Raw genomic sequence first — 112,798 nt, forward strand, 5'->3', positions numbered from 1 at the left:
CAGCACCGGCAGAACAAAGATGGAGCAATGCAATCGAGCAGTGAAATAGTTTAAGCTCGCAACCCAAGGGCTTTACTACTGATCGGTGGTAGGGCTACAGGGGGCAGGTCATAGCCTACCAAGCTTATTCTGCAACACCATTATTCTTTTTGAAAGAACCGGCCCCTTGCGGGGCCGGGTTTGATGCTAACTGAATATCATCATAAGCAAAAACAACAGAAATTCTTGTAATTGCCTACAGCTGATTTTCAACTTTGGCGATAGCTCAATCATGACAATTCACCCATGATAAGCAGTCTCGCGGGCCCGCTCGACCGCAACTGAATGTGGCCGGGCTTTGGTGGTTACGAGAGCCAAGGCGAAGTAATTCATGTTGGGTCTTGGCCACCTGACGACGCGGATGCCTCCGCACCGGGGATTACTTTCTGTCGTGAGAAGTTATTCCATCGGCAGAAAGTTCCCAAATCTATCTTGCATTAAACATCCAGATTCTTCACCCCCAGCGCATTCTGTTCAATGAACGCCCGGCGCGGTTCGACCACATCCCCCATCAGCGTCGTGAAGATTTCGTCCGCCCCGATTGCGTCCTCGATGCGCACCTTGAGCAGGATGCGGTTCTTCACATCCATCGTGGTCTCCCACAGCTGGTCGGGATTCATCTCGCCCAGTCCTTTGTAGCGCTGGATGTTGACGCCCTTCTTGGCGTCTTCCAGTAGCCATTCGATGGCCTGCTTGAAGCTGGCAACGCCGCGCTTCTGTTCGCCGCGCTGGGCGTAGGCGCTGGGGGAGATGAGGCCTTCCAGTGCGCGGGCGGTCTGGCGGATCTGGGTGTAGTCACCGCCTTGCAGGAATTCCTGATTGAGGTAGCTGACGGAGTGGTTGCCGTGCCAGGTCTTTTCCAGGCGCAGGCGCAGTTCGCCGTTCTCGTCGGTCTCGACCACGGTCTTGATGATGCCGCCGCAGGCATCCTGCAACAGCCTGGCGCTCTTTTCGGCCTGGGCTGCGTCGGCCAGCGAGAGTTCGGGCAGGACGAGCAGGGCGTGGCTGGCTTCGGGCGCGATGAAGTGGGAGAGGCGGTCGATGACGGCTTCGGCGAGGAAATACTGCTTGGCGATCTCGCCCAGCGCTTCGCCCTGGATGGGGGCGGCATCGAGCGCGGGGTAGAACGCGGCGCCATCCAGCGCTGCGGCCAGCATGTAGTTCTTCAGCTCGTGCTCGTCCTTGAGGTAGCGCTCTTCCTTGCCTTTCTTGATCTTGTACAGCGGCGGTTGGGCAATGTAGATATGGCCGCGCTCGACCAGCTCGGGCATCTGGCGATAGAAGAAGGTGAGCAGCAGGGTACGGATGTGCGCGCCGTCCACGTCCGCGTCGGTCATGATGATGATGCGGTGGTAACGCAGCTTCTCGGCGCTGTATTCCTCCTTGCCGATGCCGGTGCCCAGCACGGTGATGAGGGTGGCGATCTCCTGCGAGGCGATGAGCTTCTCGAAGCGGGCCTTTTCGACATTGAGGATCTTGCCCTTGAGCGGCAGGATGGCTTGGAACTTGCGGTCGCGGCCCTGCTTGGCGGAGCCGCCGGCGGAGTCGCCCTCGACCAGGTACAACTCGGACAGGGCTGGATCTTTCTCCTGGCAGTCGGCCAGTTTGCCGGGCAGGCCGATGCCGTCCAGGATGCCTTTGCGGCGGGTCAGTTCGCGTGCCTTGCGGGCAGCGTCGCGGGCGCGGGCAGCCTCGACGATCTTGCCGCAGATGATCTTGGCATCCACCGGGTTCTCCAGCAGGTAGTCGGCCAGCTTCTGCGACACCACTTCGTTCACCGCGGGCTGGACTTCGCTGGAAACCAGCTTATCCTTGGTCTGGGAGGAGAACTTGGGTTCGGGCACTTTGACCGACAACACGCAGGTCAGACCTTCGCGCATGTCGTCGCCGGTGGTGTCCACCTTGGCCTTCTTGGCCAGTTCATGTTCTTCAATGTATTTGTTGATGACGCGGGTCATCGCCATACGCAAGCCGGTCATGTGGGTGCCGCCATCGCGCTGCGGGATGTTGTTGGTGAAGCACTGAACAGCTTCGGAATAGCTGTCGTTCCACTGCATGGAGACTTCCACGCTCACCGGACCGGAAGTGCCTTCGGCATAGAAAGGATTGGGATGCAGTACGCTCTTGCTCTTGTTCATGTATTCGACGAAACCGCGCACGCCACCGGAATGCGCGAAGTTCTCGCTCTTCCCAGTACGCTCGTCGATCAGTTCGATCTTCACACCGTTATTCAGGAAGGAAAGCTCGCGCAGGCGTTTGGCCAAGATCTCGTAATGGAACTCGACGTTCCCAAAGATTTCTTTGTCAGCCAGAAAGTGCACTTCGGTACCGCGCTTCTTACTCTCTCCCAGGTCGCGCACCGGGGAAACATCCACGCCGTTCTGTTGCTCGATCGAGCGATCCTTGACGTGCCCACGAGCAAAGTCCAAGCCGTATTTCTTGCCATCGCGGTGGATGATGAGCTTGAGCCATTCGGACAAACCGTTAACGCAGGACACGCCTACGCCGTGCAGGCCGCCGGATACCTTGTAGCTGTTCTGATTGAACTTACCACCAGCGTGCAGTACGGTCAGGACGATCTCGGCGGCAGAGCGCTTGGGTTCGTGCTTGTCGTCCAGTTTTATGCCAATCGGGATACCTCGACCGTTGTCGGCAACAGAGATCGAGTTATCCCCATGGATGATGACTTTGATGTCATCGCAATGCCCTGCCAAGGCTTCATCGATGGAGTTATCCACCACTTCGAACACCATATGGTGCAAGCCGGTGCCGTCCGAAGTATCGCCGATGTACATGCCGGGGCGCTTACGTACAGCCTCGAGTCCTTCTAGTTGCTGGATACTTGATTCGTCGTAGTTTTCGCTCATCTCTTATTTACACTTTCATTGCTGTTTCACGTGGAACAAGTTAAATACGCATGGGCATAACTACATATTTATAGTCATTCTTTTCGGGTGTTGTAATCAATAAGCTGCTATTTTGATCCCCAAATGAGAATGTCACCTCATCACTATTCAAGTAATTAATACCATCAAGCAGATAATTTACATTGAATCCAATATCCAGCGCACCTCCTGTGTATTGGGTCTCAATATCCTCCTGGGCTTCTTCTTGTTCGCTGTTGTTGCTGATTATTTGCAGGTTATTCTGTGTAAGAAGCAGTCTTACCCCACGGAATTTTTCGTTGGACAGGATTGCCGCCCTTTGTAGCGCCTGCATGATAACCACTCTATTCAATACCAAATGATTGGTGTGGTTGGGAATGACCCGAGTGTAATCAGGAAATTTCCCATCAATCACCTTGGAGGTCATGGTGGTGTCTGCAAAATTGAACCTTACTTGTTTTTCTGCGAGCTCAATTAGCAGTTCATCATCACTATCTGTGAGTTGTTTCAATAATTCATTCACGGTTTTGCGGGAAAGAATCACTTCCAATTTTGGATATTCGCCATCCATTTCTTCTGCGATGTAGGCCAAACGATGACCGTCGGTCGCAACCAGTTTGATGGAAGTATTTTCCACAACCACTAAAACACCATTGAGATAATAGCGAATATCTTGCTGTGCCATTGCATGCTGCACCGAACTCAACAGGCGTTTCATCTTGCCTTGTTTGATTCGGATCTTGGTTGCCCCATCCAATTGGTCTGTAAGATTCGGAAAGTCCTGAGCGGGCAATGTTTGCAAGCTGAATTTACTCTTGTTGGCTTTTACAAGCAGCTTACTTTCCTGGATGTCCAGACTGACCAGACTTTCTTCCGGGATCGCTTTCAAAATATCCTGGAATTTTTTGGCTGATATCGTTATAGAGTCAGGACCATCCGACCCCTGTAGATCAATTTTTTGCCTGGCTTCAATCTGTATCTCTAGATCTGTCGTCACCAGGTTAAGCGAATCTCCGCTTTTTCTAAGCAATACATTTGAAAGGATCGGAAGAGGTTGCTTCCTTTCCACAATACCGACAACTGCTTGTAAGGGTTTTACCAAGTCATTTCGATTGATTTGTTTGATAAACATGTTTTTCCTTAAATTCTTAATAAAAATAATAACAGCGATCGTTTTTGTGGAAAGCCTGTAAATCTCTTTTAAATCAACAACATTAATATATTAAATGCTGTTACTCAACGGTACTGAATACTGTAAACAGATTGTGGAAAAAAAAATCAAAACGAATTTTTCTGCACTTGCTCACAACTATAAACAGCGATATCCATAGTTATCCCCTTAATGTCTGATGCAATAGATTGAATTCTGCTTCTATCGTTGAATCAGTGTTCCTTAATGAATCTATTGTCTTGCAAGCATGGAGCACAGTGGTATGGTCTCTTCCGCCAAACGTATTACCTATTTCAGGAAGACTGAGCTGAGTTAGTTCTCTGGCCAAAGCCATAGCGATCTGTCGAGGGCGGGCGATCGCGCGTGTTCTTTTCTTGGATAACAATTCAACTAACTTGATTCTGTAGAAGTCCGCGACGGTCTTTTGAATGTTTTCGATAGAAACTTGCTTGTTTTGCGCGGCGAGCAAATCTTTTAGCGCTTCCTTGGCCAGATCAATTGAAATCGCTTTCTTGTGGAAACGAGCGTAGGCCTCGATTCTGTTCAACGCCCCTTCCAGCTCGCGGATATTGGAGCGGACGTGTTTGGCGATGAAGAAAGCGACATCTTCTGTGATGGGAGTGGCGCTATTAGCGGCTTTCTGCAACAAGATTGCTACCCGCATCTCAAGTCCAGGCGGCTCTATAGCGACAGTCAAACCACAGGTGAATCTGGATGTAAGCCGGGGCTCTATCCCTGATATCTCTTTGGGAAAGGTATCGCAAGAGATTACAACCTGTTTATTGGTATCTATCAATGAGTTAAGGGTATAGAAGAATTCTTGTTGAGTCCCAGGTTTATCCGCGATGAACTGAATATCATCAATAAGCAATAAATCCAATGAGTTGTAATACTGCTTGAACTCATCGAAGCTTTTTGTCTGGAAGGCTTTGACTACACCGGAAACATAGTTGGTGGCATGGATGTAACAAATCTTTGCATCACTATTCTCTTTTGCAACCAAGTTCCCAATCGATTGTAATAGATGGGTCTTTCCCAACCCCACGCCCCCGTAGACAAAGAGAGGGTTGTACGTCGCCCCCGGTGTTTCTGCAACCTGTAAACCAGCCGCATGTGCGAGTTGATTTGCTTTACCGGTTACAAATGTATCAAAAGTAAGCAGAGGATTAAGCTTGCCGGAGGATTTTTGAATTTTTGGTGTTGTTGCCGGGACGGGTGTGGAAGCGCTTTGTAGCTCATTGGGCACTACAGGTTTGCTAGTACGTTTTTTTTGGAGCCTTAGCTCTATTTCAGCAGGGAACCCAAAGAAATCATGGGCTTGCTTTGATAGAGCGGTGAGAAAACGTTCCTGAATGATTCTCAAGGTAAAGCTATTTGGAGCGGTAAGAATGACTTTGTTGCCATCAATTTCGAACAACAAGGGCTTGATCCAGGAATTGTATTGTTGCGGGGGCAGCAATTCCTGAAAATACTTCTGGTAGGACACAGACAGGCCTTGGGATGACATAAAAAGACAGGATTCGATCACTTGTAGACCGCACGATTCTACAAGCTCCACCCAAAGTTATCCACAATATAAATTAAGCTTGACAGAGGAAGCGCAAACGATTGTAATTGCGAGCTTTTCAATACTAGAAATATAGGATTCAACCATGAAGCGCACATTTCAACCGTCAGTAACCAAAAGAAAACGCACCCACGGGTTCCTCGTTCGCATGAAGACCAAGGGAGGTCGTGCAGTGATTGCTGCCCGTCGAGCAAAGGGTAGAACCCGCCTTGGTGTATAAAGCGGGACAAAACTTTTGTTTTCCTAGGCGTTCCAGGATTTCACGCCAAGAAGGTTTTTCCAGGCTTTTGCAAGAAAAGCCCATATCGAATCGCTGGTTTGTCATCCATTCCAAACCAAACAATTCGGGATGCGCAAGACTAGGGCTGTCCGTTGGTAAGCGCCACATCCCCGGTGCTGTCCAACGTAACAGGTTGAAGCGAAAGATTCGAGAGAGCTTTCGCCTTCAAGCCAGAAGCGGCTTACAGCAGGATGTGATTGTTAGATTGAGAAGACCGATCGAAACAGCGGAGCTATCGCAGGTTTTCTCTGCGCTTGCCGAGATGTTGAAAGTGATATTGGTGAAGAAATGAAATCAATATTGCTATTTTTGGTGCGCGTATATAAATACCTGATCAGCCCGCTCCGGCCGCCTTCATGCAGGTTTCATCCAAGTTGCTCACAATACGCAGAAGAAGCAATCGTCAAACACGGGGTATTGAAGGGCGTTTGGCTGTCTACAAAGCGAATATTGCGGTGCAACCCTTGGAATGCGGGCGGTTTCGATCCCGTACCTTAGACAATACTGACAGGTGACAGATTCATGGAAACACGGCGCTTATTGCTTTTTATCGTTTTTTCTTTTTCCTTGATCATATTGTGGGGCGAGTGGAGTCGACAAGGTCAGCCGACAACCCCTCAGACACAGGAAAAGAAGGGCGTTGAAGTAACACCTGAAGTGACTTCACTGAAATCAGTTCCTGCACAGCCCAAAGAGCAAACAACAAACGCGGCGGCAACTGGAAAAATCCTGGTTGTTGAAACAGACAACTATGTTGCTCACATCGACACAGCCGGCGGGAGCATCGTTGGTTTCTCTTTGCTGAAGCATCGTGTGGCAGATGACAAGACAAAGCCGATCACACTGTTTCAAAAAGATGGCAGCCGCACATATGTAGCCCAATCCGGATTGCTGGGTCCCGGGCTTCCCACGCATAACGCGCAATTCCAGACAGACCTGACCGGGACGACCCGTCTGGAAGACGGAAAAGAGGCTGTTTCGGTCGTATTATCTGCTACTGAAAACAACCAGGCACAGGTTACCAAAACACTTGTATTCCATCGCGACTCTTATTTGGTTGACGTTACCTACCGCATTGAAAACAAAAGCAAAGAGATCATCCAGCCCACAGCCTACTTTCAATTGGTAAGGGACGAGGTGCCGCCAGAGGGTGGGTCGATGTTCATTCCGACTTATACTGGCCCGGCTATCTATACGGATGAAGAAAAGTTTTTGAAGATTGAATTTGGCGATATTGCCAAGGAGAAGCAAAAGTTACCTACGGCGGCCAATAATGGCTGGGTCGGCATGTTGCAGCACTATTTCGTATCGGCTTGGTTGCCAGAAGGCAATGGTCAACGAGAGTTCTACACAAAATCTCTGGGTGATGGGCTGTATTCGGCCGGCGTTGTTATGCCAGAAGCCGAAGTCGCACCTGGTCAAGCTGTCGAGATCAAGTCAAGGCTTTATGTTGGCCCTGCCCAGACCAAGCTCAACGACATCGCGCCCGGCCTTGGTTTGTCGGTTGATTATGGAATATTCACGATATTCGCATCGCCCTTGTTCTGGTTGATGTCGTTCCTGAATGACTGGACAGGGAACTGGGGGGTGGCCATCATTGTGCTGACGGTGTTGATCAAGCTTGTGTTCTTCCCCTTGTCAGCCGCGAGCTACCGATCCATGGCTCAAATGCGATTGGTTGCTCCAAAGCTGGAAAAGATCAAACAGCAATGTGGTGATGATAGAGAGCGACTCAACAGAGCGATGATGGACCTGTACAAGAGCGAGAAGATCAATCCTTTGGGCGGATGTCTGCCAGTGTTGATCCAGATCCCGGTTTTCATCGGCCTGTATTGGGCTATCCTGGAAAGCGTGGAGTTGCGTCACGCACCGTTTGTGGGCTGGATCGTAGATCTTTCCGCGACCGATCCCTATTTTGTGCTGCCTGTCATCATGGGGGTCAGCATGCTGATACAAAGTAAACTCAACCCCACGCCGACTGACCCGTTGCAAGCCAAGATTATGCAGATCATGCCAGTGGCATTCAGTGTCATCTTCTTTTTCTTTCCCGCAGGGTTGGTATTGTATTCCATCGTAAACAACATCCTGTCCATTACACAGCAGTGGTATATCACTCGCGGTGCAGAAGCGGCTCAAAAGGGTGTTGCCAAAGCCTGACACAATAGCGGCGATTGCCACTGCGCCAGGTCAAGGTGGGATCGGCGTGGTTCGAGTAACAGGCTCTTCCTTGAAGGGCCTGTCAAAGGCCATTACGGGGCGAGAGTTGGCCCCTCGAATTGCTACCTATACACCATTCCTTGATGACGCCGGTGAAACCCTGGACCAGGGAATAGCGCTATATTTCACTGCCCCCAACTCCTTTACAGGAGAAGAAGTGCTTGAATTGCAAGGTCATGGCGGGCCGGCAGTTATGCAGTCCATCCTGCATCGTTGTATCAGTCTTGGGGCGCGCCTGGCCCAGCCCGGAGAGTTCAGCCAACGCGCATTCTTGAATGGCAAGCTTGATTTGGCCCAAGCAGAAAGCATTGCAGACTTGATAGCAGCGACCACACAACAAGCGGCGAAAAGCGCGGTTCGATCTCTTAATGGTGAATTCTCTAGGGCCATAACCTCCGTTCTGGAAAAAATCATACGTTTGAGAGTGTTCGTTGAGGCCAGCTTGGACTTCCCTGAAGAAGAAGGCGTTGTGACGGTTGATTCCGGGCGGCTGCAGACAGATTTGGGTGCCTTGAGGGGTGAGCTGGAGCATATACAGTCATTGGCTACGCAAGGAAATATATTGCGGGAAGGTGCCCAGGTCGTTTTGATCGGCGCGCCCAATGCGGGAAAGTCTAGCTTGCTGAATCTGCTTTCAGGCGAGGAAGTGGCGCTGGTGAGTGATATCCCCGGCACGACACGGGATACCATACGGCAAGCTTTGCAGATCGAAGGGGTGCCGATCCATCTGGTCGATACAGCGGGAATACGCGAAACCGAAGATGTGCTGGAGCAGATGGGTATCGTTCGAGCTCGCCAAAGCATAGACAAAGCCGACCTGATCATCCTGTTGATAGACGAAACAAGCGCAGTAACAGCGAAAAACATGGTTGCGGCGGAAATGCAAGACTGCGCTACCCCAACGATATTCGTCCATAACAAGATCGACCTAACTGGTGCACCTGCTTCTATCGAGCGACATGGCGGGACGACGCGGGTGTTCCTTTCCGCCAAGACGGGAGAGGGTGTGGAGCTTCTAAAGGAAGCCATTCTCAGCGCCGTAGGCTGGCGCCGGGAAGAAGGCATATACATGGCCAGGACCAGGCATATGGATGCGATATCCCAGACAGTGACAGCCCTGCGAGGTGCAGAGAACTTGTGCGGCCAACTGGAGTTGTTCGCAGAATCGTTGCGCTACGCCCAAAACGAGCTTAACCAGATTACCGGAGAATTCGTTGCTGACGACCTGTTGGGCGAAATTTTCGGGAAGTTTTGCATAGGTAAATAGAGCGAAACACAATTGTTTCACGTGAAACATGGTTTTGTGGTTGGATCGCCCTGATGTAAGATGCGCCCCCCTTTTGATTCGTGAATACGATGGATTATCCGAATAAATTTGATGTGATCATTGTTGGCGGCGGTCATGCGGGGACCGAGGCGGCACTAGCAAGTGCTCGAGCGGGTTGCAAGACGTTGTTGCTTAGCCACAATATAGAAACCTTGGGTCAGATGTCCTGCAATCCATCGATTGGCGGGATTGGCAAGGGCCATCTGGTCAAAGAGGTTGATGCACTCGATGGTGCCATGGCTGCGGCGACGGATGAGGGCGGTATTCAATTTCGAATTTTGAATGCCAGCAAAGGTCCAGCAGTCAGGGCAACCAGAGCGCAGGCTGATAGATTGCTGTATAAACAAGCCATACGCTCACGCTTGGAAACCCAAGAGAATCTATGGCTGTTCCAGCAGGCGGTGGACGCCTTGATCATCAACACAAATAAGGTAGAGGGTGTAATTACCCAAGCGGGGATTCGTTTTTCAGCCAATAGCGTCGTCCTGACGGCGGGGACCTTTTTGTCCGGCCTGATACATGTGGGCCAATCGAATTATTCGGCTGGGCGAGCGGGGGATCCCCCCTCGATTGCGCTAGCCGAGCAACTCCGCGAGTTGGGGATGCCGGTCGGTCGGCTGAAAACCGGTACCCCCCCCAGAATTGATGGACGCACTGTCGATTACTCAGTCATGAAGGAACAGTGGGGTGATGATCCGCCCCCGGTGTTCTCATTCATGGGTAAAGCCGCCCAGCATCCGCGACAGATGCCATGCTGGATCACGGAAACCAACGAAAGAACCCATGAGATCATTCGAGGAGGGCTGGATCGCTCCCCGATGTTCACGGGCGTGATCGAGGGTGTGGGGCCGCGCTATTGCCCTTCCGTCGAGGATAAGATAACCCGGTTTGCCGGCAAAGATTCCCATCAGATATTTCTTGAACCGGAAGGCTTGCAGACACATGAGATCTATCCCAACGGAATATCGACCAGCCTTCCCTTTGATGTGCAGATAGCATTGGTACGCTCGATCAAGGGCCTTGAAAATGCGCATATTTTGCGCCCCGGCTATGCCATAGAGTACGACTACTTCGATCCCAGAGGTCTAAAAAGATCGTTGGAAACCAAGGCAATGGCGGGTTTGTTCTTTGCCGGGCAGATCAATGGCACAACGGGTTATGAAGAGGCGGCCGCACAAGGTCTGCTAGCGGGGATTAATGCAGCTCGATATGCAAGCGAGAAAGAAGCTTGGATTCCAAAGCGCAACGAAGCATACATCGGTGTGATGGTCGATGATCTGACGGCTAGGGGCGTGACGGAGCCATATCGAATGTTCACGAGTCGGGCTGAATACAGGCTCCAGCTGCGCGAGGACAATGCGGACCTGCGGTTGACTGAAGTTGGCTGGAATCTGGGGGTGGTGGGTGAGGCGCGCTGGAGGGCCTTCAACGAGAAACGCGAGGCGATTGAACGCGAGGAGCAGCGCCTGAAAAGCACTTGGCTCAACCCTGCGATCCTGAGTGAAGAACACGCGATTCGTGTCTTGGGAAAGCCGGTCGAACGAGAATACTCTTTGTACGATCTATTGCGACGTCCGGAGGTGAGTTACGACGCATTGATGTCATTACCGAATAGCGGCCCAGGTGTGGCGGAAGAGGTTGTGGCCCAGCAGGTGGAGATCTGTGCCAAATATCAGGGCTACATCACCAAACAGAATCAAGAGGTGCAACAGCAGGCTTCCCAAGAGAATCTGGAGCTTCCCTTGACGTTGGACTATCGAGAGGTGAGGGCCTTATCCATCGAGGCGCAACAGAGATTGAATCTGCAAAAGCCGGAAACGATAGGCCATGCGAGCCGCATCTCGGGAATTACCCCGGCCGATATTGCATTGTTGCTGGTTCATCTGAAGCGAGGGTTTCGTACAATCCGTTCGGGTGGCAATGATGCAGAGTGAGCGCCAAATACTGATCGCTGGCGCGGAGAAATTAGGCATGGAGCTGAGTGCAGACGCCCAGGCGAAGTTACTCCAATATATGGCCTTGATGCAGAAATGGAATAAAGTGTACAACTTGACCGCGATCAAAAGCGGTCCAGAAATGGTGACTTACCATCTGTTGGATAGTCTGGCAATACTGCCGCATCTGTGGGCTGGCAAATGGCTGGATGTGGGATGCGGCGGAGGGCTGCCAGGAATAGTGCTGGCTATCATGCGTCCTGATTGGGAGTTTACATTGCTGGACAGCAATTCAAAAAAAACGGGATTCGTGCAACAGGCAGTCATTCGGCTCGGGTTGAAGAACGTACGCGTAAATACCGGCAGGGTTGAGGATTGGAAGGAAGATGGACGGTACGACGGGATTATTTCCCGGGCATTTGCCGAGATTGGGAATTTTTTCAGCCTGACCGAGAGGTTGCTGGCCCCGACGGGACGCTGGGCTGCCATGAAGGGGAAACTGGAAGAAAGCATTCCCAGCCAATATAAAGTTGACCAAATCATCTCGTTGCAAGTGCCGGGACTTGATGCATCAAGAAGTCTGGTGATCGCAGGCAGGAAATAGGGAGCGACAGGAATGACAAGGATAATGGCAATAACCAACCAGAAGGGCGGGGTTGGAAAGACCACGACGACGGTGAATCTGGCAGCCAGTCTTGCTGCGGCGAGAAAGCGTGTGTTGCTGGTCGATCTCGATCCGCAGGCGAATGCAACCATGGGCAGCGGCATAGACAAGCATGCGCAGCAAACTACTGTCTATGATGTACTGCTGGGCGAGGCCACTATTGCGCAAGCCAGGATAAGCTACCAACAAGGGAAATACGATGTGTTGGCAGCCAGCAGGGATCTGGCCGGTGCAGAGATCGAACTGGTGAACGTGGATGGGCGCGAAACGCGCTTGAAAAATGAGATCGAGTCTGTCGAGCACGAATACGATTACGTACTTGTGGATTGCCCCCCCGCACTTAATCTATTGACGCTGAACGGATTGTGCGCGGCACATTCCGTGATGATCCCCATGCAGTGCGAATATTATGCGCTCGAAGGATTGAGCGATCTGGTGAACACCATACGCATGGTACGAGAAAGCTTGAACCCTCAGCTTGAGATCGAGGGGCTATTGCGTACCATGTTCGACCCGAGAAACTCATTGGCGCAGCAGGTTTCTGATCAATTGCAGCAACATTTCGGGGAGAAGGTGTACCGCACTGTGATTCCTCGCAACATCAGGCTGGCAGAAGCCCCGAGCTATGGCGTGCCAGTGCTGTACCACGACGCCCAGTCCAAAGGAACACAAGCATATCTGGCGCTCGCTGGAGAGATCCTGAATAGAGCACAGAAAAATCAGGTTATTCAATAACTTAAATTGAACGGAAAAACAATGGCAAAAATAAACAAGGGCTTGGGCAGGGGATTGGATGCGCTGCTGGGTGGCGGCGCAACAAAGACCAATGAATCGTTACGCGAATTGAACGTAAACCAGCTCAAGCCTGGCAAGTACCAGCCGCGCAGCCATATGGACGAGGAGTCACTCAAAGAATTGGCTGCCTCCATCAGATCGCAAGGTGTGATGCAGCCGATCCTGGTACGTGAATTGCCGAACAGTAGTTACGAAATCATAGCCGGAGAGCGCCGCTGGCGCGCCTCGCAATTGGCGGGATTGACTCAGGTGCCGGTATTGGTGCGCGTCGTCCCGGATAACGCAGCGCTGGCCATGGCACTGATCGAGAACATCCAGCGCGAAGATTTGAATCCGCTGGAGGAGGCGGTGGGCATTCAGCGTCTGATAGATGAATTCCAGATGACCCATCAGGAAGCAGCCGATGCGGTCGGACGATCCAGAAGTGCAGCCAGCAATCTGTTGCGATTACTGAAATTGCCGGTAGAGGTGCAAGGCATGTTGATGGAAAACAAGCTGGATATGGGGCACGCACGGGCCTTGCTGTCACTGGAGCCGGCGCAACAGATTATGCTGGCAAACAAGGTGGTGTTGGATGGCCTGTCAGTTCGTGAGGCCGAGATGCTGGTGCAAAAACAGGGGGAGGCTGTACAAAAGTCCGGTTCCAGACAAAGGGTGGCGAACAGGGATACAGAACGCCTGCAAGAAGAGCTGACCGAGAAGATAGGCACACGTGTGCAGATCAAAAGTGGTAGCAAAGGGAAGGGCAAACTGGTCATCGAGTATGCGAGCAACGACCATCTGGACGAATTGATCACACGGCTGACCCGAGCTGGATAGCGTACGAAGTCATGGGAAAACAGCTGCAAGAGTGTTTGACACCCCGTAAGAACGCCGCTATCATCCCGCCGCTTTTCCAAGCCGAAGAACAAGAAGAAAGATCGGCACGCCAAGTGATCTGGCTCCAAATGCTGGTGACGCTGTCCGCAGCTGGTGCTGTCATTTTGGGAAGCTCGCCGCAAAATGCGATAGCAGTGTTGGTTGGGGGAGGGATTTCGATTCTCAACGGCGCGTTGCTTGCCTGGAGGATGTCCCAGGCGACTCGGCGCCCGATCCAAGACGCGCATCAACAATTACGGCTCATGTATTTTTTTGCCGCCGAGCGGTTTTTGGCGGTTGTGGTTCTGCTGGGTCTGGCCCTGGTAGAACTCAAGGATTCTCCGCTGATGGTAATGGGTGGATTTGTATTGGGGCAGGCGACGCTGCTGGCAGCGCGCTTATTGTTAAAGTTCAAGACGGAAAGTGGCTCACAAAATGTCCAGTGAAATGGCGCATGCAGCAACCGAGGTAGCTCACGAGGCGGCCCACACATCGGGTGATTACATCAAGCACCACCTTCAGAACCTGACATATGGCCAGTTGCCGGACGGCACATGGGGTATCGCTCATAGCGCAGCAGAAGCCAAGGCTATGGGCTTCTGGGCACTCAATCTGGATACATTCTTCATGTCTTTGCTGCTGGGTGCGATCTTCCTGTTCGTATTCCGCCACGTAGCGAAAACAATAGTGAGCGGAACTCCCGGCAGTCTGCAAAACTTCTGCGAATGGGCAATCGAATTCATCGATACCAGCGTTCGCGGTTCTTTCAGTTCCAAGAACAACATGGTTGCACCACTGGCACTGACCATCTTCTTCTGGGTTTTCATGATGAACTTGATGGATCTGATCCCGATCGACTGGGTGCCGCTGATGATGTCTGCGCTGGGCGTACCTTTCTTCAAGGTCGTCCCTTCAACCGACCCCAATGCGACATTTGGCATGGCCATCGGCGTGTTCTTGCTGGTTCTGTACTACAGCGTGAAGATGAAGGGGTTCGGCGGATTCATGGGCGAGCTTACCCTGCAGCCGTTCGGCAAATGGGGTATGCCGGTCAACTTCCTGCTGGAAGGCGTCAACCTGATCGCCAAACCGATCTCGCTGGCGCTGCGTTTGTTCGGCAATATGTATGCGGGTGAAATGATCTTCATCCTGATCGCGCTGATGGGCGGCGCTTGGGCGGGCTTCTCGCTGGGCGGTGTCACCTTGTTCGGTTCGCAGATTCTGCTGTCTCTCGGCTGGGCGATCTTCCACATCCTTATCGTAACCCTGCAGGCGTTCATCTTCATGACGCTGACCGTGGTCTATCTGGATATGGCGCATCAGGAACACCACTAATTTCGGCTTCACTTAACTTTAACTTTACTTTTATCTAACAGGAGAAATTGAAAATGGAAATGGCAAACGCACTGCTGTACATCGCTGGCGCATTGATGATGGGTCTGGGCGCGCTCGGCGCAGCTGTCGGTATCGGTATCCTGGGTGGTCGCTTCCTGGAAGGCGCAGCGCGCCAGCCTGAGCTGATCCCGATGCTGCGTACACAGTTCTTCGTGGTGATGGGTCTGGTCGATGCTGTCCCGATGATCGCTGTCGGTATCGCCATGTACGTTCTGTTCGCAGTGGTGGGCTGATTCGCGCAAGCGAAACGCATAATTTAGAAAGGAAGCTTGCATGAATATCAATGCAACTCTTCTCGCTCAGCTGATCATGTTCGCGCTGTTCGTATGGTTCTGCATGAAGTTCGTGTGGACCCCGATCGTGGCGGCGCTGGACGAGCGCAAGAAGCAGATCGCTGACGGTCTGGCAGATGCAGAACGCGCCAAGCAGGACCTGGAGCTCGCGTCCCGTCGTTCCGCAGAGATCTTGCGCGAAGCGAAGGAGAAAGCTGGCGAGATCATTGGCAACAGCGAAAAGCGCGCGAGTGAGATCGTCGAAGAGTCCAAGACTCAGGCCAAGATCGAGGGTGACCGCATCATCGCGGGTGCAAAGGCTGAGATCGATCAGGAAGTGTTCCGCGCAAAAGAACAGCTGCGCACACAGGTATCCGCGATCGCGCTGGCAGGTGCCGGCAAGATCCTGGGTCGAGAGATCGATGCCAAGGCGCATAACGATCTGCTGGACAAACTCGTTGCGGAAATCTGATCACCATGTCTGAAGCCATAACCATTGCACGTCCCTATGCCCAAGCAGCTTTTGAGGAAGCTCAAAAGCTGAATGCGCTACAGGCTTGGTCGGATGCACTCATTGCACTGGCAGAAGCAGTCTCCCACCCCGAAGTGCGCGCCATCATCGGCAATCCGAAGGTAGCGAAAACACAAGTGGCTTCGCTTATGGCGGGTTTTCTGGGTAACGCTCCGGATGCCAAGCTGAAGAACTTCGTGCATATCCTGGCCGACAATCAGCGCGTATCGGTTCTGCCAGAGATTGCAGCCAGCTTTGCAGCACTGAAAGCGGAAGCGGAAAAATCGGTCAGTGTAGTGGTTGAGTCTCCGTTCGAATTGTCAGCCGCGCAGCAAGACAAGATCGCAGCTTCGCTGAAAAAGCGCATGGGCCGAGAGATCAAACTTGAAAGCCGCATCAAAAAAGAATTGCTGGGTGGCGTGGTGATCCGCGCCGGAGACAAGGTCATCGACGGATCCGCGTTGACGCGCCTTGGCGAAATGGCGACAGCCCTGGCCTGATAGATTTATCAAGAATAAGGAAATCCAGATGAAGCTCAATCCTTCTGAAATTAGCAATTTGATCCGCAGTCGCATCGATAACTTCGAAGCACTGACCCAGGCGCGCACCGAAGGTACGGTGGTCAGCGTAACCGACGGTATCGTTCGCGTACACGGCCTGTCCGATGTGATGCAGGGCGAAATGTTGGAATTCCCCGGTAACACCTTCGGTCTGGCACTCAACCTCGAGCGCGATTCCGTCGGTGCCGTTATTCTGGGCGAATACGAGCACATCACCGAAGGCGACACCGTCAAGTGCACGGGCCGCATTCTGGAAGTGCCGGTCGGCCCCGAGCTGCGCGGTCGTGTGGTGAACGCGCTGGGCCAGCCCATCGATGGCAAGGGTCCGATCAATGCAAAGATGACCGACAAGATCGAAAAGGTCGCGCCGGGCGTTATCGCACGTAAGTCCGTTGACCAGCCGGTGCAGACCGGTCTGAAGTCCATCGACTCCATGGTCCCGGTCGGCCGCGGCCAGCGCGAACTGATCATCGGCGACCGCCAGACCGGCAAGACCGCTGTCGCTGTCGACGCGATCATCAACCAGAAGGGTCAGAACATGACCTGTATCTACGTTGCTGTCGGCCAGAAAGCCTCGACCGTAGCCAACGTGGTGCGCAAACTGGAGGAGCACGGCGCGATGGAATACACCATCGTCGTGGCAGCGACCGCTTCCGACTCCGCCGCGATGCAGTTCCTGGCTCCGTACTCGGGCTGCACCATGGGCGAATACTTCCGCGATCGCGGCGAAGACGCACTGATCGTGTATGACGATTTGACCAAGCAAGCTTGGGCCTATCGCCAGATCTCCCTGCTGCTGCGCCGTCCTCCCGGCCGAGAAGCTTACCCCGGCGACGTGTTCTATCTGCACTCCCGCCTGCTTGAGCGCGCAGCCCGCGTGAACGCCGACTACGTCGAAGCCTTCACCAAAGGTGAAGTCAAGGGCAAGACAGGTTCGCTGACCGCGCTGCCGATCATCGAGACCCAGGCCGGTGACGTGTCCGCCTTCGTGCCGACCAACGTGATCTCCATTACCGACGGTCAGATCTTCCTGGAAGCCGACCTGTTCAACGCCGGTATCCGCCCCGCGATCAACGCAGGTGTATCGGTGTCCCGCGTGGGTGGTGCAGCACAGACCAAGGTCATCAAGAAGCTGGGTGGCGGTGTGCGTCTGGCGCTGGCCCAGTATCGTGAACTGGCCGCGTTCGCGCAGTTCGCTTCCGACCTGGACGAATCGACCCGCAAACAGCTGGAGCGCGGCCGTCTGGTGACAGAATTGATGAAGCAATTGCAGTACGCACCTTTGTCCGTATCCGAAATGGCAACGACGCTGTTTGCAGTGAACAAGGGCTATTTCGACGACGTTCCGGTTAACAAGGCACTGGCTTTCGAGTCCGCTTTGCACGCAAACCTGAAATCGAGCAAGAAGGAACTGATGGACGCGATTGAAGCGAGCAAGGACCTCTCTGCAGACAATGAGAAGCTGCTGGCCGCTGCAATCGAATCGTTCAAGGCAACTGCAGTCTACTAAGGGGAGCTGAGTTATGGCGGGCAGTAAAGAGATTCGCACCAAGATCAAGAGCGTAGAGAATACGCGCAAGATCACGCGTGCGATGGAGATGGTGGCAGCTGCGAAGATGCGCAAAGCGCAGGATCGTATGCGCGCCGCTCGCCCTTATGCCGAGAAGATCCGCAATGTCGCCGCTCACCTGTCACGTGCAAATCCGGAATACAAGCATCCGTTCCTGGTGAAGCGCGAAACAGTAAAGAACGTGGGATTGATCGTCGTCACTTCAGACAAAGGCCTGTGCGGTGGTTTGAATACCAACCTGTTGCGTCTCGCAGTAAACGAGATGAAGTCCTGGGAAGGTGAAGGCAAAGGTCTGCTGGTATGCCCGATCGGCAACAAAGGGTTCGGTTTCATGAACCGTATCGGGGCCAAAGTCCAGTCGCACCTCACGGGCTTGGGTGATACGCCGCATATCGAGAAACTGATCGGCACCGTCAAGGCGATGCTGGATGCATATGTGGCGGGCGAGATCGATGCGATATATTTGAGTTACAACCACTTCATCAATACGATGAAGCAGGAGCCGCGCGTAGAGCAATTGTTGCCACTGACCGGGGAGAAGATGGGAACCAGCGAAGGAAACTGGGACTACATCTATGAACCGGATGCCAAGAAGGTCATCGACGAACTGTTGCTTCGCTATATCGAATCACTGGTGTATCAGGCCGTGGTTGAGAACATGGCTTCCGAGCAAAGCTCGCGAATGGTGGCGATGAAAGCCGCTTCCGACAATGCCAAGAGCGTCATCAGCGAACTCAAACTGGTCTACAACAAAGCTCGTCAGGCAGCGATCACGAAGGAGATCTCGGAGATCGTGGGCGGCGCGGCGGCGCTTGAGTGATTTCGATAGCAAAGAATTCAGAATTAATTTAGACGGGGAATCTTAAAATGAGTCAAGGAAAGATTGTTCAGTGTATCGGTGCCGTGGTGGACATCGAATTTCCGCGCGACCAAATGCCCAAGGTGTATGAGGCCTTGACGCTGGCGGATGCAGGTAACTCCACTGCCGAAGTTGGACTGACCTTCGAGGTCGAGCAGCAACTGGGCGACGGTGTTGTTCGTACCATTGCGATGGGTTCTTCCGACGGCCTGCGTCGCGGCATGGCCGTGACAGCAACCGGCAACCCGATCCAGGTGCCTGTCGGTACCGGCACTCTGGGCCGCATCATGGACGTGCTGGGCCGCCCGATCGACGAAGTCGGTCCGATCAAGAGCGACGAAAAACGCTCCATTCACCAAACTGCACCGAAGTTCGACGAACTGTCTCCTTCCGTTGACCTGCTGGAAACCGGCATCAAGGTGATCGACCTGGTTTGTCCGTTCGCCAAGGGCGGTAAGGTCGGCCTGTTCGGCGGCGCTGGCGTGGGCAAGACCGTGAACATGCTGGAGCTGATCAACAACATCGCCAAGCAACACGCGGGTCTGTCCGTGTTCGCCGGTGTGGGTGAGCGTACTCGCGAAGGTAACGACTTCTACCACGAGATGTCCGACGCGGGTGTTATCGACAAGGAAGACTTCAGCAAGTCCAAGGTCGCGATGGTGTTCGGCCAGATGAACGAGCCGCCCGGCAACCGTCTGCGCGTCGCGCTGTCCGGTCTGACCATGGCCGAGAAGTTCCGTGACGAAGGCCGCGACATCCTGTTCTTCGTGGACAACATCTACCGCTACACACTGGCCGGTACCGAAGTGTCCGCGCTGCTGGGCCGTATGCCTTCTGCCGTGGGTTACCAACCGACACTGGCCGAAGAGATGGGCCGCCTGCAAGAGCGTATCACTTCGACCAAGGTAGGCTCGATCACTTCCATCCAGGCCGTTTACGTTCCTGCGGATGACTTGACCGACCCGTCTCCTGCGACCACCTTCTTGCACCTGGACTCCACCGTTGTGTTGTCCCGTGACATCGCCTCGCTGGGTATCTACCCCGCCGTCGATCCGCTGGACTCCACTTCCCGCCAGCTCGACCCGCTGGTCGTGGGCGAAGAGCACTACTCCGTGGCCCGCAGCGTGCAGCAGACCCTGCAGCGGTACAAGGAATTGCGCGACATCATCGCGATTCTGGGTATGGACGAACTGGCACCGGAAGACAAGCTGGCTGTGGCACGCGCCCGCAAGATCCAGCGTTTCCTGTCCCAGCCTTTCCACGTTGCGGAAGTGTTCACCGGCGCACCAGGCAAGTATGTGACCCTGAAAGACACCATCAAAGGTTTCAAGGGCATCGTCAATGGCGAGTACGATCATCTGCCGGAGCAAGCGTTCTACATGGTTGGCGGCATCGAAGAAGCGGTCGAAAAGGCCAAGACACTGCAATAATTAGTGGGGATAACCATGGCAATGACCGTACATGTAGACGTGGTGAGTGCGGAGGAGCAGATCTTCTCCGGACTGGCTGAAGTCGTCGTAGTACCGGGCGAGATGGGCGAATTGGGTATCTACCCTCGCCACACAGCCCTGATGACTCGCATCAAACCTGGTGCTGTACGCATCAAGCGTCCGGACCAGGAGCAGGAAGAGTTGATCTATGTGTCCGGCGGCATGCTGGAAGTGCAGCCCAGTGTAGTCACCATCCTTGCCGATACCGCTATCCGCGGCACCGATCTGGATGAGGCACGTGCACTGGAAGCCAAGCAGGCGGCTGAAGAGGCCATGAAGAACCGCACTTCTGATATCGACTATGCAGCTGCCCAGGCAGAACTGGCAGAAGCGATTGCGCAGTTGCGAGCTATTCAGCAGATGCGCAAGCATACGCACTAGGACTCTGGTATCAGTAACGACAAAGAAGCAGCTTCGGCTGCTTTTTTGTTGTCCGAAAGATATACTCGCGAATCCATGAAGAACATAACGTTATGACCGCCTTGAACATCATCATCCTTGCTGCCGGTAAAGGCACACGCATGTTCTCCGATAAGCCCAAGGTGCTGCATGCATTGGCTGGCAAGCCACTGGTTCAGCATGTGCTCGAATGCGCAATTTCTCTACAACCGGAACAGATCTGTGTCGTGTATGGGCATGGCGGAGAGGCAGTACCGCAGGCGATGCAGAGGTACGCAGACAGATTCGTGTTGCAGGAGCCGCAACTCGGTACAGGCCACGCAGTGCAGCAAGCCATGCCGCACCTGAATGACGATAGCCGAACGTTGATACTGTACGGGGATGTGCCGCTGATCCAGCACAGCACGTTGCACCAGATGCAACAAGCAGGGAATGGACTTGTTCTGCTTACCGTAGATCTTGACGACCCGACAGGCTACGGTCGCATTGTGCGTGATCCACAAGGCGATGTACTGAGTATCGTCGAGCAAAAGGATGCGTCGGCGGAGGAACTGGAGATTTCAGAAGTGAACACCGGCATCATGCTCGCCCCGACCACGAAGCTGCGCGAATGGTTGAGCAAGCTGGGAAACAACAATGCGCAGGGTGAGTACTACCTGACCGATATCGTCGCGATGGCCGTGCAGCAGGGTGTGTCGGTGCATACCGTGCAACCAGAACAACGCTGGGAAGTCGAAGGCATCAACAACAAGACCCAGCTCGCTGCGCTGGAACGTATCAGGCAACAGGATGTCGCGGGCAAGCTGATGGCGCAGGGCGTCACGCTGGCCGATCCGGCACGGCTGGATGTGCGCGGGGAATTGAACTGCGGACGCGATGTCGAGATCGATGTCGGCTGCATCTTCGAGGGCAAGGTCATGCTGGGCGACCGCGTGAAGGTTGGCGCCTACAGCGTCATCCGTAGTGCCAGCATCGGCAGCGGTACGCAGGTCGCTCCTTATACCCACATCGACCAGAGCGAGGTCGGCGCCAACTGCCAGCTTGGGCCATATGCCCGTTTGCGGCCCGGCACCAAACTTCAGGACGAAGCGCATGTCGGTAACTTCACCGAGATCAAGAACAGCGAGATCGGCAAAGGCAGCAAGGCCAACCACCTGAGCTATATCGGAGATAGCACCGTGGGCAGCCGCGTCAATATCGGCGCGGGTACCATCACTTGCAACTACGACGGCGCGAACAAATTCCGAACCATCATCGAAGACGATGCCTTCATCGGCTCAGACACGCAGCTCGTCGCACCTGTAACGGTAGGCAAGGGCGCTACCATAGGGGCAGGATCCACCATCACCAAAGACACCCCTGCAGGGGAGCTTACTCTCTCGCGCAGCAAACAGGTCACGATTGCCGGTTGGCAGCGTCCAGTGAAAGGAATGAAATAACATGTGCGGTATCGTCGGAGCAGTCGCAAAACGCAACATCGTCCCGGTCCTGGTGAATGGATTGCTGCGACTCGAATACCGGGGCTACGATTCAGCTGGGCTGGTCGTGGTGCATGAAGGGAAGCTGGAGCGGGTACGCAGTGCCGGGCGCGTGGCCGAACTGGGTCAAAAAAGTGCGAATACCTCAGGCGAGGTCGGCATCGCCCATACACGCTGGGCCACGCACGGAAAACCGAGCGAACGCAATGCCCATCCTCACATGAGTCGCGAACTGATTGCCGTAGTACATAACGGCATCATCGAGAATTACGAAGAACTGAAGGCGGAACTATCCGCCCAAGGCTATGAATTCACCTCGGATACCGATACCGAAGTGATCGCTCACCTGATCCATAGCCATTATGCCCAAGGAAGTTTGCTGGTTGCGACACAGATGGCCTTGACGCAACTGGTCGGTGCCTACGCGATCGGGGTCATCGCTGCTGACAACCCGCACCTGATGGTCGCGGCTAGAAAGGGTAGTCCGCTACTGCTTGGTGTAGGAGAGGGAGAACACTTTGTAGGTTCAGACATGTCGGCCCTGCTGCAGGTCACAAGGAACGTTGTGTATCTGGAAGAAGGCGATGTGGTCGAAATAAAAGCAGACAGCTTCCGCATTTTCGATATGGCCGGCGTGCGCGTACAACGACAGATGCATGTCAGCGAACTGGATAATGACAGCGTAGAGCTCGGGAAATACCAGCATTACATGCAGAAGGAGATCCACGAGCAACCGCAGGCGCTGGCCAATACACTGGAATCTGTGTGCAACAGCCAGTCGCTGGTGCCGGGGATCTTTGGGGCAGAAGCGAACGACATCTTCCCTCATGTCGACAACATCCTCATCCTCGCCTGCGGTACCAGCAACCATGCGGGCCAGGTCGCGCGCTACTGGCTGGAGGAGGTCGCCGGTATCCCGTGCAATGTCGAGATCGCCAGCGAATACCGCTACCGCACCAGTGTTCCTAACCCAAAGACACTGGTGGTGACCATCTCTCAGTCGGGAGAGACCGCCGACACATTGGCCGCGCTCAATCATGCGAAAGCTACCGGCCACAGTTACACACTGGCAATCTGCAACGTGCCGGAAAGCGCGATCATCCGCCAATCGAAACTGCGTTTGCTGACGCGCGCAGGTCCGGAGATCGGAGTGGCCTCCACCAAGGCTTTCACCACCCAGTTGGCAGGATTGTTCCTGCTCACGCTGGTGATGGCGAAAGTGCGCGGCCGTCTGGACGAGACGCGAGAACAACAATTCCTGCATGAATTGCGTCATCTCCCCACCGCCATGCAGAAGGTGCTGGAACTGGAACCTCAGATTGCAGAGATCGCCGCGCATTTTGCGGACAAACATCACGCACTGTTCCTCGGGCGCGGCATGCACTATCCGATCGCTGCTGAAGGCGCGCTCAAACTAAAGGAGATCTCCTATATCCATGCCGAAGCCTATCCGGCCGGCGAGCTGAAACACGGCCCACTGGCACTGGTGGACAAGGACATGCCTGTAGTATCGGTTGCACCCAATGACGCACTGCTGGAAAAACTCAAATCTAACCTGCAGGAAGTCCGTGCGCGCGGGGGAGAGTTGTTTGTCTTCGCCGATGCAGATACCCACATACATTCAAGTGCCGGCATACACATCCTGCAAATGCCGGAACACGCGGGCTTTCTCAGCCCTATTCTGCACACTGCCCCTTTGCAACTGTTGGCATATTACGTAGCACTGCAAAAGGGAACGGATGTGGATAAGCCTAGGAACCTCGCCAAATCCGTAACGGTGGAATGACGCAGTCGAAGAAGGGAGCATGGCGCAGGAAAAGCTATGGATTCCTATGACGATACAGTGATTCCGGCCTCCCGCTACACCGGAGAAAAGCACGCATGGCGACGATCGCCGTATTCAATCAGAAGGGTGGAGTAGGCAAGACCACAACCTGCCTCAATCTGACGGCGGCATTGTCGCTTGCCCAGCGCAACCCGATCGCGTTGGACATGGATCCGCAGGGACACCTGAGTCTGGCATCAGGCCTGCGCCACGGCACGACCCAGCGCGACAGCATCGTATCCTTCTTCAGGGATGGTACGCCGTTGGCCAAACTACTATACGAGACGCCCGCAGGCTGGCAGCTGATACCCGCGACACTGGAACTCTCCAAGATCGATGCCATGTACGGAAACGACCCGCAGGCAGCCAAGAAACTGAAACAGGGATTGGCCGAGGAACTGGCGCTGACAGGCGCACCGATCATGATAGATTGCTGTCCCATGCTCGGTGTGCTGACGCTGAACGCCCTGCTGGCGGCGGACAAGGTGCTGATACCGGTGTCGCCCGATTTCCTGTCGCAGCACGGTGTGCACAGGCTGGACAGTGCATTGAACGTGCTGGAAAAGAAACTGCAAAGGACATTCGAGCGTCGCATCGTCGTGACGCGTTTCGATTCGCGTCGCAAACTCTCATTCGATATCTACGAGAAGCTCAAGCAGCGCTACGGTGACCTGGTGTGCAAGACGCGCATCGGCGAGACGGTGGCGCTGGCTACCAGCCCCATGCACGGTCTGGATGTGTTCGCCTACGCGCCGAACAGTCCGGGTGCGGCAGATTACAGGGCGCTGGCCAAGGAGCTGACCGAAACCGGCTTCATCTAGCCGAAGCGTGAATAGACGGCCAGTGCCAGACCGGATGCAAGCAGGACCGCGATCAGGGACAGCCAGCCATTCCGTACCCGCTGCTGCGCGACCAGTTCCAGCAACAGGGGAGCCGCGTGCTCATAAGGCTCCTGCTTCAGACGCTGATGGATCAGCCGCGGCAACTCGGGGATAAGGGTAGCGAAACGGGGTGTCTCGCGCTTGAGCGTCTGCAGGAATCCCCGCCATCCTATCTGCTCGCTCATCCAGCGCTCCAGCCACGGCTTGGCCGTCTTCCACAGATCGAGCTCGGGATCGAGTTGCAGCCCCAGTCCTTCGATGTTCAACAGCGTCTTCTGCAGCAACACCAATTGCGGCTGTATCTGGATACCGAAGCGGCGTGAAGTCTGGAACAGTCGCAACAGGATGCGGCCGAACGAGACCTCGCGCAGCGGCTTGTCGAAGATAGGCTCGCACACGGCCCGGATCGCGGCTTCGAACTCGTCGATGCGTGTGCTGGCAGGCGCCCAGCCGGATTCGATATGCAACTCGGCCACACGCCGGTAATCACGGTTGAAGAAAGCGATGAAGTTGTGCGCCAGATAATGCTTGTCGTTGTCGGTCAGCGTACCCATGATGCCGAAATCCAGCGCAACATAACGGCCATCCCGTGCCACCAGGATGTTGCCGGGATGCATGTCGGCGTGGAAGAAACCGTCACGGAAAACCTGGGTATAGAAGATCTCGACACCATCGCTGGCGAGCTTGGGGATGTCGATACCGGCCTCGCGCAGGGTGGAGATCTGACTGACGGGGATGCCCTGCATGCGCTGCATCACCATCACCCGCTCGCTGCACCAGTCCCAGTAGACCTCGGGGACCAGCAGCAGGCTGGCATCGATGAAATTGCGCCGAAGCTGGCTGGCATTGGCCGCCTCGCGCATCAGATCCAGTTCGTCATGCAGCGTCTTCTCGAATTCGGCGACGACCTCTTTTGGCTTCAGACGCTTGCCGTCTTCCCACAGGCGTTCGATGAGCGAGGCGGCGATGTCGAGCAGAGCAAGGTCATGTTCGATGACTTGCTGGATACCGGGTCGCAACACCTTCACGGCAACCTCGCGCCCATCCGGCAGCACGGCGAAATGGACCTGCGCGACAGACGCGCTGGCGACGGGCAGCTGGTCGAAACTGGCGAATACCTCCTGCAAAGGTCTGCCGAAAGCGGATTCCAGCAAGGACACGGCCATGGCAGAAGGAAAGGGTGGAACCTGATCCTGCAGGGAGGCGAGTTCGTCCGCGATATCGGTCGGTAACAGATCGCGACGGGTCGACAACAACTGGCCGAACTTTACGAAGATGGGGCCCAGAGCCTCCAGTGCCAGCCTTAGCCGCAATCCGCGCGGGCGCTTGTTGTCCCGGAAGAACAGCAGCAGGTTGAGCGGACGCAACAGCCAGCTGGTGCGTTCATGCGCCAGCAGGAATTCGTCCAGCCCGAAGCGCAGGACGATGTAGCAGATCTTTAGCAGTCGAAAGAAACGCATCGCTAGAAATGAAAAGGGCACGGCCAAAGTGCCGTGCCCGTAAGTCTACTTCAGTTCACACTCAATTCTGCTGAATTCCGGCCAGCAGCCATACGGAAGCTTCGTCCTTGAGGTCTTTCTGCACATGCCAGACTTCCTCGAAGTGCTCCGGTGCACCGTTGTTCTCGCGCAGCTGGCCGGAGAGGCGCACGCTGGCGATGGCGAGATCGTTCTCGGTCACCACTTCCAGCAGTTCGGCATTCACGAAGCCGACATCGGTCTGCTGCGGTGCATCACCGCGCTCCTGCAACTGCATGCTGATCTCGGCGAACATCTCGGGGGTGGTGTACTCGCGGATGTCGTTCAGGTCCTTGCGGTCGTTGGCTGCCTGCAGGCGGATGAAAGACATCCTGGCGCTGCGCAGGAAACTCTCCACGGGAAAATCGGCGGGGATGTTTGCGGCACGGTGCGGGGCTGTATCGGCTGAAACCTGGGTGGTGGCAGGCGCGGCTTGTGCGGTGGCCGCATAGTCACGTCCGGCCGCGGCGTACTGCATGGCCGGCTGCGGCTTCTTGCGCAGCATCGAGAACAGGAAGAAAGCGCCGACTGCCAGCAGGACGATCATCAGCAACATACCCATACCCTCACCCAGTCCGAGGTGGGAGAACAGCGCCGCCAGACCGAGACCGGCCGCGATACCGGCCAGCGGTCCCAGCCACTTGTTGCCTTGCTTAGCGGGGGTGCCGGCAGCTTGGGCAGGGGCGGCCTGGGTCGGCGCGGGTGCAGCCTGTTTCTGCGGCGCACTCATGGTGCGCTGCTTGCCGAGGTTGACGCCTCCTCCGAGGCGCTTGGCTTCGGCACCGGTGGAGATCAGGGACAGGCTTGAAAACAGCAAAGTCAGGGCAACAGCGAAACGTTTCATTTGCATCCTTAAAATCGAGATCGAACAGGGCGCGCAGTATAACGCAGCAAAGGGCGATTTCAGAACGATGGCATATGCTCGAATGCCAGTGATTCCCCACTTGCGGGATGGGTAAAGCGCAAGGCGCAGGCATGCAGCAACAGGCGCGGTGCACTATGCTCATCGCCGTACAGTGCATCGCCCAGGATGGGGTGACCGATGGAAGCAAGGTGCAAACGCAATTGGTGGGAGCGCCCCGTGACCGGCTCCAGCTCGACGCGTGACCGATCGCTCTCTTGTTGCAGCAGGCGATAACGCGTGAGCGAGGACTTGCCATTTTCGGCATCGATGCGCTGCAGGGGTCGGTTCGGCCAGTCGGGTGCGATGGGCAGATCTATCTCGCCCTGTGGTGGTTGCAATGTACCTGCACACACGGCGATGTAACGTTTGTCGACCGTGCGCCGCTGGAACATCAAAGACAAGGTGCGCTGCATCGCGACCCCCCGCGCAAACAACATCAAGCCAGATGTCGCCATATCCAACCTGTGGACGACAAGCGCATCCGGGAAATGAACCCGTACACGGGCCGACAGACAATCCTGTTTATCAGGCCCGCGCCCTGGGACCGACAACAACCCGGAAGGTTTGACGGCCACCAGCAAGTGGTCATCCGCGAACAGCAATTCGACTGCGGGATCGTTCAAGCGACGTCAGCCACCACGGGGGTGTGGTCGGAAGGGCGTTCCAGTTTGCGCGGGGCTTTGTCGATGTGGCACGAGCCGCATTGCAGCGCTGCGCTGATCAGGATGTGGTCGATGCGCATGCCCATGTTGCGGCGGAAGGCCATCATGCGGTAATCCCACCATGAATAGAGTTTCTCGCCGGATTCATGCTGGCGGAAGGCATCGCGCAGGCCGAGCGCAAGCAGCTCCTGGAACGCCTCGCGTTCAGGCGCACTGCACAGCACCTTGTCCTTCCACGCGACCGGATCGTACACGTCCCGGTCATCCGGGGTGATGTTGTAGTCGCCGAGCAGCGCCAGCCGTGGATGCTTCTGCATCTCGTCCTTGAGCCAGTCATGCAGGGCGGCGAGCCAGCGCAGTTTGTACGCGTACTTGTCCGACCCCACCTCCTGACCGTTGGGAATGTAGACACAGACGAAACGCACACCGGCGATGGTCGCGGCGATCACGCGTTTTTGCTCGTCGTTGAAGCCCGGGATGCCGACTTGTACATCGCTGGCCAGTTCGCGACTGAGGATGGCGACACCGTTGTAAGTCTTCTGGCCGCTGTAGACGCAGTGGAAGCCTGCCGCCTCAAGCTCGGCCAAAGGGAAGTTCGCGTCTTCTGTCTTGGTCTCCTGCAGGCACAACACATCCACAGGCGATGCTGTCTGCCAATCCAGCAGGTGCGGTAGTCGCACCTTGAGCGAATTGACGTTCCAGGTAGCGATCTTCATCGCGCAGGTTGCTCCTGGTGCGGACGATAAGGTGCGGTCTTGGGGTAACCGGCGAGATCCAGCTCCTTGTGCCAGGCGCTATCGAGGAAACCCTTGAGGCGCGTGCTGCCTACCGTGAGCGCGGGGATCTCCAGCCCCTCGTTCTCCTGACGATAGGCCTCCACCTTTTCGGCGGTATCCAGATTCTGTTCGGTGTAAGGGATGCCTCGTTTGTACAGGAAAGCACGGGCTTCATCACAGGGCGCACCACAGTTGGCGGCGACGAACAAAGTCACGGGAAAGTTGTTGCGGGCGCGCTGCGTCTCATAGGGCAGGCTGTCATCCGGCGTGGGCGGCGTGTCCTGCTTCAATCGCTCGACGTCATCGGTACCCGCCAGCGGACGGTCGCTGTAATGTACCTTGCCCTGACTATCCACGGAACGGTATAGCTCAGCATGCGCAGTGACGGTAAGACCGCAACACAGTGCGAAGAGAAGAAAGAAACGCATGGCGAACTCCTGCTATTCAGTCTCGACCAGCCCATTATGCCGCAACAGCGCGTCGATCGAGGGCGCGCGTCCGCGGAAGGCCGTGAACGATTGCATCGCCGGGCGCGCACCGCCGATGGACAGGATCTCGCTACGGAAGCGGCTACCGATCTCGGGGTTCAACACCCCATGCTCCTCGAACAGGCTGTAGGCGTCGGCCGACAGCACCTCGGCCCACTTGTAGCTGTAGTAGCCGGCCGCATAGCCGCCGGAGAAGATGTGCGAGAAGCTCTGTGGGAAGCGGTTGAACTCGGGCGGGAGCAGCACCGCGACCTCGGCGCGCACCTCGTCCAGCAGCTGCAGGATGGATTTCGCACCGCCGGGCTGGAAGCTGCTGTGCATCAGCATGTCGAACAGGCCGAACTCGATCTGGCGCAATGTCGCCAGGCCGCTCTGGAAATTCTTCGCCGCCAGCATCTTGTCGAACAGGGCGCGCGGCAGCGGTTCGCCGTTTTCCACGTGGCGCGTCATGTTGCGCAGTACGTCCCACTCCCAGCAGAAGTTCTCCATGAATTGACTGGGCAGTTCCACCGCATCCCATTCCACGCCGTTGATGCCGGACACACCCAGTTCCTCCACCTCGGTCAGCAGATGGTGCAGCCCGTGGCCGAACTCGTGGAACAGGGTCTGTACCTCATCGTGGGTGAACAGTGCAGGTTTATTTCCCACCGGCGCGGAGAAGTTGCAGTTGAGGTAGGCCACCGGGGTCTGGATACGGCCATCCGCCAGACGGCGCCGCGTGATCACGTCATCCATCCAGGCACCGCCGCGCTTGCTGGCGCGCGCATACAGGTCGAGATAGAACTGGCCGACCAGATCGCCCTGGTCGTCGCGGATATCGAAGAAACGTACAGTGTCGTGCCACACCGGGGCTTGAGCCGGGGTGATGCGCAGGCCATACAAGGTCTCCACCACGCGGAACATGCCGCCCAGCACCGCGTCCTCGGGGAAATACTGCTTTACCTCCTGCTCGGAGAAAGCATAGCGCCGCTCGCGCAGCTTCTCGCTGGCATAGGCCACATCCCAGGAATGGAGTTCCTGCAGGCCCAGCTCGTTGTGCGCGAACTCGCGCAGTTCGGCCAGATCCTTCTCCGCGAACGGGCGCGCGCGATGCGCCAGCTCGCGCGAGAACTCCACCACCTGCTGCGGCGTCTCCGCCATCTTGGCTGCCAGCGACAGTTCGCCGTAGTTGGCAAAGCCGAGCAACTCGGCCTCCTCCGCACGCAACAACACGATCTCGTCCATCAGCGGCGAATTGTCCCAGTCGTGGTTGCCGAACTCGGACGCGCGCGTGGCATAGGCACGGTACATCTGTTCGCGCAATGCGCGGTTGTCGGCGAACTGCATCACCGGCAAGTATGAAGGCGCTTTCAGAGTGAACAGCCAGCCGCTCTTGCCGGCCGCCTCGGCCGCTTCGCGCGCGGTCTGCAGCACGTCCTCGGGCAGGCCGGATAGTTCCCCGCGCTGTTCGATCACCAGCGTAAAGGCATTGGTCGCATCCAGCAGGTTGTCGGAGAAGCGTGAGGACAGTTCGCTCAGGCGCTCCTGCACCTGCATGTAGCGCGACTTTTTGTCCTGCGGCAGTTCCGCGCCGCCCAAGCGGAAGTCGCGCAATTCATGTTCGATCACCTGCTTGCGTGCCGGACTGAGGGACTCGAACGCAGCGCTGGCGCGCAACGCTTTGTACTTCTCGTACAGAGCCTGGTTCTGGCCCAGCTCGGCGTAATACTGGGTGATCCTGGGCAGGGTGCTGTTATAGGCCTCGCGCAGCTCGGGCGAGTTCATCACCGCGTTAAGGTGGCCCACCGGCCCCCAGGCACGCGACAGCCGCTCGTTGGCATCCTCCATCGGGCGCACGAATGCGTCCCAGGTGGGCGGCACGCCATCAGCCAACTGGCGTGCGATCAGCGCACGGTTCTCGGCCAGTAACTGGTCGATGGCGGGTGCGACATGCTCGGGGCAGATGTCGGCGAAATGGGGCAGTCCTGAGAAATCGAGTAAAGGGTTATCCATGATGTTCCTGGGTTAAGGCCGCGCCCGGCTGGGCGCGTGTCATTGCTGGAATACGATCTGGCCGTCGAGCAGCGTGTAGCGCACGCGGCCTTGCATCTCGTAGCCGTTGAACGGCGTGTTCTTGCCTTGGCTCTTCAATGCTGCCGGTGCCACGCGCCAGCGGGCTTCGGGGTCGAAGATGCAGATGTCGGCATGCGCGCCCTGAGACAGGTGTCCCATCTTCTGGCCCAGCAGCTGCGCCGGGTTGATGCTGATGCGCGACAGAGCATGCAGCAGCGGTACGTTCTCCTGCTCGGCCCATTTCAGTACCAGCGACAGCAGCAGCTCCAGCCCGGTCGCCCCCGCTTCCGCCTCGGCGAACGGCAGCAGCTTGGCGTCGTCGTCCACCGGGGAATGGTTGGAGCAGATGGCATCGATGGTGCCATCCAGCAGACCGGCGCGCAAAGCAGCGCGGTCGCGCTGGCTGCGCAGCGGCGGCATCAGGTGGCAGTTGGCATCGAAGAAGCCGATATCCATCTCGGTCAGGTGCACATGGTTCATCGACACGTCGCAAGTGACGTTCAGGCCTTCCAGCTTGGCGGCGCGCACCATGTCCACGCCCGCAGCACTGGAAAGGCGGCAGATGTGCAGGGTGACACCGGTCTCGCGGGCCAGCTGCAAGGCCGTGGACAGGGCGATGGTCTCCGCAGCTACGGGGATGGGTGGCAATCCGAGGCGGGTGGCGACTTCCCCGTCATGTGCGACGCCGTTCTTGGCCAGGAAGCTGTCCTGCGGGCGCAACCATACGCGGTAACCGAAAGTGGCAGCGTATTGCATCGCGCGCAACAGCACGCGGGTGTCGGTCAGCGGCGCATCCGCCTGGCTGAAGGCTTTGCAGCCGGCTTCGGTCAGCTCGGCCATCTCGGTCAGTTCCGCGCCCTTGAGTCCATAGGTCAGCGCGCCGATGGGGAACACGCGGCACTGGTTGAGGTTACGCGCACGGTGCTTGAGCATCTCCACCAGGCCCGGCTCGTCCAACGGCGGATCGGTGTCGGGCGGGCAGGCGAGCGAGGTCACGCCGCCGGCGACGGCTGCCGCCATTTCCGATTCAAGCGTGGCCTTGTATTCATAACCGGGCTCGCGCAGGCGCGCGGCGACATCGACCAAGCCAGGCATCACCACCAGGCCTTGTGCATCGATCACCTGTTCCGCCTTGAAACCCTTGGGTGCATCACCGATACCGACGATGCGCCCTTCGCTGATGTACAGGTCGCGTTGCGCATCGAGGCCGTTCTGCGGATCGATCAGGCGACCGCTCTTGATCTGGATGTCCATGTTCAATTCCCCGCCAGTATGCTCATCACCGCCATGCGCACCGCGATGCCGAAGGTCACCTGCGGCAGGATCACCGCCTGCGAGCCGTCGGCCACGCTGGAGTCGATCTCCACACCGCGGTTCATCGGGCCGGGGTGCATCACGATGGCGTCGTCCTTGGCCAGCGCCAGTCGCTCCTGGGTCAGGCCGTAATACTTGAAATACTCCTGCGCCGAAGGCAGCAGCGCCCCCTGCATGCGCTCGTTCTGCAGGCGCAGCATCATCACCACATCCACGCCCTTCAACCCTTCCTGCATGTCATGGAAGACGCGCACCCCCAGCTTGTCGACGTGGGTGGGCAGCAGCGTCTTGGGTGCGATCACGCGCACTTCCGGCACGCCCAGCGTGGTCAGCGCGTGGATCTGCGAGCGCGCCACGCGCGAATGCAGCACGTCACCGACGATGGCCACGGTCAGGTTGTGGAACTCCTTCTTGTAGTGGCGGATGGTGAACATGTCCAGCAGCGCCTGCGTCGGGTGTGCATGGCGCCCGTCGCCGGCGTTGATCACGTGGATGTCCGGCGCGACATGCTTGGCGATCAGGTGTGCCGCGCCGCTGGTGGAATGGCGCACCACGAACATGTCGGCATGCATCGCACACAGGTTGTCCACGGTATCGAGCAGGGTCTCGCCCTTGCTGGTGGAGGAGGAGCCGATGTTGAGGTTAACCACGTCGGCTGACAGGCGCTTGGCCGCGATCTCGAACGTGGTGCGGGTGCGCGTGCTGTTCTCGAAGAAGATGTTGAACACCGACTTGCCGTGCAGCAACGGTACCTTGCGTACTTCACTGGCACCGTTCGGGTTCACGAACTCGCCGGCGCGGTCGAGGATGTCGCGCAGGATGCGCGCGGGCAAGCCTTCGGTGGACAGCAGGTGCTGCAGTTCACCGTTCTTGTTCAACTGAGGATTATTCATGCAGGGATCCCTGAGCTGGGTTCATCGAAATACGCTTGCAGTATCTGTTGCGCGGCATATTGGTCAAGCAGGGGTTTCTGCTTCCGGCCATGTATGCCACGCTCGTCCAGGGCCGAACTTGCGGCGGCAGAAGTATACCGCTCATCCACCAGCAAGGTGGGCAGATTGAAACGCCCTTTGAGGCGGTTGGCGAAGCGGCGACAGAGCGCGGTCAGCTCGTGCGGACTGCCGTCGTCGTTGCAGGGCAGGCCGACCACCAGTGCAGCTGGTTGCCATTCATGGATCAGCGCGCCGATGGTGGAGAAGCGCACCTCGTTGCGTTCGTCATCGATGGTGGCGAGCGGATTGGCAGTGGCGGAGATGGTGTTGCCCACGGCGATACCGATGCGGCGGGTGCCAAAATCGAAAGCGAGCAGGGTGCCGGAAGGGAAAGCGATGGTCACGCCCTCAGGCATGGCCGGCTTCATCCGACAGGGTCGCGTAATCCACGCCCAGCAGCTTCATCGCGGCCGGCAGGCGTTCTTCGGCCGGCAGATCGAACAGGATGTGCTCGGTCGCGGGGACCGATAGCCAGGCGTTATCGGCGATCTCCTGTTCCAGCTGGCCTTCCGACCAGCCGGCGTAGCCCAGCGTCACCAGCAGGTGCTTGGGGCCGCGACCCTCACCGACCGCCTGCAGGATGTCCTTGGAGGTGGTGAGGCTGACCTGATCGTTCACTTTCAAAGTGGATTGCCACGCTTCCCCTGTGTCATGCAACACGAAGCCGCGGTCGGTCTGCACCGGGCCGCCGAAATGCACCGCCATGTCCTCCAGCCCGGGTTGGGTGAGCGGCATGTTGATCTGCGCGAACAGCTCGCTCAGCGTCAGGCTGATCGGCCGGTTGACGACGATGCCCATCGCGCCTTCCTCATTATGTTCGCACACGTAGGTGAGCGATTTGGCGAAGAACGGATCGGTCATCGCCGGCATGGCGATCAGGAAGTGGTTGGTGAGGTCGATGTCGGACATGGCGGCATTGTAGCTTTACGCACTTGCCTTCACAATTCGCCGCATGACAGCGCCTTCAACACTGCCAGCACTGTGCTGGTTCCGCCGCGACCTGCGATTGCATGACCACGCTGCCCTTTACCATGCGCTGAAACGGCATGACCGGGTGCATTGCGTGTTCGTGTTCGATACCGACATCCTCGATCGTTTGCAGGACCGGCAAGACCGCCGCGTGACCTTCATCTGGGAATCGGTGCGTGCCCTGCATGCAGAGCTGGCCGAACAGGATGCCACCCTGCATGTGTTGCACGGCCGTGCGGCGGAGCAGATCCCGGCACTGGCACAAAGCCTGGGTGTCACGGCGGTGTACTGCAACCGCGACTACGAGCCGGCCGCACGGGCGCGCGATGCACAGGTGGCGGCGCAACTCGCTGCCCAAGGCCGCAGTCTGCAAAGCTTCAAGGATCAGGTGATCTTCGAACAGGATGAGGTCCTGACCGGCAGCGGCAGGCCCTTTGCCGTGTTCACACCCTACAAGAACGCCTGGCTCAAAGTGCTGGACGATTTCCAGCTCAAGGCCTATCCGGTGCAGCGCCATCTGGCGCACCTTGCCCGAGAACCTGCAGCAGCAATACCTGCCATCGAGGCGCTGGGTTTCCAGCACACCACGCTGATGGTCCCGCCAGGAAGTGCCGGCGCGGCGCGCCTGTTCGAGGATTTCCAGACGCGCATGGTCGACTACCATACCGCGCGTGACTATCCGGCGGTGAAAGGCGTCTCCTATCTTTCCACGCACCTGCGTTTCGGCACGGTTTCCATCCGCGCACTGGCCGCAGCGGCATGGCATGCCGGCGGCAAGGGCGCGCAGGCCTGGCTGTCGGAGCTGATCTGGCGCGATTTCTACCACATGGTGCTCTACCATCATCCGCAGGTGGTCGCACATGCCTACAAGCCGCAGTTCGATGCGCTGGAATGGGCGGACGATGCGGAAGGGTACGCGGCCTGGTGCGCCGGACGTACCGGCTATCCGCTGGTGGATGCCGCCATGCGCCAGCTGGAACAGAGCGGTTACATGCACAACCGCCTGCGCATGGTGACGGCCTCGTTCCTGACCAAGGACTTGCGCATCGACTGGCGCAAGGGCGAAGCCTGGTTCGCCGCGAAGCTATTGGACTATGACCTGGCGGCCAACAACGGCGGCTGGCAATGGGCGGCGTCCACCGGCTGCGATGGCCAGCCGTGGTTCCGCATCTTCAATCCGGTGATGCAATCGGAGCGCTTCGATCCACAGGGACTCTTCATCCGGCGTTACTTGCCGGAACTGGCGCAGTGTCCCGACCGGTATCTGCATGCGCCGTGGCGGATCCCGGCGGCTGCACAACAGACGAGCGGGTTCGTGCCGGGCAGGGACTATCCCCTGCCTATCGTGGATCATGCCGTGGCGCGGGTGCGCACGCTGGAGATGTTCAAGCGCTGTGCGCGCTGACGAAGCGCGCGATGTGGCCGAGCAGTTCGTCTTCCTGATAGGGTTTGCCCAAGTACTCGTTCACGCCCAGTTCCAGAGCATAGTTGCGGTGCTTGTCCGCTGTGCGCGAGGTGATCATGATGATGGGCAGCGCCTTGGTCTTGCTGTCCTGGCGCAGGCGTTTGGCCAGCTCGAAACCGTCCATGCGCGGCATCTCGATGTCCAGCAGCATCACGTCGGGCGATATCTCCATCAGCTGCTCCAGCGCATCCACGCCGTCCTTCGCGGTCACCGTCAGATAGCCGTTGCGTTCCAGCAAACGGGTGGTGATCTTGCGCACGGTGAGTGAATCGTCGACCACCATCACCAGCGGTTTGCTGTGTACCTCCTCGGCCACGGCAGCCTTGGCGATCTTGCGCGTCACCGCGATACGCTGGGTGAAGGCGACCGGGTTGATGATCAGGATCACGGCTCCGCTGCTGGATACCGTCGCCCCGGCGATGCCGGGCAGGCGCGCCAGCTGTGGTCCGATGTTCTTGACCACGACTTCCTGGTTGCCGAGCAGGGCATCCACATGCAGGGCGATGCGCTGTTCGCCGCTGCGCAACAGCAGGATGGGATTGTGCGGCAGGCTGACCACTTCGGCCTGGTCGTCGCCGAGCACGCGCGGCAGGTAGAACAGCGGGTAGCGTTTGCCCTGCCAATCGACGTATTGCTGGGCGTAGAGGGCGTTCAATTCAGCGGGCTTCACCTGTTGCACGTGCTCGACCATGGTGCCGGGCAGAGCATATACGGCATGTGCCGCGCGCACCATCAGGGTGCGGGTGACTGCCAGCGTCAAAGGCAGGTGGATGGTGAAGCGCACGCCCTTGCCGGCCTCGGAGCTGACATCGACGCGGCCGCCCAGCGCCGATACCTCGCTGCGCACAACGTCCAGCCCGACGCCGCGCCCGGCGATCTCGGTCACCTCGCCGGCGGTGGACAAACCGGCCGTGAAGATCAGCTGCATTAGCTGTTCGTCGCTGATCTCCTCGTCGGCGGTGATGAGGCCGCCCTCCAGTGCCTTCTGGCGGATGCGGCCGATGTCCAGACCGGCCCCGTCATCCGCCAGCTCGAACACCACTTCGTTGCTTTCCTGACGCAGCGAGAAGCGCACTTCCCCGATGGGCGGCTTGCCGCTCAGCTCGCGCTGCTCCGGGGTCTCCAGACCATGGGCGATGGCATTGCGCAGCAGATGCTCGAACGGCGCCGTCATCTTTTCCAGCACGCTGCGGTCGAGTTCGATCTCGGTGCCGGACAGTTCCAGATTGGCGCGTTTGCCCAGTTCCTTGCCGGTCTGGCGCACGATGCGGTACAGGCGTTCGCTGATGCTGGCGAACGGCACCATACGTATGCTCATCAGGCCCTGTTGCAGGTCGCGGTTGAGGTGTGCCTGGGCGTTCAGCGCGGCGGCGGTCTCGTCCAGGTTCTTCAGCAGAGTCTGCTGCACCGTCTGCACGTCGTGCACGCTCTCGGTCATGAAGCGCGTCAGTTCCTGGAAACGGGTGAAGCGGTCGAACTCGAGCGGATCGAACTGGCCGGCGACGTCCGAGCTGACAGCGACATTGGCCTGCATCTGGCTTTCCGCCTGGATCTCGATCTCGCGCAACTGTTTGCGCAGGCGGTTCACGCTGTCGGTCAGTTCCAGCACGCTGGCGCGGAATTCGCGCAGCTCGGCCTCGGCGCGCGAGCGCGTCACGCTGACTTCGCCGGCTTCGTTGACCAGCCGGTCCACGATGTCGGAACGCACCCGAAGCAGGGCCGATTGCATCGCGCGTTCGGCACCGACCTCCAGCGCGGCGACAGGTGCCGCAGGGGTGGCAGGGATCTCGGCGGCGGGTTCGGCTGCCGGAGCCGGTTTCGATTCGGCAGGTTGTGCAGGGGCTTCTTCCGCGACAGGCTGGGTCAACTGCTCGATGGCATGCGCGATGCGGTCGAGATAGTTGTCCATCTCGTTCCACAGGGTCTCGTCCAGCACATTCTGCGCGATGGCTTTGCTCACGCGGTCTTCCACGCGGTGGGTCAGTTCACCCAGTCGCATGGCACCGGCCATGCGTGCGCTGCCCTTGAGCGTGTGCAGGCTGCGTTGCAGGTTGCGGCCAAGCTGCGCATCCTCCGGCGTCTCGCGCCACGCGCGCAGGGTGCTGCCGATCTGTGGATAGAGCTCATGCGCCTCTTCCAGGAAGATGGGCAGCAGTTGCTCGTCCACTTCATCGTGGACGGTTCGTTCATGCAGTTCCGGCTGGGGCGCGGGAGTCTCCTCTTCTTCCACTGCTGCTTCTGCGGCAGTCGCCGGATGCGTTGCTTCCGGCTCGGGCTCCGGCATGGCGCTGACCGGCGCTGCAGCCGCAGCGGGTTCCCCGATGGCCGCTTCCGCTGGTTCCTGCGGGATGTCGGAGCCGCCAAGGAGCTTGTCTGACTGCAGGCGCTCGATCAGCTCGGTTTGCGCAGTCGGCGCGATGCGCGCGCGCACGCCGTTGCAGAGTTCGTCCAGTCGGGTGATGACGTCGTCCAGCAACACCAGTTGCGGGGTGCCGATGGCACCGGCCTTGTCGATGCGCGGTTCCAGCCACATCTCCAGTGTGTAGGCGAGTTCAGCGACAGGCAGGAAGCCCATGGTGCGGTTGACGCCTGCCAGCGTGTGGGCGGCGCGCATGAAATCGTAGGCGACGACCGGTTTGGACGATCCTTGTACCACATCGAAACAGGCACGCAGGGCATGCACGTGCTCCAGTGCCTCTTCCGACGCGATATTGAACAGTACCGGCGACATGCTGACGTCGCCGATGACGACCGGGCCTTCTTCCTCGGGTTCGGCAGGCGCTTCGACAGCGGCTTCGACCTCCGGCTCGGCTGCGGCGACCTCGGGCACGGCTGGCTGGGGTAGCGGTTTGCCGTGTTCGATGCAATCCGCCAGCGTGAGCAGATGCGCGGTGTCGATCTGCGCGGTGGTGCTGCCGCTCTTCAGCATGTCCACCCAATGTTGGAACAACACTTCCGCATCGCCGACCAGATCGAGCAGGTCCGGCGTGGCGGGCTGGTTGGAGGCTATCCACTTGTTCATGGCGCGTTCGACCGCCCAGGCGACCTCGCCCAGCTCGGTCAGTCCGACCATGCGGCCGCTGCCCTTGAGCGTGTGGAAGGCGCGGCGTATCGTGATCCAGGGATCGCGACTGTCCAGATGCAGGCGCGAGACCTCGAGATTGGTGCGCAACGTCTCCATCACTTCCTGCGCTTCTTCCAGGAACACTTCCAGCAGTTCGGCATCCTCGTCGCCGGAGCGCACGGACACCACCGAAGCGGGCGTTTCCGCTTCTGCCGCTTCAGCAGCGGCCTGGGCATGACCGGCGGTCGCCTCGGCCAGTTCGCGCAGCACATCGTTCAGCGCCACCGGGTCGGGTTTCTGTCCCAATGTCAGCCCGTGCACATAGTCGTCCATGACGCTGATCGATGTCGCCACGGCGCGCATCTCGGCCGGGGAAGGCGTATCGCCCTGGTGATAACGCTCGGTGATCTGGCGCAGGGTGAGCAGCAGTTGTTCGGCGATATCCAGTGAAAGGATGTGCAGCCCGCCTTGCACCTGCGTCAGCAGGCGATTCACCTGCAGCAGTTCGGTACGTTTGGCGGCATTGCCGAAAAAGGCGTTCAGTGTCTGCTCGATATGCTGCAGATTGCTCTGCATCTCGACGGCCAGGGGCCCCATCACGTCGCGCTGTTCCATCTCGCAGTACAGTGCGACCAGGCTGGCCAGTTTGCCATGGTCCTCGGGCTGGTTCAGCAGCGTCTCGTGCAGGCGCGAAGTGAGCAGCCGCGCCTGTTCGTGGAAGCCGCTGCCCAGATGCTGGTAGTGCTCGATACCGCTATCGAGCAACAACAGCGCCATGGCCATATCCATGGAGATGGTCTGCGCGTGTTCGGGATTCTCCACATGCTGTGCCGTGGCATGGATTTGCTTGCACAGGAACTGTAGCGTGTTGCGGTCCAGTTGCTCGGACAAGGCATGGAGCTGCTCTGTCTGGGTCGCGAAGCGGGTGCAGGCCGCGCGGTCGTTCAGCACGCACTGTTCCCATGCTTCGTCGGCAACGGCGAGTTGCGCGCGCATGTTCTCCAGCAAGGCCGACGTCTCGCCGGGCGGCAGGGGCGGCGCATCGGGCAGGTAGGTGTCCAGATCGAACACCTGCTTTATCTGCTCGACCGTCTCATTGACGGTGTGGCTGCGGGCAACCAGGTAGAGCATCTCGCTCATCGCACCGACCATATCGAACGCGCTGCCGTCCAGCAGGGCGCGCATACCCTGGTCGATGCGGCTGAACGATTTCTTGACGTTCAATTCGGGCGGCACCCCGTCCAGCGAAACGCAGCCCAACACCCCTTCCGCCACCCACCAGAAGGCGCGTGCCTCGCCGGTCACACAACCCGCGACGGCTTTGACCGCCGCGCTCATGGCACGCAAAGCCTCGCTCGTGCCGTCCTGGCGCAACCACTTGAGCAGCCCCTGCTGGAAGTGCATGCGAGCCTGCTTGATGCGTGCGGGTGCGTTGTCGGGCGTAGCGCCGTCCAGCAGTTCCGGTGGCAACTCGACGTTCAGCTCGGGGAAGAACAGGTCGACCTCGAAGGCCATATCCAGACCGCGCACCTGGTGCAGTTCCTGGTATTCCGGGAACAGCCGCAGGGCGGCATTGGCTGCACCGGCGGACAGCGCATCCAGATAGTGTGTGAGGCCGAACAAGGCATGCCGCAGGGCGTCCTGATGCATCACCGTGGCGCTTTCCGGGCGATCGGCCATTTCGCGCAACAGTGTTTCCAGTTCTCCGCAGAACACTTCCAGGGCTTGCAGGTGCAGCATCTGCAACACGCCGCGCAAGCGGTGCAACTCGTCCAGTGCGGCATCCAGCGGGTGCTTGCCGCCCGAGGAGAAGAACTGTTCCTGCTCGCGGAGGATGGTGGCCAGCGAGCTGTCCAGCTCGGACTTGACCGAAGACAGCAGCAGCGGATTGAACGCGGGAGTCACTGGATTCCTGTGCCGTGATTAGAGTTTGAAGCCGGAGACCGACCCGCTCAGTTCTTTGGCCAGACCTTCCAGCTGGTTGACCGACGCGCTGGTCAGCTGCGTGCCCTTTGAGGTCTGCTCGGTGATCTTCAGGATGTCTGCCATCACTGCCGCGACCTCTTGCGCCATGTCGGTCTGCACCTGGGTCGATACAGAGATACTGTTCACCAGGTCGGTCAGCTCGCGCGTGGCCTGTTCGATCTGCTGCAGTGACTGGCCGGCGTCATCGGCGAGCTGCGCACCTTCGACCACACCCTGCGTGCTCTTTTCCATCGCCGCCACCGCGTCCTGCGTGTCGCCCTGGATCGTCTTCACCAGCAGACCGATCTGTTTGGTCGCCTCGGCGGAACGTTCCGCGAGGCGCTGCACTTCCTCGGCCACCACCGCGAAGCCGCGGCCCGCTTCACCGGCGGAAGCGGCCTGGATAGCGGCGTTCAACGCCAGCACGTTGGTCTGCTCGGTGATGTCCGAGATCAGGTCCACGATCTCGCCGATCTCCTGTGAGCTCTCGCCCAGCCGTTTGATGCGTTTGGAGGTCTCCTGGATCTGCTCGCGGATGCCGTCCATGCCGGACACCGATTTCTGCACCGCCTGGGCACCCTGCTCGGTCACCTGCAGCGTGCGCGTCGCCACCTGCGACGCCTGCGACGCGCTGCTGTCGACTTCCTGGATAGACTTGGTCATCAGCTCGACCGCGCTGCCCGCATCACGGATCTCTTCAGCCTGCTTGCTGGCAGCGCTCAACAGGCCTTTGGTAACGGTACCCGCGTCGCTGGTCGCCTTGTTCACCTGTTCGGATGCGGTGATGACGCGCGACACCAGTTTGCGCAGTTCGTCGGTGGTGTAGTTGATCGAATCGGCGATGGCACCGGTGATGTCCTCCGAGACGGTCGCTTTGGCGGTAAGGTCGCCGTCGGCGAGGTCGGACAGTTCGTTCATCAACCGCAGAATCGCCTGCTGGTTCTGGCGGTTGATGCGGGCGGATTCGTGTTCACGGCGCTGCGACTCGTCCAGATAGATCTTGGACAGCAACAGCAGCAGCAACAGCAGCATGCCACCGGAGAGTGCCACCACGAAACTGGTGATGCGGTTCTGGCTGGTCTGCTCATAGGCGGTCAGCAGGTTCTGCATCAGTGTCTGCATGCGCGCATCATCGTCCAGCAGTTGTTGCGCGGCCTGGCGTGAACTGAGCAGCAGTTTCTGGTTGGCGATGATGAAGCCCACCACGTTCTGGTAGCCATCGAATTCCTCGTCCAGTTCCAGCACATCGCTATCGGATTGTGGCAGCTCGCTGAACAGGGCGCGGGCAGCCTGCATCTTCGCTGGCAGGCTATCCAGGATGTCGATGGAGGAAGAGGTCTGCACGGTCTGCACCGCGCCCACGATCTGCTCGAGCAGCAATTGCAGGCGGGCGGCCTTCTGGCTGTACACGGGCGGCGCACGCAATGCGATCACTTCCGCACGGTGCAGCATGTCGCGTTGCAGCGAGGCACCGCGCTCCAGCGTCACCAGCAGCGGGCGGCCTTCCTCAACCTGGTTCAGCAGTTTCTCATGCTGTTGCCATTTTTGCAGTAGCACGTCCAGCGAGTCACGCGGCGCACCGGTGGTGGCGGGCAGCTCGGCACTGCCCTTGTCCAGACCGTTCAGCGTGTCCGAGAACTGGGCGCGCGTATTGAGCAGCGCATCGAACGCATCGTTCTCGCCGGAGATACTGGCCACTTCGGCATGCTTGGCCAGTTGCAGCGACAGCAGCTGCAGCTTGGACGCCTGCGCCACATAGCGCGAGCTCTCGCTGGTCGTGCGGGTGTCGAGATAGGTGAAGGTGGCGGCGATGATCAGGAACACCATCAGCAGGAAACCCAGGATGCGCAGCTGCCGGTCGAACGACTGGTCGCTGAACCATGGGATACGGATGGCGCTTTCCGCCTGTTGCGGGGCGGTGCCGTGCTTGGCAAGCTTGGTCGGGGTTTTGGTGAACGGTAACTTGAAAGCCATTGCTTATTCTCCCTGTGCCTCGGGGTTCATTCCCCGATCTGCAAAAACTCTGGTTGCGACAATAATCCTGGTATGTCCAGCTTGTTCCATGTCTGCCCGTCCGGGTCACGGAAACGGGTCATGCCGTCCTCCGCGCTTTGCGGCCAGTCTTCCGTGTTGCGCAGACCCAGCACGCGCGAGACCAGCAGGCCGGTATTGAAGGCGTAGCGTTGCCCGAGCAGCAGCACGCGGTTGTGTGCATCGCGGACGGTCGATTGCTGGCGGGTATAGGCGTTCAGATCGATGATGCTGTACAGGTTGCCGCGCACGTTGGCGACACCGCAGTACCAGCTCTTGGTCAGCGGCACCGGCGTGAGTGCCGGCAGCGGCATGACCTCGCTGATGTCGGTCATGTCGACCAGCCAGTTCTCCTGCCCGAGCTGGATGCCCAGCGTCGACTGGCGGCTGTCGCCGGCGGTCTGCGCCTGGAGGCGATCCAGCACCTGTTGCTGGAATTCGCGCAGGTTGAAACGCTTCGACATCGTCTGGGGGGTCAGCCGAGGGCGGCGATCTTGCCGAGCAGCTCGTCGGCGCTGATCGGTTTGGTGATGTAATCCTTGGCACCCTGGCGCAGTCCCCACACTTTGTCGGTCTCCTGACCCTTGGTGGTGCAGATGATGATGGGGATATGCTTGGTCGCGTCGTCATGGGTGATCGCGCGCGTGGCCTGGAAGCCGTTGAGGCCGGGCATCACCACGTCCATCAGGATCAGGTCGGGCAACTCGGTCTTGGCGTTCGCCACCGCCTGTTCACCGCTTTCGGCATAGACCACCTGAAAACCCTTCTTGCCGAGGATGTCCCCCAACACATGGCGCTCGGTCGCCGAGTCATCCACCACCATCACTTTGCTAATTGCCATAATCCACATCCTCGTATTGTTGCGTATGAGCGATGACCGCCTCGATCAGACTCTTCTTGCTGAACGGCTTGGTCAGATACTGGTCGGAGCCGACCAGCTTGCCGCGTGCGCGGTCGAACAGGGTGTCCTTGCTGGTCAGCATCACTACCGGCACGTCCTTGAAATCGCGGTGGTTCTTGATGAGCGCGCAGGTCTGGTAACCGTCCAGTCTGGGCATCATGACATCGACGAAGATGATATCTGGCTTGTGATCGACCACCTTGGACAGGCCGTCGAAACCGTCCTCGGCCAGGATGACCTTGGCACCCGCCTGCGACAGGAAGATCTCGCCGCTGCGGCGGATGGTATTGCTATCGTCGATCAGTAAAACGCTTATCCCGGCCAGACTATCGCTCATGCTGCCCACCTAAGTTGGTTGTGTTCGAGACCCCTCCCGCTGCATCGCCGCCGCGATACGGGCGAATCCTACCGCATTTGTCCCTGCAGCCTCAATGTGTTTATCTGCGCCAGAATGCGGGCGTGAACAGGATCAGCACGGTGAAGATCTCCAGTCGTCCGACCAGCATGCCGAAGGCGCAGACCCAGGTCTGGAAGTCGGTGAGCCCCTGGAAGTTGGATGACGGGCCGACCGCCCCGAGGCCGGGGCCGATGTTGTTGACCATCGACAGGGCGGCGGTGAAGCCGGTGATGAAGTCCATGCCGCTGATGAACAGCACGAAAGCCAGTGTGGCGATGGTCATGAAATAGAGGAAGATGAAACCCAGCACGGCGAACACGATGTTGTTGGCGATCACATGGCCGCCGATCTTCATCGGGTTGATGACCGCCGGATGCAGCAGCTTGAGGAACTCGCGCCCCGCCTGCTTCACCAGCACCAGCGTGCGGATCATCTTGATGCCGCCGCCGGTCGAGCCGGAGCCGGCGCAGATGCAGCCGAGGAAGAACATCCACATCGGCGCGAAGATCGGCCATTGCGCGAAATCCACGCTGGCATAGCCGCTGTCGGTGGCGATCGACACCAGATTGAAGCTGGCATGGCGCAATGCGGTCAGAAAGTCCGGATAGACACCCTGCCACCACAGGAACAACGCGATGCCGCCGCAGCTGAGCAAGATCAGGCCGATGGAAGCGACCGCTTCCGCATCGCGCAGGTAGAGCCTGAGCGATCTGCCGCGCCAGATCAGGAAGTGGGTGGTGAAGCTGACCACCGCGAACAGCATGAACACGATCAGCACGAACTCGATCAGCGGCGAATCGAAATAGCCGACGCTGGCATCGTGGGTGGAGAACCCCCCAAGCCCCATCGCCGAAAAACCATGGCAGACCGCATCCAGCCAATCCATGCCGGCCCATTTCAGTGCACCGATACAGATCAGCGTGATGACGACATAGATGATCCACATGCTACGCGCCGTGTCGGCGATGCGCGGCGTGAGCGACTTGTCCTTCATGGGGCCCGGCGTCTCGGCCTTGAACAGCTGGCGGCCGCCGATGCCCAGCAGGGGCAGCACCGCCACCGCCAGCACGATCACGCCCAGCCCGCCCAGCCATTGCAACTCGTGCCGCCAGACATTGATCGCCGGCGGCAAAGCGTCCAGCCCGACCAGCACGGTGGCACCGGTAGTGGTCATGGCCGACATGGTCTCGAAATAGGCATCGGTGAAGGACAGGCCGGGGATGGCTAGCAGCAGCGGGATGGTGGCGAACAAGGGCATCGCGGTCCACATGGTCACCACCAGCAGGTAGCCGTGACGGATGGAGAGCTCACCCTTGAAGCGGCGTGTCAGCAGCCACATGGCGATGCCGGAGCCGGCGGTCCACAGCATGGCGAGCAGGAAATCCAGCAGCAGGGCGCTGTCGTGGTAGACCAGCGCGGTGATGACCGGGAACAGATAGGTCAGGCTGAACATCACCAGCAGCAGGCCCAGCGCGTGGAAGACGGTCAGGGTGCGGCCCATCAGAAGAACCCGAGGCTGACCTGGAACAGTTTCTCGACCTTCTTCACCATCTTCTTGTCGATGACGAACACGATCACATGGTCCTCCGCCTCGATCACCGTATCGCGATGCGCGATGATGACCTCGCCGTTGCGCACGATGGCACCGATGGTCGCGCCTTTAGGCAGGTCGATCGCGTCGATGCGGCGGCCGACCACGCGCGAGGAATCATGGTCGCCATGGGCGACCAGCTCCAGCGCCTCGGCCGCTCCGCGCCGCAGCGAGTGCACGGCGGCCACATCGCCCTGACGAACATAGGCCAGCAGCGAGCCGATGGTGACCTGCGCGGGCGACAGCGCGATGTCGATCTTGCCGCCCTGCAGCAGGTCGACATAGGCGCTGCGGTTGATCAGGGCGATCACCTTGCGCGCGCCGGCCTGTTTGGCCAGCAGGGCGGACATGATGTTGTTCTCGTCGTCGTTGGTCAGTGCGCAGAACACATCCACCTCGCCGATGTGTTCCTGCTCCATCAGCTTCTCGTCGGTACCGTCGCCGTTCAGCACCAGCGTATGGGTCAACAGGCTGGCAAGGCGGTTGCAGGCCTTCTTGTTGTATTCGATCAGCTTCACCTGATAGTCGTTCTCGATGGCTTTCGCCAGGCGGAAACCGATGTTGCCGCCGCCGACGATGGCCACGCGTTTTACCGGTTTGTCCATGCGGCGCAACTCGTGCAGCACATGGCGGATGTTCTCGGTGGCGGCGATGAAGAACACCTCGTCGCCATCCTCAACCACGGTCGTGCCCTCGGGGATGATCGGGCGGTCGTGGCGGAAGATGGCAGCTACACGCGTTTCCACCTGCGGCATGTCGGTGCGCAGGAAAGACAGCGGCTGGCCGACCAGCGGCCCGCCCTGGAAGGCGCGCACGGCCGCCAGCGAAGCCTTGCCCTGCGAGAACTTCTGCACCTGCAGCGCTTCCGGGAACTCGATCAGCTTCACGATGTAATCGGTGAGGATCTGTTCGGGACAGATGGAAAAATCGACACTGAAGATGTCTTTCTCGAAGATCTCCGGACGGTTCAGATAATCGGTGGCGCGGATGCGTGCGATGCGCGTCGGCGTGTTGTACAGGCTGGCGGCCAGTTTGCAGGCGACCAGGTTCACCTCGTCGCTTTGAGTCACCGCCAGCAGCATGTCGGCATCGGCGATACCGGCCTGTTCAAGGATCGACGGATGCGCGGCATTGCCGACTACGGTGCGCAGATCCAGTCTGTCCTGCAATACGCGCAGTTTTTCGGGGTCTGAGTCGATGATGGTGATGTCGTTCGCTTCGCCGACCAGGCTCTCGGCTACGGTGGAGCCGACCTGTCCCGCCCCGAGGATGAGTATCTTCACGCTGTCTCGCCTTTCCATTTGATGGAACAGCCCATGCTGGCGAGCTGCTCACGCGGACCTTGCCCGGTCTGCGCGACTTGCAGCATCGCCTCGAACAGGTCACGTCTTGCATCCGGCGCGGCTTCCTTGCGCGAAGCGTCCAAGCGACCGCGGTATTGCAGTTCCAGCTTGGCATTGAAGCCGAAGAAGTCGGGCGTGCAAACGGCACCGTAATCCTTGGCGATCTGCTGTGTCTCATCCCACACGTAGGGGAAAGGGTAATTGAACTCCTGGGCCACCTTCTTCATGTTCTCGAACGAATCCTCCTCGTAATCGGCGGGATCGTTGGACATGATGGCGATGCTGTGGATGCCGTGCTGCTGCAGTTCGCGCACATCGCGGATGATGCGGTCGCGGATCGATTTGACATAGGGGCAGTGGTTGCAGATGAACATCACCAGCAGGCCGTTCGGGCCTTTCGCGCGCTCCAGCGTATGGCGCTTGCCATCCACACCCGGAAGCTCGAATGGGCGGGCCTTCCAGCCGAAATCGCACAAGGGGGGTTGCAGACTGACCATGAAAGACTTCCTCCTGATGAACAGCGTGATTTTTTGCGGCGGTATATTATCACGGCCATTCAAAAGCCTACGCACTCGCATGTCCGTCCCCAGATTCTATTGTCCGCCGCCGCTCCCGCAAAACAACAACTGCGAACTGCCGCCAGAAGCGGCCCATCACGCCAGCCGCGTGTTGCGCCTGCGCGTCGGCGATGCAGTGCAGATATTCGACGGTGAAGGCAACGCGCTGGATGCGACCATCCACGACATCAGCGGCAAGCATGTACATCTGGGTAATCTGCAGACTTGCATGGTCCAGCAGCAGGCGTCCGACCTGCAGATCGTGCTGGCACAATCCCTGTGCAGCAGCGAGAAGATGGACTGGGTGATACAGAAGGCCACTGAACTGGGCGTGAGCGAAATCGTACCTATCCAGGCGCAGCGCAGCGTGGCGAAATTGACCGGCGCACGGGCCGAGAAGCGGGCCCAGCACTGGCAGAACGTCATCGTCTCGGCTTGCGAGCAATGCGGGCGCAACGATCTGCCGCACATGCATCCCCCTGCGCCGATGGCGGAATGGCTGCAAAGCACGCGCGCTCAAAGCGGCAGCAAGTTCATCCTGATGCCGGGCGGTGCCTGCGCGCTGAAGGCGCAAGCCGAACCTCAGGCGCGCGTGACCCTGCTGATCGGACCGGAAGGTGGATTCACCACGGATGAAGCCAATGTCGCACAGCAGGTCGGTTTCAGCCCCATCCTGCTCGGGCCGCGCGTATTGCGCACCGAAACGGCGGCTATCGCCGGCATCACCGCCATCCAGACCCTGTGGGGAGATTTCAACTAGCAAGGAGGAGGCAGCATGCCCTATGTGAACATCCGCATCGCGGGAACATTGAGCCGCGAGCAGAAGGCCAGGATCGCCGAAGAGATCACCGAAACGCTGGAGCGCATCGCGAACAAGCCGGCGAGCTACACCTACATTTCCTTCGATGAACTACCGGATGAAAACTGGGCCATTGCCGGCAAGCTCTTGGACGAGGCGTGACGGTGTACGCGGTCGTTCCCGTGTGATTCAGGCGGGCAGGCTCTGCATCAAGCTGTACATCATCATGCCCAGACTGACCGACAGCAGCGACATGGTGAGGCCCACGCTGGTCGGGTGTTTGAGGACCCAGCTGTCCACTTCCATGTGCATGGTGTCGAATGCCTTCGTGCTTCTGCGTACCGTATACCAGTGATCGGTATAGCGCTCGACCACGGTCAGTGTGCGGGGGAAGAACAGGATGGCGATGCCGACCAGCAGACAGAGCGCGTTGCCGACCAGCAGGAAAGTCTTGAGATTATCGGCGACGCCGCTCATCTCGATCGGGGTCAGGCTGCCGTCGAATAGCAGCAGTGCCGGGCGCAGATCGACATCCTGCAACAGGTACAGCGCGATCGCGGCACCCAGGATGATGGCGCTGCCGAGCCAGACCGGCTGTCGCATCAGGGTCGGTTCCACTTGATGCGGCATGGTGAGCGGCTTGATCATCCTGCGCACCGAGATCCAGCGGTTCAGCACGTCGAACAAACGCATCGCGCGCCGGCTCCGGAATGCAAGACCCAGCCCCACCAGGAAAGAGAACGCGCTGGCGATGAGGAAGAACAGCAGCGTCATGTACAGGAATACCGGATAAGAGACCTGGCTGAGGAGATGGTTCATGGTCGTGAGCCTTGCAGTGTGGCGAAGATCGCCGTCTTGTTCGTCGCTTGGATTCTAGCGCCTTTGATCCGCGCGACAAATGGCAATTTTTCCGTTCTGGGTGTCTAATTACAAGCGTTGCCAACTTCTTCCGAAACGATCGCCATGCCATTCCAGTCCACCGAGTTCGTCAACTGGTTCCGTTCGGTCGCCCCCTATATCAATGCCTTCCGCGGCAAGACCTTCGTCATCGCCTTCGGTGGCGAGGTGGTGGCGGACGGCAAGTTCGTCGAGCTGACGCATGACTTCAACCTCCTGGCGGCACTGGGTATCCGGCTGGTGCTGGTGCACGGCGCGCGCCCGCAGATCGAACAACATCTGGCCAAGAACAAGCTGGAAGACGCCTACCATCACGGCGTGCGCATGACCGATGCCGAGACCATGCAATGCGTGAAGGAAGCCGTCGGTCGCGTGCGGGTCGAGATCGAGGCGCTGCTTTCCATGGGGCTGGCCAATTCTCCGATGGCCAATGCCGACATCCGCGTGGCGGGCGGCAACTTCATCACCGCGCAACCGCTGGGAGTCATCAATGGTGTCGACCTGATGCACACCGGCAGCGTGCGCAAAGTGGACGTTGCTGCGCTGAACGACAGGATGGAGTTCGGCGAAGTGGTGCTGTTGTCCCCGCTGGGTTATTCGCCCACCGGCGAGGTGTTCAACCTCACCCTGGAAGACGTCGCCACCGCCACCGCCATCGCGCTCGATGCCGACAAGCTGGTGTTCCTGATGGACACGGACGGCGTGCAGGACAAGAAGGGTAGCCTATTGAAGGAGCTGACCATCAGTCAGGCACAAGCCATCCTGTCCGGCAAGCGCAAACTGCCGGATGACATCAGCCTGTTCCTCCCCTGTGCCGTGCGCGCCTGCGAGGCGGGCGTGGCACGCACACACCTGGTCAGCCGCCATGTGGACGGTGCGGTGTTGCAGGAACTGTTCAGCGACGACGGCATAGGCACCATGGTGGTCGAATCCACGCTCAATACCCTGCGCGCGGCCACCATCGAGGACGTGGGCGGCATCCTTCAGTTGCTGCGTCCGCTGGAAGAGGAAGGCATCCTGGTGCGGCGTTCGCGCGAACTGCTGGAACGCGAGATATCGCGCTTCGAGTTGCTGGAGCACGACCACCGCATCATCGGCTGCGCTGCGCTCTACCCGTTCCCCAACGAGGCGTCTGCCGAGCTCGCCTGCCTGGCCGTGGACAGCCAGTATCGGGACCACGGTTACGGTGAGGCTATCCTCAATCACATGAGCGAGCTGGCGAGTAGCCAAGGCATGAAGAAGCTGTTCGTGCTGACCACGCGCACCGCGCACTGGTTCATCGAGCGCGGTTTCAAGGAGGCTGATGTGAACCAGCTGCCCAAGGAGAAGAAAGCGCTGTACAACTACCAGCGCCGCTCCAAGGTGTTCGTGAAGAACCTGAAATGAGATGCTTTGTTTCATCGGCGTGTAACATTGCGCGCCTATCATCAACCGGCTATGGAGAAGAGCAATGACAAGAATGGTGCAATGCGTGAAACTGGGACGCGAGGCGGAAGGGCTGGAGCGCCCGACCTACCCGGGCCCGCTGGGACAGCGCATATTCGACAACGTGTCGAAGGAGGCCTGGCAGGGCTGGATCAAGTTCCAGACCATGCTGGTGAACGAGAACCGCCTCAATCTGGCGGACATCAAGGCGCGCCAGTATCTGGCGCAGCAGATGGAGAACTACTTCTTCGGAGCGGAGGCACAGATGCCGCAGGGTTACGTGCCGCCAAAAAGCTGAGATTGGCCAAGACCTATACCGCGCAGAACTTCCTCAACCGTGAACTCGGCCAGCTCGAGTTCAACCGGCGCGTGCTGGCGCAGGCCGAGGACCCCTCGGTGCCGCTGCTGGAGCGTCTGAGATACCTGTGCATCGTCAGCAGCAATCTGGATGAGTTCTTCGAGATTCGTATCGCCGGTCTCAAGGAACAGATCCGTTTGCATGGCATCGCAACCGGTCCGGATGGCCTGGGTGCCTCACAAGCGATGAAACGGCTGTTCGATCCGACGCATCAACTGATCGCGCGTCAATACCAGTTGTTCAACGAAGAACTGGTACCCGCACTGGCCGCCCAAGGCATCAAGTTTCTGCGTCGTACGCATTGGAACGAGGCACAGCAAGTCTGGGTCAAGGACTTCTTCCTGCGCGAGGTGATGCCGCTGTTGACGCCCATAGGTCTTGATCCGGCACATCCCTTCCCGCGCGTAAGCAACAAGATACTAAATTTCGCCGTCGAGTTGCAGGGCAAGGATGCCTTCGGTCGCAACTCGGCCAAGGCGGTGGTGCAAGCGCCGCGCGCCTTGCCGCGCGCCATCGTCATGCCGCCGGAGATCGCCGCTTGTCCGCACGGATTCGTATTCCTGTCTTCCATCCTGCACGCGCACGTGGGCGAGCTGTTCGCCGGTATGGAGGTGAAGGGCTGTTATCAGTTCCGCGTGACACGCAACAGCGACCTGTTCGTGGATGAGGAAGAGGTGAAGAACCTGCGCATCAGCCTGCAGGGCGAATTGCCGCAGCGCCATTTTGGCGATGCGGTGCGGCTGGAGGTGGCGGACAACTGTCCGCAGGAGTTGGCCGAGTTCCTGTTGCAGCAGTTCGAGCTGGGCGCGGACGACCTGTACCGCGTGCATGGCCCGGTCAACCTGGTGCGCCTGATGGGCATCCCCGACAAAGTGGAACGCCCTGACCTCAAATTCCCCGATTTCGTGCCCGGCCTTCCCACGGTGCTGAAGAAGAAGGGCGCGGACATGTTCCAGGCCATCCGCAAGAGCGACATCCTGTTGCACCATCCCTACCAGTCGTTCAAACCGGTGCTGGATTTCATCCGCCAGGCGGCCAGTGATCCCGACGTGGTGGCCATCAAGCAGACGGTGTACCGCACCGGTGTCGATTCCGAGTTGATGGAGGCGCTGATCGCTGCAGCCAAGCGTGGCAAGGAAGTCACCGTGGTGGTGGAGTTGCTGGCGCGCTTCGACGAAGAGGCCAACATCAATTGGGCCTCGCGTCTGGAGCAGGTCGGTGCGCATGTGGTGTATGGCGTGGTCGGCCACAAGACACATGCCAAGATGCTCATGGTGGTGCGCCGTGAAGAAGGCAAGCTGCTCCGCTACGTGCATTTGGGCACCGGCAACTATCATCCGCGTACCGCGCGCCTGTACACCGATTTCGGCCTGATGACCTGCCATGAAGAGATCGGTGCCGACGTGAACGAGTTGTTCATGCAGCTCACCAGTCTTGGCAAAGCGAGCAAGCTCAAGCACTTGTGGCAGTCGCCGTTCACCTTGCACAACAAGGTGCTGGAAGCCATCCGCAACGAGATCGCACAGGCCCAGGCGGGCAAGCCGGCACGCGTCATCGCCAAGATGAACGCGCTGCTGGAGCCGGAAACCATCAATACCCTGTATGAGGCTTCGCAAGCCGGGGTCGAGGTGGATCTGATCGTGCGCGGCGTGTGTGCCTTGCGTCCCGGGGTGAAAGGACTGTCGGAGAACATCCGCGTGCGCTCCATCATCGGCCGCTTCCTCGAACACACGCGTATCTTCTACTTTCACAATGGCGGCAAGGAAGACGTCTTCCTTGCCAGCGCCGACTGGATGGACCGCAACTTCTTCCGCCGTATCGAGGCCTGCTTCCCCGTTCTGGACAAAAAGCTGAAGAAACGTGTGCTGGAAGAGGGATTGGGGATATACCTCAAGGACAATCTGCTGGCTTGGGAGATGGACTGCAACGGCTTCTGGCATCGCAAGAAGCCGGGGCGCGGCAAGGCCATCAATGCCCAACTGCAGCTGGCGATGGAGCTCGGTCAGCTGCAGACGGCACTGCCTGAAGAAACTTAGTGCTTTTTGGGACGGCCGGTCTTGATCGGTGTCAGGCCGGAGATCACGCGTTTCAGCTGCAGCACACTGCTCTTGTCCAGCAACTGCAGACCGGCACGCAACAGCGCGCTCTTCTTCACCGGCAAGCCGGCGGCTTGCGCCTTTTCTTTCAACTTCGCGATCAACGCGTAGTCATCCTGCGGCATGCTGAAACTGTCGCGAACCACTTTCACCTTCTTGGGCGCGGCAACTTTCTTGGCCGTTTTGGCGGCAGGTCTTGCAGCCAGTTTTGCGATGGCTGTTCGGCGGGTAGCCGTGGCGGGTTTGCGTGCGGCGGGGGTTGCTTTCTTTGATGCGGATGTGACCATGTCGTAGCCTCCGGTTGGGTGATGGCAAAAACAGTATAGTCGGTATATCCTGCTGACACGATTGTAATATTTCGGGAGAGGCAGCATGGAACTGATACTTTGGCGGCATGCCGAGGCAGAAGACGGAACGCCCGATCTCGAACGCGGATTGACCGCAAAAGGACACAAGCAGGCCGACAAGATGGCGAGTTTCCTGCGCGCCAGATTGCCCGAGCATACCCGTATTCTGGTCAGTCCGGCCAAGCGCACCCAGCAGACCGCACTCGCCCTCACCAAACACTACATCACCGACGCCGCGCTGGGCACCGCCGCCACCCCGCAGAATGTGCTGGACGCGGTCGGCTGGCCCGATGCTACAGGCACGGTGCTGGTGGTCGGCCACCAGCCCACATTGGGGCAGATCGCCGCCCGCCTGTTGTCGGATTCGAATGCCGGTTTCAGCGTCAAGAAAGGCGCAGTGTGGTGGCTGGTGCGCAAACCGAACGAAGGCGATTTCCAGACCAGCCTGAAGCTGGTCATCGCCCCGGAAAGCCTGTAACGCAAGGGAGAAGAAAATGTTTGAATCCGCCGAACTAGGACACAAGATAGACAAAGCCACCTATGACACCGAAGTGCCCAAGCTGCGCGAAGCCTTGCTGGATGCGCAGATGGAGCTGGCGAAACAGGCGAAATTCCCGGTCGTCATCCTGATCGGCGGTGTGGATGGCGCAGGGCGCGGCGAGACGGTGAACCTGCTCAATGAATGGATGGACCCGCGTTTCCTGCAGACACACGGCATGGGCGAACCTTCCGACGAGGAACTCGACCGACCCATGATGTGGCGCTTCTGGCGCGCGCTGCCGCCCAAAGGGCGCATCGGCATCTTCCTCGGCTCCTGGTATACCTGGCCCATCCTCAACCGCGTGCGTGGTGTGACCAAGAACGCCGAGCTGGACCAGAGTCTGGAGCGCGCCAAGCGACTGGAGAAGATGCTGGTGGACGAGGGTGCGCTGGTGCTCAAGTTCTGGATGCATCTGTCCAAGGAGAAGCAGCAGAAACGGCTCAAGTCGCTGGAGAAGGATCCCAAGACGCGCTGGCGTGTGACCAAGCGTGACTGGGAACACTACACCATGTATGACAAGTTCAGCGCCGTCAACGAAAGGGTGATCCGTCATACCAGCACCGCTGTCGCGCCGTGGACCATCGTCGAAGGCTACGACCCCCGTTATCGCAGCCTCACCGTGGGCAAGATCATCCTCGATGCGATCGAGAAGCGGATGAAGGCGGCCGAGAAGAAACCGGCTGCCATCACCGCGCCACCGCCGATGCCGTCCATCGACCGGCTGAACGTGCTGAAGACGCTGGACCTGAAGCAGAAGCTGGACAAGAAGAAGTATGAGGCCGAACTGGAGAAATACCAGGGCAAGCTGGCCCTGCTCACGCGCTCGCCAAAATTCGGCAAGATCACCGTGCTCGCCATGTTCGAGGGCAACGATGCCGCCGGAAAGGGCGGTGCCATCCGACGCATCACCAGTGCACTCGACGCGCGGCAATACAACATCGTGCCCATCGCCGCGCCCACCGAAGAAGAGCGGGCCCAGCCCTATCTGTGGCGCTTCTGGCGGCACATCCCGCGCAAGGGACGCGTCATCATCTTCGACCGTTCCTGGTATGGCCGCGTGCTGGTGGAGCGCGTCGAGAAGTTCTGTTCCGAGGCAGACTGGATGCGCGCCTACAGCGAGATCAACGACTTCGAGACGCAGTTGGACCGGCACGACATCGTGGTGGTCAAGTTCTGGCTGGCGATCAGCAAGGAAGAGCAGCTGCGCCGTTTCAAGGAGCGCGAGAAGATCGGCTTCAAGCGATTCAAGATCACCGAGGAGGATTGGCGCAACCGCGAGAAGTGGGACGACTACGAACGTGCGGTGTGTGACATGGTGGACCGCACCAGCACCGAGATCGCGCCGTGGACGCTGGTCGAGGCCAACGACAAGAACTTCGCGCGCATCAAGGTGCTGAAGACATTGAGCGACCGCATCGAAGCGGCACTGAAGAAAGTGAAATAGGGCGCGCTGGCTGGACGCACCGCAGGTCAGGACAGCCGGTGTTCCTGGATCAGCACGTATGGTATTGCGACCACGGCCCACACGATAGCGTCGGCATCATGCCAGGCAAGCGCCTGGGCATCGGTGACACGGGCGATGTGGCCGTGTTCCATCCACTCCGCGACTTGCGCCGCATTGTCCTTGGCGATCTGGTAGGCCACCTCGACCAGGTCGAGCTCTGGCCCGACATACACCGTCGCACCACTAGCAAAAAATCGTTGCAGCTCTCGCCAGGCTATCTGCGCGGTCTCGAGATTGATCTGGCCGCGCAGCAGCTTTTCGTTCTTCTCCGGATTCATGCTTGCTCATTCCTCAGGTTACTCATCACATTGCGTGTTTCCAGCTCGCTCCATATGGCCTGCGCGATGTTCACCCAGGCACCTTGCTGCCGGGAGAGGGCGTCCAGCTGCGTCATGTAGGCTGGGCCGAAGGTGGTGACATTGGCCTTGTGCATCAGCACTGCCAGTCCATACAGCTCGATCTTGATGCGCGCTTGCATGTCACCGCTCGCAGCCGCCTTGCCGTAGCTCTCCAGATGGCTCAACACATCATGGGCGAAATGGTGCAGCGCAGCATGGTCATTGCAATCCAGCCGCAGAAGCAGGCACTTGCGTTCGATCTCCAGCTCCAGCTCCCGTTCGATCTGCATTTCGATTTCCGTGCCGAACATATCAGCTTGTTCCGCCACGCAGATAGTTGTCTTTCACGCGGTTGTAATGCTCGGCGGAATAACGCAGGTAACGCAACTCGTCCCCGGTCAGCGCGCGTACCGCCTTGGCCGGACGGCCCATGTACAGCATGCCCGCCTCCAGTGTCTTCCCGGGTGAGATCAAACTGCCCGCACCCACCATCACATGATCGGGGATCACCACATCGTCCATGATGATGGACCCCATGCCGATCAGGCACTCGTTACCGATGCGGCAGCCGTGCAATATCACCGAGTGGCCGACCGTCACGTAGTCGCCGATGATGAGCGGCGAGCCATCCGGTTTGTCGGGTGTCTTGTGCGACACATGGCCCATGCTCAGGTCCTGCACGTTGGAACCGCGCCCGATCACGATGCGGTTCACATCACCGCGCAACACCGTGTTGCACCAGACGGAACTATCCTCGCCGATCGTCACATCGCCGATCACCTGGCAGGAAGGGTGCAGGTAGACCTTGTGCCCGATGACAGGCGTAGTGTCGAGGTAGCTGGATAACGGCATTGCCCGACTCACACGAAATTCAGTTCGACGAAGAACTCATGACCGTTCATGTTCACCGGCAACAGCATGGTCTGCCCGTCGTGATGATGCGCGATCTCGTGGCCATCGCCGTGCATCATGCGTGGTGTCTGCATATCGAACTCCATACCCTTCTCGGACAGGATGCGCTTCGCACCACCCGCCAGCATATTGGAAATCTCGCCCGCCAGACCGGCTGCTTCCCCATCGATGGTTGTGATCTCCTCACCCAGCAGCCTGCGGGAGATCTCGTTCAGGGCAGGCATGGGCAAGCAGATGGCCACGCTGCCGCGTGCGTCATCGGAGCTCATGCCGATCAGGGCAGAGACGCCGCTTTGCACAGTATTCGCCGGTTTCGGAAAGGGGGTGCCCATCTCGACTTTGGTACCCATCATCGTCTCGAAGATCGAGTGAAGGGAATCGACCAGCGCATCGAGGATGACGGCATCCCGCTGACTGATATCACGAGACGGCGTCTCCCCCTTGCCGGATTTTGTGGTGCGTATCTTGCGTACCATCATGTCCTCCCGAAACTGAGTGCACATTGTAAGGCCCATACACACGCGCATCCGCAGGAATAACCAGCTATTCGCCTATCCCTGTCGTCACTGAAAAGCCGCGCACAAGCAATATCTGTCGATGCACGAGCCGCGTAGCCTACTTCACCAGCCTCCACTGCATCGTCTCGCCAGCCCGTAGCGGCACCAGCTTATGCTCGCCGAATCCCACCGAAGCAGGCACCTGCCACGCATCCTTGCGCAGCGTGATCGTCTCTGTGTTGCGCGGCAGGCCGTAATAATCCGCACCGTAGAAGCTGGCGAACGCCTCCAGCTTGTCCAGCGCACCCGCGTTGTCGAATGCTTCGGCATACAGCTCGATGGCGCTGTGCGCGGTATAGCAGCCGGCACAGCCGCAGGCGTTCTCCTTGGTGTGCTGGGCGTGCGGGGCGCTGTCGGTGCCGAGGAAGAATTTCCTGCTGCCGCTGGTGGCGGCTTTGACCAGCGCTTCGCGGTGCGTCTCGCGCTTCAATATCGGCAGGCAGTAGAAGTGCGGGCGGATGCCGCCGACCAGCATGGCGTTGCGGTTGTAGAGCAGGTGCTGCGGGGTAAGCGTGGCGGCGATGGTGTCGGGTGCGCTGGCGACGAACTGCGCGGCATCTTTGGTGGTGATGTGTTCGAACACCACGCGCAGGCCGGGCAGGTCTTTCAGCAGCGGTTGCATCACGCGCTCGATGAACACGGCTTCGCGGTCGAAGATGTCGATATCCGCGCTGGTGACTTCGCCGTGCACCAGCAGCGGCATGCCGCAACGCTGCATCTCTTCCAGCGCGGCATAGGTCTTGCGCAGGTCGGTGACGCCAGCATCGGAGTTAGTGGTGGCACCCGCCGGGTACAGCTTCACCGCATGCACCACACCGCTGGCTTTGGCTTTTTTGATCTCTTCGGCACTGGTGATATCGGTGAGGTACAGCGTCATCAGCGGTTCGAACTTCATGCCCGCCGGCAATGCCTTGAGGATGCGCTCGCGGTAGGCCACGGCCTGCGCGGTGGTGGTGATCGGGGGGCGCAGATTAGGCATGACGATGGCGCGGGCGAACTGGCGGGCGGTGTCGGGCAGCACCGAAGCCATCAGCGCGTCGTCGCGCAAGTGCAGGTGCCAGTCGTCGGGGCGGGTGAGGGTGAGTTGTTGCATGGAAGAATCCCGGCTGATTGAAGTCAGCCGGGATTGTAGCGCGATTGCTCGCGAGTCGTTCGGTGCCACCTAGTCGACGTGTTTGCGCGAATGGCCCGGGAAGAAGCGGCGTACGATGACGAAGAACACCGGCACCAGGAACACGGCGAACAGCGTGGCGGTGAGCATGCCGCCGATGACGCCGGTACCGATGGCGTGGCGGCTCTGCGCGCCCGCGCCGGTGGAGATGGCCAGCGGCAGCACGCCCGCCATGAAGGCGAACGAGGTCATCAGGATGGGGCGGAACCGCAGACGGCAGGCTTCCAGCGTGGCGTCCACCAAGCTCATGCCCTCGTCCTGCAGCTTGCGCGCGAACTCGATGATCAGGATCGCGTTCTTGGAAGACAGGCCGATGATGGCGATCAGGCCGACCTTGAAGTACACATCGTTCGGCAACTCTCGCAGCGTCACCGCCAGCAGCGCGCCGAACACGCCCAGCGGTACCGCCAGCATCACCGCGAACGGGATGGACCAGCTCTCGTACAGCGCCGCCAGACACAGGAACACCACGATGATGGAGACGCCGAACAGCAGCGAGGATTGCGCGCCGGACTGGATCTCCTCGCGCGCGGTGCCCGACCATTCGAAACCGAATCCCGGCGGCAGCTTGGCGGCGATCTCCTGCATCGCCTGCATCGCTTCACCGGAACTGCGTCCGGGCGCGGGACCGCCGGCGATCTTCATCGCGGGCAGGCCGTTGTAACGATCCAGCTTGGGCGAACCGCTGATCCAGCTCGCCTTGGCGATGGCGGACAACGGCACCATGCCGCCCTGCTTGTTGCGCACGGCGATGTTGAGGATGTCGTCCGGCGTGCGGCGTGTGTCGGCCTCGGCCTGCATCTGCACGCGCAGTACGCGACCCTGACGCACGAAGTCGTTGATGTAGGCACCGCCCAGCATGGATTGCAGGGTCTCGTTCAGGTCGGTGATGGAGACGCCCAGCGCCTCGGCCTTGACGCGGTCCACGTCGAGGAACAGCTGCGGGCCGGCTTCCTGGCCTTCGGGACGCACGCCGGCCAACACAGGATTCTGCATCGCCATGCCCAGTGCCATGTTGCGCGCTTCCAGCAGTTTCTCACGGCCCATACCGCCGCGGTCCTGCAGGCGGAAGTCGAAACCGCCGGCCGCCGCCAGCTCAGGGATGGGCGGCGGGTTGATGGCGAAGATCATCGCCTGCTTGATGCGGAACAGCGCCATGTTGGCGTTGCGCGCCAGCGTGTTGGAATTGCTGGCCTCGCCCGGGCGCTCACTCCAGTCTTTCAGGCGCACGAAAGTGATGGCCGCGTTCTGGCCGCGACCGAAGAAAGAGAAACCCGCCACACCGATCACGTGGTCGACTTCCTTCAGGCCGAGGTAATACTGCTCCACCTGCGACAGCACTTCGACCGTGCGGTCATGCGTTGCGCCCGGCGGCAGCTGGATCACGCTGACGAAATAGCCCTGGTCTTCCGACGGCAGGAAGCTGCCCGGCAGTTTGCTGAACATCCAGCCCACGGCCACGAGGATGGCGGCATAGACCAGCAGGTAGCGCGCAGCCTTGCGGACGATCTTGCCGACCACGCCGACATATCGCTGGGTCAGGCGGGCGAAGGCATCATGGAACCAGTGCAGGGGGCCGCTGGAAGGCACCAGATCATCCTTACCCGGTGTGTGCTTGAGCAGGGTGGCACACAACGCGGGCGTGAGCGTCAGCGCCATCAGCGCCGAGAAGCCCATGGTCAGCACCAGCGTCACAGCGAACTGGCGATAGATCGCGCCGGTCGATCCGGGGAACAGCGCCATGGGGATGAACACGGCGGAGAGCACCAGCGTGATGGCGATGATGGCACCGATGATCTGGTCCATCGCCTTGCGTGTGGCTTCGCGCGGCGGCAGGTTCTCCGTGGTCATGATGCGCTCCACGTTCTCCACCACCACGATGGCATCGTCCACCACGATACCGATGGCGAGCACCATGGCGAACAGCGTCAGCACGTTGATGGAATAACCCAGCAGATACAGGCCGACCAGCGCACCGACCAGCGCGATGGGGATCACGATGGTGGGGATCAGCGTGGCGCGCAGGTTGCCGAGGAACAGGTACATCACCAGGAACACCAGTAGCAGCGCCTCGGCCAGGCTCTTCAGCACTTCCTTGATGGAGATCTCGATGAACTTGGAGGTGTCATACGGCACCAGCCAGTCGACGCCCTGGGGAAAGAACTTCGCCATCTCGGTCATGCGCGCCTTTACGGCGGACACGGTCTCCAGCGCGTTGGCGTCGGGCGTCAGGCGGATGGCGATGCCGGCAGCGGGCTGGCCGTCGATGCGCGCACGTACCGAGTAGTCCTGCGCGCCCAGCTCCACGCGGGCTACATCCTTCACGCGCAGGGTGGAGCCGTCCGGATCGGTGCGGATCAGGATGTTGCCGAACTCTTCCGGTGTGGCGAGGCGGCTTCTGGTCACGATCACCGCATTCAGTTCCTGACCGGACGCGGAAGGCAGCTGGCCCAGTTCACCTGTGGACATCTGCGCGTTCTGCGCGCGCACGGCTTTGGAGATGTCGACCGGCGAGACGCCATAGGCCTGTAGCTTCTCCGGCTTCAGCCACAGGCGCATCGAATACTCGGTACCGAACAGCATGGCTTCGCCCACACCGGGCACGCGGCGCACACTGTCCAGCACGTTGGCGGCGGCATAGCTGCCCAGCGCCACGTTGTCGTAACTCTTGTCCGGCGAGATCAGCGACACGATCATCACGTAGTTGCGTGCCGACTTGGTCACCGTCACGCCCATGCGCCGCACTTCCTCCGGCAGGCGGATCTCGGCGCGCTTGACGCGGTTCTGTGTCTCGACCGAAGCGAAGTCGAGGTTGGTGCCGGCCTCGAAGGTCAGCGTGATGCTGCCGCGCCCCAGCTCGGCGGCGGACTCCATGTACAGCAGGTCCTCTATGCCGTTCATCTCCTGTTCGAGCAGGGCGATGACGGTCTCTTCCACCACGTCGGCCGAAGCGCCGGGATAGGTGACGCTGACCGACAGCGCGGGCGGTGCGACGGAGGGATATTGCGCGATGGGGAGGCCGCGCAGTGCCAGCACACCGGCCAGCAGGATGACCAGCGCGATGACCCACGCGAAGATGGGGCGGTCGATGAAGAAGCGGGCGAGCATGGCGTGTTACTTCGCAGCGGAAAGCTGGCTTTCCATCTTCATGGTGGTCGCCAGCGGCACCGGTTTCACCACGGTGCCGGGGCGTGCCTTCTGCAGGCCATTGACGATGACCTGGTCGCCCGGTTTCAGGCCGGAAGCGATGACGAAATCCGCTCCCGCCATGCCGCCGGTAGTGACCGGGCGCGGCGCGACCTTGCCGTCCGGGCCCACGGTCATCACGAACTGGCCCTGTGCGCCGGACTGCACCGCGCGCTGCGGCACGCGGATCACGTTCTCCGCCATCGCCTCGGGGAAGCGCAGACGCACGAACATGCCGGGTAGCAGCTCGCGTTTCGGGTTAGGGAACTGGGCGCGCAGGGAGACCGAGCCGGTGTTGGCATCCACTGCCAGGTCGGTGAAGAAGATGCGGCCGGTCTTGTGATACACGCTGCCGTCCTCCAGCATCAGCTCGACGTCGGCGGCATCGGCGCGTTTCAGCACGCCGGTCGCCACGGCCTGGCGCAGGCGCAGCAGATCGGCGGCGGACTGGGAGAAATTCACATACACCGGGTCGAGTTGCTCGACGGTCGCCAGCAGGGTGGCGGCATTCTTGCTAACCAGTGCGCCCTCGCTCACTTCGCTGCGGCCGATGTGACCGGAGATGGGCGCGGGTGCGCCGGCGTTGGTGACGTCCTCGTTGGCACGCACCAGTGCCGCGCGCGCCTGCGCCGCCTTGGCCAGGGTCAGGTCGTATTCCTGCTGGCTGATGGCCTTGATCTCGAGCAGGCGCTTGGCGCGATCCAGATTCTGGTAGGCCAGCGCGGCGTCGGCATTGGCCGCCTCGGCAGTAGCGCGATAGTTGCGTGCATCGATGCGGAACAACTGTGTGCCCTCGGTCACTTCGCTGCCTTCCTTGAACAGGCGCTGCTCCACCACGCCATCCACGCGAGCGCGCACTTGCGCGGTGCGGAAGGCTTGCACGCGGCCCGGCAGGTCGCGCGTGTAAGTGGCATTGCCAGTGGCGATGGTGACGACTTCGACCTCGGGCGGCGGCGGCATGGCCCCGGCTCCGGCGGCGGGTGCGGCGGATTTCTTATCACCGGCACCGCAGGCAGCCAGAGACAGCGCCAGCAGGACAGGGAGGAATTTGGATGCGGGATTCATTGCGTCCTCGAAAGATCGGATCGTGATGCGGGAGGGCGAGTTTAGCAAAGCCGACGCGAATAACAACCGCGTACTTAAGCGGATTTGAGGGACAGTGCCTTCTGGTAGAGCGCGTTCTTGTTCTGTCCGGTGATCTGCACGGCGAGTTGCACTGCCTGTTTGAGCGGCAGTTCTTCCAGTAGCAATGTGAGCACCCGCTCTGCCTCGGCATCAAGTTCCTCGGTGCGCTCTGCCGCGCCCGACACCAGCAGCACGAACTCGCCGCGCTGGTTGTTGGGGTCGCTGTTCAGCCAGTCCAGCGCGACACTCAGCTTGCAGCGATGGATGCTCTCGAACAGTTTGGTGATCTCGCGCGCGAACACGATCTCGCGCTCGTCGCCGAACACGGCCTGCAGGTCGGCCGTGCATTCGAGGATGCGGTGCGGGGCCTCGTAGAAGGCCAGCGTGCAGGTCTGGTTGGCGAGTGCCTGCAGCGCGGCGCGGCGCGCGGCGGATTTGTTGGGCAGGAAACCGTAGAACAGGAAATGCGGATTGACCAGACCCGAGGCGGACAAGGCGGTGACCACGGCGGAGGCGCCGGGGATAGGGATGGCACGAAAGCCTGCTGCGCGCACGGCTTCCACCAGCACCGCACCGGGATCGCTGACGGCAGGGGTGCCGGCATCGGTCACCAGCGCGACGCTTTGCCCTTGTTGTAACAATTCAATGATACGGTCTGCGGAACCGCGTTCGTTGTGCTGGTGCACGGCGAGCAGCATGGCATCGCCGATGCCATGATGTTGCAACAGATGACGGGTATTACGCGTATCTTCGGCTGCCACGACGTCCACGCCGTTCAGGATGTCGAGCGCACGCAGCGTGATGTCACTCAGATTTCCAATCGGGGTGGCGACTACATATAATGCGCATTCGATTCTTTTATTGGTCCTGCTATGCAAACGAGTATCCCCGGGTTGAGATGGTTGCGCGGTCTGTTGATCGCCGCACTATACGTGAGCGTGTTTGGCTGCGCTACTCCGCCACAGCCCCCAGTCCCTGTTACTGCTCCAGCAGCAACGACCGAAAAACCCGCCGCCGAAGCGCCCGTCGTCGAGACCGGCATCGTCGATATCGAGCAACCGCAGGTCGAGCCGGTACTGCCCAAGTTAGCGGAAGGTGCGGAACACCATATCGCATTGATCCTGCCACTGCGTTCGCCCGTGTTCGGCCGCGCCGCGGAAGCGGTGCAACTGGGTTTCCTGTCTGCGGCGGAACTGCAGCCCAATGAATTGCCGGTGCGCGTCTACTCCGCCAGCGACGAGAAGTTCGAGGTCGATGCCTTGTATCGCCAGGCGCTGGAGCAGGGCGCGTTGGCGGTGGCCGGCCCGCTCACCCGCAACGGCGTTGCGGCATTGGCCGCGAATCCCGCGCTGCCGGTGCCGACGCTGGCGTTGAACGTGCTGGAGGGCGAGCGCGGCGACCAGTTGTATTTCTTCGGGCTTCCCCCCGAACTGGAAGCACGCCAGGCCGCGCAGTGGGCGGCCAGCAACGGCCTGCTCACCGCCACCGTGGTACGCACCGACAGCGCCTTGTCCAAGCGGCTGGCGCAGGCGTTCGAGGAAGAATGGCAGCGCACCGGCGGGGTGTTGTGGCCGGAGATCGTGTACGAGGGCGACCCGAGCGAGATCCGTCTGCTGGGCGGCGAAGCGGGCAGCATGGTGTTCATGGCCGCAGAGCCGGACAAGGCGCGACTGATCCGGCCCTATATTTTCGCCGACATCCCGGTCTACACCACGTCGCAGGTGTTCATCGGCAACGGCAACAATCTGGTCAATTTCGATCTGGGCGAGGTGCGCTTTTACGACATGCCCTGGGTGATCCAGCCCGACCATCCGGCGGTCATGGTCTACCCGCGCGCGGAGCCGCCCTATCCGACGGACATGGAGCGATTGTTCGCGCTGGGCATCGACGCCTACCGCATGCTGCAGGTGTTGTACCACCACAATACGAGCAACGGCCTGCCGCTGGACGGTGTCACCGGCAAGCTGTCGCTGGAAGGTCATCAGGTCAAACGCGAAGGTGTGAAGTCCACCATGCGCAACGGTCAGGGCATGACGCTGGAAGCCGCGCTGAGAGGGCCGCAGCCGCCCATGCCGACGTCGGTGCCGGAAGAGTGACCGGATGAAGGCCGGTGCGCGGGCCGAACAGACTGCTGCACGGTATCTGCAGCATCAGGGCCTGCGACTGCTGCAAAGCAACTATTGCTGCCGCTTCGGCGAGATCGACCTGGTCATGGAAGATCGCGGGTCGCTGGTGTTCGTCGAAGTGCGCTTGCGCACGCGGACGGAGTTCGGCGGAGCGGCGGCCAGCATCGACGCGCGCAAACAGCACAAGCTCATCCTCGCCGCGCAGCATTACCTTTCTTCCGTGTCGCCGACGCCGCCTTGCCGTTTCGATGCCGTGCTGCTCGGCGCGGCCGAAGGAAGCGAAGGCATCGAGTGGCTGAAGAACGCCTTCCAGATAGGGTAAAATCGGGCCCGTTCACCAACGAGAAATCCTACATATGACACTCGCAAAACGCGTCAGCAAACATTTCGACGATAGCGCCGAGATCAAACTCCAGAGCAAGAAGGTGCTGGCCCAGCCGGTCGCCGATGCGGCGCAGGCCATGGTCAACTGCCTGATGCATGACGGCAAGATCCTTGCCTGCGGCAACGGCGGATCCGCCGCCGACGCGCAGCACTTCGCCGCCGAGTTGATCAACCGTTTCGAGGTCGAGCGTCCGGGCCTGCCGGCCATCGCGCTCACCACCGACAGTTCGGTGCTCACCTCCATCGCCAACGATTACGACTACAAGCAGATATTCTCCAAACAGGTGCGTGCGCTCGGCATGGAAGGCGATGTGCTGCTCGCCATCTCCACCAGCGGCAGTTCGCCCAACGTGGTGGAAGCCATCGAAGCCGCGCACGAGCGCGGCATGGTCGTGGTCGCATTCACCGGCCGCGACGGCGGACAGATCGGTGCGATGCTGCAGGAAGGCGATTTCCACCTGTGCGTACCGACGCAGAGAACGGCACGCATCCAGGAAGTGCACCTGCTCATGCTGCATTGCCTGTGCGATGTGATAGATCATGTCCTGCTGGGGGGCGAGTGATGATCGGACGCTGGCCGCTGGTCGCGCTGTTCCTGCTTGCGCTGCTGCAAGGTTGCGCCCAGACGCAGGGCATCACCGATCCGCAGATCGAGCGCCGCAGCGCCGCAGCCGTGCAGGACGACCGCAATATCGAGTACACCTCGCGCCAGCGCATCGCCGACAAGTATCGCAGCAACATCCAGGTGAACGTCACCTGCTTCAACCGTTTCGCCCTGATCACCGGACAAGTGCCGGACGATGCGACCAAGCAGGGCATAGAGCGCATCGTGAGCGGCATCTCTCCCATCAAGGGCATTGCCAACGAACTGCATGTGGCGCGCGCGGCCGATACCGGCGTGCGTCGCAGCGATTCCGGTATATCGGGCGATGTGCGCACACGGTTCCTTGAAGACAAGTCTTTCAATCGTGAGCACATCAAGGTCTACACCGAAGAAGGCGTAGTCTATCTGCTGGGCATCGTCACCCGCGCCGAGGCCGATGCGGCCTCCGAGATCGCGGCCACCACGCGCGGCGTGAAAAAAGTGGTACGCGTGTTCGAGTACATGCAGTGATGTACCCGACCCCGAGCTTCGAAGACAAGTTGTGCACGGCAGATGATTTGGCTGCCAAGGTGGCTGCGCTGCCGCGTCCCGTGGTGTTCACCAACGGCTGTTTCGACGTGCTGCACCGCGGTCATGTCACCTATCTGGCGCAGGCACGCGCGCTGGGCGCATCGCTCGTCGTCGGCGTCAACAGTGACGCGTCGGTGAAACGTTTGGGCAAGGGGGATGACCGCCCCATCAACAACGAGGTCGATCGCATGGCGGTGCTCGCCGCGCTGGAAGCGGTGAGCCTGGTGGTGAAGTTCGACGAGGACACGCCGCTGAACCTGATCCTCGCCTGCAAGCCGGACAAGCTGGTCAAAGGCGGGGACTGGACGCCGGACCGCATCGTCGGCGCAAAAGAAGTACAGGGCTGGGGCGGCAGTGTGCACAGCATCCCCTTCCTGCACGAACGCTCCACCACCGCATTGCTCAAGAAGATACGCTCACTATGAATGCCATCCCGACCGAGATCGTCCTGCACCAGAAATCCAACTCACTGGAGATCGCCTTCTCCGACGGCGCACGTTTCAACCTGCCGGCCGAGTTCCTGCGTGTCCAGTCGCCTTCCGCAGAAGTGCGCGGACACGGCCCGGGTCAGGAGACCTTGCAGGTCGGCAAGCGCAACGTCGTGCTCAAGGGGCTGGAACCTGCGGGTAGCTACGCGCTGAAACTGGAATTCGACGACGGCCACGACAGCGGCCTGTACGACTGGGACCTGCTCTACACGCTGGGGCAGAACCAGCAGGAGTTGTGGCAGGAATATCTGGACAAGCTGCAGGCGGCAGGTGCCATGCGCGATCCGAAATAGGAGAAACCATCATGGCAAAGACACACTTCGGATTCGAGACCGTAGACGAGAGCGAGAAGGCGAAGAAGGTCGCGGGCGTGTTCACCTCCGTCGCCAGCAAGTACGACATCATGAACGACCTCATGTCGGTCGGTCTGCATCGCGTGTGGAAACCCTTTGCGGTCGGTCTGGCCAATGTGCACGAAGGCCAGCGCGTGCTGGACGTGGCAGGCGGCTCGGGCGACCTGACCAAACTGTTCCTGAAGAAGGTCGGCCGCAGCGGTCAGGTCGTCCTCACGGACATCAACAACGCCATGCTGCGCGTCGGTCGCGACCGCATGCTGGACAACGGCACACCGACACCCACCGCACAGTGCGATGCCGAACATCTGCCCTTCCCGGATAACTATTTCGACTGCGTCAGCATCGCTTTCGGCCTGCGCAACGTCACCCACAAGGACGCCGCCCTGCGCGAGATGAAACGCGTGCTCAAACCCGGTGGACGCGTCATCGTGCTGGAATTCTCCAAGGTCGCCAAACCGCTGGAGAAGATGTACGACCTGTACTCCTTCAAGTTGCTGCCCAAGATGGGCGAACTCATCGCCAACGACGCCGACAGCTACCGCTACCTTGCCGAATCCATCCGCATGCATCCGGGTCAGGAAGAACTGAAACAGATGATGGTCGATGCGGGACTGGAGCGCGTCGAGTACTTCAATATGACCGGCGGCGTGGTGGCAGTGCATCGGGGATACAAGCTGTAATCCGCATCGTTGCATCCCCCATACGCCTGGTTACGCTGCGCTCTCGTCCCCTGTTGGGTGCCCGACCGGCCTTACTAATCTTTTACTTATAGGAAACACCATGTCCGATCTGCCCAAGTGTCCCAAATGCGACTCACCCTTCACCTATGAGGACGGTGACAACTACGTCTGCCCGGAATGCGGTTGGGAATGGAGCAAGCATGAGACCGCCGATGCCGGCGAGGAGCAGAAGGTGTTCAAGGACGCGTTCGGCACGGTGTTGAATGACGGGGATACGGTCACTGTCATCAAGGACCTGAAGATCAAGGGCTCGTCCTCGGTGGTGAAGGTCGGTACCAAGGTGAAGAACATCCGTCTGGTGGACGGCGACCACGACATCGACTGCAAGATCGATGGCATCGGCGCGATGCAGTTGAAGACCGAGTTCGTGAAGAAGGCGTAACAAGGAGCTGTCATGAGCGGCTGGGGTTGTCCGCACGAGGTCGACGGCAAGTGCCAGAAGGTGCTGAACCTGCCGTGCGACATCGGCATGAAAGGTTGTGTGCTGGCAGGGCGTTTCCGTTTTGCCGATCCGGGCAAGAACCGCACACGCAAAAAGGTGCAGGACGATACGTCCGCGCCGGCCTCGAACGACAAGGAAAGATGATGAGATTCGTGTCCGGGCTGCTCCTGCTTTGCGCGGCAGCGCAGGTGCAGTCAGCCGCCTTGCCGCGGCCCGACCACATCGTCATCGTGATCGAGGAGAACAAGTCGTACTCGCAGATCATCGGCAATCCCGACGCACCCTATATCAACGCGCTGGCGCAACGCGGTGCGCTGTTCACAAACTCGCACGGCATCACCCATCCCAGCCAGCCCAACTACCTGGCTTTGTTCAGCGGCAGCACACGCGGCATCGGCAGCAATACCTGTCCGCTCGATCTGTCCGGTGACAATCTCGCCAGTGCCTTGCAGGAAAAAGAGCTGAGCTTCATCAGTTATTCGGAATCGATGCCGACGACCGGCTACCCGGGGTGTCGCTACGGCGCGTATATGCGCAAACACAATCCGGTGGCGAACTGGAAGGAACTGGCATCGGCGAACCAGCCGCTGACTGCCTGGCCGCGGGACTATACGAAGCTGCCCACCGTCTCTTTCGTCGTGCCAGACCAGCGCCACGACATGCACGATGGCAGCATCGCGCAGGGCGATGCATGGTTGAAACAGAACATCGAAGGCTATGCGCAATGGGCGATGGACAACAACAGCCTGCTCATAGTCACTTTCGACGAGGACGATGGATCGGAAGGGAATCGCATCGTCACTTTGTTCGTCGGTCAGATGGTGAAGCCGGGCAAGTATGCACAGCGTATCGACCACTACAGCGTGCTGGGCACCATCCTGCACATGCACGGCCTGCCGGGACTGAACGAGAGTGCCCGCGCGGAAACGATTGGGGGCGTTTGGCGCTAGGGTTACTCGCCGTCCCCGTCCAGACCCAGCTCCTGGATCTTGCGCGTCAGCGTGTTGCGGCCCATGCCGAGCAGCGTGGAAGCTTCGATGCGGCGTCCGCCGGTGTGTTGCAGCGCTTGCGTGATCAAGGTGCGCTCGAATTCCCGGGTGAGCGCGTCGAGGATATGCGGCTCACCGCGCTGCAACATGAGTGCAGTCTGCTGCGCCAGCAAGGCATGCCAATCCCCGCCGACGGGTGCGGAGGATGAGGCGGCACGCCATTCCGCCGGCAGGTCGGCGATCTCCACCAGCTGCGTCGGCGTCATCACCGTCAGCCAGTGACAGAGGTTCTCCAGTTGGCGCACGTTGCCGGGGATGTCCTGCGCGGCGAGATAGTTCAGCGCGGCCTCGCTCAGCGTCTTCTGTTCAACGCCCAACTCCTTCGCGCTCTTCTGCAGGAAATACTTCGCCAGCAGCGGGATGTCTTCGCGGCGCTCGCGCAGCGGCGGCAGACGCAGGCGGATCACGTTCAGGCGGTGGAACAGGTCTTCGCGGAACAGCCCCTGTTTCACGCGCTCATCTAGGTTCTGGTGCGTGGCCGCGATGATGCGCACGTTGGCCTTGATCGGCTGGTGGCCGCCCACGCGGTAGTAGTTGCCGTCCGACAGCACGCGCAGCAATCGCGTCTGCAACTCGGCCGGCATGTCACCGATCTCGTCGAGGAACAGCGTGCCGCCCTCGGCCTGCTCGAAGCGACCGTGGCGTGTGGTGTTGGCACCGGTGAACGCGCCTTTCTCGTGCCCGAACAGTTCCGATTCCAGCAGGTCCTTGGGGATGGCGGCAGTGTTGATCGCGACGAAGGGCTTGTCGGCTCGCGGGCTATGGCGGTGCAGCGCGTGCGCCACCAGCTCCTTGCCGGTACCGGATTCGCCGTTGATGAGCACGGTGGCGTTGGATGCAGCAAGCCGGCCGATGGCTCGGAACACCTCCTGCATCGACGGGGCATGGCCGAGGATGTCTGGTGCCTCCGTGCTTTCCACGCCGTTGCTCTGCTTGCGCTGGCTCTGCGCCAGCGCGCGGCGGATCAGCTCGACCGCATGGTTCACATCGAAGGGCTTGGGCAGATACTCGAACGCGCCGCCCTGGAACGAGGACACCGCGCTCTCCAGATCGGAATAGGCGGTCATGATGATCACCGGCAGCGCCGGGTATTCGTTGCGCAGCGTCTGTAGCAGGTCGAGGCCGGAGCTGCCGGGCATGCGGATGTCGCTGATCACCATCTGCGGCAGGCTGTGCGGCAATTCGGCCAGCGCCTCGTCGGCCGAGGCGAAACTCTTGTATTCGATCTCCTCGCGCGCCAGTGCCTTCTCCAGCACCCAGCGGATGGACTTGTCGTCATCGATGATCCAGACAGGTTTAGTCATTGCTGTTTTTCCATGGAAGTGAGCGGCAGCATCACCGTGAAGCAGGTGCGCCCCGGTTCGCTGTCGAATTCGATACTGCCCTGATGCTGGCTGACGAAATCCTGCGCCAGCGTGAGGCCCAGGCCGTGCCCGTCGGCCCGCCCAGAGACCAGCGGGTAGAAGATCTTGTCCTGCAAATGATGCGGGATGCCGGGGCCGTCGTCGATGATCTGTACCGAGATGGCCAGCCGGTGGCGCTTCTTCATCAGCGTCACCTGGCGCGAGATGCGCGTGCGCAGGATGATCGTGCCCTTGCCCTGCATCGCCTGCGCGGCATTGCGCACGATGTTCAGGATCACCTGGATCAGCAACGCCTTGTCGCCGTCCAGATCGGGCAAGCTCAGGTCATAGTCGCGCTGGATGGTCAGGCTGTCCGGCAACTCGGCCATCACCACACTGCGCACGCGCTCCAGTACCTCATGGATGTTCAGCGCACTGAAATGGGGCGTGTGCTGCGGCGTGAGCAGGTTCTCCATCAGCGAACGAAGCCGGTCCGCCTCCTGGATCACCACCTGCGTGTATTCGCGCAGTGCCGGTTTCTCCAGTTCCTGCTCCAGCAGTTGCGCGGCACCGCGGATGCCGCCCAGCGGGTTCTTGATCTCGTGCGCCAGATTGCGCAACAGCATGCGGTTGGCCTGCGTCTGGTCCAGCATCTGCTCCTCGCGCGCCAGCTTGAGCGGGCGTTCGATGGGGTGGAATTCCAGCATCAGGGCATAGTGCGGCAGCTGCAAGGTGTTGACCGTGCAACTCAGATGCAGCTTCTGGTTATGGCTGTGCGTACCCAGCAGCAGGTCGTGCTCGATGTGTGATGAACGGTTAGCCAGCGCTGACTGGATCGCGCTGAACAGTTGTTCGGTATGTGTGAAAGCGAACTGCAACGGATGACCGATGAGATTGCTGTGGCTCACCGCGAACAGATGCTCCGCAGCCGGGTTCAGATATGCGATGCGCGACTGGTCGTCGAGCAGCATCACGGCTGTCGACAGGAAATCCAGTGTGGGGAGCGGGGCGCTGGTCATGTCATTAAAAGAGCAGAAAACATGCCAGCGTCAGGTCACTTGAGATTGTCGATCTCGGTCTGTATCGCCCGCAGGTTGTTCTCGTGCATGCGCACGTTCTCCTGGGCGGCCTGGATGCTCTCTTCGTATTTCGCCATATTGCGGTAAGTCTTGCCGTCCGCGCCGGTGTAGATCTGCGGCGTATCCTCTGCCACCTTCAACTGCGCGCGTGCATCCTGAAGTGCCTGCCGCTCGCTGGCCATCTCGTCCTCCAGGATGCGCAGTCGCTTGTCGTCGCGACGCTTCTGCGTCGCGTTGTCCACGCGCGGGAAAGAGGACTCCTCGCTTTCGCGATTGCGTTCTTTGGCAACGGCTCTGGGCGCGGGCACGGTCGGCAAAGGTTCCAGTTTCAACTTCTGCGCGCCGCGGATCGGCTCGCTGGAATAGGTGACGCGACCATCCTTGTCCACTCGCTTGTAGATCTCTGCGTGGGCGGTGCTGCTGGCGGCAGTGAAGACGGCGCACAACAACAGCATGCGGGTTGGCTTCATGGGGTGTCCTCTGGATGCGATGGGGGAAGTATAGGGTAAGGTCAGGGGTGAGACAAACCGCCCAAAAACAAACGGAGCCGCGAGGGCTCCGTTGTTTTGCGGCAAGTCGCGAACGACTTAGATGCTGTAGTACATGTCGAACTCGACCGGATGGGTCGTCATGCGGATCTTGTTCACTTCGTCCATCTTCAACGCGATGAAGGCGTCGATGAAGTCGCTGGAGAACACACCGCCACGGGTCAGGAACTCGCGGTCCTTGTCCAGTGCTGCCAGGGCTTCGTCCAGGCCGGCCGCCACGGTTGGGATCTTCGCATCTTCTTCCGGCGGCAGGTCGTACAGGTTCTTGTCAGCAGGATCGCCGGGGTGGATCTTGTTCTGGATACCATCCAGACCGGCCATCAGCAGTGCGGCGAAGCACAGGTACGGGTTCGCAGTCGGATCCGGGAAGCGGGTCTCGATGCGGCGTGCCTTGTCGCTGGCGACGTGCGGGATGCGGATGGAAGCGGAACGGTTCTTGGCGGAGTAAGCCATCTTCACCGGCGCTTCGTAGTGCGGAACCAGACGCTTGTAGCTGTTGGTGCCCGGGTTGCAGATCGCGTTCAGTGCCTTGGCGTGCTTGATGATGCCACCGATGTAGTACAGCGCTGTCTCGGACAGGCCGGCGTAGCCGTTACCCGCGAAGGTGTTCTTGCCGTCTTTCCAGATCGACTGGTGCACGTGCATACCGGAACCGTTGTCGCCAACGATAGGCTTGGGCATGAAGGTGGCAGTCTTGCCGTACTGGTGCGCAACGTTGTGCACGATGTACTTCAGGGTCTGTGTCTGGTCGGCGCGCTTCACCAGCGTGGAGAACTTGGTGCCGATCTCGCACTGGCCTGCAGTCGCCACTTCGTGGTGATGCACTTCGACGGGGATGCCGACTTCTTCCAGCAACAGACACATCTGCGCGCGGATGTCGTTCAGGCTGTCCACCGGAGGAACCGGGAAGTAGCCGCCCTTCACCATCGGACGGTGGCCGGTGTTGCCGCCTTCGAACTTCTCGCCGGTAGACCATGCAGCCTCTTCCGAATTGATCTTCAGGAAGCAGCCGGACATATCCACCTTCCACTCGACGGAGTCGAAGATGAAGAATTCCGGCTCGGGGCCGAAGAAAGCGGTGTCGCCGATGCCGGTGGACTTCAGGTAGGCTTCAGCGCGCTTGGCGATGGAACGCGGGTCGCGGTCGTAGCCCTTGCCGTCGGTCGGCTCGATCACGTCACAAGTGATGACCAGGGTCGGCTCGTCGAAGAACGGGTCGACATAAGCGGAATCCGGATCCAGCATCAGCAGCATGTCGGAAGCCTGGATGCCTTTCCAGCCGGCGATGGAGGAACCGTCGAAGGCGTGGCCGTCTTCGAACTTGCTCTCGTCCACGGCGCTGACCGGCACGCCAACGTGCTGCTCCTTGCCGCGGGTATCAGTGAAACGAAGGTCGACGAATTTGATGCCTTGTTCTTTGATCAGCTTCAGAACGTCGGCGGCTGTTTTGGACATACTCGAATCTCCCAGGAAATTAAAAACAAAAGTCAGTAAGGCGAACCGTTTGATTGGTACGGGTCGAAAAAAGCAGAAACTGTGCCATCGCCGGATATCCAGTCAGGCGAGCATTGTGCCATATATCAAGGGAAATGGCGGGCAACGTACACGCCCAAAAACAGGGCGTTCCGAAGGCGACGCGCACTATTTTGGTGCGGAAATCTGAAACACCTTGATGCGCTTGAAATAGGGGTCGTCGGCGACGATGGCATCGCACTTCGCCTGCAACATCCCGGCATCGACCGCCAGCGGAAGAAGCAACTCGGCCTCGATCTTGCCGTTCAGGTAATGCAGCACGAAACGCGTGTCCGGCGGCAGCTCCATTTCAAGGCGCTTCTGCAGATGCATCAGCAGCAGATGGCGCTGCGGTGTATGGGCATTCGGCTTGGACTTCACATCATCCTCCGGGTCGATATGCACCATCACATCCATCACATGGTGGCTGTTGAGCACGGCGGCGCGCGCCGCCTCCGCGATGTAATGCCCTTCCGACACGCTGATGTAGGGATCGACCATGATGTGCGCGTCGACCAGCGCGTTGTCCGCCATCTTGCGCGTGCGAAGTTCGTGCAGGCCCAGCACGCCCGGCACCGATTTGAGCGTGTTGCGGATGGCGCGCACCTCTTCGGCCTCCAGCCCGGTATCCACCAGCTCCAGCATCGCATCGCGCGCGAACTGGAAACCCATGTAGGCGATCATCACCCCCACCACAGCCGCAGCGATCAGGTCGAGGAAGGTATAGCCCAGCAGGTTGCCCGAGATCCCCACGATCACCACCAGCGAAGACGCCGCATCGGAGCGCGCATGCCACGCGTTCGCCACCAGCATCTGCGAACGCACGCGTTTCGCGATGGCCAGCATGTAGCGGAACAATATCTCCTTCGCGGCCAGAGTGAACAGCGCCACATACAATGTGTAGACCTGCACCGGCTGCACCTGCTCGGGATGTTGCAGGCGCAAACCCGCCGAGATCAGCAGCGCGATGCCGACCGCCCCCAGACTCGCACCGAGGATCAGCGAAGCCGCCGTCTCGATGCGCGCATGGCCGTAGGGATGGTTCGCATCGGCGTGCTTGTTGCCGTGACGGTTCGCGAACAGCACGAGGATATCCGCCAGCAGATCGGAGAGCGAATGCAGGCCGTCTGCGATCAGCGATTGCGAGCGACCGAAATAACCGCCCACCAATTGCGCCACAGTCAGGAACAGATTGACGAGGATGCTGACCCAGGTGCTCTTGCGCGCCGCAGCGAAGCGCTCGGGATGAGCGGGTTCAAAGGCGGCCGACTTGTCGTGGCCATGTGCGTGCGTGTGATTTTTCATCGCTGTTGGGATAGTATGCAGACGAGCGCGCAGGATAGCATCCGCGCACCGAACCTTAAACAACACAGACACAAAGGTATATGGGAAAGATCACAGAAATATTGACGACAGCACAGAACCGCGCAAAGGATCTGGGCCTGCCGTACGAAGGCGCACTCACGCCTGAAGAAGCGAACACCATCTGGCAGAGCGCCCCCGGTGCCAAACTGGTCGACGTGCGCACCCGCGCCGAGATCGACTGGGTCGGCAAAGTGCCGGGCGCGGTCGAGATCGAATGGCTGAGCTACCCCGGCATGAAACCCAACCCCAACTTCATGGCCTCGCTGGAACAGCAAGTGGACAAGGAATCACTGGTGCTCTTCCTGTGCCGCACCGCGCAACGTTCACACATGGCTGCTGCACTCGCCACGCAGAACGGCTACGCCGATTGCTACAACATCCTCGAAGGCTTCGAAGGCGACAAGAACAGCAGCAACCAGCGCAACAAGCTGAACGGCTGGCGCGCAAAAGACCTGCCCTGGGAACAGGGTTGACCACACGCCGTTCGTGCTGCGCTAGCCGAAGTATGAACGCAAGAAATGCCCGCTTCGGCGGGCATTTTTACGGATGCGACCAGCTCACCACCCCGGTGTAAGCCGTCAACAGCACGATCACACCGAACACGATGCGATACCAGGCGAACACCACGAAGGTATGGTTCGAGATGAACTTGATGAAACCGCGCACCGCCCACATCGCAGCGATGAACGAGCACACGAAGCCCACCGCGAACACCGGGATGTCGGCCGCATGCAGCAACGCCCAGTTCTTGTACAGATCGTAAGCCGTCGCCGCGAACATGGTCGGGATCGCCAGAAAGAACGAGAACTCCGCAGCTGTCTTGCGTGACAGACCGAAGATCAAACCGCCCATGATGGTCGCCCCCGAACGAGACGTGCCGGGGATCATCGCCAGCGCCTGCGCAAAGCCCACCTTCAGCGCATCCGGCCAGCGCATCTCATCCACCGAATTCAAGCGCGGGTGATAGTTGCGCTTCTCCACATACAGAATGACCAAGCCGCCCACGATCAGCGCCGTCGCCACCGTGATCGGATTGAACAGCAGCGCCTTGATGGTCGAATGGAACATAAAGCCCAGCACCGCCGCTGGCAGAAATGCCACGAACAGCAACCCCACGAAACGTTGCTCGACCGGATCCGTCTTGATGCCGCGCACCGTGCGCATCAGCCGCTCGCGATAATCCCAGCACACCGCCAGAATCGCCGCCAACTGGATCACGATCTTGAACACCTTGCTCGTCTCGTCGTTGTAACCAAGCAGATCACCGAGGATGATCAAGTGACCGGTCGAAGAGATCGGCAAGAACTCGGTCAAACCCTCCACCACGCCGAGGATGGCGGCCTTCAAAAGCAGAGCAATATCCATAAAGTCTTGTCATTCCCGCGCACGCGGGAATCCAGTTAATCAAAGAACCGTTCACCCCAAGCAGGGCGAACGCAAGTTGTCGTACTAGGTTTGCCGAGCGCGTCCATCACCCAGCAACGCGATCCGCCGATTCACCGCCCGCCGCTCCTCATCGTTCATCTCCAGCCAGCGGCTCACCTCCTCGAAGGTGCGCAAACAACTGCGGCAAACGTCATCGCCCAGCACCGTGGTGCAATGGCCGATGCAAGGTGAATCAGCAGTGATCTCAAGGGGAAGGGGAGGATGTGCGGAAGACATGGCGCGGCATTATACCCGCGGGCAAGTCGCCAGCTCCAAACGCGTCAACCACGCCAGTGCATGCTCACGCGACTCGCCACACATCTCCGCCGAAGGCTGCAACCCGCCACAGAAAGCAGGCCGCTCAGGCTTGCCGAACACCTTGCAACGCAACGCCTCATCAAGCTGCACGCACGGCACCCCGGCAGGCTTGCCATGCGGCATGCCGGGCAGGGGCGAGGTGATGGAAGGCGCGATGCAGCAGGCGGCACAGGAAGGGCGGCAGATCATGGTGGGTAAGTGAGCGAGCGGAGCGATAGTTTACATCGGAGATATATCTAGAATGGATACCAGGATAAACTGATGCGCACCATTTGATACGGATGCCTCGGCCATATGCAGGTCGAATCGTCGGAGGACTACATGGCTACGAACCGCTGGACGAAAGAACAATTAAAACTCGCATTCCATCTGTATTGCCAATTACCGTTCGGCAAGTTGGATATGCGCACGCCAGAGGTCATCAAGCTTGCGGGTCTTATTGGGCGGACGCCCGGAGCCGTGGCAATGAAGCTGAGTAACTTTGCCAGCCTTGATCCGGCCATCACGAGCACGGGTCGAAAAGGGCTTGAAGGGGCGTCGAATCTTGATCGTGAGATTTGGGATGAATTTCACGCTGACTGGGAGGCTTTGGCTGTCGAGAGCGAAATGCTCAGGCGAAAGCTGGACGCCGATGCTCAACCGATGGACGACTCAGACGAACAACTCATTCCAGAAGACTTCACTGGGGAGACTCGCAAAGTCGTGACCGAGCAACGCATCAAACAAAGCTTCTTCCGCCGTGCAGTGTTGAGTAGCTATCGAGGGCGCTGTTGTATGTCAGGTTTGTCGGAGCCTCGTTTGCTGGTAGCCAGTCATATCGTGCCTTGGAGCAAAGATAAGGCGAATCGCTTGAATCCAAGCAATGGCCTTTGTTTGTCAGCCATTCATGACCGTGCATTTGATAAAGGGCTTATAACGATTTCCGACGATATGAGGGTCGTCGTTTCGGAAGAGTTGAAGCGGAACAAAGAGGCGTTTGTGGTTGAGGTTCTCTTGCCGCTAGAGGGGCGGGTGATAGAATTGCCCGAACGCTTTGCACCTCAGCCAGAATTCATTGCATGGCACCGCAACGAACTTTTTTTGGATAGTCGGGGGTGACGAAAACGTGCATTGCAATGCTGAAAATTCGGATAGTCGAATCTATTTCATCATGAACGACCAACCAGACACTTGCGGATATTGCGGCGCACGTCTTGAGTTACTCGCAATAAAGGAAATCGAAGGCGAGCGCGTATTTGTTAACGAATGCTTAGGCTGCAAGCGCGAAATACTAATGGTTGAAAATTAAACGGGCCGCGATGCGGCCCGTTTCTTTTGCTGAGTACAAGAGGCATCACGCCTTGTGATAAACCTCAGCTCCCTGCTTCACAAACTCTACCGACTTCACTTCCATCCCTTTTTCCAGCGCGGCCTGCTCGGATAGTCCTTCCTTCGCAGCGAAGTCGCGCACGTCCTGGCTGATCTTCATCGAGCAGAACTGCGGGCCGCACATGGAGCAGAAGTGGGCGACTTTGGCGGATTCCTTGGGCAGGGTCTCGTCGTGGAATTCGCGGGCGCGGTCGGGGTCTAGGCCGATGTTGAACTGGTCTTCCCAGCGGAACTCGAAGCGCGCCTTGCTCATGGCGTTGTCGCGGATCTGCGCGCCGGGGTGGCCCTTGGCGAGGTCGGCGGCGTGGGCGGCGATCTTGTAGGTGATGATGCCTTCCTTCACGTCGGCCTTGTTGGGCAGGCCGAGGTGTTCCTTGGGGGTGACGTAGCAGAGCATGGCGGTGCCGAACCAGCCGATCATCGCGGCGCCGATGGCGCTGGTGATGTGATCGTAGCCGGGGGCGATGTCCTGCGTCAGGGGCCCTAGCGTGTAGAACGGCGCTTCGTGGCACCACTTCAGTTGCAGGTCCATGTTTTCCTTGATCATGTGCATGGGCACATGGCCGGGGCCTTCGATCATCACCTGCACGTCGTGCTTCCACGCGATCTGGGTGAGTTCGCCCAGCGTCTTGAGTTCACCGAGCTGAGCTTCGTCGTTAGCGTCGTAGACCGAGCCGGGACGCAGACCATCACCCAGACTGAAGGTCACGTCATAGGCCTTCATGATTTCGCAGATCTCTTCGAAGTGCGTGTAGAGGAAGTTCTCCTTGTGGTGCGCCAAACACCACTTGGCCATGATGGAGCCGCCGCGCGAGACGATGCCGGTCATGCGCTTGGCGGTCATGGGGATGTAGCGCAGCAGCACGCCAGCGTGAATGGTGAAGTAGTCCACGCCCTGTTCGGCCTGCTCGATCAGCGTGTCCTTGAAGATCTCCCAGGTCAGGTCTTCGGCCTTGCCGTTCACCTTCTCCAGCGCCTGATAGATGGGCACAGTGCCGATGGGCACGGGCGAATTGCGGATGATCCATTCGCGCGTCTCGTGGATGTTCTTGCCGGTGCTCAAGTCCATCACCGTGTCGCCGCCCCAGCGGATGGCCCAGGTCATCTTCTCCACTTCTTCCTGTATGCTGGAACCGAGCGCGGAGTTGCCGATGTTGGCGTTGATCTTCACAAGGAAGTTGCGGCCGATGATCATCGGTTCGCATTCGGGGTGGTTGATATTGGCGGTGATGACGGCGCGTCCGGCGGCAACTTCGCTGCGCACGAACTCGGGCGTGATCTCTTTAGGCATCGCCTTGCCGAAGTTCTCGCCGGGGTGCTGTTTGAGCATCATCTCGGAAAGACCGTCGCGCTTCTGGTTCTCCCTGATGGCGATGTATTCCATCTCCGGCGTGATGATGCCTTTGCGGGCGTAGTGCATCTGCGTCACGTTCATGCCCGGCTTGGCGCGGCGCGGGGTGTGCTTGAGGTTGAAGCGCATGTCGGCCAGCGCCGGGTCGCCCAGACGTTGCTGGCCGTAGTCGGAACTCAGGCGCGGCAGCTCCTCGGTGTCGCCGCGCTCGGCGATCCATCCTGCGCGCAGTTCTTCCAGACCGGAACGGATGTCGATCTTCACATCCGGGTCGGTATAAGGGCCGGAGCAGTCGTACACGTAGATGGGCGGGTTCTTCTCCACGCCGTTGTTCAGGTGGGTGTCGCTCAGCGTGATCTCGCGCATCGGCACGCGGATGTCGGGGCGCGAACCTTGCACATAGATCTTGCGCGAATTCGGCAAGGGCTTGATGGCGGCCTCATCGACATGCGCAGTAGAAGAAAGGAATTCGGGTGCGTTCATTGTGGTACTCCTGAGATTGCAAGAAGCACCGGAAGGATGCTTCCCTACGACGGCATGACCCGTACAGGTTCAAAGGGTGTGTCTCACTGCCCTGCGGCAGACCCCTAGCGAGGGGCGCAAGGTACTGGAAACAGGGCAAAAACACAAGCCAAAACAGGCTCATGCCCACGCATGGAAAAGGGTCGCCATGTCTGGCGACCCTTCAGAGTAAGGGCCCGACACCTCCGCCGAGGAGAGAGGGAGAGAGAAGCGGAGGGACGGGCAAACGGTTGGACCGCCTACTTGGCTTGGCCCAGCTTGCGCCAGGTCTCCAGCAGGGTGTCCGGGTTGAGCGACATGGTCTGTATGCCTTGTTCCATCAGCCACTGGGCGAAGTCGAAATGGTCAGACGGCCCCTGGCCGCAGATGCCGACGTATTTGTCCAGCCGGTTGCAGGTGCTGATCGCCATCGTGAGCAACGCCTTCACCGCGCCGTCGCGTTCGTCGAAACGGTCGGCCACCAGACTGGAATCGCGGTCGAGACCCAGCGTGAGCTGCGTCAGGTCGTTGGAGCCGATGGAGAAGCCGTCGAAGTATTGCAGGAACTCTTCGGCCAGCAGCGCGTTGGACGGGATCTCGCACATCATGATCAGGCGCAGGCCGTTCTCGCCGCGCTTCAGGCCGTGCCTGGCCAGCGTCTCCACCACCTCTTTCGCTTCGCCCACGGTGCGCACGAAGGGGATCATGATCTCGACGTTGGTGTAGCCCAGTTTCTCGCGCACGCGCTTCATGGCGCGGCACTCGAGCTCGAAGCAGTCGCTGAAGGTGGCGGCGACATAGCGCCCTGCGCCGCGGAAACCGATCATCGGGTTCTCTTCCATCGGCTCGTAGACCTCGCCGCCCAGCAGCTTGCGGTACTCGTTCGACTTGAAGTCGGACATGCGCACGATGACTTTCTTCGGCCAGAACGCGGCAGCCAGTGTGGCCACGCCTTCGGTGAGTTTCTCCACGTAGAACTCGATGGGGTCGGCATAGCCGGCGGCGCGTTTCATCACCGCTTCGTGCAGCTTGCCCGGCAGGCGGTTGTGCTCCAGCACGGCCTTGGGGTGGATGCCGATCATGTTGTTGATGACGAACTCCAGCCGGGCCAGACCGATGCCGGCAGAGGGCAGTTGCGCGAACTCGAAGGCCAGCGTGGGATTACCCACGTTGAGCATCAGCTTCACCGGGATCTGCGGCAGGGCTTCCTCGTCATGCACCACCACCTCGAACGGCAGCGCGCCGTGATAGACGAAGCCGGTGTCGCCTTCGGCGCAGGACACGGTCACCATCTCGCCGTCCTGCAGGTCGGTGGTGGCGTGGCCGCAACCGACGATGGCCGGGATGCCCAGCTCGCGCGCGATGATGGCCGCGTGGCAGGTGCGGCCGCCGCGGTTGGTGACGATGGCGGCGGCCTTCTTCATCACCGGCTCCCAGTTCGGGTCTGTCATGTCGGTGACCAGGATGTCGCCGGCCTCGACCTTGCCCATCTCTTCCGGACCGGACACGATGCGCACGCGGCCCACGCCGATCTTCTGGCCGATGGCACGGCCCTCGGTCAGCACGTCGCCGCGCTGTTTCAGCCGGTACTTCTCGGTGCCGCCGTGCGCGACGTTGGATTTCACCGTCTCCGGGCGTGCCTGCAGGATGTACAGTTTGCCGTCGTTACCGTCTTTGCCCCACTCGATGTCCATCGGGCGCCCGTAGTGCTGTTCGATCGCCACCGCATAGCGCGCCAGCTGCAGCACGTCCTCGTCGGTGATGGAGAAACGCTGCTGGTCGGCGGCGGGAACCGCTTCGATGCGCGTGGAGCGGCCGGCCGAGCGCTGCTCGTCGAACACCATGCGCTGCAGCTTGGAGCCCAGCCCGCGGCGGATCACGGCGGGGAAGCCGGCTGCCAGTTGTGGCTTGTGAACATAGAACTCGTCCGGGTTCACCGCGCCCTGCACCACCATCTCGCCCAGACCGTAGGATGAGGTGATGAACACGGCGTCCTTGAAGCCGGACTCGGTATCCAGCGTGAACATCACGCCGGACGCGCCTACGTCGGAACGCACCATGCGTTGCACGCCGGCGGACAAAGCCACTTCGGCGTGGGTGAAACCCTTGTGGACGCGATAGGAGATGGCGCGGTCGTTGTACAGCGAGGCGAACACCTCGCGGATCGCATGCAGGATGTTCTCGATACCGTGGATGTTGAGGAAGGTCTCCTGCTGGCCGGCGAACGAGGCGTCCGGCAGGTCTTCCGCCGTGGCCGAGGAGCGCACGGCATAACTGCCTTCGTCACCGTCGGTCATGCGTGCATAGTGCTCGCGGATCTCGGCCTCGAGCCGCGCCGGCAACGGTGCGTCGACGATCCAGTTGCGGATGGTGCGGCCCGCTTCGGCCAGCGCGGAGACATCCTCGATGTCCAGCGTGGAGAGCTTCTCCTCGATGCGCTTGTCCAGCCCGTCGTTGGCGAGGAAGTCGCGATACGCATGCGCCGTGGTGGCGAAGCCGCCGGGGACCTGAACGCCTGTCGAGCTCAGGTTGGAGATCATCTCGCCGAGCGAGGCGTTCTTGCCGCCTACCTCGGGGATGTCGGCGATGCCCAGCGATTCGAATGGAATGACATACGGTTGCATAACGTTCTCCCTCGTTAAAGATCTTCTAGTGGTGATGAGTGCTGCTCACACAATGGCCGGCGCAACTGCTGCTGCATCCGCCACAACTTTCTTCTCCCTCTTCGCGCGCCGGTCCGAATTCCGGATGGTGCGCCGCGAACCGTCTGGCCGCAGTTTGCACCGCGAGCCAGATGAATACCAGACCGAGCATGACCGTGATGGCGACGAGATACTTCATCGCGCCACTCCGATGCCGCCGAAGCCCATGAACGCCAGCGACAGCAGCCCGGCCAGCATCAGCGACAGCGCTGTGCCGTGCATCACACCGGGCAGATTGGACAGGTTCAATCGCTCGCGCACACCGGCCATCAGGATCAGCGCCAGCGAGAAACCCACTCCGCCGCCCAGACTGAAGGCCACGGCCTGACCGAGGTCGTAACCGCGCGCGGTCTGGAACAGTGCCACACCCAGCACCGCGCAGTTGGTGGTGATCAGCGGCAGGTAGATGCCCAGCGCCCGGAACAGCGCGGGTGAGAATTTCTTCATCACCATCTCCACCAGTTGCACGGCGGAGGCGATCACCGCGATATAGGCGATCAGGCGCAGGAACTCCAGATCGAAATGGGTCAGCAACTGGTTCAGCGCATAGCTGCACAGCGAGGCGACCAGCATCACGAAACTGGTGGCGATGCCCATCGGTACGGCGGTCTCCAGCTTGCCGGACACGCCGAGGAAAGGACACAGACCGAGGAACATCGCCAGCACGAAGTTGCTGGAGAGCACGGTGATGATGAAGATCTGCCCGAGGGTCTCATGCTCCATGTTGAGCCTCCTTGCGTTTGGCCAGCCATGCGAAGAACAGCAGCCACAGACCGAGCACGAAGAAGCCGCCGGGCGGCAACACCATCACCACCCAGGGCTGGAAATGTTCGCCGAACAGCGAGATGCCGAACAGCTTGCCCGCGCCGAGGATCTCGCGCACGCTGCCCAGCGCGAACAGGCCGATGGTGAAACCGATGCCCATACCCAGCGCGTTCACCATCGCGGAGAACGGCGGGTTCTTGGCTGCGTGCGCCTCGGCGCGGCCGAGGATGATGCAGTTCACCACGATGAGCTGGATGAAGGCACCCAGTGCCTCGTACAGCGCGAGGCTCACCGCCTGGATGAGGTAATCGACCAGCGTGACGAAGGTGGCGATGATCACGATGTAGGTAGCGATGCGCACTTCCCTGGGGATGAAGCGGCGCAGCATGGAGATCAGTGTGCAGGAGCAGATCAGCACGAAGGTGGTGGCCAGTCCCATGCCCAGCGCGTTGAATGCCGACACGGTCACCGCCAGCGCGGGGCACATGCCGAGCGCCATCACGAACACCGGGTTCTGTTTCCAGATGCCTTCCAGCAACTGTTCCATGTTGCTCGCCTGCAAGGGTTGGCTGCTCATTGCATGCCTCCATTCTGTTTCACGGCTTCCAGATGCGGCAGCAACAGGGGTAGCAGACGCTGCGCGCTGTCGTTGATGCCGCGTCCCACCGCCTTGGACGTGATGGTCGCGCCGGCGATGGCGTCGATCTCCCAGCCGAACTGCTTGCTGCCGTGCTTCACGGTCTTCACGGTATTGAACAGCGACTTCATGTCCGGCGTCAGGCTCACGTCCAGACGCTCGAAGTTCTTCAGGAACGCCGGGTCGGTGATGATCTTGTCGCCGATGCCGGGCGTCTCGCGCATCTGCGTGACCTGGATGCCGAAGATGCATTCGCAGGCGTGGCGATAGCCGTACAGCACGCGCACCGTGTCGGAATAACCGCGCGCGGCGCCTTCGGCGGCGATGGCTTCCAGCTTGCCGTCTTTGTCGTAAGCGGCATAGAAACGCACCGCGCCCGCCGCCGGGTCGCCCTTGGCGGGCATGATGCCTTGGCTGCTTGCGTCGTACTCGACGATCTCGGCCGCGTTGGGGATCAGCGCGCGCACGCTGCGTTCCAGCACTACTTTCTTGTTGGCGGCGATGGCCGGTTGCGTCCATTGCCACACCGCCACGATCAGGCCGCCGCACAGCGCGGTCACCAGCATCAGCGTGCGCACCATGCGCAGGCTGTTGACCGGCGGGACGACGTGGATGGGTTGCACGCCACTCATTTTTTGTGCGCTCCGAACACCTTGGGTTGCAGGTATTTATCCAGCAGCGGCGCCAGCGCGTTGCCGAACAGGATGGCGTACATCACGCCTTCGGTGAGGCCGCCGAAATAACGGATCAATATCGTCACCGTGCCGATGATCGCACCATAGGCCCACACTGCGCGCGGGCTGACCGGCGAGGTCGCCATGTCGGTGGCCATGAACAGCGCGCCCAGCATCAGGCCGCCGGACAGCAGTACCAGATGCACGGGCGGATATTCGTCGCCACCGAACAGGCGGAAGGCCAGCGCCAGCAGCAGCGCGCTGCCGACCACCGCCACCGGGATGCGCCAGTCCATGAACTTGCGCGCGATCAGGTACAGGCCGCACACCACCAGCAGCAAGGCCGAGGTCTCGCCGGTGGAGGCGGAGGCCGCGCCGGTGATCATGTCTTCCACCGGGTAGACGAATTGCTCGAACTTCCAGCGCGCCAGCGGCGTGGCCCCGGTGAAACCGTCCACCATGTTGGCCGCTACCCAGGCGCTGATGTCGTTCGGCTGCATCAGCGGCAGGGTCAGCGAGGAGGGGATGAACTCGGTGAAACGTTGCGGGGCGAAAGCGGGCGCCCAGGTGGTGATGGCGGTGGGGAAGGCGGCTTGCACGAAAGCGCGGCCGACCAGCGCCGGGTTGAACGGGTTGTGGCCCAGTCCGCCGAACAGGGACTTGCCCAGCCACACGGCGGTGAGTCCGGCCACCGCGCCCATCCACAGCGGGAAAGCGGGCGGCAGCGTCAGCGCCAGCAGCACGCCGGTGATGGTGGCGCTCCAGTCGGACAGGGTGTTCACCGTGCCGGACAGTTTGTTGGAAAGGCGTTCGGCGAACAGGCAGGAAAGGGTGACGGTGACGATCAGCGCGAGCGAGGACAGGCCGTATTGCCAGATCGAGAAGGCGCACACCGGCAGCAGCGCATACACCACATGACGCATGATGGTGGGGACATCGCGCCCGCTGTGCAGGTGCGGCGAGGCGCGCAGTTGCATGCTCAAGTCGGTTTCCTTTCGCGCAAGAAAGCCTTGGCCGCGCGGAACTGCTGCACCAGCGGGATGTGCGACGGGCACACATAGCTGCAACAGCCGCATTCGAAACAGTCGCCGAGATGATAGTGCTCGGCCATCTCGTCGAACTCCAGTTTAGCCGACAGCATGCCCAGCTGTGAGGGATTCAATCCCATCGGGCAGGCGTTCACGCACTCGGAACAATGGATGCACGCCCAGCTCTGTTTGGTGATGGGTTCGAGCATGCGCTTGTCGAACACCAGGATGCCGGAGGTGCCCTTGCTCACCGGGATGTCCAGCGTGCTGGCGGCCTGTCCCATCATCGGCCCGCCGAGGATGACCTCGCGTTCCTTGCAATCCGGATCGCCCGCCCAGTCGAGGATGCTGCGCAGCGTGGTACCGAACGGGATCCAGTAATCGCCGGGCTTCTTGATGCCTGGGCCGGCCAAGGTCACCACACGCTCGATCAGGCCCTGACCGCGCGGCAGCAAACGACCCAGCAGCGCCAGCGTGCCGACGTTGTGCACCACCAGTCCGAGCTGGCTGGGCAAGCCGCCGTTCGGCACATCGAGACCGAGCAACGATTTGATCAGCATCTTCTCCGCGCCCTGCGGATATTTGGTGGCGACCGCCTGCAGCGTGATGCTGCCGTCCGCGGACAGGTGTGGACGGATGGCGGCCATCGCGTCCAGCTTATTGTCTTCCACGCCGATGATGGCGCGCGTGGCGCCGCTGGCGCGCAGCGCGATGCGGATACCGGCCAGCAACTCGGCTGGCCATTCGCGCATCAGCTTGTAGTCGCAGGTGAGGTAGGGCTCGCACTCGCAGCCGTTCACGATCAGCGTATGCACCTGCTTGTCGGCGGGTACGTTCAACTTGGCGTGGCTGGGGAAGGCCGCGCCGCCCAGACCGACCATACCGATCTGCTGGATGGCGGCGATCAGTTGTGTGTGGTCGAGCGCGTCGAGGTCGAGCGGCTCGCCGCAGCGCACCTCCTGTGTCGAGGCTTCGTACACGCGCAGCACGATGGCATCGGTCCACGCACCGCGCGTGTTGGGGCGCGGCGTGATGGCCTCGATCACGCCGTCGGCCGGAGCGTGGATGGGCGCGGACAGCGCGCCGTCCGCACGCGCGATGAGCTGACCGCGCGCCACTTCCTCGCCGACCGCGACCAGCGGCACGGAAGGCTTGCCGATGTGCTGCGCCAGCGGCAGCACCAGCTTGCGCGGGAAGGGCATGCGTTTGATCGGCTGATCGAGCGTGCCCTTGTGCGGTGCGGGGTGGACGCCGCGCTGGAACGTGCCGCGACGCCAGGAAGAAAAAAGTGAAGCAAGCCCGTGGGAAGGATGTTGCCCTTCCACCAAGGGGGGATGCGCGGGGGGCGCAGGGAGGAGAGAGAGCCCCTTTGCCGAACCTGCTTCACTGTAAACCGGTCGATCCATTTTTTCGGTGATGGATCAGTTGAATTTGGCTGCCCGGGCAACGAGCTTGTCCAGGTTGGGCTCATTGCTGTTCCAGGGCGTGCCCGGATGGATCACGCCGGCGGTGCACTTCTCCGCCGCCTTGACGATCTCCAGATAAGTGCCCGCTTTCGGGTCGATAACGATTGCTTTCTTGGCTTCATTGTAGGCAAACACCTTGGGGTTGATATTCATGCATTCGTCACACGCCGTACATTCCGGCGTTTCGATCCACACGGCTTCATAGTTCTCCGCGTTGGCAGCCGGGGCGGATGCGCCACCGGACACTGTGCTCATCACCTGCGGTGCCGGTGCGCCACCGCCCAGGCCGGAAGACAATTGCTGGATCAGTTCCCGGCGTACGCGGTCTGCGATGACAGTCTCGTCGCCGACTGCGCGGCCGATGGCGGCCACATCCTTCAACTGTTGCCAGAACTGCTGGCGCTCCTCGCAAGAGTTGACCAGTTCCTGCGACACCAGTGCGCGCATCAGACGCTGCTTCTTGTCCACCGCCCAGATGTAGGGGAACTTGCCGTTGCGCTCGTCCGCATCCAGCTTGAGGAAGTCGGCCAGCAACACCATGTCGTCGTTCCAGGTGTCGGGCGGAGCCTTCTTGAACTGCTTGGCGAAGCGGCCTTCGGAGAGCGCGAAGTCGGCGAAGGTCAGCGGCAAGCTCATCTTCTGCGGCTGGCCGTTCTCGTCCAGATAATCGAGGCTGTACTCGACCCAGTCCTTGTCCAGGGACGGGTTGCCTTCCAGGCTCACGCACTCGGAGAAGGTGACGCCCGCATCCGGGTCGTAGCGGAACAGCGGGTAGGCGCGCGATTCCACCGCCAGCTTGCTCTGCCGGGTCAGGGTGTCGTCGCCCACGCCGTGCTCGGGCGGACACACGGCATACACGTTGAACAATGCCGGACGGCGACTGTTGAGGCCGTCGATGTAGCTCTCGATCAGGTGGGTCGGATTGGACACGCTGCCCTGCAACACGTAGGAGGTGCGATGGGTCATGCCGATCAGGCTGATCTCCTTGCGGATCTCGGTCTTGCCGTGGCCCTTCTTGCCGTACGGCGACATGTCCGCCACCTGGCTGATGAAGCCCGAGGTGCACGCCTGTCCGCCGGTATTGGAATACACCTGCGTATCCACCACCATCACCTTCACCGGCATGCCGGACATCAGCATGCGCGACAGGTTCTGGAAGCCGATGTCGTACATCGCGCCGTCGCCGCCCATGGCCACCACCGGCGGACACAGATGCCATTCTTCTTCCGACAGTTGCTGCCAGTTGAAGTGGGAGAAGAATGCGGCATCGTCCGCGGCGGCATAACCGCGTTCCAGTTCGATCTCGGCCATGCGCACCGCCTTGAAGCCGTCGATCATCTTGGCCATGTGGCCCTCGAACACGCCCATCGCCACCGACGGTGAATCCTGGAACAGGTGCGAGGTGAACGGGAAGGGATAGGGGCTGAACGGGAAGGTCGACGCCCATACCGAGGTGCAGCCGGTGGAGTTGATCACCCCCATGTGGGCGCGGCTGCGCGGGCCGGTGTAGGCCTCGCGCAGGTCGACCAGCTTCTCCAGTAGTTGGCTCACCCAGCGCAGCCAGTCCTGGTCGATGGGCTCGCCGCCCTGAGCCAGCGCGGACAGGGTCAGGTCGCGGCCCTGATTGGCTTGCACGGCCTGCAACAGGGCATGGGTGTCGGTCAGGTTCACCGTGGACGACAGCTTCATGCGCAAGTGGTTTTCCAGCTGGCCGATCAACGTGTCCAGCTTGGCCACGAACTTCTTCACGCGCGGCTGCATCAGTGCGGTGACAGTGCTGGTGAACAGGTGGATGGCGGTCTTCTCGCCGCAACCCAGACAGGCACCGTCGCCGCTGACCATGGAGTTGTAGTTGTGTTTGTCCAGTAACAGGGTCTCCAGCGCACCGACCTTCTCGTCCAGATCGTCGATGCGGCTGAACTGCGCCGGTGTGGTCGGCAGTTCCATCCAGAAGTCCCACTCCTTGCGCAATGTCTCGATGCGGTCCGGGGTCTGCGTCACCATCTGCAGCGCGTTGTCCGCGCACACTTCCACGCACACCGCGCAACCTTTGCAGGTGTAGGGATTGACGGTGATGGAGAACAGGCCGCCGCTGCCTTTCTCCTTCTTCTCTTTCTGCGTCCAGTACGGTTTGGTGGTGGCGAACTTGAAGTCGCTCAACTTCTCGCGCAGCAGGTTCAGTTCCACTTCCAGCCGGCCGCGCTCGTCGCCCTGCGTGGCATCCTCCGCGAAGGCTTCGGTGATGGCGTTGCCGATCAGGGTGCGCACGTCGAGGCCGTCCTTGTCCAGCATGCCGCGCAGCTTCTTGTCGACGGCGCGACTGAACTTGCGCAGGAAGCGCGTCGGGCGTCCGCCGATCTCTATCATCTGGATCGCAGTGTTGAGGATGTCGCTGCTGGTCGAGACCAGACCGGGGATGGCGTTGTCCGGGCACTGCGTGTAGCACTCGCCGCAGGCGGTGCAGTTCTCGGCGATCCACTCGGGATACTCGAAGCGGATCTGTGTCATGTCGCGGTACACGCCGGTGGCGGCCGGGATCAGCGCCATGCCCATGAACGGATCGACCAGATTGTCGGAGCCCTGGCCCTTCATGTAGAAACTGCCGGTCTGCTCCCAGAAACGGTGGATGTCGGTCGCGCCGCCGTCGCCTTCCGGCAAGTGCTTGAGCATCACCGGCAGCGCCGGGGCGACTTTGGCCACGGCGAGCTGACGCGCGCCGACCTGTTTGGCGGAAGCGGGTATCTCGTAGATCTCTTCGTAACCGCGGCGCACCACGCGCAGGTTGTCCTCGACGATGCGCTTGCCCTTCTTGCCGAACTTGGCTTCCAGCTGGTTCTCGATGGCCTTGAACAGCGCTTCTTCGGAGAGGCCCGCACGCTCCTTCACATCGGACGCATGGAAGAACGCGCCCTGGAAGGCGTTGCCCTGCATGCGCAGCTGCAGGTCGGGATTGGAGGATTCCTCGCGGGCGATCTTGAACGCGTCCAGGTAGAACACGCGGATGTCGTTGTCCACGATGTATTTCTGCGTGTGGGCGGGGAAGGTGGCCCATACCGCTTGGGCGCTGCCGAGGTTGCTCTGGATGATGAACGCGCCGCCTTTCTTCAGACCGGCCACCGCGTTGGTGTGCAGGAACACTTGCGGGTCGGGCGACAGCGCCACGTCGATGGCGGTGTATTCGCAGTTGATGCGGATCGGCTCCGGTGCGGCCGACAGGTAATAGGTGGTCGGCTGACCTTTCTTCTCGGAACCGTATTTCGGGTTGGCCTTGATGTCCCAGCCCAGCAGTTCGAACAAAGTCATCGCCAGGTTCTTGCCGGTGGTCACCGCGCCCCAGCCGCCGATGGAGTGCATGCGCACCGCGATGGCACCCTTGGGCAGCAGGTTGGGGTTCTCGGAACCGCGCAACGCCATCTGCTTGATGTTGGGATAGGCTTCCAGCAGCGCCTGCTGGCGCACTTCCTGTTTCGGTGTGGCGGATTCGTCGCGCACGAAATCGACGGAGAGGTAGTAGAACTTGCGGTGCGCGGCACCCGGCAGCATGTTCTCCACGGCGGCGATCAGCCCTTCCGGTTGCAGGTCACGCGAGCCCAGGCCGTAGCAGCCGGAATACAGCGCGGGCATGTCCTTCAGGTTTTCGTAAGCGGCATAACCTTCATGGTTGTTCTCGCGACCATTCTCCAGACACTTGGAAACCGTAGCGCGCACTTCGCGCATCAGCGGCAGGTCTTCCGCCAGCGGCTGGTCGGTGCGCTCCAGCACCGCCACGCCCTTCTTGCCTTTCAGCACCTTGCCCAGCAGGTCGCCGGGGAAGGGGCGGAACATGGTGAGGTTGACCACGCCCACTTTGATCTTTCGATGCTCGCGCAGCCAGTCGGCCACGGCGGCGGCCTGCACCGTCATGCTGCCCTGGCCGAGGATGAGGTAATCGGCATCTTCGCAGCGGTATTCGTCCACACGCTTGTAGCGGCGACCGGTCAGCTTGTAATACTCGTCCATGCACTGCTCGGCCAGTTGCGGGATGTGCTCGAAGAAGTAGGGGCGCTGCGCGGCCACCGCCTGCATGTAGGCATCTTGGTTGGCCACACCGCCGGAGGAGACCGGGTTGTCCACGTCCCACAGCAGGGGCACGCGGCGGCGTTTGTCGCCGTAGATCAGGCGCTGGCCGGGGGTGGGGGTGTCGATGATGTCGTCGGAGTGGCCGAGGTATTCGTCCACCAGTGCGCGTTCCGGCACCAGTACCGGCTCGATCAGGTGGGTGGTGAGGAAGCCGTCTTGCGCCACCATGGCCGGTGTCAGTGCCAGCTCGGCGGTCTTGCGCGCGATCATGTTCAGGTCGGCGGCTTCCTGTGCGTTCTTCGCCATCACCTGGATGAAGCCGGTGTCGTCGGCGCAGTGGTAGTCATCATGGCCGCAGTGCACATTGAGCGCACTCTTGGTGATGGCGCGGCAGCCCACGTTCAGCACGTAGGGCAGGCGTTTGCCGACCGCCCCGTACAGCGATTCGTGCATGAAAGCCATGCCCTGCGAGGAGGTGAAGTTGACCGCGCGCTGGCCGGTCATGGCCAGACCGGCGGTGACACCGGCGGCGGCGTGTTCGGATTCCGGCTCGATGAACACCAGCGGGCGACCGGCGGTGTTGAGGTGGCCGGCGGCGACTGCCTCGGCCCAGTATTCGCCCATCTGGGTGGAAGGCGTGATCGGATAGGCGCCCGCGCCATCGGAGGCTTCGCGCTCCACCATGATGACGGCGGTGTTGCCGTCGATGGCGTCGCGTACACCGGGATACTTGAACTCGGCCTTCTGTTCGGCACCGGTGAGGGCGTCCAGCAACTTGAATTGTTTGATCTTGTTCAACATGGTCGGACTCCTCAAGCTTCTGCCGTGGCGGGCAGGGGTTGGATACGGATGATCTTGCGGGCGGCGCGGCCCTTGTCGGCACGCTGGCCGTCCAGCCAGACGATGGCACCGGTGGGACAGCGTTCGATGGCACGGCGGTCGGCCATGTCGTTCTTGCTGTAATCGATGACGGCCAGATTGCGATCGAGCTTGATCAGGCCGGGCGCAGCGTCCATCACGCAGCGGCCGCAGGCGGTGCAGGACACCTCGCAGGAATTCTCGGAAGCGCTGGGGTCAGCCTGGTTCTTGCAGGCCACCCACAGTTGGCGCGACACAGGCTCCAGCGAGAACAGCTGCTTGGGGCAGATGTCCACGCAGTCACCGCAGGCGGTGCACTTTGCCGGGTCGACTTCGGGCAGGCCCTGACGGTTCATGTGGATGGCGCCGAAATCGCAGACATGTGAACAATCGCCCAGACCGAGACAGCCCCATACGCAGGAGCGTCCGCCGCCGCTGATCACTGCTGCTGAACGGCAGGTGGAATGGCCGACATAGTTGGCGCTGCTCTTGGCGACATTGTTGCCGCCGGCGCAGGCCAGACGCGCGATGCGTTTTTCCACATTGCCGAGGTCGATGCCGAGCAGGGAGGCGATGCTCTGATTCTGTTGCGGGGGATTGACGGTGCAGCGGGCGGGTTCGATGGAGCCGGCAACCACTTGTTCGGCGAAATTGCGGCAGCCAGCGGTACCGCAGGCACCACAGTTGGAATGGGGCAGCAGCTCTTCGACCTGGTCGATGCGCGGGTCTTCGAACACATACAGGCGCTTGCTGGCCAGCGCGAGGAACAGCGCGAGCAAGCCGCCCAAAGCAGCCATGAAGGTAGTGGCAAACAAGACCGATTGCATCATGGTGACCCCCCGTATGCGCCTGCCTCGTCGTGCAGTCTGCGCTAATTCGTAGTGGAAGTAAGGGTAATAAAGTTACAATCATTTACCGAATCAATAATTTCAATTTTAATTATTAGGCGAATAAGTATTAGTTGAGGAGATCGGTATGGCAAAGGACGGACAGGCTTACTATAAAGACAGCAGGATCAAGCAGATGCGCGCCTTCTGCGAAGTGGTGCGCAGCGGCAGCGTGACCCAGGCGGCGCAGAAACTGTTCATCAGCCAGCCCTCGGTGACCCTGCAGATCCAGGCGCTGGAACGCGAATTGAACGTCACGTTGTTCGAGCGGCGCGGCCCGGTGCTCAAGCTGACGCCGGATGGCGAGTCGCTCTATGAACTGGCCGAACCGCTGGTGAAAGGCGTGGACGGCTTGCAGGAGAACTTCGCCGCGCTGCACGGGCGGCTGGAATCCGGCGAGCTCAACATCGGCGCGGGCGAATCCACCATCCTGTATGTGTTGCCGGAGGCGGTGCGCCGTTTCGTGGCCAGCTATCCCGGCATCCATACCAAGCTGCACAACGTCACCGGTCGCGACGGCCTGAAGATGCTGCGCGCCGACGAGATCGACTTCGCGGTCGGTTCCATGCTGGAAGTGCCGGACGACATCATCTATGAACCGGTGGCCCTGTTCGATCCGGTGCTCATCGTGCCACTCGACCATCCGCTTGCGGCCTACGACGAAGTGACGCTGGAAGCGGTGAGCCAGTACGGGATGATCCTGCCGCCGCGTCACCTGTCTACCTGGAACATCGTGAAATATGTGTTCCAGCAGCACAACCTGACTTTCAAGGTGACATTGGAGGCGGGCGGCTGGGAAGTGATCAAGAAATACGTCGAGCTCGGGATGGGGATCTCCATCGTCACAGCGATCTGTCTGACAGGGAGCGAGAAGCTGAAGTGCATCCCGCTGAAGGAATATTTCCCTCAGCGCGGCTATGGCCTCGTCCTGCGCAAGGGCAAGTTCCTGTCGCCGCAGGCGCGGCGCTTCGTCGAGTTGCTGCACGAGGTGTATGGCACCGCCCCGACCATGTGAGCACGGTTCAGTCATCTGATTAAGTCGCTTGACTGAATCGGAAGGCCGGGATTACAGTGCGCGCCCTGCCACTGATTTACGGAGCGCCGGTGAGCCCAGCCAAGAAGCCAAGCTGTCCCCTGATGAACATGGCCCAGCGCCTGTTGGGGCATGAGCCCAGTTCGCAGGAGGAGACACGCTGGCGCCTGTTGCAGGCCGCTTCCGAAGTGTTCGCCGAGGTCGGCTACCGCGCCGCCACCACGCGAGAGATCGCGCGCCGTGCCGAGGTCAACCTCGCCTCCATCCATTACCACTTCGGTGACAAGGCCTCGCTCTACCAGGCGGTCTTCCAGCTGCCCTTCCTGACCGAATGCAACACCTTCGCCACCATCGACGTGGCGAGTACCCCGCTGCGCGATGCGCTGCATGCGCTGTACGGCTGGATGTTCCCGCCCGAGGCGGAGGACGATCCCATGCTGCGCCAGTTCATGCGTCTGCATGCGCGCGAGGAGAGCGATCCCAGCGGGGTGCTGGGCGATTTCATGGTGCAGGCGGTGGCCCCCAACCATGACAAGCTGGTGGCGCTACTGTGCCGCGAACTGGGATTGGCGGCGCCAGACGACGAGGTGCAGCGTCTGGCGTTCAGCCTGCTCGGTCTGGCGATGGTCTATCACCAGAGCGGACGGCGCATGGTCGAAGCCTACGCGCCGCAGTTGCTGAATGGCGCGGCGGCGCACGAGAGCATGGTGCAACGGCTGGCGGGATACGCGCAGGCGCTCATCGAAGGCGAACGAACAAGACGCAAGGGTCAAGCAAAGGAAAACATATGATGAAGACACGACTCCTCGACAACAAGGCGCAGCTCGCCAAACTGGCGGGTTCGGCGCTGCTCATCGGCGGCGGGATCCTCTGGTTCGGCGGCCACAGCGCGGCGGAAGACGGCGCGACGCCGGCTGCAGCGGCGACCGGTCGCCCGGCCCTGACGGTGCGCACGGCGGTGTTGCGCGAAGACAAGTGGGCCGAGACCCTGTCCGCCAACGGCAGCATCCTGCCCTGGCAGGAAGCCATCATCGGTTCGCAACTGCAAGGCGTGCGCATCGCCGAGGTCAAGGTCAGCATCGGTGACCGTGTGCGTCGCGGCGAAGTATTGGCGACGCTGGATAACGCGATCCTGCGCGATGACGACGGATCCCCTCAGGGAAAGATCCTCGCACCGGACGACGGGGTGATCTCATCCGCCAGTGCCAATGTGGGTTCCATGCCGCAGGCCGGTTCAGAACTGTTCCGTCTGATCCGCAAGGGACGTCTGGAATGGCGCGCGGAACTGACGGCGGATGAGCTGATGCGCTTGCGTCGCGGTATGAAGGCGCGCGTGATGCTGGTCGGCGGGCGCACCCTGAGCGGTAACGTGCGCGCCATCTCGCCGTCGGTCGATCCGAATACGCGCTACGGCTATGCGCTGGTGTCGCTGGACGACAGCAACGGCGTGATAGCAGGCGCCTTCGCGCGCGGCACATTCGATGTAAGCGGCGCGCGCAAGGTACGCTGGCTGCCGGCCAGTGCCGTGCTGCAACGCGGCAGCCAGAGTCATGTGCTCGAGGTCGATGCGGAAGGTCGCGTGCACGAGCGCGCGGTCGAGATCGGCCAGCGCAAGGAAGCGCGTATCGAGATCAGTAAAGGCTTGCAGGCCAATGTACCGGTGGTGGAAAGCGGCGGAGCGTTCCTGACCGAAGGTGATCTGGTGCGCGTGGTGAAGGAATAAGCATGAACGTCTCATCTTGGTCTATACGCAATCCGACGCCAGCGATCCTCGCCTTCATCATGCTCACGCTGATGGGGATCATGGGCTTCAAGGCCATGAAGATCCAGCAGTTCCCCGACATCGACCTGCCGACGGTGACCGTGACGGCCTCCTTGCCCGGTGCTTCGCCGGCGCAGATGGAGACCGAGGTGGCGCGCAAGCTGGAGAACTCGCTCGCCAACACGCAGGGGCTGAAACATCTGTACACCAAGGTACAGGACGGCACGGTGATCATCACAGCCGAATTCCGCCTTGAAAAAGGCACGCAGGAAGCGGTAGACGATGTGCGTGCTGCTGTGACGCGAGTGCGCGCCGACCTGCCGCGCGACCTGCGTGACCCGACGGTGGCCAAGGTGGAGCTGGCTGGGTTGCCGATCCTGACGTACACCATATCTTCGCCCAGCATGAGTGAAGAGCAGTTGTCGTGGTTCGTGGACAATGCGGTGACCAAGTCACTGTTGTCAGTACGCGGTGTGGGCGCAGTGGCGCGTGTGGGTGGTGTGACGCGACAGGTCAGCGTGGAGCTCGACCCTGCAAAATTGCTGGCGCTGGATGCGACAGCCTCCGAAGTGTCGCAGCAGTTGCGCCTGATCCAGCAGGAAGCGTCCGGTGGCCGCTCTGACATCGGCGGCATGGAACAATCTGTACGCACCATCGCCACGGTCCAGACTGCGGAAGAGATGGCGAAGATCGAAGTGGTGCTGGCGGACGGACGGCATATCCGGTTGGACCAGGTGGCGACGGTCAGCGACACCATCGCCGAGCGGCGCAGCGCGGCCCTGCTCGACGGACGCGATGTGGTGGGCTTCGAGATCAGCCGCTCGCGCGGCTACGGCGAGGTCGAGGTGGCTGAGGGGGTGGTCAGGGTGCTGGACAAACTGCGCGCCGACCATCCTGATATCGAGATCACGGAAGCGTTCAACTTCGTCGACCCGGTAGAAGAGAACTACGTCGGATCGATGAACCTGCTGTACGAGGGCGCGGCGCTGGCGGTGCTGGTGGTACTGGCCTTTTTGCGCAACGTGCGCGCCACCGTGGTCGCGGCGACCGCCTTGCCGCTGGCGGTGATCCCGACCTTCGCCGTCATGTATTTCATGGGTTTCTCCATCAACGTGGTGACATTGCTGTCGCTGTCGCTAGTGGTCGGCGTGCTGGTGGACGATGCCATCGTCGAGATCGAGAACATCATGCGCCATCTCGAGATGGGCAAGACGCCCTACGAGGCGGCGATGGAGGCGGCGGATGAGATCGGGCTGGCGGTGATCGCCACCACTTTCACGCTGATCGCGGTGTTTCTGCCGACCGCGTTCATGAGCGGCGTGCCGGGCAAATTCTTCGTGCAGTTCGGCTGGACTGCGGCTATCGCGGTGTTCTTCTCGCTGGTGGTGGCGCGTATGCTGACACCGATGATGTCGGCCTACATCCTGCGGCCGCGCGTGTCGCACGCGCTGCCCGGCTGGATCACGCTATACCTCAAGTGGGCCGCGTTCTGTCTCAGGCACCGTGTACTGACTCTGGTCGGTGCAGCGGTGTTCTTCTTCGGATCGTTCGCGCTGGTGCCGCTGCTGCCGACCGGATTCATCCCGCCGGACGACCTGTCGCAGTCGCAGGTGACCATCACCCTGCCGCCTGGCAGCACTTTCGATCAGACTTACCGTATGGCGGAACGCACGCGCGAGATCGTGGCGCAGAACCCGCACGTGAAGCTGATATATACCGCCATCGGCGGCGGCAGCGCGGGTGGCGACCCGTTCGCGCCACAGGGAGCGGCCGATGTGCGCAAGGCAGTGCTGACCCTCAATTTCACGCCGCGCCAGCAGCGCGAGATCAAAAAACAGGACATCGAGAGCCAGCTGCGCGAGGCCTTGCAGGTGCTGCCGGGCGTGCGCGTCAAAGTCGGCCTGGGCGGCTCCAACGACAAATACATCCTGGTGCTGGCCGGCGAGAACGGCCAGGTATTGGGCGAGCATGCGCAGAAGGTGATGCGCGAGTTGCGCACCATCCCCGGCATCGGCAACGTCACCTCGACTTCCAGCCTGGTGCGTCCGGAGCTGGTGGTGAGGCCTGACTTCGCGCGCGCCGCCGACCTCGGAGTTACCACGGCGGCCATCGCGGACACCCTGCGCATCGCTACGGCGGGAGATTACGACCAGTCGCTGGCCAAGCTCAATCTGTCGGACCGACAGATCCCGGTGGTGGTGAAGCTGCGTCCAGATGCGCGGCAGGATATCGATCTGCTGTCACGTCTGGTGGTGCCGGGTGCGCGCGGACCGGTGATGCTGGGCAATGTGGCCGACTTGAGCATAGAGAGCGGGCCGTCCGAGATCGACCGCTATGACCGCATGCGCAACATCAACTTCGAGATCGAGCTCAACCAGCAGCCGTTGGGCGAGGTGGAGGCCCGAGCGCTGGCCTTGCCCAGCCTGAAGGACCTTCCACAGGGGGTGAGCGTGGCGACGGTGGGCGACGCGGAGGCGATGGGCGAACTGTTCCAGAGCTTCAGCCTGGCTATGCTGACCGGCGTGCTGTGCATCTACATCGTGTTGGTGCTGCTGTTCAAGGACTTCATGCAGCCGACCACCATCCTGGCGGCGCTGGTGCTGTCGGTGCCGGGCGCGTTCCTTGCGCTGTTCATCACGCATACCGCGCTGTCCATGCCGTCCATGATCGGTCTGATCATGCTGATGGGTATCGCCACCAAGAACTCCATCCTGCTGGTGGAATACGCCATCGTGTCGCGCCGCAAACGCGGCATGAACCGGGCGGAGGCGCTGCTCGACGCCTGCAAGAAGCGCGCGCGCCCCATCGTGATGACCACGCTGGCGATGGGCGCAGGCATGATGCCGGTGGCACTGGGTATCGGCGTCGATCCCAGCTTCCGCTCGCCGATGGCGATCGTGGTGATCGGCGGCCTGATCACCTCCACCTTCCTCAGCCTGCTGGTGATCCCGGTGGTGTTCACCTATGTGGACGACGCCATCCAGTGGATGCTCAGGATGGTGAACAGGCTGCGTAGGTATCCGGCAACCGCAAGCGAGGCAAAGGCAGGTTGAGGGTGCCTGGGGGTGTTGTTATACTCCCGCGCGATATGGCCCATCGGACGGCGATAATGGACAAGGAGAGAGAGTAATGAATCTGGAACAAGCACGCTTCAACATGATCGAGCAACAGATCCGCCCGTGGGATGTGCTCGATCCCCGCGTCCTGGAACTGCTGAAGGTGGTGCGCCGCGAACAGTTCGTACCGGCGGACAGCAAAGGGTTGGCTTTTGCCGATACCGAGATCGCGCTGGGACACGGCGCAAGCATGTGGCAACCCAAGATCGAGGCGCGCGCGGTGCAGGCGCTGGCGCTGCGACCGACCGACAACGTACTGGAGATCGGCACCGGCAGCGGTCACCTGACCGCCCTGCTGGCGCGCCTGTCCGCGCAGGTGACCAGCGTGGAGATCGAGCCGGAACTGAGCGCTGCCGCCGCGCGCAATCTGGCGACGCACAACATCGACAATGTCACGCTGCAGGTGGGCGATGCCGCACAGGGATGGGGCGAGGCTGAATATGATGCGATCATGCTGACCGGATCAGTGCCGGTGCTGCCGGAAGCCTACAAGCAGCAACTGAAGGTCGGCGGACGTTTGTTCGCCATCGTCGGTGATGCACCGGCGATGCGAGCGCAACTCATCACACGCACCGGTGCCGATTCCTTCGAAACAAAACAACTGTTTGAGACGGTCGTGGCACCGCTGCGCAACGCGACACAGCCGCAACGTTTCGTATTCTGAAGTCCGATCGCTACACACGCTTGCCTCACTTGGGGTAAGCGTTTAATATTAGCCATTTCTAATATTCTAATGGAGTGCCTCATGAAACCGTCCAGAACCCTATTGAGCGCGATGCTGGCCACAGTGTTTGCCGCGCCGGCTTCGGCGGCCGATCTGATAGACATCTACCGCGCCGCCCAGACGCAGGACGCAGTGTTCGCGGCGGCGCGCGCGGCGCAGCAGGCCGGGCAGGAAAAAATGAGCCAGGGTCGTGCGCTGCTGATGCCCAGCGTCAATCTGAATGCCAATACCGCATACAACGATGTGAACGCACCCTACGGTGCCAACAAATACAACAGCCACGGCTATGGCGTGACGGTCACGCAGCCGCTGTTCCGCGAGCAGAACTGGGCCATGTACAACCAGTCCGAACTGCAGGTCGCCATCTCCGACGCGCAGTTCAAAGCCGCGCAGCAGGACGTCATCCTGCGCAGCGCGCAAGCCTATTTCGACGTACTGATCGCTCAGGACACGGTGCAGTTGATCGCCGCGCAGAAATCCGCCATAGCGCAGCAACTGGAACAGGCCAGACGCAACTTCGAAGTGGGTACGGCCACCATCACCGATACCTACGAAGCACAAGCCCGCTATGACCTGATCCTGGCGCAGGAGCTTGCTGCCGCCAGTGACCTGGAAGTAAAGCGCCGCGATCTGCAGCAACTGATCAATGCGGATCTCCCGCCGCTGAACGTGCTGGGTGCGGGATTCGACCCGGTCGCCCCGGAACCGGCTGACGCGCAGAAGTGGGTGGAGGATGCGATGGTCAACAACGTGCAGGTCAAGATCGCCGAAGCGGCTTACGAACTGGCAGACGAAGAAGTATCGCGCAATCGCGGCGGCCACCTGCCGACGCTGGATCTGGTGGGCAACTATGCCAAGAGCACCGGCTGCGCCTTCACCACTTGCGGAGAAACGCGCAGCACTTCGGTCGGTCTGCAACTGAACCTGCCGCTGTTCCAGGGCGGGGCGACGCAGTCCAAGTGGCGCGAGGCAGATGCCAACCGCGAGAAGGCCAAGCAGGATCTGGAGAATGCTCGCCGCAGCGTTGCTGTGCAGACGCGTCAGGCCTATCTTGGCGTGGCGACCGGCATCGCCCAGGTGCAGGCGCTGCAGCAGGCACTGAAATCAAGCGAGAGTCTGCTGGCGGCCAGCAAGCTGGGGCAGGAAGTCGGCGTGCGCACCAGCCTCGACGTGCTCAATGCGCAACAGCAGATGTACGCGACACGTCGAGACCTGTACCAGGCGCAATACAACTATCTGGTCAGCCAGCTGCGCCTGAAAGCGGCGGCGGGGAGTCTGCAGGAAGCCGATTTGGAGCGGGTGAACCAGGCGTTGCACTGATAGCGGAGTGTGAGGCGGGACAGCAGGGCGGCGCAGCGATGCGCCGCCCTGTGTTTTTAGCTGCGATCCTTAAGCAGCCCGAGCAGATATTTGCCGTATGCGTTCTTGGCCAGCGGCTGGGCCAGCGCTTCCAGAGCCGAGGCCGAGATGTAGTTGCGGCGGAAGGCGATCTCTTCCGGACAGGCGATCTTAAGTCCCTGCCGTTTTTCCAGTGTCTGGATGAACATCGACGCCTCCAGCAGCGATTCGTGTGTGCCGGTGTCCAGCCAGGCATAGCCGCGCCCCATCACCTGCACGTCCAGCTTGCCGCGTTCCAGATAGATCTGGTTCACGGTGGTGATCTCCAGTTCGCCGCGCGCCGAGGGTTTGATCGACTTGGCGATGTCGACCACGTCGTTATCGTAGAAATACAGGCCGGTCACGGCATAGCTGGACTTGGGTTTGACCGGCTTCTCCTCGATGCTGAGCGCGCGACCCTGCGCATCGAAATCGACCACGCCGTAACGCTCGGGATCCTGCACGTGATAGGCGAACACGGTGCCGCCTTCGGTCTTGTTGGCGGCGGCGGTCAGCAGGTCCTCGAACTTGTGGCCGTAGAAGATGTTGTCGCCCAGCACCAGCGAGCAGCCATCGTTGCCGATGAACGACTCGCCGATGATGAACGCCTGCGCCAGACCGTCCGGCGAAGGCTGCACTGCATAAGAGAAATTGATTCCCCACTGCGAACCGTCGCCCAGCAACTGCTCGAAACGCGGCGTGTCCTGCGGGGTGGAGATAATCAGGATGTCGCGTATCCCTGCCAGCATCAGCGTGGTCAGCGGGTGGTAGATCATCGGCTTGTCGTAGATCGGCAAGAGCTGCTTGGAGACGGGCAAGGTCACCGGATAGAGACGGGTGCCGGAACCGCCGGCGAGGATGATGCCTTTCATCAGAGGCTCCTGTTCGTATAGTTTTGTTCGACCCAGTTCTGGTATTCCCCGCTGGTCACGCCGCGCACCCAGTCGTCGTTCGCCAGATACCATTCCACCGTCTTGCGCAGCCCGGTCTCGAAAGTCTCCAGCGGTTTCCAGCCCAGTTCGCGTTCGATCTTGCCGGCGTCGATGGCGTAGCGCTTGTCGTGGCCGGGACGGTCGGGAACATAGGTCTTCAGGCGCGCATGCGGTGCACCCTGCGGACGCAGTTCGTCGAGGATGGCGCAGATCGCATCCACCACCTCGAGGTTGGTCTTCTCGTTCCAGCCGCCGATGTTGTAGGTCTCGCCCAGCCGGCCGCGTTCCAGCACGGTGCGCAGAGCGCGTGCATGATCGTCCACATACAGCCAGTCGCGGACGTTGTCGCCCTTGCCGTAGATGGGCAGCGGCTTGCCGTTGCAGGCATTGCGGATCATCAAGGGGATCAGCTTCTCGGGGAAGTGATAGGGGCCGTAGTTGTTCGAGCAGTTGGTGGTCACCACCGGCAGGCCGTAGGTGTGATGCCAGGCGCGCACCAGATGGTCGCTCGATGCCTTGCTCGCGGAATAGGGCGAGTTCGGCTCATAGGCGGTCTCCTCGGTGAAGAAGCCGTCATCGCCCAGGCTGCCATACACCTCGTCGGTCGAGATGTGGTGGAAGCGGAAGCCGGCCTTCTTGTCGCCATCCAGCCCGTTCCAGTACTGGCGCGCCGCTTCCAGCAGGGTATAGGTGCCGACGATGTTGGTCTGGATGAATGCTGCCGGGCCGGTGATCGAGCGGTCCACATGCGACTCCGCCGCCAGGTGCATCACCGCATCCGGCTGGTGCTCGCGGAACACGCGCGCCACTTCGGCCGCGTCGCAGATATCCACTTTCTCGAACGCGTAGCGCGGGGAGGTGGAGACCGGGGCCAGCGATTGCAGATTGCCGGCATAGGTCAGCTTGTCGATGTTGACCACGCGATGCGGGGTATCGTTGATGAACTGCCGGATGACGGCAGAGCCAATGAATCCGGCACCGCCGGTGACTAGGATGGTTTTCATGCGGAGGATTATATCCGAGCGAAGGTGCCGGACCGGCAGGCTATAATCCGCCGCGTTCCAGGTACGAAAGCATCCCCCAATGAAAGCCATCCCGACGGAAATCCCCAATCTGCTGATCATCGAGCCCAAAGTGTTCGGCGACAGCCGCGGCTTCTTCTACGAGAGCTTCAACCGGCGCATGTTCCGCGAGATCACCGGCATCGATGCCGACTTTGTGCAGGACAACCACTCGCGTTCCGCGCGCGGCGTGCTGCGCGGCCTGCATTACCAGATCAAACAGCCGCAGGGCAAACTGGTGCGCGTGGTGCGCGGCAGGGTGTTTGACATCGCCGTCGATCTGCGCCGTGCCTCGGCGACCTTCGGCAAGTGGGTCGGCGTGGAGCTGAGCGAGGAGAACAACCGCCAGCTGTGGATACCACCCGGCTTCGCCCACGGCTTCGTGGTGCTCTCCGACAGCGCCGACTTCCTCTACAAGACCACCGACTACTGGGCGCCCGAACACGAGCGCTGCATCATCTGGAACGATCCCGACCTGGCTATCGACTGGCAGCTGGACGGCATCGTGCCGCAGCTTTCGGCCAAGGACCAGCAGGGCAAACGCTTGGCCGAAGCGGAGACCTTCGTATGAGGACCATCCTGCTCACCGGCATGAACGGCCAGGTCGGCTGGGAACTGCAGCGCACCCTCGCTCCGCTGGGCAGGGTGGTCGCACTCGACGCGGAAGACCTCGACCTCGCCGACGCGCGAGCTATCCGCCGCAAGGTGCGCGAAGTGCAGCCGCACATCATCGTCAATCCCGCCGCCTACACCGCCGTGGACAAGGCAGAATCCGAGCCCGAGCTGGCGATGGCCATCAACGGCATCGCCCCCGGCGTGTTCGCCGAAGAGACGCGCGCCCTTGATGCCCTGCTGGTGCACTACTCCACCGACTACGTGTTCGACGGGCGCAAGGACGGCCCCTATGTCGAAGACGATGCGCCCAACCCGCTCGGCGTCTACGGCAGGACCAAACTGGCCGGGGAGGAAGCGGTGCGCGCCGCCGGCTGCCGCCACCTCATCCTGCGCACCAGTTGGGTCTATGGCGCACGCGGCAAGAACTTCCTGCTCACAATTCTCAAGCTGGCGAAAGAGCGCAGCGAACTGCGCATCGTGGACGACCAGATCGGTGCCCCCACCTGGAGCCGCACGCTGGGCGAAGTCACCGCGCAGATGCTTGCGCAACTGCATGCGCCGGGTCGCGCGCCGTCCGAACTGCAAAAGCTTTACGGCACCTATCACCTCACTTCGGAGGGCGCAGTTTCCTGGTATGGCTTCACGGCGGAGATTTTGTGTCAGGCCAATGCGCGGCCGGAACCGGCGTTGCATCCCATCCCCACGCGCGACTACCCCACATCTGCCGTGCGGCCGGCCAACTCGCGCTTGTCCTGCGACAGACTGCTGAACACTTTCGGCCTAAGCGGCGGCGACTGGCAGGACAACTTGCGGCTCTGCCTGCAAGAATTGCGGAACGCATAAGGGAAGAACATGGCAGACAACAATCCGAACAAATCGGCCAATGTGGTGTGGCATCACGCCACCGTGACGCGCGAACGGCGCGAAACGATGAACGGCCATCGCAGTGTGATCCTGTGGTTTACCGGCCTTTCCGGTGCCGGCAAATCCACGCTCGCGCACGCGGTAGAAGAGGCGCTGCATTGCATGGGTTGCCGCACCATCGTGCTGGATGGCGACAACGTGCGTCACGGGCTGTGCGCTGACCTCGGATTTTCCAATGAGGATCGCGTGGAGAACATCCGCCGTATCGGGGAGTTGTCCAAACTGTTCGTTGAAACCGGTGTGATCGTACTGACCGCCTTCATCTCGCCATTCCGCAGTGATCGCGAGCGCGTGCGTTCGCTGGTGCCGCACGGGGATTTCCTGGAAATCTATTGCAATTCTCCGCTGGAAGTGTGCGAACAGCGCGATGTGAAGGGGATGTACAAACGTGCGCGCGCCGGCGAGATCAAGGACTTCACCGGCATCTCCTCGCCCTACGAAGCTCCGGACAACCCCGAATTGGCAGTGGAGACGAGTGTACTGAGTATCGAGGAATCGGTATCGATGGTTATGCGCTTGCTGCGCGAGCGCGGCATAGTCAAAGATTGAACGCGATATCATCAGATCAAGGGATGATGGGGCGATGATCCTCATGCCCAATAGAAAATCTATCTCGAGTGAGTTAGAAAAGGAGTGACCGTTGCGGTCGCTCGTTCCGTTGCGCCACGATTGGCATTGGCGAATCGCAGGCCGCACGCTCCCATCTGGCGTAGCGCTGAATCATCCTGTAACAGCGCCCCCACTTTCCGTATTAGTTCGTCAGCATCCTGCACACGCAGCGCGGCACCGCAGGCGATGGCCTGTTCGGTGGCGTCGTTGAAATTGAAGGTGTGCGGGCCGATGAGTACCGGCGTGCCGCAGGCGGCAGCTTCGATCAGGTTCTGTCCGCCCAGCGGTAACAGGCTGCCTCCGATGAAGGCGACGTCGCTCGCGGCATAGTAGGCGAACATCTCGCCCATGCTGTCGCCCAGCACCACTTGGGTGTGAGCGGCGATCGTTTCGTCGTCGCTGCGGCGCTGCATGCGCAGATTGTGCTGTTCGATCAGGCGGGCGACTTCGTCGAAGCGTTGCGGGTGGCGCGGGACGATGACGGTGAGCAGGTCCGGGATGGCGGCGTGTCGCAGCGCATCGAGCAGAAGCCTCTCTTCCCCCTCGCGCGTGCTGGCAGCCAAGAATATCAGGCGCTCTTCCCCGAAGCGATGGCGCAACTGCGCACCGAGTTCAAGCATTGCGGCGGGCGGTTCGATGTCGTACTTGAGGTTGCCCATCACCGAGATTTCTTTTCCGCACAGCGCCTTGAGCCGCGCCGCATCCGCTTCGGTCTGCGCTGCGATGTGGCTGAGCGATAGCAGGGCATCGCGGGTGAGCTGCACGAAGCGCGCGTATTTGCGTGCCGAGCGTTCGGACAGGCGCGCATTGAGCAACAGCAGGGGCACTTTCGTGTCGCGACATCCCTGGATGAGGTTGAACCAGATCTCGGTCTCCAGCAGCACGCCCGCCTGCGGGCGGAAATGGCGCAGGAAGCGGCGCACCGCGAACGGGTAGTCATAGGGCAGGTACACGCGCAGCACGTCGTCGCCGTACAGTTGTTCGCTGGCAGCGCGGCCGGTGGGGGTCGTGTGGGTGAGCAGGAGCTGGTGCTGCGGGTAACGCTCGCGCAGGGCGCGCACCAGCGTGGCGGCGGCGCGTGTCTCGCCGACCGAGACGGTGTGTAGCCAGATCACCGGCTTGTCGCTACGCACGTTGTAGCGTCCGAAGCGCTCGCCGATGTGGCGCAGGTATTCCGGCTGTCTGCGCGCGCGCCACAGCAGATGCAGCAGCGCGTAGGGTAGCAGCAGCCACAGCAGCAGGGTGTAGGCGAGGCGGTTGTCGAGGAGTTTCATGCGCGCTCTCCCAGCGCACGCGCCAGTTGCTGCATCACGTCTTCGACTTCGATCAGCGCCATCGCGCCGGGGTGGTGCACCCGCGTGTTCCAGGGCAGGTGCGCAGGGTCTTTGCCGAGGAATTCACGCGCCGCGTCGGCATAGCTGTCGATGCAATACCCGGTGCGCTGGTAGGGGCCGGTGAGGCGTGCCGGGGCGACGGCGTAGAGGCCGACCACCGGCGTGTCCACGGCGCGCGCGAGATGCACGGCGGCGGTGTCAGGGGCGATCAGCACGTCCGCTTCGGCGAGTACGGCAGCTAGTTGTTTCGGAGTGGTGCGGCCGCACAGGTTCAGGGTGTGGCGCGGCGCGACCTTGGCCAGTCGTTCGCAGATCGTGCGTTCGTCGGGGGCGTTGCCGCCGGTGATGACGATGCCGCAGTCGAAGAACTTGACCGCCAGTTCGATCACCTTGGCATAGCGCGGTGTCAGCCAGTTGCGCTCCATCTTGCTGGATACCGGATGCAGGGCGATCAGCGGGCGCGGCAACGTGGCGAGCTTTTCCTGCGCCCAGGCGCGGTCGGCGTGGGAGAGCGGCAGTTCCCATTCTGCGCTAGCCGGTGCGCCGGTCAGTTCGCGGGCGAAGGCGAGGAAGCTGTCGACCAGATGTTCGTCCGCAAAGCGGATGCGGCGGTTGCAGAACAGCCATTGCCCTTCACGCGCGCGGGTGCGGTCGAAGCCGATCTTGAGCGGGGCGCGCAATGCGGGGTAGAGCAGGTTGATGCGCAGGTTGGCCTGCATCGCCAGTACCGCGTCGAAACGCTGTGCGCGGAGCAGACGGTAGCAGGCGCGATAATCGGACAGGCTGCGCGGTTTCTCCATTACCAGGAAATTCACGCCTTCCATGCCTTCGAGCAGGGCATGGGCGAGCGGGCTGGTGACCCAGGTCAGCTTCGCATCCGGCAGGGCGCGGCGCAGCGCGCCCACGGCGGCGGCGGCCATCGTCACATCGCCCAGCGCGGAGAAGCGGACGATGGCGATGTGCGGCGAAGTGGGGAGCGGTGCGGTCACTTGTTGAGATTGGAGGAAATAGGGCGATATTGTAGCCAAAACCCCCGCATCGTGGCTTGACACGGTTCGTTCGGGCCTGTGTAATGCCGCCCGTTCAACGATTGAACACAGACGAATGCTCGACGAAAACACACACTACACGCTGCTTAAAACGCTGGAAGAGAACCCGGGTTTGTCCCAGCGCGATCTGGCAAAAAAACTGGGCATCAGTCTCGGCAAGGTCAACTATTGCCTGAATGCACTGGTTGAAAAGGGAAGTGTGAAAATCAACAACTTTCGCAACAACAATAACAAGCTGGCCTATGCTTACCTGCTGACGCCGAGCGGGATCGAGCAGAAGGCGCGCATGACCGTGGACTTTCTCAAGGCCAAAGTGCAGGAATACGAGCGACTCAAGGCTGAGATCGAAGAATTGCAGCACGAAGCAGAACAACAAAATCAGGCGAGTAAACAAGCATGAAATTGATACCGACCATCTTGTGCGGCGGAGCCGGTTCGCGGTTATGGCCCGTATCCAGAGAAGCGCATCCCAAGCCTTTCATCCGTTTGGCAGATGGACAAAGTCTGCTGCAAAAAGCCTGGTTGCGTGGCGCAGTGTTGCCGCAGGTGACAGAGATGCTGACCGTCACCAACCGCGAATTGTTCTTCAAGACTGAAGACGAATACAGCGAGGTCTCGGGCCCGGTTGGGAAAACGAATCTACCGAACCGATATATCCTGGAGCCGTTCGGACGCAATACAGCGCCTGCGATTGCTGCGGCAGCCATGCAGATTGCTGAGAAACACGGCGAAGACGCGTGCCTGCTGGTGTTGGCCGCGGATCACCTCATCGCGGATCAGACAGCTTTCGCCGAGGCAGTTGCCAGCGCATTTGGCTTGGCACAACAAGGCAAATTAGTGACCTTCGGTATTCGGCCGGACCGGCCGGAAACGGGATTTGGCTATATCGAAGCTGATGGCAACGAGGTCAAACGCTTCGTTGAAAAACCCGACTTCAAAACAGCGGGTGAATATCTGGCATCCGGCCGCTTCCTTTGGAACTCCGGCATGTTCTGTTTCCAGGCGGGAGCGATGCTGAAGGAAATGCAGTTGCACTGCCCGAGGGTGCTGGAGGCAGTCAAGCGCAGCATCACCGTCTCCAAAAAGATGGAAGGGGAGGCAGTGAGCCAGCTTGAACTGGATGCGGACACATTCAAGGAAGTTCCTGATGACTCGATCGACTATGCCTTGATGGAGAAGTCGGCGAACGTAGCTGTCGTGGCCTGCGAGATCGGCTGGAGCGACATTGGCTCGTGGTCTGCCTTGGGGGACCTGACGGCAGCCGATGCAGCGGGCAATCGGGTCGAAGGCGAAGCGATACTGTATGAAGCGAGCAACTGTTACATACAGAGTGCAGATCGTTTGGTCGCCGCAGTCGGCGTAAAAGATCTGGTCATCATCGATACGCCGGATGCGCTGCTGGTCGCGGACCGCAACAGCTCGCAGAACGTCAAACATGTCTTCGCCAAACTCAAGGCGGAGGGGCACGAAGCGCACCGATTGCATTCGACCGTGCACCGTCCCTGGGGGACTTACACCGTGTTGGAAGAAGGTTCCCATTTCAAGATCAAGCGCATCGAAGTCAAGCCCGGTGCCAGTCTCAGCTTGCAGATGCATCACCATCGCAGCGAACACTGGATCGTTGTCAGCGGCATGGCAAAGGTGGTCAACGGCCAACAAGAGTTGTATGTGCAGACCAACGAATCGACCTACATTCCTGCCGGCCACAAACACCGGCTGGAAAATCCCGGCATGTTGCCGCTGGTGATGATCGAGGTGCAGAGCGGCGAATATCTGGGCGAAGACGATATCGTCCGCTTCGATGACAAATACGGCAGGGCCCCGCAATGACGCTCACATGTTTCAAGGCATATGACATTCGCGGCAAGCTCGGCGAAGAACTGAACGACGACATCGCCTACCGTATAGGCCGTGCGTATGCGCAGCATCTCGGTGCAGGGCGCGTGGTGGTTGGCGGCGATGTGCGACCGACCAGCGCCACGCTCAAGCAGGCCCTGGCCGATGGCCTGAAGGACGGCGGCGCGGATGTCATCGACATCGGCATGACCGGTACCGAAGAGATCTACTTCGCCGCCTTCCATCTGGATGTGGACGGCGGCATCGAAGTCACCGCCAGCCATAACCCGATGGACTATAACGGTATGAAGCTGGTTGCGCGCGGCGCGGTACCCATCAGCGGGGATACCGGACTCAAAGCCATCCAGACTTTGGCCGAAACAAACCAGTTCGGTCCGGCAGGCAAGCGCGGAGCGCTGACGCAATCCTCGATCCTCAATCCTTTTGTAGATCATCTGCTGACCTACATTGAGGCGGCTGCCATCAAGCCCCTCAAGTTGGTGGTGAATGCCGGCAACGGCGCGGCAGGCCATGTGATCGACGAGATCGAAGTGCGCTTCAAAGCACTCAACATCCCCGTCACCTTCATCAAGGTCCACCACGAGGCGGATGGAAGTTTCCCCAACGGCATTCCCAATCCCCTGCTGCCGGAGAATCGTGCAGCCACAAGCGATGCCGTCAAATCGCACGGCGCGGACATGGGCATCGCCTGGGACGGCGACTTCGATCGCTGCTTCCTGTTCGACGAGCGGGGCGAGTTCATCGAAGGCTATTACATCGTCGGACTATTGGCCGCAGCATTCCTTGCCAAGCATCCGGGCGAGAAGATCATCCACGATCCGCGACTTACCTGGAACACCATCGATGTAGTGAAGGAAGCCGGCGGTGTGCCCATCCAGTCCAAGACCGGTCACGCTTTCATCAAGGAGCGCATGCGCGCCGAGAACGCCATCTACGGCGGCGAGATGAGCGCGCATCACTATTTCCGCGACTTTGCCTACTGCGACAGCGGCATGATACCGTGGCTGCTGGTGAGCGAACTGTTGAGCCGTAGCGGCAAACGACTGTCGCAACTGGTGGACGAACGCATAGGGGCTTATCCGTGCAGCGGCGAAATAAACTACCGTGTGAGCGATGTAAAGCAGACCATCGAGCGTATCTTGCGGCATTATCTGCCGCAGGAGCCGAAAGTCGACCGCACCGATGGTGTGAGCGTCGAATTCGCGGAATGGCGTTTCAATCTGCGGGGCTCGAATACGGAGCCGTTGCTGCGTTTGAATGTTGAGGCGCGCAGGGATGCGGGATTGATGAAAGCGCGCGTGGCCGAGATTGCAGGGCTGATTGAAATGAGTGTTTGAGAATTAACGATCGATTAGGAGAATACTTTGAGCAAGAAAAAAGTTGCTTTGATTACGGGTGTCACAGGACAGGATGGCGCATATCTCGCCGAAATGTTGTTGGACAAGGGTTACGAGGTGCACGGTATCAAGCGTCGCAGCTCATTGTTCAATACGGGGCGCATCGACCATCTGTTCCATGATGTTCATGAGTCGGGCAAACCCTTCTTCTTGCATCACGGTGATATGACTGACTCTTCCAGTCTGACGCATATCATCCAGAAAGTTCAGCCCGACGAAATCTACAACCTGGCCGCGCAGAGCCATGTGGCCGTTTCGTTCGAAGAGCCTGAATACACAGCCAACTCCGACGCGCTGGGCGCATTGCGTATCCTCGAAGCGATCCGCATCCTCGGTCTGACCAAAAAGACGCGTTTCTACCAGGCTTCGACTTCCGAGTTGTATGGCCTTGTGCAGGAAATTCCGCAGAAAGAGACCACACCGTTCTATCCGCGCAGTCCATACGCAGTGGCGAAACTGTATGCCTACTGGATCACCGTCAACTACCGCGAAGCCTATGGCATCTATGCCTGCAACGGTATCCTGTTCAACCACGAAAGCCCGATCCGCGGCGAGACCTTCGTCACCCGCAAGATCACCCGTGCTCTGGCACGTATCAAGCTGGGGCTGCAAGAATGCCTGTATCTGGGCAATATGGATTCCCTGCGCGACTGGGGGCATGCCAAAGACTACGTCGAGATGCAGTGGTTGATGCTGCAACAAGACAAGCCGGAAGATTTCGTAATTGCAACCGGTGTGCAATACAGCGTTCGTGATTTCGTCAATGCCGCAGCTAAAGAACTGGGTATGGCGATCACCTGGAAAGGCGAGGGTGTGGATGAGAAGGGCTACGATGCCTCAGGCAAGTGTATCGTTGCTGTCGACCCGCGCTATTTCCGTCCGACTGAAGTCGAAACGCTGCTGGGCGATGCAAGCAAGGCAAAAACCAAGCTGGGCTGGACGCCTAAGATCAGCTTCGACGAGCTGGTCGCCGAGATGGTGCGCGAGGACCTGAAGGGGGCGGAGCGTGACGAGCTGGTGAAAAAGCACGGTTACGCAGCGTTCAATCCGCACGAATAAGATTCAGCCCATGAGCAAGAAAAGACTCCTGTTGACGGGCGGTGGCGGCATGGTCGGGCGCAATCTGCTCGAGCATCCTGCCA

Annotated in this window: 108 protein-coding genes and 1 riboswitch (1 of these 109 cut by a window edge); of the genes, 55 read left to right on the forward strand and 53 right to left on the reverse strand. The window is 60.3% G+C overall.

Annotated features, from left to right (window positions below; genetic code table 11):
• Nucleotides 1-476: 476 nt before the first annotated feature.
• The 3 genes from gyrB to dnaA form a co-directional block, all read right to left on the reverse strand.
• Nucleotides 477-2,906, reverse strand: coding sequence for a DNA topoisomerase (ATP-hydrolyzing) subunit B (gene gyrB, locus ACYPYQ_RS00005; RefSeq protein ID WP_459717386.1), 2,430 nt, complete (start codon nucleotides 2,904-2,906; stop codon nucleotides 477-479).
• A 40-nt stretch (nucleotides 2,907-2,946) separates the two neighbouring features.
• Nucleotides 2,947-4,056 carry a DNA polymerase III subunit beta gene (gene dnaN, locus ACYPYQ_RS00010; RefSeq protein ID WP_459717389.1) on the reverse strand — a complete coding sequence of 370 codons (1,110 nt, stop codon included), beginning with the start codon at nucleotides 4,054-4,056 and terminating at the stop codon, nucleotides 2,947-2,949.
• 199 nt (nucleotides 4,057-4,255) lie between these two features.
• Entirely contained in the window at nucleotides 4,256-5,602 is a 1,347-nt protein-coding gene (dnaA, locus tag ACYPYQ_RS00015; RefSeq protein ID WP_459719266.1) for a chromosomal replication initiator protein DnaA, read from the reverse strand.
• 145 nt (nucleotides 5,603-5,747) lie between these two features.
• Between dnaA and rpmH the strand changes: the two genes are divergently transcribed.
• The 21 genes from rpmH to ACYPYQ_RS00120 all read left to right on the forward strand — a co-directional run bounded on the left by rpmH (nucleotide 5,748) and on the right by ACYPYQ_RS00120 (nucleotide 24,917).
• A complete protein-coding gene (gene rpmH, locus ACYPYQ_RS00020) occupies nucleotides 5,748-5,882 on the forward strand; it encodes a 50S ribosomal protein L34 (RefSeq protein WP_459717392.1) in 135 nt (44 codons plus the stop codon).
• Nucleotides 5,875-6,234: a ribonuclease P protein component gene (gene rnpA, locus ACYPYQ_RS00025; RefSeq protein WP_459719269.1), complete on the forward strand. Its 360-nt coding sequence runs from the start codon at nucleotides 5,875-5,877 to the stop codon at nucleotides 6,232-6,234. The genes rpmH and rnpA overlap by 8 nt, the downstream gene beginning before the upstream one ends.
• Nucleotides 6,231-6,440: a membrane protein insertion efficiency factor YidD gene (gene yidD, locus ACYPYQ_RS00030; RefSeq protein ID WP_459717397.1), complete on the forward strand. Its 210-nt coding sequence runs from the start codon at nucleotides 6,231-6,233 to the stop codon at nucleotides 6,438-6,440. Before rnpA ends, yidD begins: the two co-directional genes overlap by 4 nt.
• A 24-nt stretch (nucleotides 6,441-6,464) precedes the next feature.
• Nucleotides 6,465-8,099 carry a membrane protein insertase YidC gene (yidC, locus tag ACYPYQ_RS00035; protein ID WP_459717400.1) on the forward strand — a complete coding sequence of 545 codons (1,635 nt, stop codon included), beginning with the start codon at nucleotides 6,465-6,467 and terminating at the stop codon, nucleotides 8,097-8,099.
• Nucleotides 8,083-9,426 (forward strand): tRNA uridine-5-carboxymethylaminomethyl(34) synthesis GTPase MnmE, encoded by a 1,344-nt coding sequence (mnmE, locus tag ACYPYQ_RS00040; protein ID WP_459719272.1) that lies wholly within the window; start codon nucleotides 8,083-8,085, stop codon nucleotides 9,424-9,426. Before yidC ends, mnmE begins: the two co-directional genes overlap by 17 nt.
• Nucleotides 9,427-9,515: 89 nt before the next feature.
• A complete protein-coding gene (gene mnmG / locus ACYPYQ_RS00045; protein ID WP_459717403.1) occupies nucleotides 9,516-11,420 on the forward strand; it encodes a tRNA uridine-5-carboxymethylaminomethyl(34) synthesis enzyme MnmG in 1,905 nt (634 codons plus the stop codon).
• Nucleotides 11,410-12,024 carry a 16S rRNA (guanine(527)-N(7))-methyltransferase RsmG gene (gene rsmG, locus ACYPYQ_RS00050; protein ID WP_459717406.1) on the forward strand — a complete coding sequence of 205 codons (615 nt, stop codon included), beginning with the start codon at nucleotides 11,410-11,412 and terminating at the stop codon, nucleotides 12,022-12,024. Before mnmG ends, rsmG begins: the two co-directional genes overlap by 11 nt.
• A 12-nt stretch (nucleotides 12,025-12,036) precedes the next feature.
• Complete coding sequence (locus tag ACYPYQ_RS00055; protein ID WP_459717410.1) at nucleotides 12,037-12,819, forward strand: ParA family protein; 783 nt, start codon at nucleotides 12,037-12,039, stop codon at nucleotides 12,817-12,819.
• 21 nt (nucleotides 12,820-12,840) lie between these two features.
• Entirely contained in the window at nucleotides 12,841-13,698 is an 858-nt protein-coding gene (locus ACYPYQ_RS00060) for a ParB/RepB/Spo0J family partition protein (protein WP_459717413.1), read from the forward strand.
• Nucleotides 13,699-13,709: 11 nt separating this feature from the next.
• Nucleotides 13,710-14,183: an ATP synthase subunit I gene (locus ACYPYQ_RS00065; protein ID WP_459717418.1), complete on the forward strand. Its 474-nt coding sequence runs from the start codon at nucleotides 13,710-13,712 to the stop codon at nucleotides 14,181-14,183.
• Nucleotides 14,173-15,072 carry a F0F1 ATP synthase subunit A gene (atpB, locus tag ACYPYQ_RS00070; RefSeq protein WP_459717423.1) on the forward strand — a complete coding sequence of 300 codons (900 nt, stop codon included), beginning with the start codon at nucleotides 14,173-14,175 and terminating at the stop codon, nucleotides 15,070-15,072. Before ACYPYQ_RS00065 ends, atpB begins: the two co-directional genes overlap by 11 nt.
• Before the next feature lie 53 nt (nucleotides 15,073-15,125).
• On the forward strand, nucleotides 15,126-15,365 hold the full coding sequence (gene atpE, locus ACYPYQ_RS00075) for a F0F1 ATP synthase subunit C (protein WP_212785950.1): 240 nt from the start codon (nucleotides 15,126-15,128) through the stop codon (nucleotides 15,363-15,365).
• A 40-nt stretch (nucleotides 15,366-15,405) separates the two neighbouring features.
• On the forward strand, nucleotides 15,406-15,876 hold the full coding sequence (locus ACYPYQ_RS00080; protein ID WP_459717431.1) for a F0F1 ATP synthase subunit B: 471 nt from the start codon (nucleotides 15,406-15,408) through the stop codon (nucleotides 15,874-15,876).
• 5 nt (nucleotides 15,877-15,881) lie between these two features.
• Nucleotides 15,882-16,415 (forward strand): F0F1 ATP synthase subunit delta, encoded by a 534-nt coding sequence (locus ACYPYQ_RS00085; RefSeq protein ID WP_459717434.1) that lies wholly within the window; start codon nucleotides 15,882-15,884, stop codon nucleotides 16,413-16,415.
• Nucleotides 16,416-16,443: 28 nt separating this feature from the next.
• Nucleotides 16,444-17,985 carry a F0F1 ATP synthase subunit alpha gene (gene atpA, locus ACYPYQ_RS00090; protein ID WP_459717438.1) on the forward strand — a complete coding sequence of 514 codons (1,542 nt, stop codon included), beginning with the start codon at nucleotides 16,444-16,446 and terminating at the stop codon, nucleotides 17,983-17,985.
• A 13-nt stretch (nucleotides 17,986-17,998) separates the two neighbouring features.
• Entirely contained in the window at nucleotides 17,999-18,865 is an 867-nt protein-coding gene (atpG, locus tag ACYPYQ_RS00095; RefSeq protein ID WP_459717443.1) for a F0F1 ATP synthase subunit gamma, read from the forward strand.
• 47 nt (nucleotides 18,866-18,912) lie between these two features.
• Entirely contained in the window at nucleotides 18,913-20,334 is a 1,422-nt protein-coding gene (atpD, locus tag ACYPYQ_RS00100; protein WP_459717446.1) for a F0F1 ATP synthase subunit beta, read from the forward strand.
• A 15-nt stretch (nucleotides 20,335-20,349) separates the two neighbouring features.
• The gene (locus tag ACYPYQ_RS00105) at nucleotides 20,350-20,775 is read left to right on the forward strand and encodes a F0F1 ATP synthase subunit epsilon (protein ID WP_459717449.1); all 426 of its coding nucleotides are present in this window, start codon (nucleotides 20,350-20,352) and stop codon (nucleotides 20,773-20,775) included.
• 92 nt (nucleotides 20,776-20,867) lie between these two features.
• Complete coding sequence (gene glmU / locus ACYPYQ_RS00110; RefSeq protein WP_459717454.1) at nucleotides 20,868-22,232, forward strand: bifunctional UDP-N-acetylglucosamine diphosphorylase/glucosamine-1-phosphate N-acetyltransferase GlmU; 1,365 nt, start codon at nucleotides 20,868-20,870, stop codon at nucleotides 22,230-22,232.
• Nucleotide 22,233: 1 nt separating this feature from the next.
• A complete protein-coding gene (gene glmS / locus ACYPYQ_RS00115; RefSeq protein ID WP_459717457.1) occupies nucleotides 22,234-24,057 on the forward strand; it encodes a glutamine--fructose-6-phosphate transaminase (isomerizing) in 1,824 nt (607 codons plus the stop codon).
• Nucleotides 24,058-24,152: 95 nt separating this feature from the next.
• Complete coding sequence (locus ACYPYQ_RS00120) at nucleotides 24,153-24,917, forward strand: ParA family protein (protein WP_459717460.1); 765 nt, start codon at nucleotides 24,153-24,155, stop codon at nucleotides 24,915-24,917.
• Here the strand turns inward: ACYPYQ_RS00120 and ubiB are convergent.
• The 10 genes from ubiB to ACYPYQ_RS00170 all read right to left on the reverse strand — a co-directional run bounded on the left by ubiB (nucleotide 24,914) and on the right by ACYPYQ_RS00170 (nucleotide 34,591).
• Entirely contained in the window at nucleotides 24,914-26,437 is a 1,524-nt protein-coding gene (ubiB, locus tag ACYPYQ_RS00125) for a ubiquinone biosynthesis regulatory protein kinase UbiB (protein WP_459717464.1), read from the reverse strand. The genes ACYPYQ_RS00120 and ubiB overlap by 4 nt on opposite strands.
• A 61-nt stretch (nucleotides 26,438-26,498) precedes the next feature.
• Nucleotides 26,499-27,338: a Tim44 domain-containing protein gene (locus ACYPYQ_RS00130; RefSeq protein ID WP_459717468.1), complete on the reverse strand. Its 840-nt coding sequence runs from the start codon at nucleotides 27,336-27,338 to the stop codon at nucleotides 26,499-26,501.
• A 59-nt stretch (nucleotides 27,339-27,397) separates the two neighbouring features.
• A complete protein-coding gene (locus tag ACYPYQ_RS00135; RefSeq protein WP_459717471.1) occupies nucleotides 27,398-28,021 on the reverse strand; it encodes an RluA family pseudouridine synthase in 624 nt (207 codons plus the stop codon).
• The gene (gene xth, locus ACYPYQ_RS00140) at nucleotides 28,018-28,776 is read right to left on the reverse strand and encodes an exodeoxyribonuclease III (RefSeq protein ID WP_459717475.1); all 759 of its coding nucleotides are present in this window, start codon (nucleotides 28,774-28,776) and stop codon (nucleotides 28,018-28,020) included. Before xth ends, ACYPYQ_RS00135 begins: the two co-directional genes overlap by 4 nt.
• Nucleotides 28,773-29,264, reverse strand: coding sequence for a glutaredoxin family protein (locus tag ACYPYQ_RS00145; RefSeq protein WP_459717482.1), 492 nt, complete (start codon nucleotides 29,262-29,264; stop codon nucleotides 28,773-28,775). The genes xth and ACYPYQ_RS00145 overlap by 4 nt, the downstream gene beginning before the upstream one ends.
• Nucleotides 29,265-29,276: 12 nt before the next feature.
• Nucleotides 29,277-31,316, reverse strand: coding sequence for a M3 family metallopeptidase (locus ACYPYQ_RS00150; protein ID WP_459717486.1), 2,040 nt, complete (start codon nucleotides 31,314-31,316; stop codon nucleotides 29,277-29,279).
• A 39-nt stretch (nucleotides 31,317-31,355) separates the two neighbouring features.
• The gene (locus ACYPYQ_RS00155) at nucleotides 31,356-32,630 is read right to left on the reverse strand and encodes a dihydroorotase (RefSeq protein ID WP_459717489.1); all 1,275 of its coding nucleotides are present in this window, start codon (nucleotides 32,628-32,630) and stop codon (nucleotides 31,356-31,358) included.
• A 2-nt stretch (nucleotides 32,631-32,632) separates the two neighbouring features.
• Complete coding sequence (locus tag ACYPYQ_RS00160) at nucleotides 32,633-33,583, reverse strand: aspartate carbamoyltransferase catalytic subunit (RefSeq protein ID WP_459717492.1); 951 nt, start codon at nucleotides 33,581-33,583, stop codon at nucleotides 32,633-32,635.
• The gene (ruvX, locus tag ACYPYQ_RS00165) at nucleotides 33,580-34,038 is read right to left on the reverse strand and encodes a Holliday junction resolvase RuvX (RefSeq protein ID WP_459717495.1); all 459 of its coding nucleotides are present in this window, start codon (nucleotides 34,036-34,038) and stop codon (nucleotides 33,580-33,582) included. The genes ACYPYQ_RS00160 and ruvX overlap by 4 nt, the downstream gene beginning before the upstream one ends.
• Nucleotides 34,031-34,591: a YqgE/AlgH family protein gene (locus ACYPYQ_RS00170; protein WP_459717498.1), complete on the reverse strand. Its 561-nt coding sequence runs from the start codon at nucleotides 34,589-34,591 to the stop codon at nucleotides 34,031-34,033. Before ACYPYQ_RS00170 ends, ruvX begins: the two co-directional genes overlap by 8 nt.
• Before the next feature lie 43 nt (nucleotides 34,592-34,634).
• Here ACYPYQ_RS00170 and ACYPYQ_RS00175 point away from each other — a divergent pair, with 43 nt between their 5' ends.
• A complete protein-coding gene (locus tag ACYPYQ_RS00175) occupies nucleotides 34,635-36,056 on the forward strand; it encodes a cryptochrome/photolyase family protein (protein WP_459717501.1) in 1,422 nt (473 codons plus the stop codon).
• Here ACYPYQ_RS00175 and ACYPYQ_RS00180 read toward each other — a convergent pair.
• From ACYPYQ_RS00180 to ACYPYQ_RS00215, 8 genes are all read right to left on the reverse strand, one after another.
• Nucleotides 36,037-41,085 carry a hybrid sensor histidine kinase/response regulator gene (locus ACYPYQ_RS00180; RefSeq protein ID WP_459717508.1) on the reverse strand — a complete coding sequence of 1,683 codons (5,049 nt, stop codon included), beginning with the start codon at nucleotides 41,083-41,085 and terminating at the stop codon, nucleotides 36,037-36,039. The genes ACYPYQ_RS00175 and ACYPYQ_RS00180 overlap by 20 nt on opposite strands.
• An 18-nt stretch (nucleotides 41,086-41,103) precedes the next feature.
• Nucleotides 41,104-43,119: a methyl-accepting chemotaxis protein gene (locus ACYPYQ_RS00185; protein WP_459717512.1), complete on the reverse strand. Its 2,016-nt coding sequence runs from the start codon at nucleotides 43,117-43,119 to the stop codon at nucleotides 41,104-41,106.
• Nucleotides 43,120-43,145: 26 nt separating this feature from the next.
• Complete coding sequence (locus tag ACYPYQ_RS00190; RefSeq protein WP_459717516.1) at nucleotides 43,146-43,640, reverse strand: chemotaxis protein CheW; 495 nt, start codon at nucleotides 43,638-43,640, stop codon at nucleotides 43,146-43,148.
• Nucleotides 43,641-43,651: 11 nt separating this feature from the next.
• Nucleotides 43,652-44,017 carry a response regulator transcription factor gene (locus ACYPYQ_RS00195; RefSeq protein WP_459717519.1) on the reverse strand — a complete coding sequence of 122 codons (366 nt, stop codon included), beginning with the start codon at nucleotides 44,015-44,017 and terminating at the stop codon, nucleotides 43,652-43,654.
• Nucleotides 44,007-44,414 (reverse strand): response regulator, encoded by a 408-nt coding sequence (locus tag ACYPYQ_RS00200; RefSeq protein ID WP_459717523.1) that lies wholly within the window; start codon nucleotides 44,412-44,414, stop codon nucleotides 44,007-44,009. The genes ACYPYQ_RS00195 and ACYPYQ_RS00200 overlap by 11 nt, the downstream gene beginning before the upstream one ends.
• Before the next feature lie 100 nt (nucleotides 44,415-44,514).
• Nucleotides 44,515-45,975, reverse strand: a complete 1,461-nt coding sequence (locus ACYPYQ_RS00205; protein WP_459717528.1) for a TrkH family potassium uptake protein — start codon at nucleotides 45,973-45,975, stop codon at nucleotides 44,515-44,517.
• Nucleotides 45,975-47,348 carry a Trk system potassium transporter TrkA gene (gene trkA, locus ACYPYQ_RS00210; RefSeq protein WP_459717532.1) on the reverse strand — a complete coding sequence of 458 codons (1,374 nt, stop codon included), beginning with the start codon at nucleotides 47,346-47,348 and terminating at the stop codon, nucleotides 45,975-45,977. Before trkA ends, ACYPYQ_RS00205 begins: the two co-directional genes overlap by 1 nt.
• Nucleotides 47,345-47,905: a thioredoxin family protein gene (locus ACYPYQ_RS00215; RefSeq protein WP_459717537.1), complete on the reverse strand. Its 561-nt coding sequence runs from the start codon at nucleotides 47,903-47,905 to the stop codon at nucleotides 47,345-47,347. Before ACYPYQ_RS00215 ends, trkA begins: the two co-directional genes overlap by 4 nt.
• A gap of 79 nt (nucleotides 47,906-47,984) precedes the next feature.
• Between ACYPYQ_RS00215 and ACYPYQ_RS00220 the strand changes: the two genes are divergently transcribed.
• Together ACYPYQ_RS00220 and ACYPYQ_RS00225 are read left to right on the forward strand one after the other, a co-directional pair.
• Entirely contained in the window at nucleotides 47,985-48,725 is a 741-nt protein-coding gene (locus ACYPYQ_RS00220; RefSeq protein WP_459717543.1) for a 16S rRNA (uracil(1498)-N(3))-methyltransferase, read from the forward strand.
• Nucleotides 48,726-48,740: 15 nt separating this feature from the next.
• Entirely contained in the window at nucleotides 48,741-48,926 is a 186-nt protein-coding gene (locus ACYPYQ_RS00225; RefSeq protein ID WP_459717545.1) for a tautomerase family protein, read from the forward strand.
• Nucleotides 48,927-48,953: 27 nt separating this feature from the next.
• Here ACYPYQ_RS00225 and ACYPYQ_RS00230 read toward each other — a convergent pair whose 3' ends face one another.
• Nucleotides 48,954-49,583, reverse strand: a complete 630-nt coding sequence (locus ACYPYQ_RS00230; RefSeq protein ID WP_459717548.1) for a hypothetical protein — start codon at nucleotides 49,581-49,583, stop codon at nucleotides 48,954-48,956.
• Between the two features lie 144 nt (nucleotides 49,584-49,727).
• Here ACYPYQ_RS00230 and argA point away from each other — a divergent pair, with 144 nt between their 5' ends.
• From argA to ppk1, 3 genes are all read left to right on the forward strand, one after another.
• Nucleotides 49,728-51,047 (forward strand): amino-acid N-acetyltransferase, encoded by a 1,320-nt coding sequence (argA, locus tag ACYPYQ_RS00235; RefSeq protein ID WP_459717551.1) that lies wholly within the window; start codon nucleotides 49,728-49,730, stop codon nucleotides 51,045-51,047.
• Between the two features lie 64 nt (nucleotides 51,048-51,111).
• Nucleotides 51,112-51,384, forward strand: coding sequence for an oxidative damage protection protein (locus tag ACYPYQ_RS00240; RefSeq protein ID WP_459717556.1), 273 nt, complete (start codon nucleotides 51,112-51,114; stop codon nucleotides 51,382-51,384).
• Nucleotides 51,385-51,386: 2 nt separating this feature from the next.
• Nucleotides 51,387-53,480, forward strand: a complete 2,094-nt coding sequence (gene ppk1, locus ACYPYQ_RS00245; protein ID WP_459717559.1) for a polyphosphate kinase 1 — start codon at nucleotides 51,387-51,389, stop codon at nucleotides 53,478-53,480.
• On the opposite strand, the gene ACYPYQ_RS00250 is transcribed toward ppk1, so the two are convergent.
• The gene (locus tag ACYPYQ_RS00250; RefSeq protein ID WP_459717568.1) at nucleotides 53,477-53,827 is read right to left on the reverse strand and encodes a hypothetical protein; all 351 of its coding nucleotides are present in this window, start codon (nucleotides 53,825-53,827) and stop codon (nucleotides 53,477-53,479) included. The genes ppk1 and ACYPYQ_RS00250 overlap by 4 nt on opposite strands.
• An 85-nt stretch (nucleotides 53,828-53,912) precedes the next feature.
• On the opposite strand from ACYPYQ_RS00250, the gene ACYPYQ_RS00255 reads away from it, so the two are divergent.
• Both ACYPYQ_RS00255 and pap read left to right on the forward strand, forming a co-directional pair.
• Nucleotides 53,913-54,365, forward strand: a complete 453-nt coding sequence (locus ACYPYQ_RS00255; protein ID WP_459717571.1) for a SixA phosphatase family protein — start codon at nucleotides 53,913-53,915, stop codon at nucleotides 54,363-54,365.
• 16 nt (nucleotides 54,366-54,381) lie between these two features.
• Nucleotides 54,382-55,872, forward strand: a complete 1,491-nt coding sequence (gene pap / locus ACYPYQ_RS00260; protein WP_459717574.1) for a polyphosphate:AMP phosphotransferase — start codon at nucleotides 54,382-54,384, stop codon at nucleotides 55,870-55,872.
• A gap of 26 nt (nucleotides 55,873-55,898) precedes the next feature.
• Here pap and ACYPYQ_RS00265 read toward each other — a convergent pair whose 3' ends face one another.
• The 8 genes from ACYPYQ_RS00265 to rsmI form a co-directional block, all read right to left on the reverse strand.
• Entirely contained in the window at nucleotides 55,899-56,210 is a 312-nt protein-coding gene (locus tag ACYPYQ_RS00265) for a DUF2288 domain-containing protein (RefSeq protein WP_459717577.1), read from the reverse strand.
• Nucleotides 56,207-56,560: a hypothetical protein gene (locus tag ACYPYQ_RS00270; RefSeq protein WP_459717580.1), complete on the reverse strand. Its 354-nt coding sequence runs from the start codon at nucleotides 56,558-56,560 to the stop codon at nucleotides 56,207-56,209. The genes ACYPYQ_RS00265 and ACYPYQ_RS00270 overlap by 4 nt, the downstream gene beginning before the upstream one ends.
• Nucleotides 56,561-56,582: 22 nt before the next feature.
• On the reverse strand, nucleotides 56,583-57,122 hold the full coding sequence (locus tag ACYPYQ_RS00275) for a gamma carbonic anhydrase family protein (RefSeq protein ID WP_459717583.1): 540 nt from the start codon (nucleotides 57,120-57,122) through the stop codon (nucleotides 56,583-56,585).
• A gap of 8 nt (nucleotides 57,123-57,130) precedes the next feature.
• Nucleotides 57,131-57,658, reverse strand: a complete 528-nt coding sequence (locus ACYPYQ_RS00280; protein WP_459717586.1) for a chemotaxis protein CheX — start codon at nucleotides 57,656-57,658, stop codon at nucleotides 57,131-57,133.
• Nucleotides 57,659-57,797: 139 nt separating this feature from the next.
• A complete protein-coding gene (gene pyrC / locus ACYPYQ_RS00285) occupies nucleotides 57,798-58,832 on the reverse strand; it encodes a dihydroorotase (protein WP_459717589.1) in 1,035 nt (344 codons plus the stop codon).
• A 69-nt stretch (nucleotides 58,833-58,901) separates the two neighbouring features.
• Nucleotides 58,902-62,018, reverse strand: coding sequence for an efflux RND transporter permease subunit (locus ACYPYQ_RS00290; protein WP_459717592.1), 3,117 nt, complete (start codon nucleotides 62,016-62,018; stop codon nucleotides 58,902-58,904).
• Between the two features lie 6 nt (nucleotides 62,019-62,024).
• Nucleotides 62,025-63,161 (reverse strand): efflux RND transporter periplasmic adaptor subunit, encoded by a 1,137-nt coding sequence (locus ACYPYQ_RS00295; protein WP_459717594.1) that lies wholly within the window; start codon nucleotides 63,159-63,161, stop codon nucleotides 62,025-62,027.
• Between the two features lie 74 nt (nucleotides 63,162-63,235).
• Nucleotides 63,236-64,099 (reverse strand): 16S rRNA (cytidine(1402)-2'-O)-methyltransferase, encoded by an 864-nt coding sequence (rsmI, locus tag ACYPYQ_RS00300; RefSeq protein WP_459717598.1) that lies wholly within the window; start codon nucleotides 64,097-64,099, stop codon nucleotides 63,236-63,238.
• 15 nt (nucleotides 64,100-64,114) lie between these two features.
• Here rsmI and ACYPYQ_RS00305 point away from each other — a divergent pair, with 15 nt between their 5' ends.
• The 10 genes from ACYPYQ_RS00305 to ACYPYQ_RS00350 all read left to right on the forward strand — a co-directional run bounded on the left by ACYPYQ_RS00305 (nucleotide 64,115) and on the right by ACYPYQ_RS00350 (nucleotide 69,881).
• Complete coding sequence (locus tag ACYPYQ_RS00305; protein WP_459717601.1) at nucleotides 64,115-65,317, forward strand: penicillin-binding protein activator; 1,203 nt, start codon at nucleotides 64,115-64,117, stop codon at nucleotides 65,315-65,317.
• A gap of 4 nt (nucleotides 65,318-65,321) precedes the next feature.
• Nucleotides 65,322-65,669 carry a YraN family protein gene (locus tag ACYPYQ_RS00310; protein ID WP_459717604.1) on the forward strand — a complete coding sequence of 116 codons (348 nt, stop codon included), beginning with the start codon at nucleotides 65,322-65,324 and terminating at the stop codon, nucleotides 65,667-65,669.
• Nucleotides 65,670-65,703: 34 nt separating this feature from the next.
• Nucleotides 65,704-66,294 (forward strand): phosphoheptose isomerase, encoded by a 591-nt coding sequence (locus ACYPYQ_RS00315; RefSeq protein WP_459717607.1) that lies wholly within the window; start codon nucleotides 65,704-65,706, stop codon nucleotides 66,292-66,294.
• Entirely contained in the window at nucleotides 66,294-66,845 is a 552-nt protein-coding gene (locus ACYPYQ_RS00320) for a BON domain-containing protein (RefSeq protein ID WP_459717610.1), read from the forward strand. Before ACYPYQ_RS00315 ends, ACYPYQ_RS00320 begins: the two co-directional genes overlap by 1 nt.
• Nucleotides 66,845-67,330, forward strand: coding sequence for a D-glycero-beta-D-manno-heptose 1-phosphate adenylyltransferase (rfaE2, locus tag ACYPYQ_RS00325; RefSeq protein ID WP_459719275.1), 486 nt, complete (start codon nucleotides 66,845-66,847; stop codon nucleotides 67,328-67,330). The genes ACYPYQ_RS00320 and rfaE2 overlap by 1 nt, the downstream gene beginning before the upstream one ends.
• The gene (locus ACYPYQ_RS00330) at nucleotides 67,327-67,686 is read left to right on the forward strand and encodes a gamma-butyrobetaine hydroxylase family protein (protein ID WP_459717614.1); all 360 of its coding nucleotides are present in this window, start codon (nucleotides 67,327-67,329) and stop codon (nucleotides 67,684-67,686) included. Before rfaE2 ends, ACYPYQ_RS00330 begins: the two co-directional genes overlap by 4 nt.
• A gap of 11 nt (nucleotides 67,687-67,697) precedes the next feature.
• On the forward strand, nucleotides 67,698-68,429 hold the full coding sequence (gene ubiE / locus ACYPYQ_RS00335) for a bifunctional demethylmenaquinone methyltransferase/2-methoxy-6-polyprenyl-1,4-benzoquinol methylase UbiE (RefSeq protein ID WP_459717617.1): 732 nt from the start codon (nucleotides 67,698-67,700) through the stop codon (nucleotides 68,427-68,429).
• 100 nt (nucleotides 68,430-68,529) lie between these two features.
• On the forward strand, nucleotides 68,530-68,871 hold the full coding sequence (locus ACYPYQ_RS00340) for a zinc ribbon domain-containing protein YjdM (protein ID WP_459717621.1): 342 nt from the start codon (nucleotides 68,530-68,532) through the stop codon (nucleotides 68,869-68,871).
• 12 nt (nucleotides 68,872-68,883) lie between these two features.
• Nucleotides 68,884-69,075 (forward strand): hypothetical protein, encoded by a 192-nt coding sequence (locus ACYPYQ_RS00345; RefSeq protein ID WP_459717624.1) that lies wholly within the window; start codon nucleotides 68,884-68,886, stop codon nucleotides 69,073-69,075.
• Nucleotides 69,075-69,881 (forward strand): alkaline phosphatase family protein, encoded by an 807-nt coding sequence (locus tag ACYPYQ_RS00350; RefSeq protein ID WP_459717627.1) that lies wholly within the window; start codon nucleotides 69,075-69,077, stop codon nucleotides 69,879-69,881. The genes ACYPYQ_RS00345 and ACYPYQ_RS00350 overlap by 1 nt, the downstream gene beginning before the upstream one ends.
• Before the next feature lie 2 nt (nucleotides 69,882-69,883).
• On the opposite strand, the gene ntrC is transcribed toward ACYPYQ_RS00350, so the two are convergent.
• From ntrC to ACYPYQ_RS00375, 5 genes are all read right to left on the reverse strand, one after another.
• Nucleotides 69,884-71,284, reverse strand: coding sequence for a nitrogen regulation protein NR(I) (ntrC, locus tag ACYPYQ_RS00355; RefSeq protein WP_459717631.1), 1,401 nt, complete (start codon nucleotides 71,282-71,284; stop codon nucleotides 69,884-69,886).
• The gene (gene glnL, locus ACYPYQ_RS00360) at nucleotides 71,281-72,342 is read right to left on the reverse strand and encodes a nitrogen regulation protein NR(II) (RefSeq protein WP_459717634.1); all 1,062 of its coding nucleotides are present in this window, start codon (nucleotides 72,340-72,342) and stop codon (nucleotides 71,281-71,283) included. The genes ntrC and glnL overlap by 4 nt, the downstream gene beginning before the upstream one ends.
• A 35-nt stretch (nucleotides 72,343-72,377) precedes the next feature.
• A complete protein-coding gene (locus ACYPYQ_RS00365; RefSeq protein ID WP_459717637.1) occupies nucleotides 72,378-72,872 on the reverse strand; it encodes a DUF4124 domain-containing protein in 495 nt (164 codons plus the stop codon).
• A 117-nt stretch (nucleotides 72,873-72,989) separates the two neighbouring features.
• Nucleotides 72,990-74,405, reverse strand: a complete 1,416-nt coding sequence (gene glnA, locus ACYPYQ_RS00370) for a type I glutamate--ammonia ligase (protein WP_459717641.1) — start codon at nucleotides 74,403-74,405, stop codon at nucleotides 72,990-72,992.
• A gap of 186 nt (nucleotides 74,406-74,591) precedes the next feature.
• Nucleotides 74,592-75,767 (reverse strand): cation diffusion facilitator family transporter, encoded by a 1,176-nt coding sequence (locus tag ACYPYQ_RS00375; protein WP_459717645.1) that lies wholly within the window; start codon nucleotides 75,765-75,767, stop codon nucleotides 74,592-74,594.
• Nucleotides 75,768-75,847: 80 nt separating this feature from the next.
• On the opposite strand from ACYPYQ_RS00375, the gene ACYPYQ_RS00380 reads away from it, so the two are divergent.
• Nucleotides 75,848-76,300, forward strand: a complete 453-nt coding sequence (locus ACYPYQ_RS00380) for a rhodanese-like domain-containing protein (RefSeq protein ID WP_459717649.1) — start codon at nucleotides 75,848-75,850, stop codon at nucleotides 76,298-76,300.
• A 67-nt stretch (nucleotides 76,301-76,367) separates the two neighbouring features.
• On the opposite strand, the gene ACYPYQ_RS00385 is transcribed toward ACYPYQ_RS00380, so the two are convergent.
• The 3 genes from ACYPYQ_RS00385 to ACYPYQ_RS00395 form a co-directional block, all read right to left on the reverse strand.
• Nucleotides 76,368-77,192 (reverse strand): undecaprenyl-diphosphate phosphatase, encoded by an 825-nt coding sequence (locus tag ACYPYQ_RS00385; RefSeq protein WP_459717655.1) that lies wholly within the window; start codon nucleotides 77,190-77,192, stop codon nucleotides 76,368-76,370.
• A gap of 84 nt (nucleotides 77,193-77,276) precedes the next feature.
• Nucleotides 77,277-77,489, reverse strand: coding sequence for a DUF1289 domain-containing protein (locus ACYPYQ_RS00390; RefSeq protein WP_459717661.1), 213 nt, complete (start codon nucleotides 77,487-77,489; stop codon nucleotides 77,277-77,279).
• Nucleotides 77,490-77,498: 9 nt separating this feature from the next.
• Nucleotides 77,499-77,759, reverse strand: coding sequence for a YkgJ family cysteine cluster protein (locus tag ACYPYQ_RS00395; RefSeq protein WP_459717664.1), 261 nt, complete (start codon nucleotides 77,757-77,759; stop codon nucleotides 77,499-77,501).
• A gap of 132 nt (nucleotides 77,760-77,891) precedes the next feature.
• Here ACYPYQ_RS00395 and ACYPYQ_RS00400 point away from each other — a divergent pair, with 132 nt between their 5' ends.
• Nucleotides 77,892-78,668, forward strand: coding sequence for an HNH endonuclease (locus tag ACYPYQ_RS00400; protein WP_459717669.1), 777 nt, complete (start codon nucleotides 77,892-77,894; stop codon nucleotides 78,666-78,668).
• Nucleotides 78,669-78,903: 235 nt separating this feature from the next.
• Here ACYPYQ_RS00400 and thiC read toward each other — a convergent pair whose 3' ends face one another.
• The 10 genes from thiC to ACYPYQ_RS00450 form a co-directional block, all read right to left on the reverse strand.
• A complete protein-coding gene (gene thiC / locus ACYPYQ_RS00405) occupies nucleotides 78,904-80,772 on the reverse strand; it encodes a phosphomethylpyrimidine synthase ThiC (RefSeq protein WP_459717673.1) in 1,869 nt (622 codons plus the stop codon).
• A gap of 24 nt (nucleotides 80,773-80,796) precedes the next feature.
• Nucleotides 80,797-80,888, reverse strand: a riboswitch (TPP riboswitch).
• Between the two features lie 162 nt (nucleotides 80,889-81,050).
• Entirely contained in the window at nucleotides 81,051-83,414 is a 2,364-nt protein-coding gene (gene ppsA / locus ACYPYQ_RS00410; protein WP_459717677.1) for a phosphoenolpyruvate synthase, read from the reverse strand.
• Between the two features lie 25 nt (nucleotides 83,415-83,439).
• Complete coding sequence (locus ACYPYQ_RS00415) at nucleotides 83,440-83,631, reverse strand: chemotaxis protein (RefSeq protein ID WP_459717680.1); 192 nt, start codon at nucleotides 83,629-83,631, stop codon at nucleotides 83,440-83,442.
• Nucleotides 83,628-84,215, reverse strand: a complete 588-nt coding sequence (locus ACYPYQ_RS00420; RefSeq protein ID WP_459717684.1) for an electron transport complex protein RnfA — start codon at nucleotides 84,213-84,215, stop codon at nucleotides 83,628-83,630. The genes ACYPYQ_RS00415 and ACYPYQ_RS00420 overlap by 4 nt, the downstream gene beginning before the upstream one ends.
• Nucleotides 84,205-84,834 carry an electron transport complex subunit RsxE gene (gene rsxE, locus ACYPYQ_RS00425; protein ID WP_459717687.1) on the reverse strand — a complete coding sequence of 210 codons (630 nt, stop codon included), beginning with the start codon at nucleotides 84,832-84,834 and terminating at the stop codon, nucleotides 84,205-84,207. Before rsxE ends, ACYPYQ_RS00420 begins: the two co-directional genes overlap by 11 nt.
• Nucleotides 84,831-85,526: an FMN-binding protein gene (locus ACYPYQ_RS00430; RefSeq protein WP_459717690.1), complete on the reverse strand. Its 696-nt coding sequence runs from the start codon at nucleotides 85,524-85,526 to the stop codon at nucleotides 84,831-84,833. The genes rsxE and ACYPYQ_RS00430 overlap by 4 nt, the downstream gene beginning before the upstream one ends.
• On the reverse strand, nucleotides 85,523-86,545 hold the full coding sequence (locus ACYPYQ_RS00435) for an RnfABCDGE type electron transport complex subunit D (protein WP_459719279.1): 1,023 nt from the start codon (nucleotides 86,543-86,545) through the stop codon (nucleotides 85,523-85,525). Before ACYPYQ_RS00435 ends, ACYPYQ_RS00430 begins: the two co-directional genes overlap by 4 nt.
• Nucleotides 86,546-86,547: 2 nt before the next feature.
• Nucleotides 86,548-87,921: an electron transport complex subunit RsxC gene (gene rsxC, locus ACYPYQ_RS00440; RefSeq protein ID WP_459719282.1), complete on the reverse strand. Its 1,374-nt coding sequence runs from the start codon at nucleotides 87,919-87,921 to the stop codon at nucleotides 86,548-86,550.
• A 96-nt stretch (nucleotides 87,922-88,017) separates the two neighbouring features.
• Entirely contained in the window at nucleotides 88,018-92,922 is a 4,905-nt protein-coding gene (locus ACYPYQ_RS00445; protein ID WP_459717695.1) for a 2-oxoacid:acceptor oxidoreductase family protein, read from the reverse strand.
• A gap of 11 nt (nucleotides 92,923-92,933) precedes the next feature.
• Nucleotides 92,934-93,809 carry an RnfABCDGE type electron transport complex subunit B gene (locus ACYPYQ_RS00450; protein WP_459717700.1) on the reverse strand — a complete coding sequence of 292 codons (876 nt, stop codon included), beginning with the start codon at nucleotides 93,807-93,809 and terminating at the stop codon, nucleotides 92,934-92,936.
• A gap of 145 nt (nucleotides 93,810-93,954) precedes the next feature.
• On the opposite strand from ACYPYQ_RS00450, the gene ACYPYQ_RS00455 reads away from it, so the two are divergent.
• The 6 genes from ACYPYQ_RS00455 (at nucleotide 93,955) to ACYPYQ_RS00480 (ending at nucleotide 101,821) form a co-directional block, all read left to right on the forward strand.
• Nucleotides 93,955-94,881 carry a LysR family transcriptional regulator gene (locus ACYPYQ_RS00455; protein WP_459717703.1) on the forward strand — a complete coding sequence of 309 codons (927 nt, stop codon included), beginning with the start codon at nucleotides 93,955-93,957 and terminating at the stop codon, nucleotides 94,879-94,881.
• A gap of 122 nt (nucleotides 94,882-95,003) precedes the next feature.
• On the forward strand, nucleotides 95,004-95,690 hold the full coding sequence (locus tag ACYPYQ_RS00460) for a TetR/AcrR family transcriptional regulator (RefSeq protein ID WP_459717707.1): 687 nt from the start codon (nucleotides 95,004-95,006) through the stop codon (nucleotides 95,688-95,690).
• Nucleotides 95,690-96,622, forward strand: a complete 933-nt coding sequence (locus ACYPYQ_RS00465; protein WP_459717712.1) for an efflux RND transporter periplasmic adaptor subunit — start codon at nucleotides 95,690-95,692, stop codon at nucleotides 96,620-96,622. Before ACYPYQ_RS00460 ends, ACYPYQ_RS00465 begins: the two co-directional genes overlap by 1 nt.
• A gap of 2 nt (nucleotides 96,623-96,624) precedes the next feature.
• Entirely contained in the window at nucleotides 96,625-99,714 is a 3,090-nt protein-coding gene (locus tag ACYPYQ_RS00470; RefSeq protein ID WP_459717715.1) for an efflux RND transporter permease subunit, read from the forward strand.
• 76 nt (nucleotides 99,715-99,790) lie between these two features.
• Nucleotides 99,791-100,441 carry a protein-L-isoaspartate O-methyltransferase family protein gene (locus ACYPYQ_RS00475; protein ID WP_459717718.1) on the forward strand — a complete coding sequence of 217 codons (651 nt, stop codon included), beginning with the start codon at nucleotides 99,791-99,793 and terminating at the stop codon, nucleotides 100,439-100,441.
• 81 nt (nucleotides 100,442-100,522) lie between these two features.
• Complete coding sequence (locus ACYPYQ_RS00480) at nucleotides 100,523-101,821, forward strand: TolC family outer membrane protein (protein WP_459717721.1); 1,299 nt, start codon at nucleotides 100,523-100,525, stop codon at nucleotides 101,819-101,821.
• Between the two features lie 56 nt (nucleotides 101,822-101,877).
• Here the strand turns inward: ACYPYQ_RS00480 and rfbA are convergent, their stop codons facing one another.
• Together rfbA and rfbB are read right to left on the reverse strand one after the other, a co-directional pair.
• A complete protein-coding gene (rfbA, locus tag ACYPYQ_RS00485; protein WP_459717725.1) occupies nucleotides 101,878-102,750 on the reverse strand; it encodes a glucose-1-phosphate thymidylyltransferase RfbA in 873 nt (290 codons plus the stop codon).
• Complete coding sequence (rfbB, locus tag ACYPYQ_RS00490) at nucleotides 102,750-103,814, reverse strand: dTDP-glucose 4,6-dehydratase (RefSeq protein ID WP_459717728.1); 1,065 nt, start codon at nucleotides 103,812-103,814, stop codon at nucleotides 102,750-102,752. The genes rfbA and rfbB overlap by 1 nt, the downstream gene beginning before the upstream one ends.
• A gap of 79 nt (nucleotides 103,815-103,893) precedes the next feature.
• On the opposite strand from rfbB, the gene rfbC reads away from it, so the two are divergent.
• Genes rfbC through cysC form a run of 3 tightly spaced genes read left to right on the forward strand, consistent with a single transcriptional unit; the run spans nucleotide 103,894 to nucleotide 105,959 of the window.
• Nucleotides 103,894-104,442: a dTDP-4-dehydrorhamnose 3,5-epimerase gene (rfbC, locus tag ACYPYQ_RS00495; protein ID WP_459717731.1), complete on the forward strand. Its 549-nt coding sequence runs from the start codon at nucleotides 103,894-103,896 to the stop codon at nucleotides 104,440-104,442.
• Complete coding sequence (gene rfbD, locus ACYPYQ_RS00500) at nucleotides 104,439-105,329, forward strand: dTDP-4-dehydrorhamnose reductase (protein ID WP_459717734.1); 891 nt, start codon at nucleotides 104,439-104,441, stop codon at nucleotides 105,327-105,329. The genes rfbC and rfbD overlap by 4 nt, the downstream gene beginning before the upstream one ends.
• Nucleotides 105,330-105,338: 9 nt before the next feature.
• Entirely contained in the window at nucleotides 105,339-105,959 is a 621-nt protein-coding gene (cysC, locus tag ACYPYQ_RS00505; protein WP_459717738.1) for an adenylyl-sulfate kinase, read from the forward strand.
• A gap of 59 nt (nucleotides 105,960-106,018) precedes the next feature.
• Here cysC and waaA read toward each other — a convergent pair whose 3' ends face one another.
• Entirely contained in the window at nucleotides 106,019-107,293 is a 1,275-nt protein-coding gene (waaA, locus tag ACYPYQ_RS00510; protein ID WP_459717741.1) for a lipid IV(A) 3-deoxy-D-manno-octulosonic acid transferase, read from the reverse strand.
• Nucleotides 107,290-108,342, reverse strand: a complete 1,053-nt coding sequence (locus ACYPYQ_RS00515) for a glycosyltransferase family 9 protein (protein ID WP_459717745.1) — start codon at nucleotides 108,340-108,342, stop codon at nucleotides 107,290-107,292. The genes waaA and ACYPYQ_RS00515 overlap by 4 nt, the downstream gene beginning before the upstream one ends.
• Before the next feature lie 115 nt (nucleotides 108,343-108,457).
• Here ACYPYQ_RS00515 and ACYPYQ_RS00520 point away from each other — a divergent pair, with 115 nt between their 5' ends.
• The 5 genes in view from ACYPYQ_RS00520 to ACYPYQ_RS00540 are tightly spaced (at most 27 nt apart) and all read left to right on the forward strand, a layout consistent with a single transcriptional unit that may run on beyond the window.
• Nucleotides 108,458-108,802, forward strand: coding sequence for a MarR family EPS-associated transcriptional regulator (locus ACYPYQ_RS00520; RefSeq protein ID WP_459717748.1), 345 nt, complete (start codon nucleotides 108,458-108,460; stop codon nucleotides 108,800-108,802).
• Nucleotides 108,799-110,232, forward strand: coding sequence for a mannose-1-phosphate guanylyltransferase/mannose-6-phosphate isomerase (locus ACYPYQ_RS00525; RefSeq protein ID WP_459717751.1), 1,434 nt, complete (start codon nucleotides 108,799-108,801; stop codon nucleotides 110,230-110,232). The genes ACYPYQ_RS00520 and ACYPYQ_RS00525 overlap by 4 nt, the downstream gene beginning before the upstream one ends.
• Complete coding sequence (locus tag ACYPYQ_RS00530; protein WP_459717757.1) at nucleotides 110,229-111,596, forward strand: phosphohexomutase domain-containing protein; 1,368 nt, start codon at nucleotides 110,229-110,231, stop codon at nucleotides 111,594-111,596. The genes ACYPYQ_RS00525 and ACYPYQ_RS00530 overlap by 4 nt, the downstream gene beginning before the upstream one ends.
• 27 nt (nucleotides 111,597-111,623) lie before the next feature.
• Nucleotides 111,624-112,715: a GDP-mannose 4,6-dehydratase gene (gmd, locus tag ACYPYQ_RS00535; RefSeq protein ID WP_459717760.1), complete on the forward strand. Its 1,092-nt coding sequence runs from the start codon at nucleotides 111,624-111,626 to the stop codon at nucleotides 112,713-112,715.
• A 10-nt stretch (nucleotides 112,716-112,725) separates the two neighbouring features.
• On the forward strand, nucleotides 112,726-112,798 hold the 5' end (the start) of the coding sequence (locus ACYPYQ_RS00540; RefSeq protein WP_459717762.1) for a GDP-L-fucose synthase family protein. Its footprint extends 860 nt past the window's final position; only the first 73 of its 933 coding nucleotides appear in the window; its start codon is at nucleotides 112,726-112,728; its stop codon lies beyond the right edge, outside the window.

Source organism: Sideroxyarcus sp. TK5 (assembly GCF_054601595.1).

Bases quoted from the DNA above. Each gene is read 5' to 3' on its own strand.
- rfbC (WP_459717731.1), top strand. From the start codon at position 103,894: ATGAAAGCCATCCCGACGGAAATCCCCAATCTGCTGATCATCGAGCCC.
- ACYPYQ_RS00240 (WP_459717556.1), top strand. From the start codon at position 51,112: ATGACAAGAATGGTGCAATGCGTGAAACTGGGACGCGAGGCGGAAGGG.
- ACYPYQ_RS00365 (WP_459717637.1), bottom strand. From the start codon at position 72,872: ATGAAGCCAACCCGCATGCTGTTGTTGTGCGCCGTCTTCACTGCCGCC.
- ACYPYQ_RS00310 (WP_459717604.1), top strand. From the start codon at position 65,322: ATGAAGGCCGGTGCGCGGGCCGAACAGACTGCTGCACGGTATCTGCAG.
- atpB (WP_459717423.1), top strand. From the start codon at position 14,173: ATGTCCAGTGAAATGGCGCATGCAGCAACCGAGGTAGCTCACGAGGCG.
- ACYPYQ_RS00340 (WP_459717621.1), top strand. From the start codon at position 68,530: ATGTCCGATCTGCCCAAGTGTCCCAAATGCGACTCACCCTTCACCTAT.
- ACYPYQ_RS00190 (WP_459717516.1), bottom strand. From the start codon at position 43,640: ATGTCGAAGCGTTTCAACCTGCGCGAATTCCAGCAACAGGTGCTGGAT.
- rsmG (WP_459717406.1), top strand. From the start codon at position 11,410: ATGCAGAGTGAGCGCCAAATACTGATCGCTGGCGCGGAGAAATTAGGC.
- ACYPYQ_RS00520 (WP_459717748.1), top strand. From the start codon at position 108,458: ATGCTCGACGAAAACACACACTACACGCTGCTTAAAACGCTGGAAGAG.
- ACYPYQ_RS00295 (WP_459717594.1), bottom strand. From the start codon at position 63,161: ATGAATCCCGCATCCAAATTCCTCCCTGTCCTGCTGGCGCTGTCTCTG.
- ACYPYQ_RS00200 (WP_459717523.1), bottom strand. From the start codon at position 44,414: ATGAGCGATAGTCTGGCCGGGATAAGCGTTTTACTGATCGACGATAGC.
- rfbB (WP_459717728.1), bottom strand. From the start codon at position 103,814: ATGAAAACCATCCTAGTCACCGGCGGTGCCGGATTCATTGGCTCTGCC.
- ACYPYQ_RS00380 (WP_459717649.1), top strand. From the start codon at position 75,848: ATGGGAAAGATCACAGAAATATTGACGACAGCACAGAACCGCGCAAAG.
- ACYPYQ_RS00315 (WP_459717607.1), top strand. From the start codon at position 65,704: ATGACACTCGCAAAACGCGTCAGCAAACATTTCGACGATAGCGCCGAG.
- rsxE (WP_459717687.1), bottom strand. From the start codon at position 84,834: ATGAGCAGCCAACCCTTGCAGGCGAGCAACATGGAACAGTTGCTGGAA.
- ubiE (WP_459717617.1), top strand. From the start codon at position 67,698: ATGGCAAAGACACACTTCGGATTCGAGACCGTAGACGAGAGCGAGAAG.
- ACYPYQ_RS00175 (WP_459717501.1), top strand. From the start codon at position 34,635: ATGACAGCGCCTTCAACACTGCCAGCACTGTGCTGGTTCCGCCGCGAC.
- yidC (WP_459717400.1), top strand. From the start codon at position 6,465: ATGGAAACACGGCGCTTATTGCTTTTTATCGTTTTTTCTTTTTCCTTG.
- ACYPYQ_RS00185 (WP_459717512.1), bottom strand. From the start codon at position 43,119: ATGGCTTTCAAGTTACCGTTCACCAAAACCCCGACCAAGCTTGCCAAG.
- cysC (WP_459717738.1), top strand. From the start codon at position 105,339: ATGGCAGACAACAATCCGAACAAATCGGCCAATGTGGTGTGGCATCAC.
- ruvX (WP_459717495.1), bottom strand. From the start codon at position 34,038: ATGCCTGAGGGCGTGACCATCGCTTTCCCTTCCGGCACCCTGCTCGCT.
- ACYPYQ_RS00265 (WP_459717577.1), bottom strand. From the start codon at position 56,210: ATGAATCCGGAGAAGAACGAAAAGCTGCTGCGCGGCCAGATCAATCTC.
- ACYPYQ_RS00430 (WP_459717690.1), bottom strand. From the start codon at position 85,526: ATGAGTGGCGTGCAACCCATCCACGTCGTCCCGCCGGTCAACAGCCTG.
- ACYPYQ_RS00435 (WP_459719279.1), bottom strand. From the start codon at position 86,545: ATGCAACTGCGCGCCTCGCCGCACCTGCACAGCGGGCGCGATGTCCCC.
- ACYPYQ_RS00375 (WP_459717645.1), bottom strand. From the start codon at position 75,767: ATGAAAAATCACACGCACGCACATGGCCACGACAAGTCGGCCGCCTTT.
- ubiB (WP_459717464.1), bottom strand. From the start codon at position 26,437: ATGCGTTTCTTTCGACTGCTAAAGATCTGCTACATCGTCCTGCGCTTC.
- ACYPYQ_RS00415 (WP_459717680.1), bottom strand. From the start codon at position 83,631: ATGAAGTATCTCGTCGCCATCACGGTCATGCTCGGTCTGGTATTCATC.
- rpmH (WP_459717392.1), top strand. From the start codon at position 5,748: ATGAAGCGCACATTTCAACCGTCAGTAACCAAAAGAAAACGCACCCAC.
- ACYPYQ_RS00270 (WP_459717580.1), bottom strand. From the start codon at position 56,560: ATGCAGATCGAACGGGAGCTGGAGCTGGAGATCGAACGCAAGTGCCTG.
- ACYPYQ_RS00345 (WP_459717624.1), top strand. From the start codon at position 68,884: ATGAGCGGCTGGGGTTGTCCGCACGAGGTCGACGGCAAGTGCCAGAAG.
- ACYPYQ_RS00060 (WP_459717413.1), top strand. From the start codon at position 12,841: ATGGCAAAAATAAACAAGGGCTTGGGCAGGGGATTGGATGCGCTGCTG.
- atpE (WP_212785950.1), top strand. From the start codon at position 15,126: ATGGAAATGGCAAACGCACTGCTGTACATCGCTGGCGCATTGATGATG.
- rfaE2 (WP_459719275.1), top strand. From the start codon at position 66,845: ATGTACCCGACCCCGAGCTTCGAAGACAAGTTGTGCACGGCAGATGAT.
- ACYPYQ_RS00275 (WP_459717583.1), bottom strand. From the start codon at position 57,122: ATGCCGTTATCCAGCTACCTCGACACTACGCCTGTCATCGGGCACAAG.
- dnaA (WP_459719266.1), bottom strand. From the start codon at position 5,602: ATGTCATCCCAAGGCCTGTCTGTGTCCTACCAGAAGTATTTTCAGGAA.
- yidD (WP_459717397.1), top strand. From the start codon at position 6,231: ATGAAATCAATATTGCTATTTTTGGTGCGCGTATATAAATACCTGATC.
- glnL (WP_459717634.1), bottom strand. From the start codon at position 72,342: ATGACCAGCGCCCCGCTCCCCACACTGGATTTCCTGTCGACAGCCGTG.
- ACYPYQ_RS00230 (WP_459717548.1), bottom strand. From the start codon at position 49,583: ATGAACCATCTCCTCAGCCAGGTCTCTTATCCGGTATTCCTGTACATG.
- ACYPYQ_RS00205 (WP_459717528.1), bottom strand. From the start codon at position 45,975: ATGGGCCGCACCCTGACCGTCTTCCACGCGCTGGGCCTGCTGCTGGTG.
- xth (WP_459717475.1), bottom strand. From the start codon at position 28,776: ATGAAGATCGCTACCTGGAACGTCAATTCGCTCAAGGTGCGACTACCG.
- ACYPYQ_RS00280 (WP_459717586.1), bottom strand. From the start codon at position 57,658: ATGGTACGCAAGATACGCACCACAAAATCCGGCAAGGGGGAGACGCCG.
- ACYPYQ_RS00155 (WP_459717489.1), bottom strand. From the start codon at position 32,630: ATGGACATCCAGATCAAGAGCGGTCGCCTGATCGATCCGCAGAACGGC.
- ACYPYQ_RS00475 (WP_459717718.1), top strand. From the start codon at position 99,791: ATGAATCTGGAACAAGCACGCTTCAACATGATCGAGCAACAGATCCGC.
- thiC (WP_459717673.1), bottom strand. From the start codon at position 80,772: ATGAACGCACCCGAATTCCTTTCTTCTACTGCGCATGTCGATGAGGCC.
- ACYPYQ_RS00290 (WP_459717592.1), bottom strand. From the start codon at position 62,018: ATGCTCGCCCGCTTCTTCATCGACCGCCCCATCTTCGCGTGGGTCATC.
- glmS (WP_459717457.1), top strand. From the start codon at position 22,234: ATGTGCGGTATCGTCGGAGCAGTCGCAAAACGCAACATCGTCCCGGTC.
- dnaN (WP_459717389.1), bottom strand. From the start codon at position 4,056: ATGTTTATCAAACAAATCAATCGAAATGACTTGGTAAAACCCTTACAA.
- ACYPYQ_RS00085 (WP_459717434.1), top strand. From the start codon at position 15,882: ATGTCTGAAGCCATAACCATTGCACGTCCCTATGCCCAAGCAGCTTTT.
- ACYPYQ_RS00460 (WP_459717707.1), top strand. From the start codon at position 95,004: ATGAACATGGCCCAGCGCCTGTTGGGGCATGAGCCCAGTTCGCAGGAG.
- ACYPYQ_RS00455 (WP_459717703.1), top strand. From the start codon at position 93,955: ATGGCAAAGGACGGACAGGCTTACTATAAAGACAGCAGGATCAAGCAG.
- ACYPYQ_RS00215 (WP_459717537.1), bottom strand. From the start codon at position 47,905: ATGGTCAGTCTGCAACCCCCCTTGTGCGATTTCGGCTGGAAGGCCCGC.
- ACYPYQ_RS00130 (WP_459717468.1), bottom strand. From the start codon at position 27,338: ATGAAACGTTTCGCTGTTGCCCTGACTTTGCTGTTTTCAAGCCTGTCC.
- ACYPYQ_RS00225 (WP_459717545.1), top strand. From the start codon at position 48,741: ATGCCCTATGTGAACATCCGCATCGCGGGAACATTGAGCCGCGAGCAG.
- ACYPYQ_RS00525 (WP_459717751.1), top strand. From the start codon at position 108,799: ATGAAATTGATACCGACCATCTTGTGCGGCGGAGCCGGTTCGCGGTTA.
- argA (WP_459717551.1), top strand. From the start codon at position 49,728: ATGCCATTCCAGTCCACCGAGTTCGTCAACTGGTTCCGTTCGGTCGCC.
- gyrB (WP_459717386.1), bottom strand. From the start codon at position 2,906: ATGAGCGAAAACTACGACGAATCAAGTATCCAGCAACTAGAAGGACTC.
- ACYPYQ_RS00350 (WP_459717627.1), top strand. From the start codon at position 69,075: ATGAGATTCGTGTCCGGGCTGCTCCTGCTTTGCGCGGCAGCGCAGGTG.
- ACYPYQ_RS00160 (WP_459717492.1), bottom strand. From the start codon at position 33,583: ATGAATAATCCTCAGTTGAACAAGAACGGTGAACTGCAGCACCTGCTG.
- ACYPYQ_RS00145 (WP_459717482.1), bottom strand. From the start codon at position 29,264: ATGCGTTTCTTTCTTCTCTTCGCACTGTGTTGCGGTCTTACCGTCACT.
- pyrC (WP_459717589.1), bottom strand. From the start codon at position 58,832: ATGCAACAACTCACCCTCACCCGCCCCGACGACTGGCACCTGCACTTG.
- ACYPYQ_RS00065 (WP_459717418.1), top strand. From the start codon at position 13,710: ATGGGAAAACAGCTGCAAGAGTGTTTGACACCCCGTAAGAACGCCGCT.
- rfbA (WP_459717725.1), bottom strand. From the start codon at position 102,750: ATGAAAGGCATCATCCTCGCCGGCGGTTCCGGCACCCGTCTCTATCCG.
- glnA (WP_459717641.1), bottom strand. From the start codon at position 74,405: ATGTCCAAAACAGCCGCCGACGTTCTGAAGCTGATCAAAGAACAAGGC.
- ACYPYQ_RS00320 (WP_459717610.1), top strand. From the start codon at position 66,294: ATGATCGGACGCTGGCCGCTGGTCGCGCTGTTCCTGCTTGCGCTGCTG.
- ACYPYQ_RS00465 (WP_459717712.1), top strand. From the start codon at position 95,690: ATGAAGACACGACTCCTCGACAACAAGGCGCAGCTCGCCAAACTGGCG.
- atpA (WP_459717438.1), top strand. From the start codon at position 16,444: ATGAAGCTCAATCCTTCTGAAATTAGCAATTTGATCCGCAGTCGCATC.
- ntrC (WP_459717631.1), bottom strand. From the start codon at position 71,284: ATGACTAAACCTGTCTGGATCATCGATGACGACAAGTCCATCCGCTGG.
- ACYPYQ_RS00120 (WP_459717460.1), top strand. From the start codon at position 24,153: ATGGCGACGATCGCCGTATTCAATCAGAAGGGTGGAGTAGGCAAGACC.
- mnmG (WP_459717403.1), top strand. From the start codon at position 9,516: ATGGATTATCCGAATAAATTTGATGTGATCATTGTTGGCGGCGGTCAT.
- pap (WP_459717574.1), top strand. From the start codon at position 54,382: ATGTTTGAATCCGCCGAACTAGGACACAAGATAGACAAAGCCACCTAT.
- ACYPYQ_RS00255 (WP_459717571.1), top strand. From the start codon at position 53,913: ATGGAACTGATACTTTGGCGGCATGCCGAGGCAGAAGACGGAACGCCC.
- atpG (WP_459717443.1), top strand. From the start codon at position 17,999: ATGGCGGGCAGTAAAGAGATTCGCACCAAGATCAAGAGCGTAGAGAAT.
- waaA (WP_459717741.1), bottom strand. From the start codon at position 107,293: ATGAAACTCCTCGACAACCGCCTCGCCTACACCCTGCTGCTGTGGCTG.
- ACYPYQ_RS00220 (WP_459717543.1), top strand. From the start codon at position 47,985: ATGTCCGTCCCCAGATTCTATTGTCCGCCGCCGCTCCCGCAAAACAAC.
- ACYPYQ_RS00055 (WP_459717410.1), top strand. From the start codon at position 12,037: ATGACAAGGATAATGGCAATAACCAACCAGAAGGGCGGGGTTGGAAAG.
- ACYPYQ_RS00195 (WP_459717519.1), bottom strand. From the start codon at position 44,017: ATGGCAATTAGCAAAGTGATGGTGGTGGATGACTCGGCGACCGAGCGC.
- rfbD (WP_459717734.1), top strand. From the start codon at position 104,439: ATGAGGACCATCCTGCTCACCGGCATGAACGGCCAGGTCGGCTGGGAA.
- glmU (WP_459717454.1), top strand. From the start codon at position 20,868: ATGACCGCCTTGAACATCATCATCCTTGCTGCCGGTAAAGGCACACGC.
- ACYPYQ_RS00450 (WP_459717700.1), bottom strand. From the start codon at position 93,809: ATGATGCAATCGGTCTTGTTTGCCACTACCTTCATGGCTGCTTTGGGC.
- ACYPYQ_RS00080 (WP_459717431.1), top strand. From the start codon at position 15,406: ATGAATATCAATGCAACTCTTCTCGCTCAGCTGATCATGTTCGCGCTG.
- ACYPYQ_RS00395 (WP_459717664.1), bottom strand. From the start codon at position 77,759: ATGATCTGCCGCCCTTCCTGTGCCGCCTGCTGCATCGCGCCTTCCATC.
- ACYPYQ_RS00105 (WP_459717449.1), top strand. From the start codon at position 20,350: ATGGCAATGACCGTACATGTAGACGTGGTGAGTGCGGAGGAGCAGATC.
- ppsA (WP_459717677.1), bottom strand. From the start codon at position 83,414: ATGCAACCGTATGTCATTCCATTCGAATCGCTGGGCATCGCCGACATC.
- ACYPYQ_RS00400 (WP_459717669.1), top strand. From the start codon at position 77,892: ATGGCTACGAACCGCTGGACGAAAGAACAATTAAAACTCGCATTCCAT.
- ACYPYQ_RS00470 (WP_459717715.1), top strand. From the start codon at position 96,625: ATGAACGTCTCATCTTGGTCTATACGCAATCCGACGCCAGCGATCCTC.
- ACYPYQ_RS00250 (WP_459717568.1), bottom strand. From the start codon at position 53,827: ATGGTCACATCCGCATCAAAGAAAGCAACCCCCGCCGCACGCAAACCC.
- ACYPYQ_RS00330 (WP_459717614.1), top strand. From the start codon at position 67,327: ATGAATGCCATCCCGACCGAGATCGTCCTGCACCAGAAATCCAACTCA.
- ACYPYQ_RS00385 (WP_459717655.1), bottom strand. From the start codon at position 77,192: ATGGATATTGCTCTGCTTTTGAAGGCCGCCATCCTCGGCGTGGTGGAG.
- ACYPYQ_RS00480 (WP_459717721.1), top strand. From the start codon at position 100,523: ATGAAACCGTCCAGAACCCTATTGAGCGCGATGCTGGCCACAGTGTTT.
- ACYPYQ_RS00150 (WP_459717486.1), bottom strand. From the start codon at position 31,316: ATGGATAACCCTTTACTCGATTTCTCAGGACTGCCCCATTTCGCCGAC.
- ACYPYQ_RS00445 (WP_459717695.1), bottom strand. From the start codon at position 92,922: ATGTTGAACAAGATCAAACAATTCAAGTTGCTGGACGCCCTCACCGGT.
- ACYPYQ_RS00530 (WP_459717757.1), top strand. From the start codon at position 110,229: ATGACGCTCACATGTTTCAAGGCATATGACATTCGCGGCAAGCTCGGC.
- ACYPYQ_RS00170 (WP_459717498.1), bottom strand. From the start codon at position 34,591: ATGTCCGACATCGACCTCACCAACCACTTCCTGATCGCCATGCCGGCG.
- ACYPYQ_RS00390 (WP_459717661.1), bottom strand. From the start codon at position 77,489: ATGTCTTCCGCACATCCTCCCCTTCCCCTTGAGATCACTGCTGATTCA.
- ACYPYQ_RS00420 (WP_459717684.1), bottom strand. From the start codon at position 84,215: ATGGAGCATGAGACCCTCGGGCAGATCTTCATCATCACCGTGCTCTCC.
- atpD (WP_459717446.1), top strand. From the start codon at position 18,913: ATGAGTCAAGGAAAGATTGTTCAGTGTATCGGTGCCGTGGTGGACATC.